Consider the following 111334-nt stretch of genomic DNA (forward strand, 5'->3'; position numbering starts at 1 on the left):
GCGAGACGATGACGCGCTCGGTGCCGTTGATGATGAAGGTGCCGGTGTCGGTCATGAGCGGAATCTCGCCCATGTAGACCTCCTGCTCCTTCACGTACTTGACCGCCTTGCGCGAGGCCGGGCTGTCCTTGTCGTAGATGACCAGGCGCACGGTGACGCGCAGCGGCGCACCGTAGCTCATGCCGCGGCTGCGGCACTCACGCTCGTCGAACGCAGGTTCGCCCAGACGGTAGTCGACGTACTCAAGTGCGGCGTTGCCCGAATAGCTGGAAATCGGGAACACCGACTTCAGCGCGGCGTGCAGACCCTTCTCGGCACGCTGCTTGGGCGTGACATGTTCTTGCAGGAACTCCCGGTAGGAGTCGGTCTGGATCGTCAGCAGGTTCGGCACGCCCAGTACGGGTGGACGCTTGCCGAAATCCTTGCGGATACGCTTCTTCTCGGTAAACGAGTAGGTCATGGTGGGTACCGCCTCGGTTCGCAGTGACGCCGGTGGTGCACGCACCGGCTAAATTGGGAAATCGGGAATCGAGAATGGGGAATCGGTCAGGCCGGCAACGGCGTACTGGACGACGATTCCCTATTCTCCATTCCCCATTCCTTCAAAAAACAGGCAAAGCCCGGGAGCTTACGCCCCCAGGCTTGCTTGACGCTGGATCAAACTGACAGCGCGCAAGGGCGCCGATTACTTCAGTTCGACCGTGGCGCCGGCAGCTTCCAGATCCTTCTTGAACTTCTCGGCATCTTCCTTGGAAGCCGCTTCCTTCACGACGCCGCCAGCTTCGGTCAGGTCCTTCGCTTCCTTCAGACCCAGGCCGGTGATGGCACGAACGGCCTTGATCACCTCGACCTTCTTGTCGCCGGGGCTCTTCAGGATCACGTCGAACTCGGTCTGCGCTTCGGCAGCCGGAGCAGCGGCGCCGGCGGCAGCCACGGCCACCGGGGCAGCAGCGGACACGCCGAACTTCTCTTCGATGGCCTTCACCAGCTCCATCACTTCCATGAGCGACTTGGCGGCGACGGCGTCAACGATCTCTTCGTTGGTCAGGGACATTTTGATTTACCTCTGGAAATGGATTCGGTTTTAAGTAATCGGCGAAATCAGGCAGGTTCGGCTTCAGCCGGCGCTTCGGCGGCAACTTCGCCACCACCCTGCTGATCGGCCACGGCCTTGACGGCACGGGCGAACATCGCGGCCGGTTCGGCCAGCACGCGGGCCAGCATGGCCAGCGCCTCGTCACGGGTCGGCAGCGAGGCCAGCACGTCAACGTGCGCGGCCGGCAGCAACTTGCCTTCCACCGAGACGACTTTCGCCTTCAGCTTGTCGTTGCCCTTGGCAAATTCCTTGATCAGACGCCCGGCAGCACCGGGTTCTTCCGTCGAGAATGCGTACAGCAGCGGACCGACCAGGGCGTCCTTGACGACCTCGAATTCGGTACCGGCCACGGCGCGCGACGCCAGCGTGTTCTTGACAACTTTCAGAAACACGCCGGACTCGCGGGCCTTCTTGCGCATCGCGGTCATCTGTTCGACCGTGGTGCCCGCATACTCGGCAGCGACCAGGGAGTGAGCCTTCGCGGCAACCTCTGCCAGCTCGGCGACTACTTCTTTCTTCTGTGACAGATTGAGAGCCATTGCACTCCTCCAAATGAACTCCGCTCACGGCTCCTGCCGCTTGCGGTCCTGGGCGACGCCATCCGTGACGTCGGGGACACTTGAGCATCCCGGGTGGTGGCCTTTCCAGAACAAAATCGAACACATTCCAGAAGGGACTGCACCATCTGCGCAGGTCGGCTCCCATGAGGAACCCGATTAAGCGACCTCGCTTGCCACGACGGCGATTCCCTGCCGTTTGCGAGCTCCCTGCCCGTCGTCGTGGCGCGCCTGTCGCGCCTGCGGTCTTTGACGGCGGCCGCGGCCGCATTGGCCGTGGCTACCCTCAAAAACTGCCTGCGCACCCGTCAAGGCACGCAGGACTTGGTTCTTGCCTTACTTCGCGGCAGCCGTGGACAGCGACGAGGTATCGACGGTCACGCCGACGCCCATCGTGCTGGACAGGGCAATCTTCTGCAGGTACTGGCCCTTGGCGGTAGACGGCTTGGCCTTCAGCAGGTCGGCGATCAGCGCGTTCAGGTTGTCCGCGAGCTGGGCCGCATCGAAGCTGGCCTTGCCGATGGTGGCGTGGATGATGCCCGCCTTGTCGTTGCGGAACTTCACCTGGCCGGCCTTGGCATTCTTGACCGCGGTGGCGACGTCGGCGGTGACCGAGCCGTCCTTCGGGTTCGGCATCAGGCCACGCGGGCCAAGCAGCTGACCCAGCTTGCCGACCACGCGCATCGCGTCCGGCGTGGCGATCACGCGACCGAAGTCGAGATCACCGCCCTGCATGCGCTCGGCCAGATCGTCCATGCCGACGGCATCGGCACCGGCGGCCTTGGCGGCCTCGGCCTTCTCGCCCGCCGGGCAGAACACCGCGACCTTGATGGTCTTGCCGGTACCGTGCGGCAGCAGCGAGGAGCCGCGCACACCCTGGTCCGACTTCTTCGCATCGATGCCCAGACGCACGGCCACGTCCACCGACTCGGCAAACTTCGCCTTGGCGTTGTCCTTGACGATCTTCAGGGCATCTTCCAGGGCGTAGAACTTGCCCGGCTGCACCGCGGCCTGGGCCGCCTTCAAACGCTTCGTGAGCTTTGCCATGTCTTAACCCTCCACCACAAGGCCCATGCTGCGGGCGCTACCGGCAATGGTGCGCACCGCGGCGTCCAGATCGGCAGCCGTCAAATCCGGCTCCTTCTGCTTGGCGATATCTTCAAGCTGCTTGCGGGTGATCTTGCCGACCTTGTCGGTGTTCGGCTTGGGCGAACCCTTGGCGACACCGGTGGCCTTCTTGATCAGGATCGTTGCAGGCGGGGTCTTGGTGATGAAGGTGAAGCTGCGATCGGAGTACGCCGTGATCACGGTAGGAATCGGCAGACCCGGCTCCAGCTTCTGCGTGGCGGCATTGAACGCCTTGCAGAATTCCATGATGTTCAGACCGCGCTGACCCAGGGCCGGGCCCACGGGCGGCGACGGGTTGGCCTGACCGGCCTTGACCTGCAGCTTGATGTAACCGACAACTTTCTTTGCCATTGGCTTTTTCCTCGCGAGTCCAGGCGCCTTGCGGCTCCTCGCGGCAACCATCCTTGCGTGGGAGGGAAACCCGCCATCCTGCGGATTTCTGAAACACGGACACGCCGGATCGAAAGATCCCGGCGTGAACCGCGCAGTTTAAAGAGTGACCAAGTTTTAAGCAAGCCCCGTGCCCGAAAGAGCAGGAGTAAGCGAAGAGGAGTGAGAAGTGAGAGAGAGCAGGCTTTCTCTCACTTCTCACTCCTCTCGACTATCTTCTCGCTCTTCAGGCCTTCTCGACTTGCCCGAACTCCAGTTCAACTGGAGTGGAGCGGCCGAAGATCAGCACCGCCACGCGCAGGCGGCTCTTCTCGTAGTTGACTTCCTCGACCACGCCATTGAAGTCGTTGAACGGGCCTTCGGTGACACGCACCATCTCGCCCGGCTCGAACAGCACCTTGGGCCTGGGCTTCTCGACGCCTTCGCGCACGCGGCTGAGAATGGTGTCAGCCTCGCTGTCGCGGATCGGCAACGGCTTGTCGGCGGTACCACCGATGAAGCCCATCACCTTCGGCGTCTCCTTGACCAGATGCCAGCACTCGTCATCGATGCGCGGCGCCTTGCCCTCGGTGTTGGTCTCGATCTGCACCAGCACGTAACCCGGGAAGAACTTGCGCTCGCTGCGACGCTTCTGGCCGCCACGCATTTCGATCACTTCCTCGGTCGGCACCAGCACTTCGCCGAACTTCTCTTCCATGCCGGCGCGCTTGATGCGCTCGTCCAGCGAACGCTTTACCTGGTTCTCGAAGCCCGAATAGGCATGGACCACATACCAACGCTTGCTCATGCCTTGTACCTCTGTCAGCCCAGTTTCAGCAGCCAGTCGAGAATGACCGACTTCAGGATCAGATCGATCAGCCCCAGCAGCAGCGACAACACGATCGTCACCGCGATGATGATGGCGGTGGTCTTGATGGTCTCTTCCCGCGTGGGCCAGACCACCTTGCGCATTTCGAACTGCGATTCGGCAATGTAGTTGCGCACACGCCGCCCCGGCCCGGTGAAGGCACCGATGGCCAGCGCCACGACCAGCCCGACGAGCAGGCCGATCAGTCGAACCGGCTGCGGGACGTTGCCGTTACCCAGCCACGTGTAGGCCACGATGGCAGCCACCAGGATCACGGCTGCCAGCGTCAGCTTGCCGATATCCCCGGCGCTCGCGCCCTTGGTCTGTTCCGCCTTGGTATTCATGCGCATCGTGCGGAGCCATTCGCCCGGACGACTCTTGGGCCGTCCCACCAATGTTCCGCCATCGTTCCTCGGAAGATGGCACGCCAGGAGGGACTCGAACCCCCAACCTGCGGTTTTGGAGACCGCTGCTCTGCCAATTGAGCTACTGGCGTACGTTGCTTGAGCTTTAAACACGACGGCGAGCGGCCTGAACCGCTCGCCCTCGCGACCTTCATTCCATCACGTTGCCGCGACGGCCAATGTTACTTGATGACCTTGGCAACCACGCCGGCGCCCACGGTGCGGCCGCCTTCGCGAATCGCGAAACGCAGGCCGTCGTCCATCGCGATCGGGTGGATCAGGCTCACTTCCATCTTCACGTTGTCGCCCGGCATCACCATTTCCACGCCTTCCGGCAGGGTCACGGCACCGGTCACGTCCGTCGTGCGGAAGTAGAACTGCGGACGATAGCCCTTGAAGAACGGGGTATGACGACCACCCTCTTCCTTCGACAGCACGTACACCTCAGCCTCGAAGTCCGTGTGCGGCGTGATCGTGCCCGGCTTCGCCAGCACCTGACCGCGCTCCACGTCGTCGCGCTTCAGACCGCGCAGCAGCAGACCCACGTTATCGCCCGCCTGGCCCTGGTCCAGCAGCTTGCGGAACATTTCCACGCCGGTCACGGTGGTCTTCTGGGTCGGGCGGATGCCCACGACCTCGATTTCCTCACCGACCTTGATGATGCCGCGCTCCACGCGACCGGTCACCACCGTGCCACGACCGGAGATCGAGAACACGTCTTCCACCGGCATCAGGAACGGACGATCCAGCGCACGCACCGGCTCCGGGATGTAGCTGTCCAGCGCGTCGACCAGCTTGATGATCGCCGGCACGCCGATCTCGCTCTGATCACCTTCCAGCGCCTTCAGCGCCGAACCGTGGATGATCGGCGTGTCGTCGCCCGGGAAGTCGTACTTCGACAGCAGCTCGCGCACTTCCATCTCGACCAGTTCGAGCAGCTCGGCGTCGTCCACCATGTCGGCCTTGTTCAGGAACACGACGATGTACGGCACGCCGACCTGGCGCGACAGCAGGATGTGCTCACGCGTCTGCGGCATCGGGCCGTCCGCGGCCGAGCACACCAGGATCGCGCCGTCCATCTGCGCCGCACCCGTGATCATGTTCTTCACGTAGTCGGCATGGCCCGGGCAATCGACGTGCGCGTAATGGCGGTTCGGCGATTCGTATTCCACGTGGGCGGTCGAGATCGTGATGCCGCGTGCCTTTTCTTCCGGCGCCGCGTCAATCGAGCCGTAATCCTTGAACTCGCCACCGAAGCGCTCGGCACCGACCTTCGTCAGTGCTGCCGTCAGCGTCGTCTTGCCGTGGTCCACGTGACCAATCGTGCCGACGTTGACGTGCGGCTTGGTGCGTTCGAATTTACCCTTTGCCATACGCGCTAAACCCCGATGGAGTGAATTGATGTGAAAGAAAAACCAATCCGATCGACACCGGATCGACACCCGCCGGTATCGTGCGAGTGGTGCTCATGACTGGAATCGAACCAGCGACCTCTTCCTTACCAAGGAAGTGCTCTACCGACTGAGCTACATGAGCAAAACTGTTGCCATCCTCCATGATGACGCAGACAAACCCGGCGTCCTGCCGGACTCTTCAAGAAAGCGTCGACTCATGCAGCAACGCATCAATCAACAGCACCCGACACTTGCAGTCGCAATGGAGCGGAAGACGGGAATCGAACCCGTGTAATCAGTTTGGAAAACTGATGTTCTACCATTGAACTACTCCCGCCAAGCGCGGAACTCATGCTGGTGGAGGGAGGTGGATTCGAACCACCGAAGGCGTAAGCCAGCAGATTTACAGTCTGCCCCCGTTGGCCGCTTGGGTATCCCTCCAACAAAGAACGCCTATTGTCGTGAGCACCCGGAAAACTGTCAATACTTGCAGCACGAAATCGAGGAAATTTCTTGCCGCGGATATCGATCTGACGCCACCCGGACCACCCGAAACAACACGCGCCTCCTGAACGAAGCCGCGCAGCATACCATGCATGCAACGATCCGCCCACGAACACCGAACCCCGGGCCGTCGTCACATGTCCGGCGCATCATGTCCGGACAACGCACATTTCGACCCGGATCATGGCGCCACGCTGGCAGAGCGCCACCTGCCAACCGGTCGTTACTGCACCAGCGGCGCCGAACGCAGCGCGGTTACCTGCTGCTCCATGGCCTTGGACAACTCCATCAACTGCTTCGCGTAGGCCTGCAGGCGCTGATCCTCCTCGTTGCGCGGCTCCCAGACCGGCACCTGGGTGGGATGGCCGTCCGGGCTGTCCAGTGCCACAAACACCATCACGCAACTGGTCGCCAGCCGCTGCTCGCCACTGCGCAGGGCACGTGCCAGCACGTCCACCGCCATATGCATGCTGGATCGCCCCGTATGGATCAGGCGCGCGCGCACCGTGACCAGATCACCGATCAGGATCGGCGCCACGAACTGGATGCCGCTGACCGAGACGGTGACGCAATACGCCCCGCTCCAGCCCACCGCGCAGGCATAGCCCGCCTGGTCGATCCACTTCATCGCCATGCCGCCATGCACCTTGCCACCGAAATTGACGTCGGTGGGCTGGGCGAGAAAGCGGAAAGTCACTTCGTTCTGCTGGCCTGGCATGTAGATTCCGTCGCGGGGTCAAGGACTGGGCCAACATTATGCCCGTCAGAACCCCGTCACCGTCGACGCATCAAGCAAAAGTTGCATGGGCGTGCTCAATACGCCATTCGGTGACAGGCGTTCCGGCCCGGTCGCGACAAACCCGAACCGCCGGTACACCGGCACCGCGCAACGGGAGGCGTTGAGTGTGAAACACCGTGTGCTCGCGCGCCGGACGGCGTCGCGCATGGTCCGCAGCCACAGGCGGCGAGCAATACCTCGCCCCTGGTAGCGGGTTCCGACGAAAAGCTGGATCAGGTGACTGTCGTCACGCATCGCAGCAACACCCACCAACGTGCCGCCCAGCCAAGCCAGATGGAAACGGCACCCCATGGCGATCCGCTCGCGAACTACCTTTGCACTCATCCGCTCAAGCATGGCGACCCCGGCATCGTGCGGCTGGTCAGGCAAAATCCAGCGACGCGCCACGCGGCGCACCAACACGCCGATGGCGCGAGCGTCGTCCGATTGACCCAGGCGCAGGGACAATTCAAGTGGCGGCACGCGCGACCTCGCTGGATTTGAGACGGCGCGATTGTGGCAGTCGTACCCGCACGAAAAAAGCCCCGCCTTGCCGGGCGGGGCTTTCTCATCCGGCAAGCCGAAGCTCAGACGTTGAACAGGAAGTGCAGCACGTCGCCATCCTTGACGATGTAGTCCTTGCCTTCCTTGCGCAGGCGCCCTGCCGCTGCCGCACCCGTTTCGCCCTTGTACTGGACGAAGTCGTCGTAGCCCACGGTCTCGGCGCGGATGAAGCCCTTTTCGAAGTCGGTGTGGATCACCCCGGCAGCCTGCGGCGCGGTGGAGCCACGCTTTACCGTCCAGGCACGCACTTCCTTCACGCCGGCGGTGAAATAGGTCTGCAGGTTGAGCAGCTTGTAGCCGGCGCGAATCACCCGATTCAGCCCCGGCTCGTCCAACCCCATGTCCTTCAGGAATTCGTCGCGATCAGCGTCATCCAGCTGCGCCATCTCTTCCTCGATGGCGGCACACACCGGCACCACTTCGGCACCTTCGACAAGCGCGCGGGCGCGCACGGCGTCCAGCAGCGGGTTGTTCTCGAAACCGTCGTCGGCAACGTTGGCGATGTACATCAGCGGCTTCAGGGTGAGCAGGAACAGGTCGCGCACCAGCGCACGCTCCTCCTCATCCAGGCCCAAGCTGCGCGCGGACTTGCCTTCGTTGAGGCCGGCCGACAGCTTCTGCAGCACCGGCTTCTTCGCCAACGCCTCCTTGTCGTTCGCCTTGGCCGCACGCTCGGCGCGATTCAAGGCCTTGTCCACCGACTCCAGGTCGGCCAGCGCCAGCTCGGTGTCGATCGTCTCGATGTCGGCGATCGGATCGACCTTGCCCGCGACATGGATCACGTCACCCTCGAAACAGCGCACCACGTGGGCGATCGCGTCGACCTCGCGGATGTGCGCCAGGAACTTGTTGCCCAGCCCTTCGCCCTTGGAGGCACCGGCCACCAGGCCGGCAATGTCGACGAACTCGACCGCGGTCGGGATGACTTTCTGCGGATTGACGATGGCCGCCAGCGCATTCAGCCGCAGGTCCGGCACCGGCACTACGCCAACGTTCGGCTCGATCGTGCAGAACGGGAAGTTGGCCGCGGCGATGCCCGCCTTGGTCAGCGCATTGAACAGGGTGGACTTGCCGACATTGGGCAGGCCAACGATGCCGCATTTGATGCCCATGGGAGCTCCGGAAATGAAAAATGAAAAATCGGGGTACGGAAAGTGCCAGCGCGGAACGCAACGCCCGGCTACCTGCTTCCGCCCTCGTTCGTATGCAACTGCTGCATCGCCTTGTCGAACTGCCCGTCCGTCGCCAGCGGCAGCACATCCAGTGCGCGGCCGATGCCGCCAAGGATCGCATCCTCATCCTGCGCAGATGGCCGCCCAAGCACCCAGCCCGTGACCTTGTCGCGGTGCCCGGGATGACCGATGCCGATGCGCAGGCGGTGGAACTTGCCGTGGCCGAGATGGGCGAAAGTGTCGCGCAGGCCATTCTGGCCACCGTGACCCCCATCGAACTTCAGCCGCACGGTGCCGGCAGGCAGGTCGAGATCGTCGTGTGCCACCAGGCACTGTTCCGGCTCGATCTTGTAATAGCGCAGCGCCGAGACGACGGCGATGCCGCTCTTGTTCATGAAAGTGGACGGCTTGAGCAGCCAGACCGGCTCGCCACCAAGCCGCACCCGAGAGGTTTCGCCGTGCAGCTTGCCGTCGAAACTCCAGCGCTCGCCCTGGCTCGCCGCAAGGGCGTCCACAAGCCAGAACCCGGCGTTGTGCCGGGTTCGGAGGTATTCGGCACCGGGATTGCCCAGCCCGACGATGAGTCGAAGTCCCGCCATGACGAAACCCGCAGGCGACCCGCGCCCGGCAGGGGCGCGGGTCGCCGCGGCTTACTTCTTCGGTTCCTCGGCGGCCGGCTTGGCCTCGCCCTCGGCCGCATCGGCAGCCGGAGCTTCCTCGACCTCGGCCTTCACCGTGTTGGCGGTGACCACGGCGGAGTCGTGGGAGGCGCCCAGGTGCAGCGCGGGGATCTCGACGCCGGCCGGCAGCTTGATCTGCGACATATGGATGATGTCGCCCGGCTTCAGGTCGGCCAGGTCGAGTTCGATGAACTCCGGCAGGTTCTTCGGCAGGCAGGAGATTTCCAGCTCGGTGAGGTTGTGCGAGATCACCACGCCGGAGGTCTTGCCGGCGGCCGACGCTTCCTGGTTCAGGAAGTGCAGCGGCACGCTCACGCGCAGCGCTTCCTTCTCGTTGATGCGCAGGAAGTCCATGTGCATCATCAGCTGCTTGAACGGATGCTTCTGCCAGTCGCGCACCAGCACCTTCTGCACCTTGCCGTCGACGTTCAGGTCGAGGATGGACGAGAAGAACCACTCGTGCTTGGCGGCAAGCAGGATGGTGTTGTGCTCGATCTGGATGTTCTGCGGCGCCTGCTCGGCACCGTAGACGACGGCCGGCACGAAGCCCGCATGACGCAGGCGGCGGCTCGCACCTTTCCCCTCGTCCTTGCGGCTCTGCGCCTTGATTTCATGTGTCTGGGACATTGCTTTACTACCTAGGTTGATGTTTGCCGCCTCGCGGCGACCATGTGACTTTCCCGCGACCAGGAAAGCCCGTTACTTCCACGCGACATCCATGCCGCGAAAAGCCAGGGATCAAAACCGCTCGTCCTGAGCGGACTTTCAAGCCATTTCCACGCGACATCCATGCCGCGAAAAGCCGAACATCAAGCACCGCTCATCCTGAGCGGACTTTCAAATTCTCAATCCACGTACAGCGAGCTGACCGACTCGCCAAAGGCGATGCGGCGAATGGTTTCGGCCAGCAGCTCGGCCACCGAAAGCTGACGGATCTTGGCGCACGACTGCGCCTCGGGCCGCAACGGCAGCGTGTTGGTCACCACCAGCTGGTCAAGCTGGGAGCCCTCGATGTTGCCGATCGCGGCACCGGACAGCACCGGATGCACGCAGTAGGCGATGACCTTGCGCGCACCGCGCTCCTTCAGTGCCGCCGCCGCCGCGCAAAGCGTGCCGGCGGTATCGACGATGTCGTCCACCATCACGCAGGTCTTGCCGTCCACATCGCCGATGATGTTCATCACCGTGGCCACGTTGGCGCGCGGACGGCGCTTGTCGATGATCGCCAGGTCCGCGTCGTCCAGCCGCTTGGCGATGGCGCGCGCGCGCACCACGCCGCCCACGTCCGGGCTCACCACGATCAGGTCGTCCAGCGAGTGGTGGCGCCAGATGTCCGCCAGCAATATCGGCGAAGCGTAGACGTTGTCCACCGGGATATCGAAGAACCCCTGGATCTGGTCGGCATGCAGGTCCACCGTCAGCACGCGATCGACGCCTGCGGCCCCAACCATCTTCGCCGCCAGCTTGGCGGTGATCGGCACGCGCGCGGAACGCGGGCGGCGATCCTGGCGGGCATAACCGAAATACGGCATGACCGCGGTGACGCTGGCCGCCGAGGCCCGCTTCAGGGCATCGACCAGGGCCAGCATCTCGAACATGTTTTCCGCGCTCGGCGCGCCGGTCGGCTGCAGCACGAACACTTCCTGGCGGCGGACGTTCTCCTCGATCTCGATCTGCACTTCGCCGTCGCTGAACTTGCCGACGAGCGCCTTGCCCAGCGGAATGCCCAGCCGATGAGCCACGTCCTCGGCCAGGGCGCGATGGGCGTTGCCGGTGAACAGCATCGGGGCTGGCGTATCCACTAGTGACTTCCTCTGAACTTTGGGGTTCTTGGCTTGGAATGGCTGGGGCGGCAGGATTCGAACCTGCGAATGCGGGGATCAAAACCCCGTGCCTTACCGCTTGGCGACGCCCCAGTATGACTCTTGTCCGCTTCCGACCCGTGCCGGCTCAAACCGCTTTGCGATGCCTTGCCAGTGCCTCGTGCAGGGGCGACAGCCCCACGCCCGCGGCCACCCAGACATCGAATTGCGCCGGGCATCGCCTGACCACCGCCTCCGCGCGTTCGCGCGAGACCATTTCCAGGAACACGCAACCGCCGCTGCCGGATAGCTGCGCACGCCCGAAAGCACCGAGCCAGTCGAGAGCGGCCGCCACACTGGGATGGCGAGCTCGCACGACGGGCTCGAAGGCGTTTTCTACCGTTTCGCCGGAAGCAAAGGACGAAATTGTCGCTGGCGGCGCATTTCGTGTCAATTCAGACGCTTGAAAAAGCGCCGCGGTGGGCACGTGCTCGCGGGGATTCAGCACCACATACCAGCGCCGCGGCAAGGTCATCGGCGTGAGCTGCTCGCCCACCCCCTCGGCCCAGGCCGAACGGCCACGCACGAAGACCGGCACATCGGCGCCCAGTTCGCGGCCCAGTGCGGCCAGCGCATCCTCGTCCAGCCCGGCGTCCCAGAGATGATTCAGCGCCACCAGCATCGTGGCGGCATCCGAACTGCCGCCACCCAGGCCGCCGCCCATCGGGATGCGCTTGGCCACCTCGATGTCGACCCCGGCTGCGACGCCTGAATGCCGCCGCAACAGACTGGCGGCGCGCACCAGCAAATCGTCCGCCTCGGCCACGCCGGGCACCTCGGTGCGGCGACGGATGACCCCGTCGGCACGCACGCGCAGGCGTACTTCGTCGCCCCGGTCGAGCAGGCGGAACACCGTCTGCAAGTCGTGGTACCCGTCCGCACGACGACCGGTGATGCGCAGGAACAGATTCAGCTTGGCCGGCGCCGGCCAGCGCGTCCAGCCTTCGGTCGACGGCCGCAGATAGCGGCGCATGTGCACCCGCAGGTGCATCGGAAAGCCGCGTTCGCGGTCATGTTCGCGGTGGGCCGCCTGGGCCGGGGTGTCGCGCGTCGGCTCGGTCACCTCGAAGCCGTGGCGCGCGTAGAACGGTGCATTCCAGGGCACGTCGGACAAGGTCCCCAGCACGATCGACGGATACCCTGCCTCGGCCGCCCAGGCACAGGCGTGCTCCAACAGTCGGGTACCGATGCCGCGCCGACCGTGGCTGGGCAGCACGTCCATCTCGGCGATGGTCGCCTCGCCGGCTTCGACGCCGACACCGACATAACCCACCGCATGACCGGCCTCGTCCAGCGCCACCCACACGCGACCGCGACCGATCGCGTCGGCCAGTGTCTCGGGATCGCTCGGGGTGCTGGCGGCATACGAACGCCACGCGGGGTGGCCGCGGAACAATTCCAGCGCCGCACACTCGATGTCACGCAGCGTATCGACCTGATCGAGGCGGGCGGGAACGATGGAACAGGCCATGGGCTGAAACTGCCGGCGTGCCGCGGAGCCTGCGGCAGGAGCGCGAAGTCTAGCAGCCAGTCGGAGCGCAGAAACCAGGCGCGGCGGGCGCAGCGAACCGGCCGCTACGCCAGCCACGCGTGCGCCCGCCCTATTCTTTCGCGCCGGGCGGCGTGAAGTCCCAGCTCTCCACCGACAACCGCACCTTGTACGGCGGCTTGGCGGCGAAAACGGTACTGGGCAAGGGCGGCTGGCGACTGGTGTCCCAGGCGCGGTAGTCGACCGCCCAGCCATCCTGCTGCAATAGCGACGGCAGCCTGTTCTCGCCGAAGCGCAACACGGCCGGACCGCTGTCGGCACGCAGGCCGAGTATCCAGGCGCGCAAATCGTGCAGCGGCACGTCCCAACCCAGCGCACGGCGCATCAACGCCTCCGCATCGGGACCGCGCAGCGGGCCGCCACGCAACCCGTCCAGCACCGCACCATCCGGACCACCACTGAGATGGAAGCTGACACCGCTGAGCGCCGGACCGCGCAACACGAAATCGTAGTGGTCGCCATCCTGGGTCCAGGTCAGGCTGCCACTGCCGCCATTGTGACCATCGGAGACGCCGAGCCGGCCCTCCAGGGTCCAGTGGTCGGCGTCCGCCAACTGCTTCTCGCGGGCCTGCTGCTGCCCGAGCAGGGCGGCATCGCCCTTGATCCGGACGGCCTGGCGCGGCGCACAGGCCACCAGCAACAGCGGCAGGCTCGCCGCCAGCAAACGGAAAGCGTTCTTCATGGGTGCAGCCGTTTCAGTGCGTTTTGCAGGGTGGCGTTGTGCGGATCCAGCTTGTGCGCCTCGGCGAACACCTGCTTCGCCTGCTGGCGATGTCCCTGCTTCCACAGCACTTCGCCCAGATGAGTGCCAATGTCGGCGTTGCGAGCCGCCTTCCATGCACCACGCAACACGGTGGCGGCCTGATCGAGGTGACCCAGCCGGTATTGCAGCCAGCCCCAGGAGTCGGCGATGGACGGATCATCCGGCTTGGCCGCGCGGGCCACGGCGATCAGTTTCTCGGCCTCGGGCAGGTCGCGGTTGGTATCGGCCAGGGTGAAGCCCAGCGCATTGCTGGCATCCACGTCGCCCGGCTTGATCTTCAGCAGATGACGCAGGTCGGCAATGGCCAGATCGGTCTTGCCGGCCTCGGCATAAGCCAGGCCCCGGCCATACAGCAGACCGGGGTCGTTCGGCACGACTTGCAAGGCATGGCTGAAGGCATCGATCGCCTCGGTATAGCGCTGCTCGCGCATGTACAGGTCGGCGTCCACCTCATAAGCCTGGCGAAGTTGCTTGGGTTGATCGAGGTAATCGGCCTGCATCTGGGCGAGCTGCTCGTGCGCCTGGGCCGACTTGCCCTGTTGCTGCAGCAGCACGGCGCTGCGCAGGTCGGCATCGAAGGCGTGCGGATCATCGTCGCTCACTTGGCTGTACCACTTCAGCGCATCGTCCGGATGCCCCAGCGTCTCGGCCAACTGGCCGAGCAGGTAGGCACCCTCGGTGCGCTGCTCGTCGGGAGACTGGCTGAGTTGCGCATAGATGCGCTTCAGTTGGGCCATATCCTTGGTCCGCGCCGCGAGGCCCGCGCGCATGGCGTAGGTGTCGGTATCCTGCGGGCCGTTTTCCAGTACGCGAGCGGCCTGGGCCGGGTCGCCGCTTTGATTCAGCAAGGTGGCGTAGGCCAGGCGCAGGTGGATGTCCTTCGGATCTTTCGCCTGCGCCTGGCGGAACAGCGCCATGGCGCCCTTGCGATCGCCGGCCTTGAACTTCAGCTGCGCCGCCCAGGCATAGGTTTCGGCGCTGTGGAAGCGCTGCATGGCGGCATCGGCGATGTTTTGCGCATAGGCGTGTCGACCGAGCTGTTCGCCCATCTCGCTCATCGCCAGCCACGCCTTCGGGTCGGCTGGCAGGCGCGCCGGCGTGGCCAGAGATTCCAGCAGGTGGCCCGCCGCGGCCGGATCGCGGCTGCCCAGCAGGACGCGGCCGAAATCGCGCCAGGCGTCCTTGTCACCACTACTGGTCAGCAATTCGAGCTGATGCCGGGCCTCGTCGGTGCGGCCCTCGTTCAACGCCAGTTGGGCGCGCATCTGGGCCAGCGGCGCGGGCTTGGCGCCCAGCGCCTGCCAGCGATCGAGCGCCCGCTCCGCGCCGGCGTTGTCATGCACGGCAATGGCCAGCGCGGCGGCCTGCCCGGCCACGCGAGGATCGTCGGACAGCGGCATGGCCTTGCCGTAGGCCGCGGCCGCTGCCTTGAGATCGGTATGCGCCAGCGCCATCTCACCGGTCAATAGTTGTGCCATCAGACTATGATCGGCATCGGGCGTGGCCACGGTCAGCCGCGCCAGAGGTTGTGGCGGTATCGGCGCCCGGGATGGCGACGTGGTCGGTACGGCGGCACAGCCGGCCAGCCCGACGAAAACCGCGCCACTGGCCGCAAAATGCCGCAGTTGCTTGAACTTGAAGACACCGCTCAGCACACTATTCACCCATCCATCCGTCGGTTTCGGCCCAGTCGGCCTCGTTGAAGTCTACGCTGCCGGATGCCCGTCGCCTTGAGTCGCCACGCACCATGCCGTTGATCGCCCTCGGGCTCAATCACCTTACCGCGCCGGTCAGCCTGCGCGAGCAAGTGGCGTTCGACACGGACGCCGCCGGCACGGCGCTGCGTGAACTGGCGCACGAACCGGGCGTGGACGAGGCGATGATCCTGTCCACCTGCAACCGCACCGAGTTGTACGTCAGCGTGGCGGCGGGGGCGGAACAGGTACCGGAGCACTGGCTCAATCGTCATCATCACTTGACCCCGGGCAAGCTGGACGAGTTCCTGTATCGCCACGACGAGGACGCCGCCGTGCGGCACATGTTCCGCGTCGCCACCGGATTGGACTCGATGGTGCTGGGCGAGCCGCAAATCCTCGGCCAGGTGAAGGATGCCTACCAGATCGCGCGCGACGCGCAGGCACTGAAGGCGCCGATGGACCGGCTGCTGCAGCACACCTTTGCCGTGGCCAAGCGCGTGCGCACCGATACCCGCATCGGCGCGCATACCGTGTCGGTGGCGTTCACCGCGGTGCGCCTGGCCGAACAGGTATTCACCGACCTTAAGCAGGCCTGCGTGCTGCTGCTGGGCGCGGGCGACACCATCGAACTGGCCGCGCGCCACCTGGTCGACAAGCAGGTGCGTCGACTGATCGTGGCCAACCGCACGCTGGAGAACGCCCAGGAATTGGCCGGCCACCACGGCGGCTATGCCATTTCGCTGGCCGACCTGCCGCAGCACCTGGCCGAGGCGGATATCGTGATCGCCTCCACCGCCTCGCGACAGCCCATCCTCACCAAGGCGATGGTCGAGCGGGCCATCGCCGCGCGCCGCCGTCGCCCGATGTTCCTGGTCGACATCGCCATGCCGCGCGACATCGAGCCGAGCGTGGGCGAACTGAGCGACGTGTTCCTCTACGGCATCGACGACCTGCGCCAGGTGATCGACGACAACCGTCGCTCGCGCGAGGCCGCCGCGCGCGAGGCCGATGCCATCATCGATCTGCAAGTAGAACGCTACATGGCGTGGCGCCGCGCGCTCACGCTGAAGAACCCGGCACTGGATCTGCGCCATCACGCCGAGCTGTACCGCGACGAGGTGCTGGCCAAGGCGCAATCGATGATTGCGCGCGGCAAACCGGCCGACGAGGCCCTGGCCTTCCTCGCCAACACCCTCACCAACAAGCTGTTGCACCACCCCAGCGCACGCCTGCGCGAAGCCACGATGAGCGGCGACCTGGACCTGCTGCACGCTGCCGAGCGGCTGTATGGGCTGGATCAGGAAACGAGTGGCGAGGAGTGAGATGAGAGAAAGCATCATCTCATCCTTTACTCTCTTCTCCCTCCTCTCCACTCACTCCTCGTTTCAATGACTCCTTCGATTCGCCGCAAACTGGAAGCGCTTGCCGAACGGCACGAGGAAATCGGCCTGCTGCTGGCGCAGCCCGACGTGCTCACCGACAACACGCGCTTTCGCCAACTGTCGCGCGAATACGCCCAGCTCGAACCGGTGGTCGGCGCCCTGCACGAGCACGAACAGGCCGGCCGTGAGCTGGTCGATGCGCGCGCGATGCTGGATGACCCCGAACTGCGCGAGATGGCGGCCGATGACGTCACCCGGCTGGAGCAGCGCCTGCTCGACCTGGACGACGAGCTGCAGATCCTGCTGTTGCCGACCGATCCGCGCGACGAGGCCAACCTGTTCCTGGAAGTGCGCGCCGGCACCGGCGGCGACGAGGCGGCGATCTTCGCCGGCGACCTGTTCCGCATGTACGCGCGCTATGCCGAACGCAAGCGCTGGCACGTGGAAATTCTCAGCGAGAATTCCGGCGAACACGGCGGCTACAAGGAAATCGTGGCACGCGTGGAAGGCAAGGGTGCGTTCTCGCGGTTGAAGTTCGAGTCGGGCACGCATCGCGTACAGCGCGTGCCGGAAACCGAATCGCAGGGTCGCATCCACACCTCCGCCGCCACCGTGGCGATCCTGCCCGAGATCGACGAGATCAACGACATCGAGATCAATCCCGCCGACCTGAAGGTCGACACCTTCCGCGCCTCCGGTGCCGGCGGCCAGCACGTCAACAAGACCGACTCGGCGATCCGCATCACCCACCTGCCCAGTGGCACCGTGGTGGAATGCCAGGACGAGCGCAGCCAGCACAAGAACCGCGCCCGCGCGATGAGCCTGCTGAAGGCGCGCCTGCTCGACGAGGCCCAGGGAAAACAGGCTGCAGCGCAAGCACAGGAGCGCCGCCTTCAGGTAGGCTCGGGCGACCGCAGCCAGCGCATCCGCACCTACAACTTTCCGCAGGGACGCATCACCGACCACCGCATCAACCTCACGCTGTACCGGCTTCCCGAGGTGATCGGCGGCGATCTCGACGAACTGGTCGACGCGCTGGTGCGCGAACACCAGGCCGACGAACTGAAATCGCTGGCCGGTACCTGATGCCAACGACTCCGACGAACGTTCCCGCATGAACATCGCCATTCCCGCCAACCTCCCGAACACCTTGCAGCAATTGACCGACCTGCTGCAGCGCGGCGAGGATGCCCAGGCGTTGGCGTTCGCCGCACGCGCACGGCGTGACTTCCCGGTGGCGCACGAACTGATCCGCCTGCATGCGATTGCGCTGCTTCGCTGCAACCGCCGCGATGACGCCCGCCTGGCGCTCAATCGTGCCGCCGAGCTGGCGCCACAGAGTGTCGAAATCCAATGCAACCTCGCCACGCTGGCGCTGGAAGACGGCCAGGTGGATGCCGCGATCGAGCGTTTGCGTGCCGCGTTGCGCCGCACGCCCGGCCACCCGGCGATCCTGCACGGGCTCGGCACTTCGCTGATGGCCGCCGCCCGCTTCGAGCAGGCCCGCGAAGCGTTCGCCATGGCCACCCATGGTGCACCCGAGCATCCCGGTCTGCGTCTCAACCTGGCGGCGGCGGAACTGGAGCTGGGCCATCCCGCCCAAGCCGAAACGCATGTGCGCGAAGCGCTGCAAATGGCGCCGGAGCTCGATGCCGCGCATGCCCTGCTCGGCTATACCCTGCGCGCGCAGAACCGCCCCGGCGAAGCAGCCGAAGCATGGCTGCACGCCGAGCGCGCCGCACCGCGCAACCCGGTCTATCCCTACGAGGCCGGCCTGATGCTGGACGAGATCGGTCGCCTTGGCGAAGCCGCCGCGGCGTGGAAGCGCGCGCTGCACATCGATCCCGAGATCACGCCGGCGCTGGGTCAATGGCTGTTCGCACAACGTCGCCGTTGCGACTGGCACGAGCTGGACGCGCTCGCCGAACGCGTGCGTAGCGCCGTCGCCGAGCGCCGCCCCGGCATCGGCCCGTTCGCCTTCCTTGCCGAGGATGCCGATGCCGCCGCACAACACCTGTGCGCCACCAGCTACGCGACACTGATCGCCCAGCGCACCGCGCCGATACGCCGCCAGCTCGACCTGAAACACACCCTGCCCGCACCCGGCGCACCGATTCGCCTCGGCCTGGTCGCCGACGGCTTCGGCGAACACGCCACCGGGCTGCTGCTGGTGGCGATGATCGAGGCACTGGCGGACAGCGGGCTGGATATCCACCTGTTCGCGACCACGCCCGACGACGATGGCGCGATCCGTCGCCGCCTCGCCACCGCCGCCACGCTGCACGACCTGTCGGGACTGAACGCGCCGCAATCCGCGCAGCGCATCCACGCGGCGGCCATCGAGGTGTTGTTCGACCTCAACGGCTACTGCGGCAAGGACAACGCCGAACTGATGTCGCTGCGCCCCGCACCGGTGCAGGTGAACTGGCTGGCCTACCCGGGGACATCGGGGGCGCCGTGGATGGATTACCTGCTGGCCGACGCCGTGGTGCTGCCCCCTGCCCTGCGCCCGCACGTCAGCGAGAAACTGCTGCGCCTGCCGCGTTGCTACCAGCCCAGCGACACGACCCGGGTCCCCGGCGAGCCACTGACCCGCGCCTACTGCGGACTGCCTGCCGAAGGCATGGTGTTCGCCTGCTTCAACAACAGTTACAAGATCAACCCCGCCGCGTTCGCGCGCTTCATGCTGATCCTGCAGCAGGTGCCGGACAGCGTGCTGTGGTTGCTCTCCGGGCCGGACGGGGCGAACGGTCGCCTGCGCGCCGCGGCCGCCGCGCTGGACGTGGCGCCGGAACGACTGGTGTTCCTGCCGCACTTGCCGCATGCCGAGTACCTGGCCTGCTACGCCCACGCCGACCTGTTCCTCGACACGCTGCCGTACAACGCCCACACCACCGCATCGGATGCGTTGTGGGCCGGCTGCCCCGTGCTCAGCTGGTGCGGCGACACCTTCGCCGGGCGCGTGGCCGCCAGTCTGTTGCAACACATCGGACTGCCCGAGCTGGTGGTGGACGACGAGGAAAACTTCATCGCCACCGCCGTGCAACTGGGCAACAATCGCCTGGCCCGCGTGGCATTGCGCCATTACCTGGCGCAGCAGCGCGACGGCAACCCGCTGTTCGACATGGCGGGCTTCGCTGCCGATTTCGAGCGTGCCGTGCAATGGATCAGCGCACGCCATCGCATCGGCCGGCCGCCGGCCGACCACGACCTGTAGCGTTCGCGCGCTGCGTCAGCTGATCAGGAAATCCGTGTGGCCCGGCGATTCCGCCGGTTCACGCGTCACCGACTCCACGGTGGCCGCGGCCGGGCCGTCCCACAGCCAGCGCTCGAGTGCGTCGAGCGCCGCCAGGTCGCCACAGGCCAGCACCTCGACCCGCCCATCGGGCAGGTTGCGGGCATGCCCGGCCAGGCCAAGCTCGTGCGCCTGTTCACGCGCGCTGGCGCGATAGAACACGCCCTGCACCCGGCCACTGACAAGGAAGCGCGCCGCGTGCATCACTTCCCCGCCGGGATCGCATGGCCGAGCACGCTGGCGTCGATCGGGCCGATGAAACGCTTGGCCACGGTACCGTCCGGCGCAATCAGGTAAGTCGTCGGCAGACCCTGCGGCTCGTCGAAATCCTTCGGCGACTTGTCCAGCGTCACCTGTGCCACCGGGTAGCTCACCGGGTGCTTTTTCAGGAAGGCACGGATATCCGCTGCCGGGCTGTCGTCATAGGCCAGTCCGATCGCGCGGACGTTCGCATGCTTGCTGACGAAGGCCGAGATGTCCGGCATTTCCTTGATGCACGGCACGCACCAGGTTGCCCAGAAATTCACGATCACCCAGTGCCCGCGCTGCGCGGACAGATTCCACGGCTGGCCATCCAGCGTGGTGACTTTCAGCGTCGGATGCGTGGGCATGCTGGCGAACGCAGGCGTCACCGCCAGCGCAAGCAACAGCGACGCCCAGGCCGGAGCCAGCCATTTGCGCGACTTCATGGAGCGGATTCCTCGACAGCGGGGGGTGGGGTCGAAGCAGGATAAGCCTGATCGAGGCGCGTTCCCAGCGTCGATGCCAGTGTCTGCGCCATCTCGTCAAGCAGGGCCAGCAATTCATCGGGAAGCTCGACATCCAACTCGGCGACATCCTTCATCGGCTCCAGCGGCAGGCGATAGCCGCTGTGGACATACACGCGCAACAAATCGGTACTGTCCAGGCTGCGCGCCAGCAGCCAGCCCCCGGCCTCGCTGCGCTGGATCAGGTCTGCGCGCTGCAGCGCATCGAAGCAAGCCGCGATGGCGGTGCTGTGCATGGCCGGTTCGGCCAGTTGCACCGAGGCCGGATCCACCGGTTTTCCCTCTCGCTGTCCCGTCACGAAGTGCCGCAGCACCACCAGCAGGCCGAGAAACTCGGCGTCCTTCGGCATCGCCTTCGCCGCGGGGCGATATTCGAATGACGAGATCGACGCGGCAATCGACGCGCCCAGGATCACGATGATCCACGACAGGTAGATCCACAGCAGGAAGATCGGGATCGCCGCCAGTGCCTTGCCGTAGATCTGCTGATAGGTGTGCGCGCCATGCACGAACAACCGGAAACCCCAACGCGCAATTTCGAACAGCACTGCGCCGAGCACGGCCCCCACCGCCGCATCGCGCCGCGACACGCGACAGTTCGGCACCATCGTGTAAAGCAGCCACAGCGTCACCAGCGTCACCACGAAGGGCAGCACGCGCAGCACCACCTCGCCCAGCCCGAACTGGTCTGCCGTTCCATGCAGCAGCGGCAACGCCGTGATGTAGGAACTGGCAGCGAGACCACCCACCACCAGGATCGGCCCCAGCGTCAACGCCGCCCAGTACAGCAGCAGGCGCGAACCCCAGCCACGCGGCTGATGCACGCGCCAGATGCGGTTGAGCCGATCCTCGATGCTCACCATCATCGAGATCGCGCTGAACAGCATCACCAGGATGCTGATGCCGGTGAGCTGGCTGGCGTTGCTGGAGAATTCCTGCAACGCATCCTGCACGTGATGGCCGGCCGCGGGCACGAAGTTGCGGAACACGAAATCCAGCAGCGTGTCGCGCGCACCGGCGAATACCGGAAATACCGAGAACATCGCCAGGCCGGCCACCATCAGCGGCACCAGCGACACCAGCGTGGTATAGGAAAGCGCGCCGGCGGTCTCGAAGCACTTGTCGTCGACAAAGCGCTGCCACAGGAAGCGACTGAAAGTGGCTGCGCGGTCGCGGTCGAAACGTTGGGTCATGGACGGCTCGGCAACATCGCGGAGATCGACCGGTACACTAACAGCCTGCCGGGCTTATGAGGAATCGGCTGCACATTCGCCCGTGAACGGCCTACCCACACGAACCGAGAACCGCCACGCATGTCCGATATCCTGGTGCTCTACTACAGCCGCTCGGGCCACACCGCACAGCTTGCGCGACTGATCGCCCGCGGCATCGAGGAAGTGCCCGGCATGCGCGCACGGTTGCGCCAGGTGCCGCCGGTGGCGCCGGTGACCGAAGTCGCCCAGCCACCCGAACCCGAAGACGGCGCGCCCTACGCAACCAAGCAGGACCTGCACGACTGCGTCGGCCTCGCCATGGGCAGCCCGACCCGTTTCGGCAACATGGCCGCTCCACTGAAATACTTCCTCGACAGCACCGGTGCCGAATGGGCCAGCGGCACGCTCAGCGGAAAACCGGCAGCGGTGTTCACCTCCACCAGCACCCAGCACGGTGGCCAGGAAAGCACCTTGCTGACGATGGCGTTGCCACTGCTTCATCACGGCATGCTGCTGCTCGGCATTCCGTTCACCGAAGCAGCGCTCACCGCCACCCGCAGCGGCGGCACGCCCTACGGCGCCAGCCATGTCGCCGGGTCGAATGGCGAACAAGCCATCAGCGAGCACGAACGCGAACTGGCCCGCGCGCTGGGACGCCGCCTTGCCGTGACCGCGCGCAAGCTGGCCGCCGACGCATGAACAGCAGCCCGGTCACCAACACCGATCGCATCGGCCTCGGCGCATGGGCTGCACTCGGGCTGTTGCAGATCGCCTGGCACGGCTGGCTGTTCCCGCCGCAAACGATGCCGATATGGCTGGCGCTGGCCATTACCGTGGTTCCGCTGCTGCTGCCGTTGTCCGCCCTGCGCAAGGTACGCCGTGCATTGCTGTGGACCGGCATCCTCAGCCTGTTCTATTTCTGCCATGGCGTGGCCGAAGCGTGGAGCGCACCCGGCGAGCGCGCCATCGCGTCACTGGAAATCGTGTTGACCCTGTTGCTGATCGGCACACTCGGCGCAGGCGTGCGCCGCCCACGCACCTGATCGATCCAGCGCCGCACCATGCCCGCACGGAAAGTCTTTCCCGCACCAGCCTGACCATCGCGCCACCCATTTCCATGTCGCCCCCGTTTGCGACATCGCGGATGTCGATCGCCAAATTTGCGAAAAACCCGGCATTCCGTTCGGCCGCGCCACTGTAATTTGGCCGTGCAGGGGAAGACATCAGGCACATGGAAGGAACAGCAAATGCCGAAACACACGGGTTGCAACGTGATGCTTGCGCGCGCGATACGCATGGCGCTCGCCGCCACCGCACTGGTGGCATGGTCGGTCCAGGCACGGCCACAGGACACGACGGAACATCCCCAAACCTCAGCGTCGACGCCGGCACAAACCAACGGCGGCAAGAACAAGACCCCCACCAACCTGCAGGAAGTCGTGGTCACCGGTACGCACCGCGCCGGCCTTTCACCGACCGAATCGGTGTCGCCCATCGACACCTTCAGCGGCAGCCAGATCGCGAACCAGCCCTCGGCGAACCTGACCGACTCGCTGACCAACATCGTGCCGTCGCTGACCACCCAGCGCTTTCCCATCGCCGACGGCACCGCCTTCGTGCGGCCGGTCTCGCTGCGCAACCTGTCGCCCGACCAGACCCTGGTCCTGGTGGACGGTGTGCGCTTCCACCGCTCGGCCCTGGTCAACCTGCAACTGGACCCGCTCGGCACCTTCAACCAGGGTGCGCAGGCGGTCGACTTCTCCGTATTTCCGTCCAACGCGATCAGCCGCGTGGAAGTGCTGCGTGATGGTGCGTCGGTGCTGTACGGATCGGACGCGATCGCCGGCGTGGTCAATGTCATCCTCAAGAAAGCCCGCGAAGGCGCCACGGTGAGCGCGCAATGGGGCCAATACAGCAAGGGCGACGGCGACATGCGCCGCTACGACGCCGACGCGGGTTTCCCGCTTGGCGCCAAGGGCTTTGTCCACGTGAGCCTGGAGCGTGAAACCACCGACCCCACCTCGCGCGGAGTCGCGCAGCACGACGCCGCCACCGTCGCCGCGGCGGTAGGCGTGAACCTGGTGCCCTACCACGGCCTGGGCCAGCGCTGGGGCGATCCGGACACCACGGCGAACAAGCTTTTCGTCAATGCCGGCCTGCCGCTGGAGGGCGACGTGGAGCTGTATGGCCATGCCAGCTACATGGACAAGAAAGTCCTGTCCAGTTTCTTCTATCGCAACCCGGTGCTGCCGCCGCAATACGGTGTCAGCGGCAGGTCGACGCTAGTCAGCTATGCCAACGGCAGCCTGGTGCCGGCCAACGCGCCGCAATCGCTGGTGAACAGCATCGTCGCCGGTGGCGGCAACCCCGCGAACTACCTGACCTCCAGCGCTTCCAGCCCGAGTGGCTGGACCTTGCTCAATCCGGTTTACAAGGCCTTCCCCGGCGGCTACAGCCCGCTCTTCGGCGCCGACATTGCCGATCACCAGATCGTCGGTGGCGTGCGTGGCGGCGCACAAAGCAACCTGCAGTGGGATGCGCATTACCGCACCGGCAGCAACGAGATCGACTACCGGCTCGAAGGCTCGATCAACCCCAGCCTGGGCAGCCTGTCGCCCACGAACTTCCATCCCGGCAAACTGACCCAGCGCGAACAGGGCGCCGGCGCGGACTTCGTCCGTTCGTTCGACGACTCACCGCTCACGCTGGCGTTCGGCGCGCAATGGCGGTCGGAAACCTACATCATCCATCCCGGCGATGCCGGCTCGATCGAGGTGGGACCGACGGCGTCGGTCTTCGGTGTCGGCTCGGATGCCTTCCAGGGCTTCCCGACCAGCGCGGCGGGCCGCTTCACCCAGGACAGCGACTCGGCCTACTTCGACGCCGAAACCAACCTGACCGACCAGTGGTCGGGGGCCGCGGCCGTTCGCTACGAGCACGCGAACAACTACGGTTCCAAGGTGCTGTACAAGCTGTCCAGCCGCTATGCGTTCAATGACAAGTTCGCCTTGCGCGGCACCTACAACACCGGCTTCCGCACGCCGACACCGGGCCAGGCGAATACGCTCAATGTCACCACCACGGCCAACGCACAAGGCCAGCTGATCCCCAGTGGCACCTATCCCGTGAACAACCCGGTGGCACGCACACTTGGCTCGACACCACTGAAGACGGAAACATCGAAAAGCCTGACCATCGGCGCGGTATGGACGCCCATCGACAGCGTGACCGCCACGCTCGACTACTACCGCATCCACATCCATGATCGCATCGGCCTAGTCAGCAAGACCGTCACCCAGGCCAACGTCGACCAGCTCGCCGCGGATGGTTATCCGAACGCGCAACTGCTGCTCGGCAGCGATGCCAGCTACTTCAGCAACGCGTTCGGCTCGGTCGTGCATGGCATCGACTTCGTAGTGGATACGCGGCACCGGCTGGGCAGCGGCACGCTGAACGTCGACCTGCGCTACAACCGCAACGTGCAGGACGTGGTCAGGGTCAAGCCCGACACGCTCAACCGCGACTTCGTCTACGACCTCGAACACCAGGTGCCCGGGAGCCGTTCGGTGCTCAGCTTCGATTACGGGCTGCACCGGTTCCACGCCGTCGCGCGCATCAACCATTACGACGGCTGGAGCACCACGGCCGGCGTGTTCGGCAGCAACAACCCGCCGGCCGATGTGGCGCATTACGGTGGCAAGACGCTGCTCGACCTGGAAGCGAGCTTCCGCTTCAACGACACCTTCACCATGGCGGTGGGCGGCAACAACGTCTTCAACACCTATCCGGACAAGGAGCAGAACGCGACCTTGCAGTTCCTCGGTGCGAAGTACGCCCTCACCTCGCCATTCGGCTTCAACGGCGCCTTCTGGTATGCACGACTGACCGCGCGGTTCTGAGCGGGCACAAGACGGGACGTCGCCCAGGTGGCGTCCCGTCTTGCCGGCACCTTGACCGACAGGCAACGCGATCCTTCCTATAATGGCTTTCCTTGCACGGGAGCCAGCCATGGGATTTCTGCAGACCGCCCCGCAACTGCCGCACCCCTGGCGCAGCGATCGCCTGCTGCACGCGCTGCTCGATCGCGCCCTGCCCGCCGAGCGCCGTGCCGCGCTGGATACCGACCTCGACGTTCTCGGCGATTACGCCGTGATGGCCTGGCAACGTGCCAGCATCAGCACGCGGCGCAAGCCGGTGCTGACGCAATGGGATGCGTGGGGACGCCGGGTCGACCGCATCGAGCTGACCACCGCATGGCAGGAAGGGCCGATCATCACCACCGGCCATGCCGTGCTCGCTGCCGGCCACGAAGACCACGAACACGCGCGGCTGGAAGAATTCGCGCGCGTCTACCTGTACCACGTGGCCAGCGAGTTCTACACCTGCCCGCTGGCGATGACCGATGGCGCGGCAACCGCGCTGAAAGCCTCCGGCAATCGCGAGCTGATCGAACGCGCGCTGCCGCATTTCCTCAGTCGCGACCCGGCCACGTTCTGGCTCAGCGGCCAGTGGATGACCGAGACCCACGGCGGCTCCGACGTGGGCAACACCGAGACCGTGGCGAAACAGGACGCGGACGGCCAATGGCGCCTGTACGGCCGCAAGTGGTTCAGTTCGGCCGTGGTCGGCGAAGCCGCGCTGGCGCTGGCGCGACCGGAAGGCGCGGGCAGCGGCACCGGTGCACTGGCACTGTTCTACGTGGAGACGATGGATGGCGCCGAGCGCAAGCCGGAGCTGATCATCGATCGCCTGAAGGACAAGCTGGGCACGCAGGAACTGCCCACCGCGGAAATCCACCTGGATGGCCTGCCCGCCTGGCCGCTGGGCGAATTGGCGCATGGCGTGCGCCAGGTGGCGCCGATGCTCAACGTCACCCGCACCTGGAACGCCATCGGCGCGGTGTCGCACATGTCGCGCGCGATCAGCCTGGCACGCGACTTCGCCACGCGGCGACAGGCGTTCGGCCGCCCGTTGATCGAACAACCGCTGCATGCACGGACGCTGGCCGACATGCAGGCCGAATTCGAGGGCGCATTCGCACTGGCTTTCGAAGTGGCGCATCTGCTCGGTCGCGTGGAACACGCTGCCACCGCTGCACACGAAGTCGCCCTGCTGCGCCTGCTCACGCCACTGGCCAAGTTGTGGACCGGCAAGCTGGCGGTACAGACCTGTTCCGAAGCGATCGAATGCTTCGGCGGTGCCGGTTACATCGAGGACACCGGCCTGCCGCAACTGCTGCGCGACGCGCAGGTGTACGCCATCTGGGAAGGCACCACCAACGTGCTCTCGCTGGACAACCTGCGTGCGCTGGCCAGTGACGGGTTCGACGCCTTGCGCACGGCCACGACGTGCTGGCTGGAAGGCAACGACGACATGCACGCCGCCAGCGCGATCCGGCAAACGCTGGACGCCGCGGCACGCTGGCTCGACCAGCACGCCGCCCAGCGCAACATGCTGGAAGCCGGCGCGCGTGGGCTCGCCTTCACATTGGCACGTTGCGCCGCGGCCGCCTTGCTGGCACGGCAGGCAACCTGGTCGACCAATCACGCCGACCGCCGCCCCGCCGCCGCACTGCAGCGCTTCATCGCACTGGGCCTCGACCGGCTGGTTACGCCCGATGCCGGCAATACCGCGCTGCTGCTGGGCTGACGACGTTGTTCAACGCGGCTACCAAGCCAACAAGTTTTGTAGGAGCCCGCTGGCGGGCGATGCTCTTGCTCTGACGCTCCCGTAAGCGGAAAACAAAAGCACCGCCCGCCAGCGGGCTTGTATGTTTGACCTCGGCAAGCGAGAAAGAGCCTGCCGGGGTGGAGGGACCAAGCTGGCATCTGGCCGAAGGCACAGACGGTAGGAGACTTCGTCCCGCCCCTCACCACCAGCGCCCATAAGGAATCTATCGGCTTAGAGACCGACGATTTGTGGCAAGCCAGCGCAGGTGAGTTCCCGGCAAGCACCCTGAAGCTACGCGGGAGAGTTCCTCATGGCAATGCACGTTGAACCATCGTTGATCGGTGTGGATGTGTCCAAGGCCGAGCTGGTGATTCGTCAATCCTGGTCATCGAACCTGGTCAAACTGGGTAATGAGCGCAAAGCGATCGACAGCTACCTCAAGGCGTTGACGGGCCCCGTGTGCCTGGCGGTCGAAGCGACCAACATCTTTCACGTCCTGCTGATCGAGCGGGCCCACGCGTTGGGGCATGCCGTCTATGTGATCGACGGCCTGCGCTTGAAGCGCTACCGCGAAAGCATTGGCGGACGGGCCAAGACGGATGCGTCGGACGCGGCGTTGCTGTTGCGTTACCTCACGCATGAAAAGAACGATCTACGGCCGTGGACCCCGCCGCCGGCCGGCTACGCCACCGTCCAGCGCTTGCTGCGACGTCGCTCAGTGCTGGTCCAGACGCAAACGACCCTGCGCCAAAGCCTGCAATGCCTGCCGGAGCTGAAGGCTTCCGTCCGAGCCATGCTGGCCCGGATGAAGCACATGCAACACCTCATCGACCAACGCCTGGCGCAAACCCTGAAGCGTCAGGGCTGGAAGGGCGATGTACGACGCTGCCAAGGCATCGAAGGCATCGGCCCGATCACTGCCGCAGCGCTCACCTTGATCTTTCACCGCGGCGCGTTCAAGAGCGCCGATGCCTACATCGCCTTCATCGGCCTGGATGTCCGCGTGCGCGAGTCCGGCACCTTCAGTGGGCGGCGCAAGCTGACCAAGAAGGGCGATCCGGAACTGCGCCGGTTGCTCTACATGGCCGCCATGACGGCCTGCCGATCCTCCACGTGGAAACCCTTCTACGAGCGGGCCCTGGCGCGCGGGTTGAGCTGCATCCAGGCACTGGTCGCACTCGGGCGCAAACTCGCACGCATCGCCTTCGCCCTGCTCAAAACTCAATCTGACTACGTACCAAAGGTCGTTCAGGTGGCTTGACCAGCCAACATAGAATCTCCTACGGCACCATGAACCGTTGCGCCCGTATCAAGTCCGCGCGACCCGCGGTCTCTGCCTACGGGCTAAAATAGCGCGTTCCCACCACCACGGCCCAACGACATGCAGCACCTGACCATCGTCACCACCGGCGGCACCATCGACAAGATCTATTTCGACGACAAGTCGGATTACAAGATCGGTGCGCCGCAGATCGGCGACATCCTCGGCCAGCTCGGCGTGGCGTTCCAGTTCGATGTGATCCCGATCCTGCGCAAGGACAGCCTGCATGTCACCGACGAGGACCGCGCGCTGATCCGCTCCACCATCGAGGCACAGCCGCACCGCCACGTGCTGGTGACACACGGCACCGACACCATGGTGGAAACCGCCAAGGTGCTGGCCAGCATTCCCGGCAAGGTGATCGTGCTGACCGGCGCATTGAACCCGGCGCGGTTCCAGGGCTCGGACGCGGTGTTCAACGTCGGTTGCGCCGTGGCCGCGGTGCAGACCCTGCCCGACGGTGTCTACATCACCATGAACGGCCGCGTGTGGGATCCGGCACATGTACGCAAGAACCGCGCTGCGAACCGCTTCGAAGAGGCCAACTGACCCGTCGCGAGGCACCCTGACGCTGCCATCACCGGCAAAAAGAACCCCGGCCGAAGCCGGGGTTTTCGTTGGCGCCGTGCGGAGCTGCACCGGTTACTCGGCACAGCTCCGGGCCGGCATCAGTTCAGCGTTTCGGTCAACGTCACGCCCGAGAACGTCTGGTACGCACGCACCTTGATGTAATAGGTGGTGCTTGCCGACGGCGTGAAAGTGCAGCTTTCGTTGCTGCCGGTCTTGTACGGACGGCAGCTGTAGGCGCTGGTGGTCGGTGCCGCGCCAGCCCGCACGTACAAATCCGCGTCACCGGTGCCGCCGGAAATCGCGAAGGTCACGGTGTGACCGGCCTGCACCGTCTCGGTGTAGGTCTGCGACCAGTTGCCCGAAGTCACTGTCGGCAGGCTCACGCTGTCGGTGGTGCCACCGCCACTGCCACCGCCGGTGCTGTAGCTGGCCTTTACCGTCACGCCGGAATACGACGAGTAGCCGTGCACCTTGATGTAGTACTTGCCGGCCGACGGCGACGGCACGCTGCAGCTTTCCGAGTTGCCGGTCTTCCATGGGCGGCAATCGTAACTACTGGTGGTGGGCGCACTGCCGAACTTGGTGTACAGGTCGGCGTCGCCGCTGCCGCCGGAGATCGACATCACCAGGTTGCTGGCACCGGCCGGCACGGTGATGAAGTAATCGTTGTCGGCACCCGAACCACCGGCCACGCCGGTTACGCCCACGTTGTTCTGCAGTTCCGTGGTGCCACCGTTGCCCGGATCACCGCCACTGCCCGGGCAGGTCACGCCGACGCCGTTGAACGCCGCGATCACCGCATTCTTGTCATAACCCAGGTCGGTCGCGGCCGACTCCACGCCACAGGCGCCGGAGTTGAAGGTCGAGTTGGCCGTCCAATACGCCTTGTTGGCCAGCGCGTAGACCTGGAAGGCCTTCTTCACGTTCCAGCCACTGGTCTTGGCCAGCAGGCAGAACGACTTGTTGTAGACGCCACTGGAATAGTGCACGTCCAGGCCGGAGTTGTAATCCGCGGCGTTGTCGATCGAGCCGCCATCCTGCGTCGGGTTGCACATGTAGCGCAGCGCCTGGCCGATACCCGCGCTGGCCTTGACGATGTCGGCGCCGACCAGGAAATCGGCCGAGCCGCGGTCGAAGTATTCGGCGGCTTCGCCGGCGATGTCCGAATAGGCTTCATTCATGCCGCCGGACTGACCGGTGTATTCCAGGCCGGAGTTCTGCTCGGTGTAACCGTGGCTGATTTCGTGGCTGGTCACGTCCAGCGAAACCAGCGGATAAAACGTGCTGGCACCGTCACCGAAGTACATCGCCGAACCGTCCCAGAATGCATTTTCGTAATTGGACTGGTAATGCACCTTCATCAGCAGCTGGATATTCAGCGGCGGCGCACCGGTGTAGGACTGGTACATGTCGTGCACCACGCCACCGAAATGATGGGCGTCGTTCACCGGCGAATAGGCACCGTTGATCGCGTCGGTATTGCTGGTCGGGCAGATGAAACTGACCACCGAGCCACCGCTGCTGCCATGGTTGAGGTTGTAGGTCTTCACGTTGGCGTTCTGCAGATAGCAGGTGCTGCCGGACTGCGTCACGTCCAGCGCCGCGTAGTCGGTGCCGTAATTGTATTTGCCGGTTTTCTGGTTGCCGCCCGGGCCATTGGCCGTCGCATCGGTCAGGCCATTCCAGCTCTTGACCACTTCGCCGGTATTGGCGTCGATGATGGCGGTGGGCCGGCTCGGGTTGGCACCGTTGACGAAATAGGAAACGCGATACACCAGGCGCGCCGGGCCATTCTCCTGCGGGTAGACGAACAGGTCGGTCTTCCGGTTTTCGATCGTCGCACCACCCGTCAGCATGGTGTGCGCATGCGCGCGCAATGCGGCCACGGCGCGATCCGCGCTCAACTTCGGCACCACCGACAGCAGCCCGGGCTGCGATTCCTGCATCAGCTCACCGGTGGCACGCAAGGCATTGCCCTGCGCATCCTGCAGCACCGCGATGCTGCGACCGTACACCGGCACGCCGCGATACATCTGCTGCTGACGCACCACGTGGCGCCCATTCGCCACTGCTACCGCACTTTGCGGCGCCAGCGACATCTGCGGACCAAGATTCAGCTGGGTTGCCAGCGAACTGGCCGGCACCGCACCCAGGTTCTGGGCGCGCAGGGTTTGTGTGGTGGCGGCCGTGGCGACCGTGCCGGTGGCCATGCCGATGGCGGCCACGAGTAGTTTCAAGCGGAGATGATTAACCATGTCAGTAAAACTCCTGGACAAAACGAAGGGACAAACGGGCCCGATGCAGCCGTACGGCCACATGCGAGAAATGTCGTGCAAGGCACGACGCGCTATTCGTCTGCTATCCGACGATCCCCAACTACGCCCATAAGCGGCTTCCTCCCCCCCGCTTTCCATGCAGGAACAGCACGCGGACGCGTAACTGCAAAACGGCGCTCACGCCGCCAAAGGATCATCCGCCAGCCTCCCAGATGGCGGATTAAAAAACGTTATTACTTGCGATCTCTTATGACAATTCGTTTTTTCCAACGCGTGATAGGCATCACGGATGCATCCATGTGTCACGAGGGAAATCCGGTACGGCTTCACAGATCGCAATGCAGAAATGCCGCTGTATTCAGCGGCATTTCGCAAGATGACCACGTGTTTGATGGGCCTGCGGGGCGATCGCGCCGCGGTGAGGGCGCGGCCCCAGAATTCGGGCCGACACGCAACAAATTACGCCATTCGAAGCCTGTTTCCTGTGCCCATGCGCCGCGCGTTCAAAGCATGCCGGTTTCGAGCTTGGCCGCGTCGGACATCATCGAATGGTTCCACGGCGGATCGAACACCAGGTCGATGTCCGCCTCGGAAATGGTGGGCACCATTTCGAGCTTGGTGCGCGCGTCATCCACCAGGATGTCGCCCATGCCGCAGCCGGGTGCGGTGAGCGTGAGTTTCACGTAGACCTTGCGCTGTCCATCGTCGAGATGGTCCAGGCTGACGTCGTAGACCAGCCCCAGCTCCACCACGTTGATCGGAATCTCCGGGTCGAACACGGTGCGCAACTGGTCCCACACCAGCTTTTCCACATCCGCATCGCTGGCATCGGCCGCCAGTTCCAGCGGCGGTGGCGGTTCCTTGCCCAGCGCGTCGGCATCATCGCCCGCCACACGGAACAGGTTGCCCTCCACGTACACCGTGAAGCTGCCGCCCAGGGCCTGGGTGATATAGCCGATCTGGCCTGCGGGAAGGGTCACGCTTTCGCCCTGCGGCACCATGATCACCGTGCAATCACGCGTGAGAGTGAAAGGTTCGCTGTTCAGACTGAAACCGCTCATGCCATCCTGCCGATCATTGGGGACAGGCCGCCATGAGGTGACGGCCCGATTGTCTATTATGCCGGTCGCACGCCCGGCCTGCCCTGTTCCAGATCAGGTCGGCGACGTTTTGTCTCAAGGGCCGGATCGACCAATCCGGTTAAAATGGCTGCTTTTCCAAGGGAATCCAGATGACCATCGCTCCGTTTTCCGCCGCGCGTCGGACATGAGATTGCGCTCGCTTGCCGGCACCATCTTTGCCTTGTTCTGCGCAGCCATGCTCGGTCTGGCGGCCGGTGCGGTGTGGATGCTGGCCGCGGTTTCCCTGGGCCAGGTGGCCGCCTGGCTGGCGTTGCCGGCCGGCTGGTTGCTGGCCACGGCGATGCGACACTGGGTCTATCCCGGCCATCGGCTCGGCGCCGCCACCCTGGCGGCCGCGGCCACCCTGCTCGCGGCGATTTACGTCAGCGTGCTGATCGCCGCCGCGCGGATCGCCGGCAGCATGGGCATCGGCCTGGTCGAGGCGCTGCGCACCGCCGGCGTGGGCATGCTGCTGGAACTGGCCCGGCTGGGGCTTTCCCGTGGGACGGCCCTCTGGTTTTTCGCCGGCATCGTGCTCGCAGCCATCCTTGGCGCACGGCCGACCCGACGCCCCGCGCAAGACTGAGCGCCGGTTCCAGAGCCTGTTCAAAATCTTGTCCGACCCTTGAAGAACGGCCTGTAGAGCCCGCTGGCGGGCGATGCCGTTGTTCTTGATCTGCACAGCATCAAAGCAAGAGCATCGCCCGCCAGCGGGCTCCTACAGGTCACTCCGGCTACCCATCCGTGTATTCACATGGAAAGGTTTTAAACAGGTTGTCAGCCGTCGACCGACTTCAACTGTGTCACCAGTTCGCCGGCGGCAGCCTGGCCGTCGCCGTACAGCATGCGGGTGTTGTCGGCATAGAACAGCGCGTTCTCGATACCGGCGAAGCCGGTGCCGCGGCCGCGCTTGATGACGATGACGTTCTTTGCCAGCGACACGTCGAGGATCGGCATGCCGTAGATCGGCGACGCCGGATCGGTCTTGGCCACCGGGTTGACCACGTCGTTGGCGCCGATCACCAGCGCCACGTCGGTGTTGGGGAATTCGGGATTGATGTCGTCCATGTCGGCGATCAGGTCATACGGCACGCCGGCCTCGGCCAGCAGCACGTTCATGTGCCCGGGCATGCGGCCGGCCACCGGATGGATGGCGAACTTCACCTTCACACCGCGCGAAATCAGCAACTTGGCGAATTCCCATACTTTGTGCTGCGCCTGCGCGACCGCCATGCCGTAGCCCGGCACGATCACCACGCGCTCGGCGTAGGCCATCATCACCGCCGCGTCGCTGGCCTCGATCGGCTTCTGCGCGCCCTCGATGGTTTGCGCGGCGCCACCGGCGACCGCGCCGAAGCTGCCGAACAGCACGTTGCCGATCGAACGGTTCATCGCCTTGGCCATCAGCTGGGTCAGCAACGTGCCGGCCGCGCCAACCACCATGCCGGCGATGATCATCGCCTCGTTGCCCAGCACGAAGCCCTCGAAGGCCACGGCCAGTCCGGTGAAGGCGTTGTACAGCGAGATCACCACCGGCATGTCGGCGCCGCCGATCGGCAAGGTCATCATCAGGCCGAACAGCAGGGCCAGCACGAAGAACGCGGCGATCAGCCAGGGCAGCAGCAAGTCGTTGCCGATCGCCACCAGGCAGGCCACCGCAAGCACCAGCACCGCCAAGTTGAGCAGCCGCTGGCCGGGAAACACGAAACGCTTGTCCATCCAGCCTTGCAGCTTGGCGAAAGCCACCATTGAACCGGAGAACGACACCGCGCCGATCAGCGCCCCCACCAGCGCCAGCCACAACGGCGCGGCGTCCGGCAGTTGCCGATAGCTGAAGGTGTCGCCGACGCTCACGCCGCCACCCACCTGCGCTGACATCGCGAAGGAAACATGGGCGGCGGCGGCAAAGCCCAGCAACTCCACCGCCCCGATTGCCGCCGCCGCGCCACCGCCCATGCCGTTGTACAGCGCCACCATCTGCGGCATCGCAGTCATCGCCACGCGTCGACCGGTCCACCAGGCGGCGCTCACGCCGATCACCACTGCGGCAAGAATCAGCCCGCGGTTATGCATGCCCGGCAGCGCAAAGGTGGCCAGCACCGCCAGCAGCATGCCCACGCCCGCCCACACGATGCCGCCACGCGCGGTGCGTGGCGAGCTCATGCGTTTCAGACCCAGGATGAACAGCAGGGCGGCGAGGAAATAGCACGCCTTGATCAGCGTCGGCAGCCAGCTCATGCTTTGTCTCCCGGCTTCTTGCTGGACTTGAACATCTCCAGCATGCGCTCGGTGACCACGTAGCCACCGGCCGCATTGCCGGCGCCCAGCAGCACGCCGAGGAAGCCGATGCCGATGCCCAGCGGCGTTTGCGCATGGCCCAGCGCTATCATCGCCCCAACCAGCACGATGCCATGCACGAAATTGGAACCGGACATGAGCGGGGTGTGCAAAATCACCGGCACCCGCGAGATGATCTCGTAGCCGGTAAATGCGGCCAGCATGAAAATGTACAGCGCCAGGAACCCGTCGAGCATGTGCTTCCCCTGCCATTTCGCCGTTGTCACCGCATCATACGGTACAAGCGATGGCCTGCTTAACGCCAAGGCATCACCTCGATATTCGAATTCGGGTGATCAGGGCCGGCGTGGTCGTGGTGGCCGCCAGGACACCCCGGGGTCAACCTGTACGAGCCTGCCGCGTTGAACGTGGAAACCGGACCGATGGACCCCGACCATGCGCCCCCGCCTGAAACGGAAGACAGCGCCGTGAACAGTCTTGCCCCCGCATTGGGCGAGGCGGAGCTGCTGGCGCGCGAGGAACAGGCCACGCCCGCCACGCTGGACGCCTTCCTGGCCCAGGTGGAGCGACGTGCCTTCCGCATGGCCGAGATGCATCTTGGCCATCGCGAGGACGCGATGGATGCCGTGCAGGACGCCATGTTGCGCTTGGTCAGGCATTACCGCGACAAGCCCGCCGCGGAATGGGCGCCACTGTTCTGGGGCATCCTGCGCCGGCGCGTGGTGGACCTGCAGCGTCGCCGCAAGGTGCGCTCGATCATGATCGGCTGGCTGGGCGGTGGTCGTGATGCCGAGGGCGACGAATTGCCTGCCTGGGAGCCGGCCGACACCGGCCCCGGGCCGCTGGACCGGTTGAATGACGCCCAATCCTGGGCCGACATGGCTGCTGCGGTGAAGCAATTGCCCCAGCGCCAACGCGAAGCTTTCATGCTGCGCGTGCTGGAAGGCCTGGACGTGGCGGAAACCGCCCAGGCCATGGGCTGCTCGGAAGGCAGCGTGAAAACCCATCTGTCGCGCGCGATGCACAGCTTGCGCGACCAACTGGAGGACTGGCGATGAACAACGCGTCCGACAAGGCATTCGAACAGCGCGCCCGCGCGCTTTATCACGAAGCCAGCCGGCAACTCGACCCCGCCACCGCGGGGCGCCTGCGCGCCGCGCGCCGCACCGCCCTGCAGGCGGCACAAGCTCCCGCGCACCATCGCTTGCGTACGCTGCTGCCGGTCGGCGCACTGGCCGCGGTGGCGCTGGCGGCACTGATGGTGTGGCAGCCGCTGCAGCGCGGCAACGTGTCGGCTCCGGCAGACGCCATGTCCGCCATCAGCTCGCCCGCCAGCAACGAATTGCCGCCGGACCTCGATGGCCACGACGACCCCAAGCTGTACCAGAATCTCGATTTCTACAGCTGGCTGGCGTCCACCAAGGCCCAGACGACGGATACGCACTGATCCATGAGCATGTTTCGCCTCGTCCTGCTCCTGTCACTGGCTCTGCTGTTCGGTCTGCCCGGCACGTTGCACGCGCAAACCGCGGCGTACCCGTGGCAAAGCCTGACGCCGGCGCAACAGGATCTGCTGTCGCCACTGCGCGACAAGTGGAACACCCTGCCGGCGCATCGGCAGGATCACCTATTGGAAAAGACCACGCAGTGGGTCACCCTGCCGCCCGCGAAACGCGAGGAGATCCGCGAGCGCATCGCCCGCTGGCAGAACATGACACCCGAGCAACGCGCCGAAACGCGCCAGGCCATGGCCCGGTTCCATCGACTTCCGCCGGCACGCCAGCAACAACTGCGCGCAGCCTTCGAACGGTTCCACCAATTGCCGCCCTCGCAACGCGAACAACTGCTGCAACAGTGGCAATCGAAGACGCCCGCCGAGCGCAAGCAGTGGGTTCACCACATGGGACCCGGCGGTGCCATTCCGCCGCCCAGCATGCGCGCGTTCGGAAGACGGGGGCATCCGTAAGCGCAGGCGCCGGAACCGATACCGGCACCTCGCGAATGGCGCACCGACCTCATCCGCCCGCCGGACACCGCAACCCGATGCGATATCCGGGTGACGCAAGCGTCAGCCCTGGAAAATCCGTTCGCCCGCGCGCACCAGGCAGCTTTTCGCGACCAGTTCGTCGTCGAAATCCGGCTGCAAGGCATCGTCGTGAACCAGCAGCTCGACGAAATGCTGCACGTTGCGCGCATACATTTCCGAGGCGTGCAATGGCGCACCCGCCGGCAGATTGAGCGGTCCCAGGATGGTCACGCCGCCATGCACCACGCGCTCGCCCGGACGGGTCAGCGCGCAGTTGCCACCGCTTTCGGCGGCCATGTCGACGATCAGCGCACCCGGCTTCATGCCTTCCACCATCACCTGGCTGAGAATCTTCGGCGCAGGACGGCCGGGAACCGCGGCGGTGGACACCACCACGTCGAATGACTTCAAGTGATCGGCCAGCGCCTGTTGCTGGGCGGCGCGCTCCTCGGCCGACAACTCGCGCGCATAACCACCGCTACCGGCGGCACTGACGCCGAGATCAAGGAATTTCGCACCCAGCGACTCCACCTGTTCGCGTGTCTCCGGGCGCACGTCATAACCCTCGATCTGCGCGCCCAGCCGGCGCGCCGTGGCGATGGCCTGCAGGCCCGCCACGCCCGCACCGATCACCAGCACTTTCGACGGGCGAATGGTGCCGGCCGCGGTGGTCAGCATCGGGAAGAATTTCGGGCAAGCCTCGGCGGCGATCAGCATCGCGCGGTAGCCCGAAACCGCCGCCTGCGAACTGAGCACATCCATCGCCTGCGCACGGGTGGTACGCGGCAGCAACTCCAGCGCGAAGGCGGTGAGCTTGCGTGCAGACAACGCGGCGAGGCGTGCGTCGGCGCCGTAAGGACGCAGTTGCCCGACCACCACGCTACCGTCGCGCAACCGCTCGAACACGGCGTCTTCCGGCGGCAACACGCAGGCCAACAGGTCGGCCTGGGCCAGCACCGCATCCGCCGTGGCGAATTCCACATCGACATAGCTGGCGTCAGGGAAACCGGCGGCCTCGCCCGCACCGTGCTCCAGCAATACGCGTACGCCCTTGCCGCGCCACTTCTTCGCTGCCTCGGGTGTAATCGCCACGCGCCGCTCGGCGGCGGCGGTTTCGCGCAATGCAGCCACGGTGATCGACATCGTGCATCCCCTGCGTAGGTGTCCATGCATCGTAGAAGTCCGCAGGCGAGAAACCAAGCGCATCGCTTATGACATCGACGCTGGCCGGATGCTTGCCCGTCAATATGGTGGCGGGAGTAGACTGGACCGCCGGTCGGTTTGCATGGCACGCGTCGGGGATGGACCGCCCCGACGACCCGGATGCCCATGAACGAAACTGCCGAAACCCTGCTGCACGAAGCCCGCCAGGCACGCGAACGCGCCTACGCTCCCTATTCGCATTTCCTGGTCGGCGCCGCCCTGCTCACTCGCGACGGGCGCCGTTTCGGCGGCTGCAACGTCGAGAATGCCGCCTATGGCCTGTGCAACTGCGCCGAACGCACCGCCCTGTTCAGCGCCATCGCCGCCGGCTGCAAACCGGGCGATTTCGCCGCCCTGGCGGTGACCGCCGACACCCCCGAACCGGTCTCGCCGTGCGGCGCCTGCCGCCAGGTGCTGGCCGAACTGTGCGATGCCGACATGCCGGTCTGGCTGGGCAATCTCGGCGGAAAGATGCAACAGACCACGGTGGCCGACCTGCTGCCCGGCGCGTTCCGGCTGGAGCCCCGGCAAGGCTGATGCCGATTTTCCCCGCGCGTTAACATGCACGTTCCCCCGCTGAGCCCGTTCCCCATGTCCGCTCCGCTCGACCTGCTGAACCAGCGTCACTCCGTGCCCTCGCGCCAACTCGGCGAACCGGCGCCGGACGACACCACCCTGCGCGCCCTGCTGCAGGCCGCCATCCGCGTGTCCGACCACGGCAAACTGGTGCCGTTCCGGCTGATCGAACTGCGTGGCGAAGCCAAGCTGCAATTCGGTGAACGACTGGCCGAACGCGCCATCGCACGCGATCCGGACCTGCCCGAATCCAAGCAGGAGAAGGAACGCCTGCGTTACACCTTCGCCCCGCTGGTGATCGTGGTGGTGGCCTGCCTGCACCCGGACAGCTCGGTGCCGGAAATCGAGCAGAAACTGTGCGCCGGCAACGTCGCCTGCAACCTGCTGCTCGGTGCCCACGCACTGGGTTATGGCGCGCAATGGCTGACCGGCTGGGCCGCCTACGACGACGAGGCCGCTCGCATCATCGGCCTGGGTGCGCACGAACACGTGATCGGCTTCGTGCATATCGGCACGCCGCGCATCGACGTGCCCGACCGCGACCGCCCCGCTCTGGGCGACCTGCTCAGCACGTGGGCGCCGTGAACGCGAACGTCACCGCGGGCATCCCGCGCCAGGCCGCCCACCTGGTCGACGGCAGCCTGTACGTGTTCCGCGCCTGGCACTCGATGCCGGACGAATTCCATGACCGCGACGGCCACCCGGTCAATGCCGTGCACGGCTTCACGCGTTTTCTCTGCGAGCTGCTGGAAAAGGCACGCCCCGAACATGTCGCAGTGGCTTTCGACGCCTCGCTGACCACCTCGTTCCGCAACGCGATCTACCCCGCCTACAAGGCCAACCGCGAATTGCCGCCGGCCGATCTCGAGCACCAGTTCGTGCTGTGCCGCGAAGTCACTGCCGCGCTCGGCATTCCGGTGCTGATCGACCACAGCTACGAGGCTGACGACCTGATCGGCAGCGCACTGTGGAGCCTGCGGGGTCACGGCCTCTCCAGCGTGATCGTGTCGGCCGACAAGGATTTCGGCCAGCTGCTGGGCGAGCACGACGAACAATGGGACTACGCGCGCAACCTGCGTTGGGGCCCGTCCGGCGTGCACGAAAAGCTGGGCGTGATGCCGCATCAGGTCGCCGACTACCTGGCGCTGTGCGGCGATGCGGTGGACAACATTCCCGGCGTACCCGGCGTCGGTGCCAAGACCGCGGCGGCCCTGCTTTCCCACTTCGGCACTCTCGACGACCTGCTCGACCGGGTGGATGAAGTCGCCTACCTGCGCCTGCGCGGCGCTGCCAGCTGCGCCGCCCGACTGCGCGAACACGGCGAAGCCGCCCGGCTCTACCGCCGGCTCACCCGCATTGCGCTGGATGCGCCCGTGCCTGCCGAAGCGGATGCACTGCGCCGCCAACGCGGTGATGCCGCAGCCCTTGAAGCCTTGTGCGAACGCCTGCGCTTCGGCCCACTCACGCGCAGCCGGCTGAGCGCACTGGCCGACAACTGATCAACCAACCTCGGCGAACGCCGGCTTGCCCGCCGGTTGTCGCCAGGCCGGGCCCGCGTCACCATGGTCGGCATCTTTCACGCTGACGGACCGCCATGGACTCCACCGACCACCGCATTCCCGCCGACGCCAACGCACCGGTGCAAACCCTCCACGCCGGCCGCTGGCTGAGCCTGCGCCAGCGCGGTCGCTGGGAATACGTGGAACGCAACAATCCCGGCGGCGCGGTGATCATCGTGGCGGTGACGCCCGAAGATCGCGTGCTGTTCGTCGAGCAATACCGCGTGCCGATCCGCCAGTTCACTATCGAGATGCCGGCCGGACTGGTCGGCGACGTCGCCGGGCAGGAGCAGGAAGGCGTCCTGCTTGCCGCGCAACGCGAGCTGGAAGAGGAAACCGGTTGGCGCTGTGGCCGTGTGACCTTCGTCCACGCCGGCCCGTCGTCATCAGGCATGAGCACCGAGAACATCGCCTTCGTGCGCGCCCTCGACCTGGTCAAGGTCGGCCCCGGTGGCGGCGACGAGACCGAAAACATCGTGGTGCACGAAGTGCCCCGCCACGAAGCCGGCGCATGGCTGTTCGCCCGCGCGGCCGAAGGCTACTCCATCGACCCGAAACTGTTCGCCGGGCTGTGGTTCCTGGAACACGGGCTTGGCGACCAAGCCGAGTAATTAACCCAGGCTGCGCGCCCGCAATCGCCAAACCGCCAGCAGGATGCCCAGCACGGTCAAGCCGAACCAGGCGATGGCGGTACCCATGTCATCGCCCAACCACAGCACGCCAGCCACGGCTCCGACCGCAACGGCACCGCTGGCTCCTGCCAGCACGGCCTCGATCCGCCTCGACTTGGCATACAACAGCACTCCGGCACCGAGCATGGCCAGCAACAGCGCCAGCACGCGCCGCGGCCACACGAATTCCGGCGGCACCGGCAAATCGGGATAGATCGCCAGCAGCGGACGGTCACCGATTTCCACGTCGAAGCCCTTGCCGTCCGCAGCACCAGCGGCCGGCACCAGGCGGTTGCCGTCGAGCCGGGCCACCACGGTCACCGTTCCCGTCGGCACCGCGCTCCAGCTCACCCGCAGGTCGCCCAGTTGCGGGCTGGTCGGGCGCGAACTGGTTACCAGCGCATCGTGATGAAAGCTGAAGCTGGCAGCAAGGTTGACCGGCAGGCGACGCATGTCCGGCACCACCGCCTGGCTGCCGGGCAGCGCACGCTGGATCGCCCGGGACAACACGAAGGCGCCGATATTGACTCGCCCGGCATCGAACTCTTGCGACTGCAGGGGAAAATGCGCGGGATTGCCGTGGCCGGGAGCGAAGTGGCTGGCGTCGACCGGATGATCTTCCCAGTCCTGCTCGTATATCGGCGGGCCGCCTGCGCGTATCTCATGCCACTGGAACATCTCCACGTGACGCATCAGCACCGGTGTTGACGCCTGCTGGTTGAACTGGACGTCCAGCGGCGCCTCGACCACGCGTATCGGCCCGCTCACCCGCACCATGTAGCCCTGGTCGGCGCCTTGGGGCTGGCCGTTGCTGCCAAGGTCGAGAATCTGCCCGCCATGCCGTTCGGCGGCGCTGCGAAAGCCGATGAGCCCCTGCTCGGTGAGCGCGACCAGTGCCACGCCTGCCAGCACCAGCAGGGCTCCGACCACCAGCAGGATCAGTTGCGGCTTGCGGGCCTGGGCTTGCTTGCGGCGATGGCTCATCGAATCTCCAGCTTCGGTGGTCAGCGGGCGTGCCACCCGCGCAGGTCACGCTGTTCGTCAACGGTGCCGTAGCGGCCGCGTTCATCGCGATGCACCCGGGCCAGCGCACATTCGTGGTCGTGCGTGAAAAACAGTTGCACGTCGCGTGCCAGCTTGTCGTCGAGGAACGCACGTTTCTCGTCGATCAGCTTCTCCGGGTAGCGGTCGTAGCCCATCGTGATCGGCAAATGCACCCAGAATCGGCCCGGGATCAGGTCGGCGCAGAACACCACGCCGCCGACTTCGGCCAGCATCAGGCCCGGCGTGTGGCCATCGGAAAAATGGAAGCGCACCGACTCGCCCAGGGTACGCGAGTGCGCGCCATCGACCCGCTCCAGCCGACCACTCTGTTCCAGCAGCGCCGGCAGTTCGGGAATGAACGAGGCGCGATCACGCGGGTGTGGCTTCAATGCGCGCTGCCAATGCTCGGCGCCCACCACGAAACGGGCCTTCGGGAACAGCAGGCGTGGCGCCTGCCCTTCCTCCCACGCGGCAAGCAAGCCACCGGCGTGGTCGAAGTGCAGGTGCGAGAGCACCACCACGTCGATGTCTTCGTGGCTCAGCCCCGCCTCGGCCAGCGAATCAAGCAGCACGTGATGCGACTCGACCACGCCATAACGTTCGCGCAACGACGGCTCGAAGAACGCGCCGATGCCGGTCTCGAACAGCACGTTGCGCCCGTCGAGATGCTTCACCAGCAGGCAGCGGCAGGCCAGCGGAATGCGGTTCTGCGCATCCGGCGCGATCCAGCGCGACCACAGCGCCTTCGGCGCATTGCCGAACATCGCACCGCCATCGAGCTGCTGCGAGTTACCCAGTAACGACCAGAATTCCATGCTGACTCCAACCCTGCCGCCCTTCATGCCGATGCAGGCCGGCATGACGAGAAAAAATTACTCCACCTTGCCCAGCCCGGACGGGCGACGCGGATCGCTGGCCGCGTCCAGCGTGTTGCTCTTGCGGTCCCAGGTCACCACGTTCATGAAGCCCCAGGATTCGCGCGGCTTGAGCGTGTAGCCCATTTTTTCCAGCGCGGCACTGGTCGCCGGATCGAAGGTGCCGTCCTCCACGTCCACCACATCGGGCAGGAACTGGTGGTGGAAACGCTTGTCCGCGACGATCTGCTGCGCGCTCTGGCCATCGACGAAATGCAGCACGGCTTCCATCACCTGGGTGATGATGGTGGAACCACCCGGCGAGCCGATCACTGCCGTGCGTGTCGGTCCGATCACGATGCTCGGCGACATCGACGACAGCATGCGCTTGCCGCCCGCCGGCGCATTCGCCTTGCTGCCGAGCAGTCCGTACACGTTGGGCTTGTTCGGCACCAGCGCGAAATCGTCCATCTCGTCGTTGAGCAGGATGCCGGTGCCCTTGGCGACGAAGGTCGAGCCGAGGATGTAGTTCACGGTGGACGTGATCGCCACCATGTTGCCGTCCTTGTCGATGATCGAGAAATGCGTGGTGTGCATGCCCGGATCGTGGGTCGGCCCATGCGGCAGCATCGACGACGGCGTGGCCTTGTCGGGCAGGATGCTCTGGCGCAGGCCATCGGCGTAATACGGCGACAGCAGCATCGCCAGCGGCATCTTCACGAAGTCCGGATCGCCGAGGTAATCGTTGTGGTCGCGGAACGCGCGACGCATCGCCTCGACGATGTAGTGCACGCGATGGGCCTTGTCCATCTTGCTCAGGTCGTAACCGGACAGGATATTGAAGATCTCCGCCATCGCCACGCCACCGGAAGACGGCGGCGGCGCGGTGATGATGTGATAGCCGCGATAGTCGATGGTGATCGGCGTGCGTTCCTTGGCGCGGTAGTTGGCCAGGTCGGCCAGCGTCCAGTTGCCGCCGGCCGCGCGCACCGCGTCCACCAGCTTTTGCGCCACTTCACCGTGGTAGAAGCCCGCGTCGCCGTGGGCGGCGATCAGCTCCAGCGTGTGTGCCTGGCCGGGATCACGCCAGATCGCGCCTTTCACCGGCGGCTTGCCGTTCGGCAGGTACTTGGCGGCCGAGGCCGGCCAGCGTTCGAGATTCTTCTGCTCGCCCGCGATCGATGACAGCAGGCGCGGATCGGGCTTGAAGCCGTCGCTGGCGATGCGGATCGCTGGCGCCAGCGAGGTCTTCAACGGCAGCTTGCCGTAATGCTTCGCCAACCAGACCAGCCCGGCCGGTTCGCCCGGAATGCCGGCGGACAGCGGCCCTTTCAGCGACGCATCGCGGTTGGGCGAACCGTCGGGGTTCACGTAGTCCTTCGGGTTCACCGCCGCGGGCGCCACTTCGCGCGCGTCCAGGAACACGTTGCGGTTGCTCTTGGCGATATGCAGCGTGGCCATGAAACCACCGCCGAGACCGGAGCTTTCCGGTTCCACCACCGACAGCGTGGAAGCCACCGCGATGGCTGCGTCAAAGGCATTGCCGCCCTTGGCCAGTACTTCGAAACCGGCATTGGTCGCCAGGAAATTGGCGCTGGCAATGGCTGCGTGACCGGGACGCAAGGCCAGCTGCGAGGCAGCGGCGGCATGGGCCTGCGCCGGTGCCTGATCGGCAGCGGCGAATGCCGGGGCAGCGACCAGGGCTGCGCCCAGCAGCACGATGCGCCAGCGCAACGCAACAGTCATGGCTTGTTCTCCATCAGATGGCGGTACTTGAGTTCGAGGTCGGCACGCGACTCGGGAAGATCGGTATCAACGAGGATGCATTCGACCGGGCACACCTCGACGCACTGGGGTTCGTCGTAATGACCGACGCACTCCGTGCACAGGGCCGGATCGATGACGTAGTACTCCTCACCCAGCGAAATCGCCTTGTTCGGGCAAACCGGTTCACAGACGTCGCAGTTGACGCAGGTATCGAGGATTTTCAGGGACATGACATCAAGGCAGGAGTGAGTGAAGAAGAGTGAGAAGTGAGAGAAAGCAAGAACTCGCCGCATACCCGGCTGTTTCTCTCACTCCTCACTTCTCACTGCTCACTCCTGGCGCTTACATCTGCACGAAGCGCACGGTAGCGCCAGTCGGATTGACGGCAGTCTCGACGCGCTGCTCATCGGCCTTGTCACCGATGAACAGCACGATCACGCCCTTGAACGAACCCGGCTTGGCGCCCTGGAAAGCCGCGACGATCAGGTCGGCGGTCTTGCTGGAATCGGGACCGGCGAAGGCCAGCAGGTTGCCCGGCAGCACGCCGCGGGCCACGGTGTCCTGCACATTTTCCAGCTGGCGCTGGTAACCGGCCTTGGAGGCATCGTCGTCACCGGCCGGCACCAGGTACGGGTACGGCTGGGCGGCGGTCATGCCCTGCAGGTTGCTGCGCACCAGTTGGGTCAGGTAAGCGCCCCAGGCCTTGGTGTCGTTCGGGTTGGTCGGCTTGGTCAGCTTCTGCACCTGCGCGGTGGCCTGCTGGTTGCTGTCCTGGTTGTTGCAGGCCGTCAGGGCCAGGCAACCGGTCAGCGCGAGGGCGGTGGCGAGATAGGCGAATTTACGCATGATGATCCCCTTCGGTTTCGGGTGACTTCTTGTGCCAGCGTTGGCGCATGGCTTGTTGTACCGCTGGATGCACGAAGCCGGAAATATCGCCGCCAAGGCGTCCGATCTCGCGCACCAGCGACGAGGAAATGAAACTGTATTGCTCCGCCGGCGTGAGAAACAGCGTCTCCGTCTGCGGAATCAGGTGGCGATTCATGCTCGCCAGCTGGAATTCGTATTCGAAATCCGACACGGCGCGCAGCCCCCGGATGATAACCCCGGCGCCGATCTGGGTGACGAAGCTGGCCAGCAGGCAATCGAACCCGCGGACTTCGACGTTCGGCAGGTCGGCCAGCGCCAGTCGCGCCAGCGCAATGCGTTCGCCGATGCTGAAACCCGGCCCCTTGCCCTTGTTCGGACTCTCGGCCACCGCCACCACGATGCGCTCGAACAGCGGTGCGGCACGGGCGACCAGGTCGGCATGCCCGTTGGTGATCGGATCGAACGTACCCGGATAGACGGCCAGGCGAGTGTTGACGGGTGGCTTGTTCACGGAACGGGGCAACACCTGTGGGGGAGACGCCTAGCTTAACGGAAGGTCACCAGCCCGGCGATACAGGGCAAAGCGCACGTCGCCAGCGGCCCCCTCGCGCCATGCCTGCCAGTTCGCGGGCAGCGCCGGCAGCGTGTTGCGCGGGGATTCCACGTAAATTTGCGCCGACGGCGTCAACCAGCCGCCCTGTTCCAGTTGCCGCGCCAGGGGCGCCCACAGCTCCAGCGCAAAGGGCGGGTCCATGAACACCAGCCCGAAGGTTCGCGGCGCGCCGTGCAGATAGCTGGCTGCATCAGTTGCCGCAACCGCCCCGCCCGGTGCTTTGAGCCGGGCCAGGTTCTCGCGCAATGCCCTCGCCGCCGCCGCGTCGCGCTCCACGAACTGCACGCCGGCCGCACCGCGCGACAACGCCTCGATGCCCAGTGCACCTGTCCCCGCGCACAGGTCCAGCGCCTGCACGCCGGCGATGGTCGGGGCAAGCCAGTTGAACAGGGTTTCGCGCACGCGCTCGGGCGTGGGCCGCAAGCCCGGCAGGTCGGGCACGTCCAGTCGGGAGTTGCGCAGGCTGCCGCCGATGATGCGGATGCGTCCGGCCCTGCCGTTCATGCCGCCCGGGCTTCTTGCCGCGGCTCAGCGGCCGGTATGGAAGGGAGTGTTAGCATGCCGCCCATTGTCTTTGAATCGCCGCCGCAATGCTCAAGTTCTGGAAGAAAAAACCCGCCGGCACGACGCCCGAGCAGCCTGCCGACGCGCCCGCCTCGCCATCCGTCGAGGACAACGAAAGCGTTGCCGAAACCCCTGCCGTCACGCCGATAACGGCGGTTGAGCCCGCGCCCGGGCCGGGCATGGACCCGGTTGCGAGCGAACCCGTTGTCGTCGAGCCGGTTCCCGAGGCCCCGGCGGCACCCGCCGAACCGACCCGGCGCGGCTGGCGTGACCGGCTGTCCGGCAGCGGCTTCGCGCGTGGATTGAGCTCGCTGTTCGTGCGCCACCCCAAGCTCGACGACGACCTGCTCGATGAGCTGGAAACCATCCTGATTACCGCCGATGTCGGCATCGAAACCAGCACCGAGCTGGTGGAAAACCTGCGCGCACGCATGCACAAGCGCGAGTTCGCCGACGCAGACGCCCTGCTGGCAGCGCTGCGCCAGGCCCTTCTGGTGCGACTGGCGCCCGTCGAAAAGCCGCTGGACATGGGCGATCGCCTGCCGTTCGTGATCCTCACCGTGGGCATCAATGGCGTCGGCAAGACCACCACCATCGGCAAGCTGGCGCGCCGCTATCGCGACGAAGGCCGCGAAGTGCTGCTGGCCGCCGGCGATACCTTCCGTGCCGCCGCCGTCGAACAGCTCAAGACCTGGGGTGCACGCAACAGCGTGCCGGTGATCTCGCAGGGCCAGGATGCCGATTCGGCCAGCGTGATCTTCGATGCCCTGCAGACTGCGCGTGCGCGCGGCACCAACGTGCTGATCGCCGACACCGCCGGCCGCCTGCACACCCAGGGCGGTCTGATGGACGAGCTGGGCAAAATCGCCCGCGTGCTGAAGAAGCTCGACCCCGAGGCGCCGCACGAGGTATTGATGGTGATCGACGGCACCACCGGCCAGAACGCGCTCAGCCAGTTGCGCCAGTTCCGCCAGATCGTCGGCGTCACCGGCCTGGTGGTGACCAAACTGGATGGCACCGCCAAGGGCGGCGTCGTATTCGCGCTGGCCCGCGAGTTCGGCCTGCCGATCCGCTATGTCGGCCTCGGCGAGGGTGCCACCGACCTGCGCACCTTCAATGCCGAGGCCTTCGTCGACGGCCTGCTGCCTCCGCGCCTCGGCCAGCCATGACCCTGTCGCGCCGGCTGCGCCTGACACTGATCGCCTGCGCCGGCGTGGTGTCGGTATTGGTGCTGGCCGTGCTGGTGACGCTGTATCTGTTACTGCAGCCGGATCGCTTCACCGCCATGCTGCAGTCGCAGGCGCACGGTGCTGGGCTGGAACTCAGCCTGGCCAGCCCTGCCCACCCGACCCTGCTCCCTTACCCTTCGCTCGAACTGGAAGGGCTGACGCTGACCGCGCAAGGCGCCAGCACGCCGATCCTGCTTGCCGCGCGCGGGCGCCTGGCACTGCCCTGGCGCACCATTTTCGGCGGTCCCACCGCCATTTCGCAGCTGGAAATCGACTCGCCTCGCGTGGACCTTGGCGCACTGCAGGACTGGCTCGGCGCGCTGCCGCCACGCCCGGCCAGCGCGCCGCTGCAAGTACCGCGCATCGACACCGGCGTACGCATCACCCAGGGCAGCGTGGTCAGCGGCGACCACCTGTTGTTGAACCAGGTCACCCTGAACGCCGGCAGCCTGATTCCAAACAAGCCGTTCCTGCTCGACGTCACCGCCCGCACCGCCGACGACACTCCGGTTCAATGGCATCTGTCCGCCACACCGCGCATGCAGGGCAACTCGCTGCAACTCGATGACATCGCCTTGCACATCGCGCACGGCAGCACGTTGTCGCTGCAACTGACCGGCACCGCACGCTGGCAGGGCGCGGCAAACGCCTCGCTGCAACTGCACGGCACGCTGGCCGACAAGGATCGCGGCGACTACAGCACGTCGCTCACGCTGACTCCGGCCGATCAGAACAGCCCGCTGCTATTGGCACTGAAGCTGGATGGCACGGACAACCACGTCGACCTGCGCCTGCCGCCACTGGCACTGGCGCACTGGTGGACCCAACTGGGCAGCACGACCTCCGCGCCGCAACTGACCGTGCCACCCGCCAACGGCAGCATCGACGTGGCCAGTCTTGACGTGGGCGGGATGCATATCGAAGGCCTCAGCGTGCGCGCAGGCGACGCCGTGCCTGCGGCCGCATCCAGCACCGCCACGCCAGCTCAACCGGCAAAGACAAAACACGCGCCGAAGCCGAAGAAAAAGTGAGCGACATCGCCGCTCCCCTGCTGGCCTGGTTCGACCACCACGGCCGCCACGACCTGCCCTGGCAACATGCCGGACCCGGCAATGCACGCGACGCCTACCGCGTGTGGCTGTCCGAAATCATGCTGCAACAGACCCAGGTCGCCACGGTCATTCCCTACTTCCAGCGCTTTGTGGAAACCCTGCCCACGCTGCGCGACCTGGCCGCGGCCGATGAAGACACGGTGCTCGCGCTGTGGTCCGGACTGGGCTACTACCGCCGCGCACGCTTCCTGCAACGCGCCGCGCAAGAATGCGTGGCTCGGCATGGCGGCGAATTGCCACGCGATTTCGACGCGCTCGTTGCGCTGCCGGGCATCGGTCGTTCCACCGCCGGGGCGATCCTCGCGCAGGCGTACGGGCTGCGCTTTCCCATCCTCGACGGCAACGTCAAACGCGTGTTGACCCGCTATCACGGCATCCATGGCCACCCTGGCCAGGGCGCCGTGGAGAAACAGCTCTGGCAGCATGCCGATGCCCACACGCCAAGCCAACGCGTAGCCGACTACACGCAGGCGATCATGGACCTGGGCGCCACTGTATGCGTGCGCTCGCGGCCGCAGTGCGACGCCTGTCCGCTCGCCACGGACTGCGTGGCCCGGCGCGATGGACTCACCGCGCAACTGCCCAGCCCCAAGCCGCGCAAGACCATTCCCGAACGCGACACCGTGATGCTGGTGCTGCGCGACGCACGCGGCAAGATATTGCTCGAACGCCGCGGCCCGCAAGGCGTCTGGTCGGGCCTGTGGAGCCTGCCCGAAGCCGGCGACAACGATGCCGCGTGGCGCATCGCCCAACAGCACGCCGTCATCGACGACGCGCAGGCGCTGACACCCTTCGTCCACGTCTTCAGTCACTATCGGCTGCGGATCGAGCCACTGTTGTTCGACGGCGCGACAGCACACCCCGCGATCGCCGATAATCCCCATCTGCGCTGGTGCGGCGCTGGTGAACTGGCCTCGCTCGGCCTGCCGGCCCCCGTCCGCAGCTTGCTGCAAAGTCTTTGAGGAACTGTTGTCCATGAGCCACACCGTCCATTGCGCGAAGCTCGGCATCGACGCCGAAGGCCTCGACTTCGCCCCCTGGCCCGGCCCGCTCGGCCAGCGCATCTACGCCGAGATCTCCAAGCCCGCCTGGCAGCAATGGCTGGCCCACCAGACCATGCTGATCAACGAAAACCGGCTCAATCCGCTCGATCCCGAGTCACGCAAATTCCTCGCCGGCGAAATGGAGAAATTCCTGTTCGGCGGAGAGCTTTCCCCGGTCCCGGGCTACGTCGCCCCCGACGCCAAGTCTTGACGCCCAACCGCACATCCGCTTTAATGCGCGGCTCCACGCAACACCGATGACCCGCGCGGTCGTCCACCCTTGGCCGGGTAGCTCAGTTGGTAGAGCAGGGGATTGAAAATCCCCGTGTCGGCGGTTCGATTCCGTCCCCGGCCACCATAGATTCTTGCAAAAAGCCTGTCCTCTCCGGATAGGCTTTTTCGTTATGCGCATGGTCACGGCCAGTTCCTGTCGACTGACACGCCACTTCGCGCGTGCTAGCGTGTGTTTCCCCATTCCAGAGGATTGCGCACATGAACAGGCGGTTTGCGGGATCGATGGCAACGGGTGCTTTGATGGCACTGCTTCTGGCGACGCCGGCACTGGCGGCGCTCAAACCGGGCGCCACGGCGCCGGACTTCACGGCCGAGGCCAGCCGGGCCGGCCATGACTTCACCTTTTCGCTCAAGGCAGCCCTGAAGAAGGGGCCGGTGGTGGTGTATTTCTACCCGTCGGCCTATACCGGCGGCTGCGACCTCGAGGCGCATACCTTCGCCACCGAGAAGGACAAATTCGATGCGGCGGGCGCCACCATCATCGGCGTGTCGGCGGACAGCATCCAGCGGCTGAACACGTTCTCGGCGGACCCGAAATACTGCGCCGGCAAATTCCCGGTGGCTTCCGACGCGCACGGCAAGATCGCCGCGTCCTACGACCTCAAGACAATGGCGTCGCAAGCCGGCATGAAGGACGTGCGTGGCGTGGCGATCGACCACGGCTTCATCCCGCGCACCACCTTCGTGATTGCCCGCGACGGCCACATCGTCGCTGCGCTTTCATCGGAAGCCGACCACCTGCGGCCGGACCAGCACGTGACGAAGTCGCTGGCCATCGTGCAGAAACTGCAGGCGGGCAAGGCGCCGTAATCGATGGCGCTGCGGAACAGGTTCACGCGAAGCTTCCCCACGGTTCTGGCCGCAAGCCTGCCGTTGCTGGCCATTTCGGCCTGCTCGCCGCGCTCGCACGACACCGCCACGACACCCGTGGCGGTGTCGGCATCCGCACAAGCCGGCCCATGCAGCGCAACGCAACTCGCACTCGGCCTCGATGGTGGTGACGGGCGGTTCAACGGCATGTCGCACTCCGGCACCATGCTGGTCCTGCGCAACCACGGCAAGGCGCCGTGCACGATGCCGGCACGCCCGCTGCCGCAATTCACCGACAGCGGCCGGCAGCCGCTGGACATCGTCATGCAAACCACGGTGGGGATGCATCCGGGACCGGTGCTGCTGCCCGTCGTGGTGCCGCCCGGGGCAACGGTGACCAGCGACATGCGCTGGGTTTCCGGCAACGTCTACGACCACGGTCACTGCGAATCGCCGGCATTCATCACGCTGATGATCGGCAAGGAAGCGGTGTCCTCCGCGTTTTCCGGCCACCTGTGCGGCGCCGGCGGCAAACCGTCCAGCTATTCGATGACGCCATTCCGGGCCGCAACGACGCATCCCTGAGGTGACTTCCGCGTCACGCGGCGACAGGCATGCTGCTGTCGATCGGATTTCGCAGGAGTTTCCCGCATGAAGCCACCACGCACCCTGTTGATCATCCCGGCCCTGCTGCTTGCCGGCTGCCAGACGCCCGCCCCTGGCGTGACGGCGAAGACATTCAGCTACCGCTGCGACGACGGTCGCAGCGTGCAGGCCAGTTACCCCGACGCGGATACCGCCGTGTTGACGCTCGCCGGGCATGCCCATCGCCTGCACATCGCCCGATCCGCCGATGGCGCGCGCTACGTTGGCGACACCTGGCAGTGGTGGACCAAGGGCATGCACGATGCCTCCCTCGCACCACTCAAGCCGGGGGAAACCTACGCATCGGCGCCGGGCGTGGCCTGCCACGCGCCCTGACGAAGCGGGCCGGTTCGCGCATCAGGCCCCTTGGTCAGACACTTGCCCCGTGCCTGCCATCGCGCCGTCCCGCCACGGCAACCGCTGCGTCATGCAGTGATCGCATCATGCCTCCCCACCCCACCCGGAGGATGCCGCCATGCTGACGCAATACGTGTTCCCCTCGAAGCTCGGGCTGTTCCGCATCGTGCAGCACGGCCGTCGCTGGCGCGCCCTGCACGACCGCATCGAATGCGGCAGGCACGACTCGGCGGAGATCGCACTGGCAACCTTGCGCAACACCTGGCCGCAGGCCCGGCTGCCGATATCGCTGGATGCGTGGCGCTGTCCGTCGAAGCCATCCTTCGCACGCGCCTCATGCACGCCCTTGCCGCGCTGGTGCACCGCTTATTGAACGGGCGCGCGGCGCCAGCGCGAGTCATTCCTTCGCGTTGATCACCGCCAGGAAATCGCGACCATAGCGCTTGAGCTTGGCTTCGCCGACGCCGCTGACCTCGGCCAGTTCGTCCTCGTTGGCCGGCATCGCGCGCAGCATGGCCAGCAACGTGGCATCGTGGAACACCACATACGGCGGCACGCCCTGCTGCTTCGCCAGTTGCGTGCGCAGGGCGCGCAAGGCGTCCCACAACGGCTGCTCGTACGCCTCGATGCCGATGCTGGCCCCGGTGACGAGCTGGCTGTCGCGGCGACGGCGCGTGGAGCGCACCGGCTTGGCATCCTCGCGCAGCAATACCCGTCGTCCATCGACCAGCACTTCGCGACTGGCCTTGGTCAGCCGCAGCGTGCCGTAGCCTTCCGCGTCGGTGGCCAGCAGGCCGGCGGCCAGCAACTGGCGGAACACCGAGCGCCAGCCCTTCTCGTCCATGTCGGCGCCGATGCCGAAGGTGCTGAGCTTGTCGTGACCGAGCTGGCCCACGCGCTCGCTGTCCACGCCACGCAGGATGTCGACGACATGGCCGGCGCCGAAACGCTGGCCGCTGCGATACACCGCCGACAACGCCTTCTGCGCGGGCACGGTGGCGTCCCAGGTTTTCGGTGGCTCGACGCAGTTGTCGCAATGGCCGCAGGGGCCATGGAATGCCTCGCCGAAGGCACCGAGCAGCAGCTCGCGCCGGCAACGCGTGGCTTCGGCATAGGCCAGCAGTGATTCCAGTTTCTGCCGTTCGACGCGCTTGCGCTCGTCGCCCGATTCGGACTGCGCAATCATCTGGCTCATCGTCACCACGTCGGACAGACCGTAGACCATCCACGCCTCGGCCGGCAGGCCATCGCGACCGGCGCGACCGGTTTCCTGGTAATAGCCTTCCATCGAACGCGGCAGGTCCAGGTGGGCCACGAAGCGCACGTCCGGCTTGTCGATACCCATGCCGAACGCCACCGTGGCCACCATCACCACGCCATCTTCGCGCAGGAAGCGTTGCTGGTGCCGCGCGCGCGTGGCCGCGTCGAGCCCGGCGTGGTACGGCAGCGCCTCGATCCCGGCCTCGGCCAGCCATGCGGCGGTGTCGTCCACCTTCTTGCGGCTCAAGCAATAGACGATGCCGGCCTCGCCACGATGCTCCTCGATGAAACGCATCAGCTGCGTCCGCGGGTTGTGCTTCAGCATCACCCGGTAGCCGATGTTCGGACGGTCGAAACTGGAGATGAACTGGCGCGCATCCTGCAATGCCAGCCGCTCGACGATCTCCTCGCGCGTGCGCGGGTCGGCGGTGGCAGTAAGCGCGATGCGCGGCACGTGCGGGAAGCGCTCGTGCAGCAGGGTCAGCTCACGGTATTCGGGGCGGAAATCGTGGCCCCATTGCGATACGCAGTGCGCTTCGTCGATGGCGAACAGCGCGGGTTCCATGCGTTCCAGCAACCCCAGGAAGCGCGACGTGAGCAGGCGCTCCGGCGCCACGTAGAGCAGGTTCAATTCGCCGGCCAGCAACTGCCGTTCCACCTCACGCTGGCTTTCGGCATCCAGGCTGGAGTTGAGGTAGGCCGCGGCCACGCCGGCGGCGCGCAAGGCATCCACCTGATCCTGCATCAACGCGATCAGCGGCGAGACCACGATGCCGGTGCCCTGCCGCAGCAGCGCGGGAATCTGGTAGCACAGCGACTTGCCGCCACCGGTGGGCATGAGCACCAGCGCATCGTGGCCTTCGGCCAGGTGTTCGACGATGGCCTGTTGCTCGCCGCGGAAACTGGAATAGCCGAAAACGCTTTCGAGGATGTCGAGGGGGGAGGACTGCATTGCGCACATGCTAGCAAACCGGACACGGGCGGCGACCGGTCCACGACGATGGCGCCTGTCGGGCCGACCCGCGTCAGGCGTCGGGCATGCCCCACAGGACGCGGTCAGTATCCGCATCCAGTCCGAACGCGCTCAGCGCGACCCGTCCGTTCTTCACCTCTACCCCTTCCGCGCGCAATCGCCGACATTGTTCACGGAAGCCACGACTGCCCGCAGGCAACGCGATATGGCCGCTGGAGCGCAATACGCGGAACCACGGCAGCTCCATCCCGTCAGGCACTTCGCCGAGCAATTTGCCCACCAATCGTGCACGCCCCGGCAAGCCGGCTCGCGCGGCGATGGCGCCATAGCTGGCGACGCGACCGGGCGGAATCGCGGCGATGGCGGCGTACACGCGCGCGTGGCTGTCCTGCATGGCAATCATTTGGGTGACGGAAGGCGCACAGGGTACCATCGGGATATCGCCGGCCAGGCAGTTCAACAAGGAAGCCGCACCATGCGTCACTTCGAAGCCGTGCGTTCGCATATCGGTAGCCAGTACACGCTACGCCAGAACGATCCCTACCTGATCAGCTTCGACCTGCGGCTGCCGCAAGGTCGCAACCAGGGCATTTACCTGGCCGAACTGGAGGACGAGGGCGGGCGACGCTACCTGCGCGTGTCCACGCCGATCGGGCCGCTGGCCGGCACCGACCCGCATCGCTGCCTGCGCTTCAACTGGGAACAGCGCTGCGGTTTCCTGGCCGTGACCGACCTGGACGGCTCGCCGTTCCTGCACCTGTGCGAGAACCGCCCTTACGAACTGCTGGACGAAGCCGAATTGCAACGCCTGATCGGCGAGATTGGCCTGCTCGGCGACCAGCTCGAACGCGCCATCGCCGACGACGGCGACGCGCTCTAGCACGACGCGCTCTAGCAAGCTGTCTGGCGCTGGTTGGCCGGCGTCACCGGCTCAGATGAGTCCTTGCGCCAGCCGCACGAAGCCGTAGGCGATCAGCGCCGTGATCGGCAAGGTCAGGATCCACGCCCACACCATGCGCTGCACCACGCTCCAGCGGATCGCGTTGGAACGCTTGGCCGTGCCCACGCCCATGATCGACGAAGACACCACGTGCGTGGTGGACACCGGCAGGCCGAACGCCGACGCGACGAGGATCACGATGGCCGAACTGCCCTCGGCGGCGAAACCGTTGATCGGGTGCAGCTTCACCATCTTGTGGCCCAGCGTCTTGATGATGCGCCAGCCACCGCCGGCCGTGCCGCCGGCCATGGTCAGCGCGCACACCACCGCCACCCATGCCGGCACCACGAAACCACCGGCAGCGGATTCGTTGATGCGCAGGAAGTGCAGCCAGTCCGGCAGATGATCGAACTGCCCCGCCGCGGTGGCACCGGCCAACGCCAGCGCGATGATGCCCATGCTCTTCTGCGCATCGTTCATGCCATGCGCCAGGCCCATGGCACTGGCCGAGGCAATCTGCGCCTTGCCGAAGAAGCTGTTGACGAACGGGGTGCGACCGAAGCGATGCAGGAAACCCTGCCGGCGCGAAAACCACGACAGCAGTGCATACAGCGCCCCCATCAGCACGAAACCGAGCAGGAAGCCCATGAACGGCGAAATCACCATCGGCACCACGACCTTGGGAATGACGCCATTACCCAGCCACCAATGGGCCCCGCCATGGGACCAGATGACCGCGTCGAAGCGGCCGCCGGAACCGGCAATCGCCGCGCCCACCAGCGCCCCCACCAGCGCGTGGCTGGAGCTGGACGGCAAGCCCAGCCACCAGGTGATCAGGTTCCACACGATCGCCGCCAGCAAGGCACAAACCAGCAACTGCGGGCCGGCCTCGATCACCCCGGTATTGACGATGCCCGCGGCGATGGTCGCCGCCACGGCGGTTCCCCACAGCGCGCCGATCATGTTGGTCACGGCCGCCAGCAGCACCGCCTGCCCCGGTGAAAGCACCTTGGTCGCCACCACGGTGGCGATGGAGTTGGCGGTGTCGTGGAATCCGTTGATGTAGGTGAAGACCAGTGCGATCAGCACCACCACGGCAACCAGTCCGATCGTCATGCACGATCTCCCCGGAGCATGCGCAATCCGCGATTCGACATCGGCATGTGCGGACCCTCAGGAATTCTTCAGCACAATCGAATAGACGATGTTGCCGACGTTGCGACACTTGTCGATGGCCTTCTCCAGCAACTCGAAGAGATCCTTCGCCAGCATCGCGCGCATCGCGTCATTGCCTTCCACGTAAAGCGTGCGGTACGGCGCCAGCAGCATGCGGTCGCCTTCCGATTCCAGCGTCTGCAGGCGATCCTGCAGCTTCTTCACCGGATCGATGCGCAGGCCGCGGCGCAACTCGCCGATCATCTCCACCACCACGGCACTGGAACGCTCCAGCACCATCGCGCGCTGGGCGAAATCCACCCCGGCCAGGCGCTGGGCCACGATCTCGTAGCGCTCGGCGAATTTTTCCACCGTCTTGGGAATCTTGTACAGCGCGGAATTCAGCGCCTCGATGTCCTCGCGGTCCAGCGCGGTGACGAAGGTATTCACCAGTTCCTCGCTGATCTGCGCCGCCAGCGCCTTCTCGCGCGCACGGGCGGCCGCGAATTCCGCCATCACCGGCGTGTGGTCGGCCTGGGTCACCAGCCCGTGCAGGGCCTTGGCGCTCTCGTGGGCCGCGGCGGCACTCTGTTCCAGCAAGTTGTAGAACTTGTCGCCTTTGCCGAAGATGGTCTGCAATGAAAACATGCGGGCTATGCCTGGATGGAATCGTGGTTACCGTGATGTTACAGGACAGGTCCCCCGCACCGCACCATTCGGGACGCCTCGATGCAGCGTGGAGAACCGTTTCGACGCCGGACAAGCCGGCATGATGGCGGCGCAAGCGCCCGCCCGGCGGGACGATTCCGGGCACGTGCCGGATTCACCGCCCGGCGAAAACCAGGCTGGCGGTTTTCCGGAAATGCCCTCTTGGCGTGAAGACCGGCGCGACAGGCCTTACACTCACCCCATGTCGCCCCCACCCTGCCTGCCGCGATGCTGACCGAAATCGCGCTCGTCTTCGTCCTGGCCCTGTGCAACGGTTTCTTCGCGTTGTCGGAAATGGCGTTGGTCGCCTCGCGCAAGAGCCGCCTGAAGCAAATGGCGCGCACCAGCCGCCGCGCCCGCGTCGCCCTGCGCCACGCCGAGGCGCCCGAGCGCTTCCTGTCCACCGTGCAAGTGGGTATCACCGTGGTGATGCTGATCACCGGTGCGGTGGCCGGCGATGTCCTCGGCAGCCACATCGCCGCCTTGCTGCACGGCCGTGGCCTGGCCTGGCTGGCGCCGTACGCCCGGATCGTCGGCATCGTGCTCGGCTTCGTGCTGATCTCCTTCATCCAGATCGTGATCGGCGAACTGGTACCCAAGCGCCTGGCGCTGGCGGCGCCGGAGCGCGTCTCCGGCATCGTGGCCATGCCGATGCTGGTGCTGTCGCGCGCCACCGCGCCCTTCGTGTGGTTGCTGAACACCTCCAGCGGCCTGCTGATGCGGCTGCTGCGGATCAGCGACAAGGGCCGCGACGCGGTCACCGAGGAAGAAATCCGCCTGCTGGTGGCCGAAAGCACCGAACAGGGCGTGCTCGACATCGACGAACAGGCCATGGTGAACCGGGTATTGCGCCTGGGCGACCGCACGGTCGACAGCGTGATGACGCCACGCATGCGCGTAGCGTGGCTGGACATCGCCGCACCGCGCAGCGAGAACGTCGAAGTGATGCGCGACACGCCCTACTCGCGCTATCCGGTCTACCGTGGCGACGAGAGCGACATCGTCGGCGTGGTCGAGGTGAAGAGCCTGCTCGGCGGCATCGTGCAAGGCACACCCGAGCTGTTCCGCACCCTGGCCAAGCCGCTGTTCGTGCCCGCCACCGCCCGCGCGCTGGACCTGCTGGAGGAATTCCGCGACGCCGAGACGCCGATGGCGCTGGTGGTGGACGAATACGGCGACATCGAAGGCCTGGTCACGCTCAACGACCTGCTCGCCGCCGTGGTCGGCGCCAGCCAGCTTGGCCATGGCAATGGCGAGGAAAGCGCGCCGATCGTGGTGCGCGCGGACGGCAGCTGGCTGGTCGACGGCAGCCTGCCCACCGACGACCTGCGCGAACTGCTGCGCGTGGACAGCCTGCCCGGCGAGGACGAGCACGATTTCCATACCGCCGCCGGCATGGTGATGACAGCGCTGGGGCATATCCCGCTGGCTGGCGAAATCTTCGAATGGCGCGGCATCCGCTTCGAAGTCGTCGACCTCGACGGCGCCCGCATCGACAAGCTGCTGGTCACACCGGCACCGACGAGCGAAGAAACCGGCGACGAGGAAACCGGCTAGGCGAGAAGTGAGTGGAGAGGAGTGAGGAGTGAGAGAAAGCCCGCGAGCTTGCAAGGTTTCCCGGCTTCCTCACGCCTCGTCTCTGCTTTGCGCTTCTGCTGAAAAGCCTCAACCAAGGAAGGTCCGATTTTACTCGTCATCCCAGCGAAAGCTCACTCGGCCGTTGTAGAGCCGCAGGAATGACGCGCAAAAACCGATCAATCAAACCGTCTCCAAGGATCCACGGGACGATGGAGAAAGGCGAGAGAGCCTACAGCTCTTCATCTCACTCCTCACTCCTCACTCCTCACTCCTCACTCCTCACTCCTCACTCCTCACTTCTCTCCACTCACTTCCCGCCCTTCCCCGCCAGCATCGCCATGCGCTGCGCATCGGCCAGGATGCCGTGCAGCACGCGCAATTCGCGCTCGTCCATCTGCGCACGCTGGAACAGCTTGCGCAGGCGCAACATGATCGTTTCGGCCGAACGCCCCTTGTGGAAATCGATGTCGTCCAGGGTCTGGCCGAGATGCTCGTAGAAGCGCTCCATCTGCGCCGCGTCGGCCAGCGGGCGGTCGTGTTCGGGGGGTGCTTCGGAAGGCGCATCGCCCAGCATGACCGTGCGCAATTCATAGGCCATCACCTGCACCGCCTGCGACAGGTTCAGCGAGCTGAAATCGTCCACGCTGGGGATGCGCACCATCGCGTGGCAACGCGCCAGCTCGTCGTTTTCCAGACCGGTGCGCTCGTTGCCGAACAGCAGCGCCACCTGCTCCCCCCGCGCAGCGGCGGCCAGCGCCTGCTCGGCACCTTCGCGGGGCGAAAGCTCGGGCAGGTTCACCCCGCGCCGGCGGGCCGAAAGCCCCAGCGCGAACGTGCTGCCGACCAAACCGTCGACCAGCTCCGCATGCACGCCGGCCGCTTCCAGCACGTCATCCGCGCCTGCCGCCAGGGCATGAGCCTCGGGATCAGGGAAACGGTGCGGCGCCACCAGTTCCATCCGGGTGAAACCCATGGTGCGGATGGCCCGCGCCGCACTGCCGATGTTGCCCGGATGCGAGGTGCGCACCAGCACGAAGCGGAACAAGGGGGCAAGGTCGACAGCGGTATTCATGGGCATGGCATGGGCGTGGAACAGCCGATGAGCATAGCCGATGCATCGCCCGGGTCGGGCATTCGACAAGCCTTCGGGCACGCGTGGCAAGCCGCCGCGCCCATGCTCTGCTAGAATCCCCCGCCGCAACCCGCTCTTTTGAAAGTCGAAGCCATGACCAGACCCGCCGTCACCATCGCGGTACGCGCCGCGCGCGCCGCAGGCAACGTGATCCTGCGCTACATGAACCGCATCGACGGCCTCCATGTCGTCGAGAAGCAGCGCATGGACTTCGCCTCCGAGGTCGACAAGCTGGCCGAGGCCGAAATCGTCAAGGAACTGCGCCGCGCCTATCCCGACCACGCCATCCTCGCCGAGGAAAGCGGTGCGATCGGCAAGAGCAGCACGCACACTTGGGTGATCGATCCGCTCGACGGCACCCACAACTACCTGCGCGGCATCCCGCATTTTTCCGTTTCCATCGCACTGGTGGAAAAGGGCGTGCCGGTATACGGCGTGGTATTCGACCCGCTGCGCGACGAGCTGTACACCGCCAGCAAGGGCGACGGTGCCTTCCTCAATGATCGCCGCATGCGCATCGGCAAGCGCGAAAACCTGGGCGGCGCGATGATCGCCACCGGCTTCCCCTACCGCCAGCGCACACACCTGGACGCCCAGTTGGCGATGACCCGCGCCCTGCTTGGCCAGGCCGAGGACATCCGCCGTTCCGGCTCCGCCGCGCTGGACCTGGCCTACACCGCCGCCGGCCGCTACGACGGCTACTTCGAGCTGGGCCTGAAGCCCTGGGACATGGCTGCCGGCGTGCTGCTGGTGCGCGAGGCCGGTGGCCGCTGTTGCGACTTCGCCGGCCGCGACGGCATCCCCGCCAGCGGCAACATCATCGCCGGCAACCTGCACGTGGCCAAGGCGATGGTCGACGCCATCGGCCAGCACGCGACGCCGGAACTGCTCAAGGCCTGAACCCAGCTGTCAGGTTGAACGCAACAAGGGCGCCGATGGGCGCCCTTGTCGTTTTTACTTGTCGTCTGCCGGCCATGGCTCGATACAGCCGGCTCAAACCGGTTCCTGACCCGCCTCGCGAAGAAAGCCGCGCAGGAACGGCACGGTAATCCGTCGCTGCGCGGCCAGCGAGGCCCGGTCCAATTGATCGAACAGGTCGAGCAGCGCACCGAGATCACGCGCATAGCGGGCGAACAGCCAGTCCAGCACGGTGTCGTCCAGCTCGATGCCACGCGTCGACGCCTGGCTTTTCAACACTTCGCGCCGCTCGCCGTCATCCAGCGGCTTGAGCGGGAACTGCGTGCAGGCACCCAGGCGCGAACGCAGGTCGGGCAGGCCCAGGCCGAGTTGCGTCGGCACCGCTTCGGCCGCGAACAGCAACGCCGCGCCTTCGGCTTTCGCCTGGTTGTACAGGTCGAACAAGGCGTGTTCCGCCTCGCGCTCGCCGGCAATGGCGCCCAGGTCGTCCAGCGCCAGCAGCGCACTGCCGGCCACGCCACGCAGCGCGGCAACCTTGTCGCCCAGCTTCGCCAGCGGCAGGTATTGCACCATGCGCCCGGCCTCGCTGGCCGCCTGGCAGGCGGCCATCAGCAGGTGGCTCTTGCCGCTACCGGCAGGGCCTTGCAGATACACCCACGGCGCACCAGGCCCATGCGCCAGCGCCTGCACGGCGGCCAAGGCGACTGCATTGGCGCCGGGGTGGAAATGTTCGAAACGCTGGCGACGGGGCCAGCGCAGGGCAAGCGGGAGTTGCGGAATCATGTCGGGGTGTCGGCGCCCTTGTCGTCGGGTCTGGCCATGACGGTTGTCGTCTCCACGCTGCCTTTGTCGGTGGTAACGGTGACGTCCACTTCGGTCAGCGCCGGGTCGTCCGGCCCGGACTCGGTATACAGCTCGCTCTGTCGGTAGCGCTCGCTGAGGTAACGCAGCACCACCAGGATCACCGAGGCCGCCGGCAGGGCCAGCAGGATGCCGAGGAAGCCGAACAGATAGCCGCCGGCCAGCACCGCAAAGATCACTGCCACTGGATGCAGGCCGATCTTCTCGCCCACCAGCCGCGGCACCAGCACGTAGCCTTCCAGCAACTGGCCGACCACGAACACGCCGACCACCATCAGCACATGGCTCCAGTCGCCGTGCTGCACCAGCGCGGCAATGATGGCGGCGACAAAGCCGGTGATGAAACCCAGGTACGGCACGAAACTGAGCAGGCCGGCGACCATGCCGATCAGTGGACCGACCGAGATCCCGACCAGGGTCAACGCCACGCCATAAAAGATGCCCAGCGCCAGCATCACCAGCAACTGGCCACGCACGAAGGCACCGAGCACGGCATCGGACTCGCGCGCCAGATGCGCGATGGTCGGCTCGACCGAGCGCGGCAGCATGCGATCGATCCACGCCACCAGTCGGTCCCAGTCGCGCAGCAGGTAGAACGCCACCACCGGGATCAGCACCAGGTTGGTGAGCCACATCACCGCACCCACGCCCGAGCGCGACAGCTTGCCAAGCACGCTGCCGATGGAGCCCAGGTGCTCCTTCAGCGCCGCCATCAGGCGGTCGCTGTCCAGCGCATGCGGATCCAGATGCAGCTTGTGCTGCAGCCACGGCAACGCGGTGTCGCGCGCCCATGCCAGGTAGTTCGGGAAGTTCTGCACCACGCTCTCGATCTGGCGCGCGATCAGCGGCACCAGCAACAGCAGTGCGCCGGCCGCCACCAGCACCAGCACGATGAACACGATGCTCACGGCCAGCGTGCGGCCCATGCCGTACTTTTCCAGTCGATCGGCCAGCGGATCGCCGAGATAGGCCAGCATCCCGGCGATCGCGAACGGCATGATCACCGGCGCCAGCAACCAGATCAGCCAGACGATCACGGCCGTGATCGCCAGCAACTGCCAGCGACGCGAAGCGTCTGGCGAAAGATCGTGGTTCATGGGCAAGCTCTCGGATGCGGTATCGAAGTGTCGCCGATGCGGCGGGTGCGTGTCAGCGTGCCGGACCGGACATGCGCCATGCACCGTCCGGCCGACTCGTGGCGTACCGTGTCGCCACCCGCTGCAGCCGCGACGCGGGCGGGAGTACTCCCGGCCACCGGCACATGAACAATCGACGATACGCCGCGGGCCTGGAGCAGCCAGCCGGGTTGCGCCCGGATCAGCCCGGTCAGCATCCGCCCGAACCGGCATTCAGTGCGTTCACCGCATCGCACCCGCAAACCGCAGCGAAGCGCCCCTCGGCAGTGGACGCCACGGCCAACACGATGCCGCGGACATCGTCCCGGCTCAGTGCAACCAGCGCAGGCTGACATCCGCGCCGTCGTGGACCGGCGCCTGCAACAGGCGACCGTTGGCCGTGAGATCGGCGGCCAGCGCCGACAACGGCAGGTTGATCTTCACGTCGAGCAGGGCGCCGTCATCCTGTGCGCCCAGCGTGGTGGCCTTGAGCACGGAGGGATCGGCGCGCAAGGTGGCCAGCATGTTGGCGTAATCCATTGCCGAGTTCAGCCCCGACACCCACAACTTGCCTTCGACCGTGCCGCCGCCGATCACGTTGAGCTGTCGACCGACACGGTCCGCCATCGCGTTGCCGGCATTGCCCAGCAGGATGTCGGTGCCGGGCGCCTGGTCCGTCCATTGCTGCGTCTTGCCGCCGCTGACCAGGGTCCAGTCGGCGCCACCCTGTTTCAACTGGCCCAACAGCACCAGGCCGGTGTGATACTGGCTGGTGACCACCGCCAGCGCCGCCGGATCGGCCGCCGCCAGCTTGGCCGGATCGGGCAGTGCCGCAGCGTTGGCATACACCACGCTGTAACCGCGCTGGCCGGCCGCCGAGGCCAGCGCCGCCAAGGCCCCCTGCCCCAGCAGCTTGCCGCCGGCATCGCGCACCACCAGCAGCACGGGTGGTTTCACGCCGGCACTGCTGGCACCCATCTGGGTGATCGCCCGACGCACCGCCCCGCTGTCGAAGGTCGCCTGCAGCAGCAAACCCGGCGGGGTGCCGGTGCCGCGCTGGTACTGGTATTGCTGCACCATGCCGGGCGCATGCTTCAAGGCATCGGCGTAACCGGGCTTGCTGCGCAGGTCCTGGCCACCGGAAACCCGTGCTAGCACCTGGGCCAACGCCGTGGCAAAGCCCTGGTCGCGTTGCGCCTCGCTGGTGTCGGAAACCGGCACCACGACGGTGTAGGGCGAGGTGGACTGGGCCAGCGCGCGCAGCGGCGACAGCGCGGCAAAGCCCAGCAGCAGGAAGGCGATCAGCGGACGCGACAGGCGCATGACGGGGTGGACCTTGGGGGAAACTCAGGGAAAGTCTGCCCAATCCGGCCCCCAACGTCTATCATTACGCGTTTTCCAAGGCCGGTTTCCGCCATGTCCGACGCCCTCACCTACCGCGCCGCTGGGGTCGATATCGACGCTGGCAATGCCCTCGTCGAACGCATCAAGCCGCTGGTCAAGCGCACCTTCCGCCCCGAGGTCATGGGCGGACTGGGTGGCTTCGGCGGCTTGTTCAACCTGGGCGGCAAATACAAGGAGCCGGTGCTGGTGTCCGGCACCGACGGCGTCGGCACCAAGCTGAAGCTGGCGCAGATGCTGAACCGCCACGACAGCATCGGCATCGATCTGGTCGGCATGTGCGTCAACGACGTGCTGGTGCAGGGCGCCGAGCCGCTGTTCTTCCTCGACTACTTCGCCACCGGCAAGCTGGACGTGGATACCGCCGCAGCCGTGGTTGGCGGCATTGCCAGGGGCTGCGAGCTGGCCGGTTGCGCGCTGATCGGCGGCGAAACCGCCGAAATGCCCGACATGTACCCGCCCGGCGAATACGACCTGGCCGGCTTCACCGTCGGCGTGGTGGAAAAGGACGCCATGCTCACCGGCGACGCCATCGCCGCCGGCGACGTGGTTCTGGGCGTGGCCTCCAGTGGCCCGCACTCGAATGGCTATTCGCTGGTGCGGCGCATCCTGGAACGTGCCGGCGCCACGCTAGACAACGGCGGCCTCGACCTGGACCTCGGCGGCGTCAAGCTGGTCGATGCGCTGATGGCGCCAACCACGATCTACGTCAAGCCGATGCTGGAACTGCTGGCCGGGCAGCGCTCGGCCGTCCACGGCATGGCCCACATCACCGGTGGTGGCCTCAAGGAAAACATCATCCGCGTGGTGCCCGACGGCCTGGGCCTCGCGCTCGACGCCGCCGCGATCAAGCTGCCGCCGGTGTTCGACTGGCTGATGCGCGAAGGCAACGTGGCGCGCGAGGAAATGTGGCGCACGTTCAACTGCGGCGTGGGCTTCACCGTGATCCTGCCGCGCGACGCGGTGGACGCCGCCTCGGCGTTGCTGGCGCGGCACGGCCTGGCCAGTGCGGTGATCGGTGAAGTGGTGACCGCACAGGGCGACGAGCGCGTGCGGATCGGGTGATGCCGGCCAGCTCAAATACGCCTGTTCGCTTGATTCACCGTCATTCCGGCGCAGGCCGGAATCCCGTGGCTTTAGGGCCTGGGCAAGCGTGGTCGCTGCTGGATTCCGGCCTGTGCCGGAATGACGAGCAAACGCATCGCGGCGGCATGCCCCGCGCATTGCTGCGGCTGTCACGGATCATTCCGGACAGCAGTGGGCTTTTGCCGGAATGACGCCCCCAACACCTTCCGGACCATGACCCTTCCCCTACGCATCGCCGTCCTCGCCTCCGGCCGCGGCAGCAACCTTGCCGCACTGATCGCCGCGCGCGACGCCGGCACCTTGCCGGTGGAGTTCACCCTGGTCGCCAGTGACAAGGCCAGTGCCGGCGCGCTGCGATTGGCCGAAGCCGCCGGCATTCCCACGCTGGCGCTGTCTCCACGCAGCTATCCGGACCGGCGCGCATTCGACCTCGACCTGTTCGCACGCATCGCCGACAGCGGCGCCGAGCTGCTGGTGCTGGCCGGTTTCATGCGCATCGTCGACGGCGCGGCCTTGGAGCCTTGGGCCGGGCGCATCGTCAATATCCACCCTTCGCTGCTGCCGAAATATCGTGGCCTGCATACGCACCGCCGCGCACTGGAAGCCGGCGATGCCGAACACGGCGCCAGCGTGCACTTCGTCACCGCCGAGCTGGATGGCGGGCCGGTGATTGCCCAGGCGCGCATCTCGATCGAGAGCGGCGATGACGAGGACACCCTCGCCGAACGTCTGTTGCCGCTGGAACATCGCCTGCTGCCGGCGGTGATCGCATTGATCGCCGCGCAACGGCTGGCATTGGGTCCGAACGGGATCACGCTCGACGGCTCGCCCCTGACCCGGCCGCTGAACCTGAGTGGCTTTCAACTGAGCCGTTGAACATGCGCCGGCATCGCCACGCCGCGTTCAGGCAATTTGCGTAGACTGGGTCGCATGTCCACTTTTTCCCCATCCCGCACATTCGTCGCTGGCCTCGTGCTGGCTCTCGCCACCAGTGCCGCGTTCGCCGCCACGCCGCCCCAGCCGTTCACCGCCACCTATCAAGTGCTGCGCGATGGCGAGGCAATCGGCCAGGCCACGATCCAGCTCAAGGCCGTCGGCGACGGGCAATACGAGTACAGCAACGACGTGAAGGGCACCTCCGGCCTGGCCGCGATGCTCGGCGCCAGCTCCAGCGAAACCACCCGCTTCCGCTGGACCGGCGGCGTACCGGAAACGCTGACCTACGACTACAAGATGGAGACGGCGATCAAGCAGAAGCAGCGCCATCTGCAAGCGGACTGGTCGACGCACCAGGTCGGCGTCACCGACAACGGCAAGCATTTCAGCTATGCCACCGCGCCCGGCATGGTCGATCGCAACACACTGCCGCTCGCGCTGGGCCTCGCGCTGCAGGACAACAAGCGCAGCGTGACCCTGCCGGTCGGCGTGAAGCAGCAGATCGAGAGCCAGCAATTCCAGGTGAAGGGCAAGGAGACGGTGAAGGTGCCCGCCGGCAGCTTCCAGGCCGAACGCGTCGAGCGCACCGATTCGGACAAGTCTTTCGATGCCTGGTACGCCCCGCGGAAATACCCGGTACCGGTGAAACTGGCGCAGAGCGACGGCGGCAACCTCACCCTGCAATTGATCGGCTATCGCCAGCCGTAGTCAGGACGTGGCGTAGCGATCCAGCTCGTGTGCGTGCTCGCGCAGCCAGCGGCGGGCCACGGGACGTGTCATCAGCGCATCGGCCACGAAACCGCTGCTGACCAGCGCCAGCAACCCCACCCAAAGTGCCTGTTCTGCCATCCCCAGCTCCAAGGCGAGGGTGGCGAACGTCATCGCGACGACAAAGCGCACCATCAGCAACGCCAACATGCGCGCTGGCCGAACGCCACGGCGCACTGCCTCGTTCCAAAGCGCATGCTGCCGACGCGGCGGCAAATCACACAGTTCGGGAACACTGAAGATTGGGCCGTACCACCAACGCTGCCAGTTCATGCAGCCTCCGCCGCAAATTTGGGCTTTTTCGGCCCCCTGCCACCAGTTCCAAGTCTGCGCTCGAACGAATGCAAGGTACAAGAGTCAACTCGATGCCCGGGAGTAGCCGTGACCGCCGCTTCAGGTCGGCAGGCGGCGAATCTTCGCGCCGAGCACACCCAGCTTTTCCTCGATGTTCTCGTAGCCGCGATCGATGTGGTACACGCGGTCGACGGTGGTGTCGCCCTGCGCCACCAGGCCAGCCAGCACCAGGCAGGCGCTGGCGCGCAGGTCGGTGGCCATGATCGGCGCGCCGCTCATCTGCTCCACGCCCTGGATGACGGCGGTGTTGCCTTCCAGGCGGATGTCCGCGCCCAGGCGCTGCAATTCGTGCGCGTGCATGAAGCGATTCTCGAACACCGTCTCGGTGATCACGCCCACGCCTTCGGCCACGCAGTTGAGCGCGGTGAACTGCGCCTGCATGTCGGTGGGGAATGCGGGATACGGCGCGGTAGTGATGTTGACCGCCTTCGGGCGCTTGCCGCGCATGTCCAGCTCGATCCAGTTGTCGCCGGTGGTGATGTGTCCACCCGCTTCTTCCAGTTTGCTCAGGACGGCATCCATGGTGTTGGCGCGCGCGCCGCGGGCACGCACCTTGCCACCGGTCATCGCGGCACCCACCAGGAAGGTACCGGTCTCGATGCGGTCGGGCAGTACTTCGTATTCGGCGCCATGCAGGCGTTCGACGCCCTGGATGGTCATGGTGGACGTGCCGGCGCCGTCGATCTGCGCGCCCATGGCCATCAGGCAATGCGCCAGGTCGACCACCTCGGGTTCCTGCGCGGCGTTCTCGATGATCGTGGTGCCCTGGGCCAGCACCGCGGCCATCAGGATGTTTTCGGTACCGGTGACGGTGACCATGTCCATGGCAATGCGCGCGCCCTTCAGCCGCTTCGCCTTGGCCTTGATGTAGCCGTTTTCCACCACGATGTCGGCGCCCAGCGCCTGCAAGCCACGGATGTGCTGGTCGACCGGGCGCGAACCGATCTGGCAGCCGCCGGGCAACGACACTTCGGCCTGGCCGAAACGCGCCACCAGCGGTCCCAGTACCAGGATCGAGGCGCGCATGGTCTTCACCAGCTCGTACGGGGCGAAGTAGCGGTCGGCGGGACGCGGGTCGACCTGGATCTTCATGCGGTCGTCCAGCACCAGCTGCACGCCCATCTGGCCGAGCAGTTCCATGGTGGTGGTGACGTCGTGCAGGTGTGGCACGTTGCTGATCGTCACCGGCTCGTCGGCGAGCAGACAGGACGCGAGAATCGGCAACACGGCATTCTTGGCACCGGAGATGCCGACTTCACCACGAAGCGGCTCGCCACCACTGATCAGAATCTTGGCCATCAAAAGTCCTTGGAAAACAGGTGGCCCGGGATAACCGCGGCAGCCGTCAACGGCGCGCGGCGGCTTCCTCGGGAGTCAGCGTCTTGAGCGCCAGTGCGTGGATCGCCCCGCCCATCAGGTCACCCAGCGTGGCATATACCAGCCGGTGGCGGGCCAGCGGCAATTTCCCGGCAAACTGCGCGGCCACCACTTCAGCCTCGAAATGTACGCCATCGTCGCCGCGCACGTTCGCGCGGGCGCCGGGCATGCCGTTTTCGATCATTGACTGAATGCTGGCTGCGTCCATGGGGTCGTCCACTGGAAGTGATCCTGAACGCCGGCTCCCGGGGCGGAAACCATTGGCGTCAGGCATCACGATAGAATGCGAATATGCCATGTTAATGGAAATCTGCTGTCGCAGAAACGACACACCGCCCGGTTTGGCTCCGACGCCCCCTCCCCGACACCCCACGAGGACGCATGAACGCACCCATCGCCACGACCCGATCCACCCCGATGGATGCCGACGTCATCGTGCGCAGCGCGCGTACGGTAATCGCCACCGAGGCGGCGGCAATCCGTGCGCTGGAACCGCGCATCGGGGCGGAATTCGTGGAGGCCTGCCGGCTGATCCTGGGCTGCCAGGGGCGGCTGGTGGTCACCGGCATGGGCAAATCCGGGCACATCGGGCGCAAGATCGCCGCCACCCTGGCCTCCACCGGCACGCCGTCGTTCTACGTGCATCCGGGCGAGGCCAGCCACGGCGACCTGGGCATGATCCTGCCGCAGGACGTGGTGCTGGCGCTGTCCAACTCGGGTGAAACCGACGAGGTGCTGTTCATCTTGCCAGTGATCAAGCGCCAGGGCATTCCGCTGATCGCGATCACCGGCAACCCGAAATCCTCGCTGGCCGGCCAGGCCGACGTGCACCTGGACGCAGGTATCTCGGCCGAAGCTTGCCCGCTGGGCCTGGCGCCCACCGCCAGCACCACTGCCGCGCTGGTGATGGGCGATGCGCTGGCGATCGCCCTGCTGGAAGCGCGCGGTTTCACCTCGGAAGACTTCGCGCGCTCGCACCCCGCCGGCAGCCTGGGGCGTCGTCTGCTGCTGCACATCGGCGACGTGATGCACACCGGCGATGGCATTCCCGCCGTCGGCCCTGATGCGAGCCTCACCGAGGCGCTGATGGAAATGACCCACAAACACCTGGGCATGACCGCGGTGGTCGATGCCGATCGGCGCCTGCTCGGCGTGTTCACCGATGGCGACCTGCGCCGCGCGCTGGACGACGACGGCGTGGACCTGCGCAACGCGAAGGTCGCCGACCTGATGACCCGCCATCCGAAATCGATCGGCGCCGACAAACTGGCGATCGAGGCAGCCCAATTGATGGAGAAACACCAGATCCACGCCCTGCTGGTGCTGGACGAATCCCAGTGCGTCGTCGGCGCGCTGAACATCCACGATCTGCTGCGCGCGCGGGTGGTCTGATTCGTCTCCGCCTGATTCGTCTCGACGAATCAGACACCCCGCTCTTGCTGTTGCTCTCACATCACCAAGCCGAAAACCCCGTGCCCTACCTCACCAACCTCCCACCCGACCTGCTCGCCCGCGCCGCCAAGATTCGGCTGGCCGCGTTCGACGTGGACGGCACCCTCACCGACGGCCACCTGCACTACAGCGAAGGCGGCCACGAGACCAAGGTGTTCCACGTGCACGACGGCCTCGGCCTGAAGCGGCTGCAGGCGAATGGCGTGCAGGTGGCTTTCATCACCGCACGGATCAGCCACCCGGTGGCCCTGCGCGCCGAGGAACTGGACATCGCCCACGTCTACCAGGGCCAGCGCGACAAGCGCAGCTGCCTGCTGCAATTGCTGGAAGCGCTGAACCTGAGCCCAGAGCAAGCTGCTTTCACCGGCGACGACCTGCCCGACCTGCCGCCGATGCACATCGCCGGGCTGGCCGTGGCGGTAGCCAACGCCCATCCCTGGGTGGCCGAAGCCGCGCACTGGCAGACCCGCCTGTCCGGCGGCATGGGTGCGGCGCGCGAAGTCGCCGACCTGATCCTGCATGCCCAGGGCAAGGCCGATGCGGAACGGGAGCGTTGGCGGTGAGCCCTCTTGCGCGCTTGCGCGAATACGTGCGCGACCGCAAGGTCGCCAGCGGCATCGTGCTGCTGGCGCTGGTCGTCGGCACCCTGCAGACCATCATGTGGTGGGTGGCGCCCACGCCGAAGACCAACGACTTCGTGGGCCCGCCGCGTTCGGGCTATACCCTGATCAACTTCCACATGTGGTCGTACGACCAGCTCGGCCATCCCAGCTTCAGCATGGTCTCGCCGCGGCTGGACCGTCGCGAGGGCGACGATTCGCTCTATATCATCACCCCGCAATTCACCCTGGCCGCGAAGAAACCCGGCGTGCCCGACTGGCATGGTCACTCCCTGTACGGCTGGGTCAACCACGCCGGCACCCTGCTCAAGCTGCAGGGCCCGGTGCAGATGCAGCGCCCCGCCTACGACAACGTCGCCGCCGCCACGCTGGATACCTCCGATGTCACCGCATGGCCGAAGGAAAACCGCATGGAAACCGCGGCACCGGCACAGATGACGCAGGGCGACAGTAGAATGAGCGGCGTCGGCATGCGCGCCGAACTTACCGATAACCATCTGGAGCTTCTCCATGACGTCCACGGCACCTTCGTTCCGCACCCGCGGCCTGCTGCGTCTCGGCGCACTGGCGCTGGGTCTGCTCGTTCTGCAGCCGGCACTCGCGCGGAAGGATGACCGCCAGAAGCCCATGAACGTCGAGAACGCGCAACGTTTCGACGGCAAGTACGCACCCAACAGCACGGCCACCTTCTACGGCAACGTGGTCATCACGCAGGGCACGATGAAGGTCACCGGCGACAAGGCGGTGGTGCACTTCGACGGCGACCAGAACGTCGATCACGTCCTGATCACCGGCGCACCCGCGCACATCCAGGAAATGGATGACAGCGGCAACCTGATGCTCGGTCACGCCAGCCAGCTGGACTACGACAACAACTCCGGCATAGCCGTCCTCACCGGCCACGCGTTCATCCAGCAGAAGGGCCGCGGCGAAGCGCACGGCGACAAGCTCACCTACAACACCCAGACCAGCGAGATGACGGGCGTCAGCGGCGATGATGGTCGCGTGCACATGACTTTCATACCCAAGCCCAAGCCTGCGGCCGCCAAGGGCTCGACTCAGCCAGCCAAGACATCGACCGCCGCGCCGACGTCAGCCAATCCACCTGCCGGCACGCCCGCCCACGCCGGCTCCGCCGCCACACCGCAAGGGCAGCACTGACCCATGCTCTCGGCCGAAGGTTTGCAGAAGCGTTTCAAGTCGCGCCAGGTGGTGCGTGATTTCGGGTTCTCGATCCGCCAGGGCGAAGTGGTGGGCCTGCTCGGCCCCAACGGCGCCGGCAAGACCACCTGCTTCTACATGGTGGTGGGCCTGATCGAGGCCGATGGCGGCACCATCAAGCTCGACAAGCAGGACATCACCGGCCTGCCGATGCACGCGCGCGCCAAGCTCGGCATCGGCTACCTGCCGCAGGAAGCGTCGGTGTTCCGCCGGCTCAGCGTGTCCGACAACATCCTCGCCGTGCTGGAACTGCGCGAAGGCCTGGACGCCCGCAAGCGCGCCGCCGAGCTGGAAAGCCTGCTCGACGAGCTGAAGATCGCGCACATCGCCGAGCAGAAAGGCGTCAGCCTGTCCGGCGGCGAGCGCCGTCGCGTGGAGATCGCCCGCGCGCTGGCCGCACAGCCGCGCTACATGCTGCTGGACGAGCCGTTCGCCGGCGTCGATCCGATCTCGGTGGGCGAGATCCAGCGCATCGTGCGCCACCTGAAGGAGCGCGGCATCGGCGTGCTGATCACCGACCACAACGTGCGCGAAACACTGGGCATCTGCGACCGTGCCTACATCCTCAACGACGGCGAAGTGCTGTCGCGCGGCACCCCGGCGCACATTCTCGCCGACGAGAAGGTGCGCGAGGTTTACCTGGGCCGCGAATTCCAGCTTTGAGGGCGGCCGTCGTCGCAGACTCGGCCGGGCCATGCCGCCACGCCGAGAGCCCGGTCACGTCCACGCCACCCGGGATGGCCATCGGCCAACCGAACTATGGTCGCTCCGCTGACGACGGGGTACGATGGCGCCGAGTTCATTTCCACGGGCAGGCATGAAAACCGGTCTGCAGTTTTGCCTCCATCAGCAACTTGCCCTGACGCCCCAGTTGCAGCAGGCCATCCGCCTGTTGCAGCTCTCGCAGCTGGAGCTGGAGGCCGAGTTGCGCCAGATTGCCGAGAGCAATCCCCTGCTCGAGTTCGCCGAGGATGCCGAACCCGATCCGGATGACGAAGGCGAATTCGCCGAAGCCAACTACACGGCCCCGACGGCTGCCGCCGAGCCGGCCGTCGACAGCGACCCGTCCGATGCCACCGAATGGTCCGACAGCGGCAGCAGCGAGCAGCCGATCGACTTCTCCTCCAGCGGCAGCAGTTCCAGCAGTTCAGGCAATTCCTCACGCGACGACGACGGCCTGGAGCCGCAGAATGCCGCCCCGGAGACGCTGCAGGAACACCTGATGTGGCAGCTCAACCTGAGCTCGTTCGATGCGCGCGAGAAGGCCATCGCCACCGTGCTCATCGATGCGCTCAACAGCGACGGCTACCTCACCGACAGCCTGGATGCCATGCTCGCCGCGCTGCCGCCGCGACTGGATGCCACGCTCGACGACGTCGACGCGGTACGCCGCCGGCTGCAAGGTTTCGATCCCACCGGCGTGGCCAGTCTGGACTTGCGCGACTGCCTGCGTGCCCAGCTGGAGCAGTTCGACCCGGCCACGCCGCAACGCGAGCTGGCCCTGAGCATCGTCAACGACGAGCTGGACCTGCTGGCCCGCAACGACATCGCCCGGCTGGCCCGCCGCCTGCGTGCCAGCGAGGACGAGACCGCCGCCGCCGCCCTGCTGATCCGCAGCCTCGACCCGCGTCCCGGCGCGGCGCTGGACACCACCCCGGTGGAGTACATCGCACCGGATGTCTACGCGCGCAAGCTCAATGGCTACTGGCAGGTCAGCCTGAATCCCGACAGCCAGCCGAAGCTGGGCCTCAACCAGCACTACTGCAGCCTGATCGCCCAGGCCCGCGGCAACGACGCCAGCTGGATGCGCGGCCAGCTGCAGGAGGCACGCTGGCTGCTGAAGAGCCTGGAATCGCGCGCCGAAACCCTGATCAAGGTGGCCGACGCCATCGTGCGCCGGCAGAGCGCCTTCCTCGACTACGGTCCCGAGGCGATGCACCCGCTGGTGCTGCGCGAAGTGGCCGAGGAAGTGGGCATGCACGAGTCCACCATCTCGCGCGTCACCACGCGCAAGTACATCCACACGCCACGCGGCACCTTCGAGCTGAAGCACTTCTTTTCCAGCGGCGTATCCACCGAGGATGGCGGCAGCGCCTCGGCCACCGCCATCCAGGCCATGCTGCGCAAGCTGGTCGACGCGGAAGACCCGCGCAAGCCGCTGTCCGACCAGTCGCTGGCCGAAGAGCTGAACGGCAAGGGCATCCAGGTGGCCCGCCGCACCGTCGCCAAATACAGGGAGGCACTGCGAATCCCCAGTTCCAACGAACGCCAGCGCGCCGGCTGACCCGCCGTCATGAACGAGCGGGAACTTGCCCTGCGTGCAGGCGTCCCAATATCTGAAAGTGTCGGTTTGAGGATGCATCGCCACCAGGCAATGCATCGACCCACGCCGCTACGGCGGCACACCAGAGGAGGCGCATCATGCAATTCCAACTCAGTGGCCAGCAGATCGAAGTCACCCCGGCCCTTCGCGACCATGTGGAAGCCAAGCTCGACCGGTTGACTCGCCTCGACGATCGCCTGCTCGGCCTCAATGTCGTGCTTTCGCTGGACAAGCTCCAGCAACGCGCCGACGGCACCCTGAAGACCAGCGGCGCCACCCTCCACGCCGAAGCCGCCGAAGCGGACATGTACGCCTCCATCGACACCCTGTTCGACAAACTGGTCAGCCAGCTGCGCCGCCATCGCGAGAAGATCAGCGACAAGCACCAGAAGGAAGTGCGCGAAGAGCGCCAGTACGGTTGATCGAGGATGCTCGCGGGCCCGCTTCGCCTTCGGGCGGGGCGGGCTCGTTTTGTCTTTGGGTGTCGCCCGATGCGTCGTCTGCGGCGGGCTTTCGCTCGTTCTGACGTGGTCGATGGGTGGCTCGCCTGCGGCGGGCTTTTGCTCGCGCTGGCGTGGTCGATGGGTGGCTCGCCTGCGGCGGGCTTTCGAGCGCCTGCCGGCGCCCGAGTTACCTCTCTTTGCTGGCCCAAAGAGACGTAACCCAGAGAAAGGGCCTATGGGACCCGCCGACCCTACAAGCCTTGGCGGTCGAGGTGTTTGGAACCTGCGTGACACTTCCTGTTACACGCACGGCCACGCCGCGCCGTCACCGAAAACCGAGGGTTAGGAAGAGCAGGCTCGCGTGATCGAACTCGACGCTGCGGTGTGCGGCTCTTCCAACCCTTCGAGAAGCGGCGCGCGGCGGAGGATCAGGCCCGCAGGGTGGCTGGCAGAGATGCCAGCCAGTTCGACGCCAGCACAGGATGTGCTGTCGGCGAACCCCCGCAGCCGTGCGCGGACCCGCCGGCTCGAAGAGCCGGTGGGCGCGAACGCAGGGTGCCCCTCTCTTGGGTTACTTTCTCTCGGGCAAGCGAGAGAAAGTGACCGGCCACCGGCAGGTGGTCGAAACCTCCGTCGCCAAAGGCGGCGGCACGCATGCGACCGCGCGCGCAACGCGCCATCACCACACTCCCTGAACACGCCCCTACCGTCAAACTGGCACAATGCCTGTCGCGATCGCCCGAACGGGCCTTCACGTCAAGGAATCCAGCTTGGACCGGCTTACTGCCCGACAACTCTACGATGGTGTCCACGAGCGCATGGCGCTGCGCTGGATCTCCGGCATGCGCGGCGAATCGCGTGCGCTCGATCCCGGCGCCACGCAGACCCGGCGACCATCGCTGATCGGTTACCTCAACGTCATCTATCCGAACAAGGTGCAGATCATCGGCAGCGAGGAGCTGAAATACCTCGATGCGCTGGATTCGCGCCAGCGCTGGAAAGCGATGCACAAGATCGCCGCCAGCGAACCGGTGGCACTGATCGTTACCCACGACCAGCCGGTGCCTTCCGATCTGCGCGATATCGCCGAGGAAACCGGCACGCCGTTGTGGAACAGCTCCAAGCGCGGCCACGAACTGCTGACCTGGTTGCAATACCACCTGGCGCGCATGCTGGCACCGCGCATCACGCTGCACGGCGTGTTCCTGGAAGTGTTTTCCATCGGCGTGCTGATCACCGGCGAAGCCGGTTCGGGCAAGAGCGAGCTGGCGCTGGAACTGATCAGCCGCGGCCATCGCCTGGTCGCCGACGACGCACCCGAGTTCACCCTGATCGCTCCCGACGTGATCGATGGCACCTGCCCGGAGCTGCTGCAGGATCTGCTGGAAGTACGCGGGCTGGGCGTGCTCAACGTGCTGGAGATGTTCGGCCACACTGCCGTCAAGCCATCCAAGTACCTGCGCCTGATCATCCACCTCAAGCCCTGGCGTGACGGCGAAGTGGAAGACGCGCTGACCCGTATCACCGGCGATACCGGCCATCGCGACATCTTCGAGGTACCGGTGCCGATGATCACCTTGCCAGTGGCACCGGGCCGCAATCTGTCCGTACTGGTGGAAGCCGCCGTACGCAGCCACATGCTCAAGAGCAAGGGCATCGACCCTGCCCAGACCTTCATCGACCGCCAGGCGCACCAGATGCGCCGCCTCCCCCCATGGTGACCGCATGAACGAACGTGACCCGTCCGAATCCCCCGTAGTGAACGACCCCGATGCCGTGCACCTGATCGTGCTCACCGGCATGTCCGGTGGCGGCAAGACGGTGGCTTTGCGCGCGCTGGAGGACCTGGAGTTCTACTGCGTCGACAACCTGCCCTCGACGCTGCTGCCGCAGCTGGTCGACGCCACCATGCGCAGCAGCATCAAGCGCCGGCGCATTGCCGTGGGCGTGGACGTGCGCAACCGCAGCGAGGATTTCCGGCACATGCCGCTGGTGCTGTCCGAACCGGCCGGCAAGGGGGTGCAGGTGCACCTCGTGTTCATCGACTGCAACGACGCGGTGCTGATCAAGCGCTATTCGGAAACCCGCCGCCGCCACCCGCTGGCGCAACGCGGCGTGTCGCTGGCCGACGCCATCGTCGAGGAGCGCCGGCTGCTGCGTCCGCTGATGGCGATCGCCGAAAAGGTGATCGATTCCAGCGACCTCAACGTGCACCAGTTGCGCCGATTGATCGCCACCGGCTACGCACAGACCACCGAAGGACTGACCCTGATGTTCCAGTCATTCGCCTTCAAGCGTGGCCTGCCGCTGGATTCCGACTTCGTCTTCGATGCCCGCTGCCTGCCCAACCCGCACTGGGATCCGAAGCTGCGTCCGCTGTCCGGCAAGGACGGTCCGATCCGCGATTTCCTTGGAACACGACCGGTGGTTGGCGAATACCTGGCCGACACGGCGCGCTGGCTGGATGCGTGGCTGCCCCGCTTCGAGCAGGACGACCGCAGTTACGTCACCATCTCGGTTGGCTGCACCGGCGGCCGTCACCGCTCGGTGTACCTGGTCGAACAACTCGCCGCGCATTTTCGCGCCAGCCGCGAAGGCGTGCTGACCTTCCACCGGGAACTCGAATGAACCTGCCGATCCATCGGAAAGCCACGCAACCATGAGCGTCGGCATCCTCCTGATGACGCACGAGGCGGTCGGCCAGGCGCTGATCTCCGCCGCCCGCCACGTGCTGCCGAAGCTGCCGTTGAAAGTGGCCGCGGTGGAAGTGCCGGCGCAGGCCGATCCTGACGTCATGCGCACGCTCACCGCGCACCACGCCCGCGAGCTGGACGAGGGCGGCGGCGTACTGGTATTGGCCGACCTGTACGGTGCCACACCATGCAATATCGGCCTGTCGCTCGGCTCGCTCGGCGTGCGGCTACGATGTGTCTCCGGACTCAACCTGCCCATGCTGCTGCGTGTACTCAACTATGCGGAAAAACCACTGGACGAACTGGCCGAGATCGCGGCCGCCGGTGGCCGCGGGGGAATTTTCATCGACCATGCCTGACGTCCATCATGCTTGAGAAAGAAATCGTGGTTTCCAACAAGCTCGGCCTGCATGCACGCGCATCGGCCAAGCTGGTGCAACTGGTACAGGGCTTCAAGTCCACCGTATGGCTGATCAGCAAGGGTCGCGAAGTGAATGCGCAAAGCATCATGGGCGTGATGATGCTGGCCGCCGGCCTCGGCACGCCACTGACGGTGCGCACCGAAGGGCCGGACGAAGACACCGCGCTGGACGCGGTCATCGCATTGTTCGAGCGCAAGTTCGACGAAGGAGCATGATTCGCGTGGGCATCGGACATCGGACAACGGGCAGCCACCCAGGCCTCGCGCGGCGACGCACGCCGAGCCGCGTTCGTTTGCCGCTGCCTCTTTCGCGGGCCCACGCCTCGCTTGCATGCCCTGCTGGGGCACCGCGATGAGACATATCCTTCCCGGCACCATCGCCGCCAGGGGCATGACATTGGGCCGCGCCCGACTGGTGCAGCCCAGCCGCTATGCGGTCGACACCCGCCCGCTGGCCGACGACGAGATCGAGAGCGAACTGACCCGCCTGCATCTGGCGCTGGATACCGCCCGGCAGGAACTGCGCGAACTGCGCGGCAAGCTGCACGGCGCGCTGGCGCGCGAGGTCAACGAATTCATCGACGCGCACAGCCTGCTGCTGGATGATCCCGAGCTGCTGCGCGGCCTGGACGACCTGGTGAAGGTTGGCCACTACCGGCCCGGTGCCGCCTTGAAGAAACAGCGCGACAAGCTCGCCGCGGTATTCGAGGCCATGGACGATCCCTACCTGCGCAGCCGCAAGGAAGACATCGACCAGGTCATCGCGCGGGTGATCTCCGCCCTGCAGCGCCAGACCAGCGTCGAGGAACGCAAGCTGGCCGCGCGCGTGGGCAAAATCCTGATCGCCGATACCATCGCCCCGGCCGACATGGCACACCTGGCCGGCAACGGCCTGCTCGGCGTGGTCGCCAGTTCCGGCAGTCCCTACTCGCACAGCGCCATCCTGGCGCGCAGCCTCGGCCTGCCGATGCTGGTGGGCACGCGCGACGCGCTGGCGAACATCCACGACGACGACCTGATCCTGCTCGACGCCGAGCGCGGCGACGCGATCGTGCATCCCACTGCGCAGGACCTGGCGCGCTATCGCGCCTGGCAGCGCGAATCAGCACTGGAAGGCCGTCGCCTGGCCACTCTCGCCAATGCCCCCACGCGTACCCGCGACGGCATCGACGTCCGCCTGCTGGGCAACGCCGAGTCGGTAGCCGACGTGGCGCTGGCCCGTTCGCGCGGCGCCGACGGCGTGGGCCTGTACCGCACCGAATTCCTGTTCCTGCGCCACAAGGGCCTGCCCTCCGAGGACGAGCAGTTCATCGCCTACCGCGACCTGGTGCTGGGCATGGGCGGTTTGCCGGTGACCATCCGCACGCTGGACCTGGGCGCCGACAAGGCCGATGCCGCGGGGCTGGCCCTGCGCGGCGAGGACAACCCCGCGCTCGGCGTGCGCGGCGTGCGGCTGTCGTTGCGCTATCCCGCGGTGTTCACCACGCAGATCCGCGCCATCCTGCGCGCTGCCTGCTATGGCCCGCTGCGCGTGCTGGTGCCGATGGTCACCCAGCCGGACGAGCTGATCGCGGTGCGCACGCTGTTCAAGCTGGCGCGCGCCGACTTGAAGCGCGAGAACGTTGACCTGCCGGAGAAGTTGCCGCTGGGCGCGATGATCGAAGTCCCCGCCGCTGCACTCAACGTGCGCGCACTGCTGGATCACGCCGACTTCCTCGCCATCGGCACCAACGACCTGGCCCAGTACGTGCTCGCCGCCGATCGCGGCAATGATGCGCTGGAAAACATCTACAACCCGCTGCAACCGGCCCTGCTGCGCCTTATCGCCTACGTGATCGCCAGCGGCCGGCGCGCTGGCAAGCCGGTCAGCCTGTGCGGCGAGATCGGCGGCGACACCCGTTTCACCGCCCTGCTCCTGGCGCTGGGCCTGGCCGAATTCAGCATGCATCCGGGGCAGTTGCTGCACGTGCGCGATCGGATTGCCGCGCTCGACCACGCCGCGCTGCGCCATCGCGCGCCCAGCCTGTTGCGCGCGCACACCCACGAGGACGTGGAAACCCTGCTGACGCACCTGGACCCGGGCTTCGCACCCAGCCGAGCCTGATCGCGCCCCGGCTCACCGAACCCCCACACTTCCCTGGAGCCCACCCTGTGGGCGATGCTTTTGCGTGCGCCACACGTCGAAGCGCGCCGCGCACAGGAGATGCACCCGTGATCTCCCGTGGATGGTGCGCGACGCAGTGCCGGTCATCGGGCAACTGTCCCGGTGATAACGCCGGGTACCCCGAGGTCGCGAATCTCAGGCGTCGGACGCGTCCAGGAACGCCTCCAGCACCGCCCCGCGGTATTTTTCCCGGTGCAGCAGCAACGAGAGCTTGCGCGTGAGGTCGAGGAAGGGCGTCTTCAGCGCCTTCAGGCGGCCGGTAGCCACTGCGTCGGCCACCGCCACTTCGGGCAGGCAGGAAATGCCCAACCCGGCGGCGACGGCCTGCTTGATCGCCTCGATCTGGTCCAGCTCCAGCACGGTTTCGCCCGCCGGCAATTGCGCCAGCACGCGTTCGCTGGTCGCCCGCGTGGCCGACCCGGGTTCGCGCAATACCCAGCGTGCGCCGGCAAAATCCGCCGGCTTGAGATGGCGCTTGCGCGCCAGCGGGTGGTCGGGCGGCGCGCAAACCACCAGCGAGTCGTCCCGCCATGGCCGCGACTCCAGCAACGGATGCGCCACCGGCCCCTCGACACAGCCCACGTCCAGGCTGTGATCGAGCATGGCCGCGGTGATCGCGTCGGTATTGGCCACGCGCAAGCGCACGGCCACCTGCGGGTGGCTACGCACGAACGTGCCCAGCAGCTCGCCCACGCGATAGTTGCCCACCGTATTGCTGGCGCCAATGCGCAATTCGCCCACCAGGGTCTGCGTGCCACCGGACCCCAAGCGGCCGAACTCGGCATAGCGCTCCAGCAGTTCCTGCGCCAGCGGCAGCAATTCACGGCCGCGAGCATTCAATCGCAGGCGGCCGCGTTCGCGTGCGAACACCGGCGCGTCGAGCTGCCGCTCCATCTCGGCCAGCGCCATGCTGGCGGCCGGCTGGGTGAGGTAAAGCTGCTCGGCGGCGGCACGCACGCTGCCGTGCAAGGCAATCTGCACGAACACTTCGAGTTGGCGCGGGCTGATGTTGATCATCAGCTTATTTTATACGCCGCATTAGATATTCCAAGTTTTCCTAATAACCGGCAGCGGGGACAATAACGCCACCCCACCACCACGTGCCGTCCCCATGAGCACCACCTCGATCGCCACCGCTACCCACCCCACCCTGCGCACCCGCGCACCCGGCCTGCTGCTGGCCATCGGCATTGCGCTGCTCGCCCTGTGGCTGGGTCGACTGGTGCCGGTGATCGGCGGTCCGGTGTTCGGCATCGTGTTGGGCATTGCCGTGCGCAACCTGCTTTCGCCCGGCGCGCAGTTCACGCCGGGCATCCAGTTCGGCGGCAAGCAGATCCTGCAATGGTCGATCATCGCGCTGGGCTTCGGCCTCAGCCTGACCCAGGTGGCGAAGACCGGTCTGGAGTCACTGTCGGTGACCCTGGTGACGATGACCGTCGCCTTCGTCAGCGCGCTGATGCTGGGACGCATGCTGAAGGTGCACGGCAAGCTGCAGATCCTGATCGGCGTGGGCACCGCAATCTGCGGCGGCTCGGCGATCGCCGCGGTGACGCCGATCATCCGCCCGGACGACCACGACACTGCTTTCGCCATTTCCACCATCTTCCTGTTCAACGTGGTGGCGGTGCTGCTGTTCCCGCTGCTTGGCCACCTGCTGCACCTGAGCGACCTGGGCTTCGGCCTGTGGGCCGGTACCGCGATCAACGACACCTCGTCGGTAGTGGCGGCCGGCTACAGCTACAGCCACGCGGCGGGCGACTACGCCACCATCGTCAAGCTGACCCGCGCCACGCTGATCATCCCGGTCTGCCTGATCCTGGCCTTCGCCGTGGCCTGGCGCGAAAAGCGCGCGTCGAAGCAGAACGGCGGCGCCACCCAGTTCAGCCTGCGCCGTATCTTTCCCTGGTTCATCCTGTGGTTCCTGGTGGCCTCGGCCGTGCGCACGGCCGGCTGGATCCCCGTCGCCATCCAGCCGACAATCCACTTCCTGGCGGAGTTCATGATCATCGTGGCGCTCACCGCCATCGGCCTGTCCGCCAACCTGCGCCGGATGATCGCCAGCGGCGCGAAGCCAATCCTGCTCGGCTTGGGCGTGTGGGCAGCGGTTTCGGTAAGCAGCCTGCTGGTGCAGTTGGTCATCGGGCAGCTCTGACGCATTCTCCCGAGGTCGCGACACGTGGCCCCGGCGAGCAGAGAGACACCCATTTCCGGGCTTGGCCAGCAGGTCGGGCCCGGAGATCCCGTTCAATGGACTTACGGCTGTGGCTTGCCCTGCTCCGCCAGCGTCAACGCCACCTTGTCGCGCAGATAGACCGGCAGCGCGTGCTGGGCATCCTGCGCACGACCAGCGCGGAATTCGCGCACGGCCAGCTCGGCGACATGGCGAGCTTGCGGATAACAACCACCTTCGGCTGAACGCAGCTCGCCGGTGAGGCAATCGCGCAAGCTATCGGCGTAGGTGGTCCAGCCGCTGCCCACGATGTGCCATGCCGAGGCAGCGGGCAGCACCAAGGCTTCGGCCGTGCACACCCGTTCTTCATCGAGAGGAACCAGACCCCCATTTTCGTCGCGCCGGTAGCTGGCCGCGTAAAGCTCGCCCATGCGCGCGTCGATCACCGCGAGAATCGCGGCATCATCGTCGGGCGCTTCCAGCGCCAGCGCCGCAAGCGAGGACACGGTGACCACCGGCAGATCCAGCGCCAGCGCCATGCCCTGCGCCAGCGACACCGCCAGCCGGACACCGGTGAACGCGCCGGGACCACGGCCCACGGCGATCCCGTCCAGCGCATGTCGGCCCAAACCGGCCTCGGCCAGCAGCTCGTCGGCCATCGGCAGCACCCGCTCGGCGTGCCTGCGCGGGGCAATCTCGCTGCGCTCGATCACCATGTCCCCATGCACCAAGGCAACGGAACAGGATTCGGTGGCGGTTTCGATGGCTAGCAGATTCATCCGGCTATTCTCGCACCAGTCGTTACGGGCATGACAGCACGGGCATCGGGCGACGCAAGGGCAATCAGGTGACTCGGCCGTGATTGTGCGTCTTCGGCGGCGCTCTCTGGCCGGGCGTTTCGACTCTGCCCACTGCGCGGACTACGCTCAACGTGAACGGGGACCGCCTTTGGCAGCCCCTGCCCCCGGCCCGTACAATGGCCGCTTTACCGTCCACACCAGCGCGCCTGCCCGGGCGTGCCATCGCGAGCCCCTGATGGAAAAGAGTTTCGAACCCGCCCAGATCGAATCCACCTGGTACGCACGCTGGGAAGCCAGCGGTGCGTTCAAGCCGTCGGGCCAGGGCGAGCCGTATTGCATCCTGCTGCCGCCGCCGAACGTCACCGGCACGCTGCACATGGGGCATGCGTTCCAGCAGACGGTGATGGACATGCTGGTGCGCTACCAGCGCATGCGCGGCATGAACACGCTGTGGCAGGTGGGCACCGACCACGCCGGCATCGCCACGCAGAAGATCGTGGAGAACCAGCTGGCGGTCGAGGAAAAGACCCGCCACGACCTGGGCCGTGATGCCTTCGTTGAACGGGTGTGGAAGTGGAAGGAGGAGTCCGGCTCCACCATCACCCACCAGATGCGCCGCATCGGCGCCGCCGCCGACTGGTCGCGCGAACGCTTCACCATGGATGAAGGCCTGTCCGCCGCGGTGCGCAAGGTGTTCATCGACTGGTATCGCGCAGGCCTGATCTATCGCGGCAACCGGCTGGTGAACTGGGACCCGGCGCTGGGCACGGCCGTGTCCGACCTCGAAGTGAACAACGTCGAGCGCGACGGCCACATGTGGTCGATCCGCTACCCGGTCAGCGGTAGCGACGAATCGCTGGTAGTAGCCACCACGCGCCCGGAAACCATGCTGGGCGATGTCGCGGTGGCCGTGCATCCGGAGGACGAGCGCTACGCCCACCTGGTCGGCAAGACGCTGAAGCTGCCGCTCTCGGATCGCGAGATCCCGGTGATCGCCGACGACTACGTCGACAAGGATTTCGGCACCGGCTGCGTGAAGATCACCCCGGCGCACGACTTCAACGATTACGCCATCGGCCAGCGTCACAAGTTGCCGCCGATCACCATTTTCACGCTGGACGCGAAGGTCAATGACAACGCGCCGGCGAAGTACCAAGGGCTCGATCGTTACGACGCGCGCAAGCAGGTACTGGCCGACCTCGAAGCGCTCGACCTGCTGGTCGAAACCAAACCGCACAAACTGCAGGTGCCGGTGAGCCAGCGTTCGGATGCGGTGATCGAGCCGATGCTGACCGATCAGTGGTTCGTCGACCTGACCTCGGACAAGGGCCGCAAGGAAATCACCGAGCCGGCGCTGGATGCGGTGCGTTCGGGCGAGATCAGGTTCGTGCCGGAAAACTGGGCCAACACGTACACGCAGTGGCTGGACAACATCCAGGACTGGTGCATCAGCCGCCAGCTGTGGTGGGGTCATCGGATTCCGGCGTGGTACGACGAGGCCGGCAACATCTTCGTGGGCGAGGACGAGGCCGATGCGCGCGCCAACGCCACCAGCGAGCCGGTCGGCGCGCTGCGCCAGGACGACGACGTGCTCGACACCTGGTTCTCCTCCGCGTTGTGGCCGTTCTCCACGCTGGGCTGGCCGCTTGATGGTCCGGTGAAGGATGCTCACGGCAACGTGGTTGCCGACTGGCAGCACGACAAGATCTTCCTGCCCAGCGCGGTGCTGGTCACCGGCTTCGACATCATCTTCTTCTGGGTCGCGCGGATGGTGATGGCGACCAAGTACTTCACCGGCCGGATCCCGTTCCGCGAGGTCTACATCAACGCCATCGTGCGTGATGCGGAAGGCCAGAAGATGTCCAAGTCCAAGGGCAACACGCTGGACCCGCTGGACCTGATCGACGGCATCGCGCTGGAACCGCTGGTAGCCAAATCCACCAGGTCGCTGCTGATTCCGCAGGTGCGTGCCAAGGTCGAAAAGCGCATCCGCAAGGACTACCCCGACGGCATCCCGGCGATTGGCACCGACGCGCTGCGCTTCACCTTCGCCGCACTGGCCAGCTACAGCCGCACGATCAATTTCGACATCAAGCGCGCCGAGGGCTACAAGGCGTTCTGCAACAAATTGTGGAATGCGGCGCGCTTCGTGCTGATGAATGTTTCATCCCCTCTCCCCACGGGAGAAGGGAGCAAGCCGGCGACCGAGGCCGAGCGGTGGATTCTAACGCGCTTGTCGCAGACACTGGCAGAGGTAGAGCAGCATTTCGTTTCGTACCGCTTCGACCATCTGGCACAGGCGCTGTACGAATTCGTCTGGAACGAGTACTGCGACTGGTTCCTCGAACTCGCCAAGCCGGCATTGAACGGCGATGACACCGAGGCCGCGGCATCCACGCGGCACACGCTACTGGTAGTGCTCGAAGCCGTGCTGCGCGCGCTGCACCCGGTGATTCCTTTCATCACCGAGGAGATCTACCAGGATGTGGCGCCGCGGCTCGGCCTGGTCGAAATCAACGTGTATGCGCGCCCCTACCCGCGCCCCGCGGATTTCGCGAGCGATGCCGCCGCCAGTGCCGAAATCGAGTGGTTCAAGGCGGTGTTGTCGGGCATTCGCAAGATTCGCTCGGAAATGAATATCGCACCAGGCAAGGTCATCCCCTTGCTGCTGGCCGACGGCGATGCCGCGGACCGCACCCGCGCCACCAAGTTCGCCGCGCAAATTGCCTTCCTGGCGCGCGTGGAAACACCCCGGTGGATCGAAACCGGCGCCGACGAACCGGCCACGGCCGCGGCGGTGGTCGGTTCGCTACGCGTGCTGATTCCGCTGGCCGGGCTGATCGACCTTGGCGCCGAGAAAGCACGGCTGGCCAAGGAAATCACCCGCATCGAAGTCGAGATCAAGAAGTGCGAAGGCAAGCTCGGCAACGCCAATTTCGTCGCCAACGCGCCCGCCGAGGTGGTGGCGCAGGAGCGCCAGCGCATCACCGACTGGAACACCCAGTTGGCCGCCTTGCGCGAGCAGGCAGGCAAGCTGTCGACGTAAGGATGGTCTGATTTTGCGCGTCATCCCCGTGGGGTCGCCCGGCATGGGCGCCCTACATCACCGGCAGCGGGCCCGGCCGGGTCAGCTCCATCGTCATCACGATCGCTTCTTCGCGGCCATCCTTCGCCGGGTAATAGCGCGGACGCCGACCGATCTCGCGAAATCCGAAAGACACGTACAACGCATGCGCCACCGGATTGGACGGGCGCACTTCCAGGAATATCTGGTGCGCACCGTTCCAGCGGGCAATGTCGAGCAGGCGCCGCAGCAGGTGGCGGCCCAACCCCTGGCCGCGCCAGTCCGGGCCGATGCAGATGTTCAGCACATGTGCCTCGTCGGCACCGATCGACAACACGCCATAGCCGGCAATCGCGCCATCCACGCACAGCACCCAGCACGGATGCCCCGCGCGCAGGCAATCGGCGAAGATGCCGGGGGTCCAGGGAAACTCGTAGGACGCCGCTTCCATGGCGTTGATGGTCGGCAGGTCTTCGCGACGCATCAGCCGCATTTCCGTCGCCGGGTGCGCCACCGCGGCCACGGGTCAGTTCTCCGGTGCCGCCAGCACGCGGCGCAGGTTGCGCAGGGCGCTCCACAAGCGGCGCTTGCCCGCACCGCCCGACAACACTTCCGCCGGCGTATCCGCCAGCACGATATGGGCCCGGTGCATCACGTCGGCGGGCAAGTCGCGGCCCAGCGCATGCGCCTGTGCTTCGCCGAGCACCAGGTAGGCCCGCGCATGGGGAATCCGTGTCGAATCGGCGCCGACCTCGATGCGCGCCGCCCGGGCCAGCCCCGGTCCGAAGGCGCAAAAGGCGCGACCAAGCAGATCCAGCTCGCGCGCAGTGCACCTGGCCGGCACCACGACCACGCAGTCAGTTGCCGTCGTGGATGATGTCGCCGCGACATCCGCCACGGAGACCTCCGGCACGGAGGCCGCCACGCCGCGAAGACGCCACGGCGTGATGCCCAGCGCATGCAGCACGCGCACCCGATGCGCCGGTGTGGTGGCGACCACGTTCACGCGGCGCCCCGATGATGCAGGCGCCGCCGCGCAGCCACACCCCACAGGGTCACCGCAGGGCCGGACAACAGATAGACGGAGAACACCGCCAGCAGCACGCGCGGCGGATCCAGGAACAGGAATACCAGCAACAGCACGGTCACCACGATCCACGCAAATGGCACATGACCGCCCACCGGCAGCGACTTGAAGCTGTAGTAACGAAACCGGCTGACCATCAACAAACCAACGATGGCCGCGAAGAACGGCATCACGAAGCACAGGTCGTCGCCGCTGATGCCCGATTTGTCCATGCTCCACACGAACGACATGCACACCGCTGCCGCCGCGGGGCTGGCCAATCCCTGGAAATAACGCTTGTCGATCACGCTTACCTGGGTGTTGAAGCGGGCCAGCCGCAGCGCGCCGCAGGCGGCGTAGATGAAGGCAGCCGCCCAACCCACCTTGCCCCACAGCGGGCCATATTCGCGCAGCCCGGCCAACGCCCAGTTGTACATCACCAGGGCCGGTGCCAGGCCGAAACTGACCAGGTCGGACAACGAGTCGTACTGCACGCCGAATTCGGTTTGCGTGCCGGTGAGCCGTGCCACGCGGCCATCCAGGCCATCCAGCAAGGCGGCCACGAACACCGCGATGGCGGCTTCGCTGAAACGACCGCCAATGCTGGCCACGATCGCGTAGAAACCGGCGAACATGGCCGCGGTGGTAAACAGGTTCGGCAGCAGATAGATGCCGCGGTGTCGCGGCCGCCGGACGGGCGTATCGTCGCTCATGAATCAATCCGTGACGGAATGCGCGCAGTGTAAACCATTCGCCGCTTGAGTCCGGAGCGGCCCGGTTGTTAACTAGACAGGGTCCGGGAACACCACGGGAGCCGCTCCGCGCAAGCAGGTGGGTGACCAGCCCCGCGACACCGTTTCGTGCCGTCGGAAGACCTTCCAGGCGCCAAGCGCCCGGAATGGACCGATTTGCCACTTTTGGAGAATGCCATGCGTCGCCTGTCCCTCGCTGTAGCCTTGCTGTTGATCGCGCCGCTGGCATGCGCCCAGGTCTTCAAGTGGACCGACGCCCACGGCACGGTGCATTACTCCCAGACGCCGCCGGCGACAGGGACCAAGTACAGCCGCGTCACGGTCAATGGCACGGTGGATCCGGTAACGCCGCCCAGCCACGAAGCCAACGCCGAAACGTCAGCGGACAACGCGCCTGCGGCCGCCCCGCAGCCGGTGGCCGATACGCCGGCCAACCGCAAGAAGCTTTGCGCATCGCTGCAAAGCAACTTGAATACGCTCAAGGGCAACCAACCGGTGGTCATGCAAGTCAACGGGCAGCAGAAAGTCATCGACGCGGCCCAGCGCAAGCAGCAGGTCAGCAACGCCCAGGCGCAATACCAGCGTTACTGCGCCAGCTGATCCGCCCCCGGGCTTTTTCGTTGCAAATACCTGCGCCATCGACGTAATTCGGTGGCGCCGAAAGCTATAATCGGCGCTTTAAAACGCCGGATTACAAGCTCATGCGCCTCAGCCAATTCCACCTGGCCACCGTCAAGGAAGTCCCCGCCGACGCCGAGATCGCCAGCCACCAGCTGATGCTGCGCACCGGCATGATCCGCAAGCTCGCCTCCGGCCTGTACACCTGGAGCCCGCTGGGCCTGCGCGTGCTGCGCAAGGTGGAAGCCATTGTGCGCGAGGAAATGAACCGTGCCGGCGCACTCGAAATGCTGATGCCCACGATCCAGCCGAAAGAGCTGTGGGAAGAAACCGGCCGCTGGCAGAAATTCGGCCCACAATTGCTGAAGATCAATGATCGCAAGGAGCAGGCATTCTGCTATGCGCCCACCGCCGAAGAAGTGATTACCGACTTCGCGCGCAACGAGCTCAACAGCTACAAGCAACTGCCGGTCAATTTCTACCAGATCCAGACCAAGTTCCGCGACGAGATCCGTCCCCGTTTCGGCGTCATGCGCGCCCGCGAATTCCTGATGAAGGACGCCTATTCCTTCCATCTCACCCAGGAGTCGCTGGCCGAGACCTACGAGGCGATGTATCAGGCTTATACGCGCATATTCACGCGCCTCGGATTGAAGTTCCGCGCCGTGCAGGCGGATACCGGCGCCATTGGCGGCAATGCCAGCCATGAATTCCAGGTTCTGGCCGACTCGGGCGAAGACGCCATCGTGTTTTCCGATGGCTCCGATTACGCGGCGAATATCGAGAAAGCCGAAGCCCTCGCACCGGCCATGGCGCGCCCGGCTCCGTCCGCCGAACTGAAGCGGGTCGACACGCCGCGCGTGCGCACCGTGGACGATGTCACCGCGCACTTCGGCACATCGCCCGATCGCGTGCTCAAGACCTTGCTGGTGAAGGGTCGCGACGGACTGGTTGCACTGTGCCTGCGCGGCGACCACGAGATCAACGAGGTGAAAGCCGCCAAGCTGGCCGAGCTGCCGGACGAATCCGTCCTGGCCACCGAAGAGGAAATCCTCGCCGCCACCGGCACGCGTCCCGGCTTCCTGGGCCCGGTCGGGCTGCCCGATTCGATCCCCGTGATCGTGGACCGCAGCGCTGCCGTACTGGCCGACTTCATCTGTGGCGGCAACGCCGACGACACCCACTACAGCGGCGCCAACTGGGCGCGCGACGCCCGCCTCACCCGGGTCGAGGACATTCGCCAGGTGGTGGCCGGCGACCCCTCGCCGGACGGCAACGGCACGCTGCAATTCGCCCGCGGCATCGAGGTGGGCCATGTGTTCCAGCTCGGCAGCAAATACGCACAGGCATTGGGTGCCACGGTGCTGGACGAACAGGGCAAGGCGCAGGTCATGCTGATGGGCTGCTACGGCGTCGGCGTCAGCCGCATCGTCGCCGCCGCCATCGAGCAACGCCATGACGAGGCTGGCATTGTCTGGCCGGAAGCGATGGCGCCGTGGCGCGTGGCCGTGTGCATCATCAATCCGAAGCGCAATCCGGACATCGCCGCCGCCGCCGAGTCGCTGTATCGGGAATTGTCCGAGCGCGGCATCGAAGCCGTACTGGATGATCGCGGCCTGCGCCCTGGCTCGATGTTTGCCGACATGGAATTGATCGGCATTCCGCATCGCGTGGTCGTCAGTGAGCGCGGACTCGCTGCCGGCACGCTGGAATACCGCGCACGCGATGCAGAAGAAAATCGCGCCATTACCCGCGACGAACTGTTCCAGTTGCTCGACTGATACTGACTCGTGCTCCATGAAAACGGCCGCTATCCGCGGCCGTTTTCGTTCGTACGGTGTGCCACGGTAATAACGCCGCACCCTGATCGATTATGTGGAATCTCATCACATAATCCTGACAAACTCTGCACCGGGATGACGCCGATCGTTAATTCCGCTTTGCAATTCGCCATTATTTGAGCAAGAATCGGCGCACCGATGGACCGGGCGTTTCCAACATTCCTCCATCCCACTGTCCACCATTAACGGGAGCCATTCATGGCCGTCGATCTCAAGAATCTCAATCACAATCAGCTCAACGACCTGATTGGCAAGGCGCAGCAGCGCCAGAACGAACTGCGCAAGGAAAAAGTCGTCAAGCTGCGCGAGAAGGTGCATGCCCTGATCAAGGCCGAGGGCTACAGCTTCGAGGACATTTTCGGCAGCACTCGCGGCAAGCGTCGCAGCACCGGCACGGTGGCTCCGAAGTACCGCAATCCGGCCGATCCGGAGCAGACCTGGTCCGGCCGCGGCAAGCGCCCGCGCTGGTTCAACGATGCACTGAAGGCTGGCAAGAAGGAAAAGGATCTGGCGATCTGATTCATCGTTGCCAACGAACATAAAAAACGCCGGCTTCAAGCCGGCGTTTTTTTATGAATGGCGGGAGAAAGAAAAGTTGCGCTGGATTGCCCCCTCACCCCAACACTCTCCTCGGTGAGGAAAGGGGCCGAATGGGCCAGGCGGGCTCGTTTTCCTGGCGGACACGAGGCTACCTGCAGGCTTGAAGGATCGCGACCGCCTTTGTTTCAGGAAGCCCCTATTTACAGGGATCGCCTGGGGGCCACCAGCAATTCGCCGAACATCAGGCCGGCGGCCAGTGCAATAAGCAAGGTAATCAGCAACAACCCGGTATCCATGCCCAGCTTCGTACTGCGCTCCAGCAAATAGGATACGCTGCGAAAACCCACGCTGCCCGGCACCAGCAGCAGAATGCCGGGTTCGCGAATGACGGCACCGGGCCGATGCGCAAAACGGGCATACAGGTTGGCCAAGGCACTCAATACCAGGCCACCGAGAAATACGCCGAAGGGCGCGGCGGGCAGGCGACCGGCAATTTCGCCGCCCCAGCGCGTGGTGAAGTACCCCACCACCACTGCGAAAATCACCACCGGCCAGTCGCGTCTGGCCGCGCGGAACAGGATCGCGAACGCGACTGCGGCTATCAGCAAGGCCGGATAATCCGTCCAGCTCGGCAAGGGCGGAAGCACGAAATCGCGCGCATGGATGCCCAGTGCGTTGCATACCTCGCTCGCCGCCAGCGTGCCGAAGCCGAGCTTGAGCAGAGTGGACATGGCGCCGCCCATGCGCGCCATGCCCGATACCAGGTGCTGGCTGGAGATTTCGCGCACCGCCGTGGTCAGCGACATGCCCGGAATCAGGATGATCAGACTGGACAGGATCACCGACTTGATCGCCAGCGGAACAATCCATGCACTCACCACGATGGTGATCATCGTCGCCACCAGGGCGCTGATGGCATCGCTGGCCACCGACAGGCGCGGCCGGGTCGACGCAAGGATGGTGATGCCGCCGATCAGCAGGCCGATCACCCCGGCCACCACCATGTCCACCCACGAACTGTGCAGGAACAGTGCGGCGATGCAGGCGGCGGACAGCCCGTAGCTGATGATCACATTGGCCTGGTCGCGCCGCGTATCCGGCAAGTCCAGCGCGCGCAACTGGTGAAAGCCCTCGCGCAGGTCGAGCTGGCCGTCGATGACCTGGTCGGCGATATCGTCCGCCCGGCACAAACGCTCCAGATTCACGTCGCCCGGCAGCAGCCGCACCACCTGGGTCACCTGGGCCAGGCCTTCCTCGCCCTGCCCCTGGTCGGCGAAGGAGATGATGATGGCGGTGGGGCTGGACCACACTTCCGCGATCAGGCCAAGCCGTTGCGCCACGCCCGAGATCGCCATCTCCAGGCGCGGTGCCGAGGTGCCGTACTTGTGCAGCCGACGCGCCAGCTCGACCAGGAACGCAATGCGGGTATTGAGCGCAGCGGAAGCCGGCGATATGACGTGGACCGGCTCGTTCATGGGCATGACGGCATGCTCCCCCGATCCGGCCCGAAGGCGGTGGGGACCATGCGTGGACGAGGGAGTGGGCGGAAAGGCATGCGACTAGTAAAACCGATTTGGACGTCCATGCCTATGCCCGTTGCCCTCGCGATTCACACTGCAGCGCGCACCAGCAAGGTGGTCCCGTCGACCGACAGCACTTCGACCGCGCTGCCGATCGGCAGATCCGGTCCGCTGACCAGCCATTGGCCGTCGCCCACTTGCGCCTTGCCGCGACCGTTGACGATCGCCTCCACCAGTACGTAGCGACGACCGATCATCTGTTCCGCACGCCGGTTCAAGCGTTCCGCACCAGGCTGGCTGCGTCGCAGCCGGGGCCGCAGCCAGAAGCCGTACACCGCGCAGGAAGCGAACGTCAGCAACGCGAATGCGATCGCCTGCGACAACAGCGACAGGTCAGGCATCGCCCACAACAAGGCGCCGGTGACAGCGGCGGCAATACCGATCCAGAGCATGAAGTAGCCGGGCACGGCCACCTCGATGGCGATCAGCACCAACGCCAGGATCCACCACAGGTAATGTCCGGTCATGATGAATATCCGTGGGTAAGCAATGGCCCCGCTTCCAGCATCGGAAGCGGGGCGCGAAGGTCAACCGATCGGGGGCGGAATGCGCGTTCCCGCCGGCTTCGCCGGAGGCGTTCCGCGCGATGGCTGCTGGCTCAGCGCGTCCTTGGCCAGCTCGGCGATACCGGCCAGCGAACCGAGCACGCCGGTGGCTTCCACCGGCAGCAGCAACAGCTTCTGGTTGGGCGACTGTGCCATCACCTTCAACGCTTCCACGTAATTGTTGGCCACGAAGTAGTTCAGTGCGTTGACATTGCCGCCGGCGATGGCGTCGGACACCATGGTGGTGGCCTTGGCTTCGGCCTCGGCCGAACGCTCGCGTGCTTCGGCAGCGCGGAAGGCGGCCTCTTTCTCGCCTTCGGCAGACAGGATCACCGACTGCTTTTCGCCCTCGGCCTTGAGGATGGCTGCCTGGCGGAAGCCCTCCGCATCCAGGATGTTCGCGCGCTTCTCGCGCTCGGCCTTCATCTGCCGCGCCATGGCATCGATCAGGTCGCGCGGCGGCGCAATGTCCTTGATCTCGATGCGGTTGACCTTGACGCCCCACGGATGCGTGGCCTCGTCGACCACGCGCAGCAACCGCGCGTTGATTTCGTCGCGCTTGCTCAGGCTCTCGTCCAGGTCCATCGAGCCGAGCACGGTGCGGATGTTGGTCATCACCAGCGCCAGCGAAGCCTGCTCGAGATTGGCCACCTCGTAGGCGGCCTTGGACGCGTCCAGCACCTGGTAGAACACCACGCCATCCACACGCACCACGGCGTTGTCCTTGGTGATCACGTCCTGCGAGGGCACGTCGAGCACCTGCTCCATCATGTTCATCTTGCGGCCCACGGCCTGATAGATCGGAATCAGGAAATGCAGCCCAGGCGAGAGCGTGCCCGTATAGCGACCGAACGTCTCCACCGTCCATTCGTAACCCTGCGGCACGATGCGCACCAGCTTCGCCAGCACGATCACCACCACCACGACCACCACCAGCGCAAACAAGCTTCCCATGACCCGCCCCCACATTCCGTTGAAAGCACGCAGTATAGGCGAGCTACGCGCCGGGGACGGTTACGTGATTACGTAACGCGCCCGGGAAAGCGCGCTATGGCGGCGCCAGCGGCAACAGCAGGCTTACCCGCAGGCCACCCTCGGCGCGGTTCGCCAAGGCGATGCGACCGCCATGGGCTTCGACGATCTCGCGCGCCAGCGCCAGGCCCAACCCGGTGCCGGAGCGTTTGGTGGAATAAAACGGCAACAGCGCCTGTGCCAGCACGTTCTGGCTCATGCCGGGGCCGCGGTCGGCCACCTCGATGCGCACGTCACGGCTGACCACACCGATCGTCAGCGTTACCTCATCGGCATCACCCTCGGCCTCGTGCGCGTTCTTCACCAGGTTGATCAATACCTGCTCGATCTGCGCCGGGTCAAACCAGCCCTGCTGCGTGGGCAGCTCGCCGACCAAGCGGAAGCGGCAATGCAGCGCCAGCCCGTCGAGAAAAGCCGGCCACGCCACCGGCACCACCTGTGGTGTCGGCAACTTGGCAAAGCGGGCATAGCCGTCGATGAAGCCATGCAGGTGCCGCGCACGCTCACCGATGGTGGCGAATACGCCAGGCAGGCGCTCCAGATTGCCTCGGCGCGCCAACTCGGCACCGGAATGGGCCATCGAGGAAATCGGCGCCAGCGAATTGTTGAGCTCGTGGCTGACCACGCGGATCACCCGCTTCCATGCCGCAACTTCCTGCCGCGACAGCTCGCGGGTCATGCGCCGGAACAACTGCAACCGATGCGGCCGTCCCTGCAGGCGGAAGGCGCGCTGCGACAGGTGGAAGGTTTCCTCGCTGCCGTCCATGTCCACCGTGAACAATGCATCCTCGTGGCCATCGACGGCGGTGCGCAATGCCTCGGGCGCGCCGGCCAGCAGATTGGCGAAGTCCAGCCCGTTGAGGCTGCGCCCCTCGTTGAACAGATGGCGCGCGGCGATATTGGCGTAGGCCACGCGGCCGATCGCATCGGTCAACACCAGGGCCACCGGCGTGTTCTGCACCACCGTGTCCAGCAGCAACTCGCGTTGCGCCAGATGCTGGCGTTGCTCGCGCAAGGTCTGGCCCAGCGCGTTGTGCATATGGATCAGGTCGCCCAGCTCGTCGCGCCGGCGCATCGCGATGGAAAAGCTGAAATCGCCATCGCGATAGCTGGCCACCGCACCCTCGAGTGCACGCAGCAATCGCTTCAGCGGCCCCATCACCCCGTGCGCCAGCCACCACGCCAGCGGCAACAGCAGGATCAGGCAAAGAAGCAGTGCGCCGTAAGTCCCCATCGCTGCGAGGCCGGGTATGTCCAGCTTCAGGTCATCGTGCGCCCACGCCAGCAATTGCGGCAACGGCCACTCGGTCAGCCCCGCGTAAAGCAGCGCCCCGCACAAGCCGGCCAGTGCCAGCAGACCGGTCAGGCGACCTTCCAGCGAATTCAGCCGGCGCATGCGCGACGCCTTGTGCGTGACACCGGCATCAGCAGCATTGCCGATCCACCGGGGTGCGCTGGCAACCCATCGGCGGGCGACCATTCGCATCCACCCTGCCGGCGCCCATCATCAGCCCGTGCGTTTGCATACGGGTATCTGACGCCGCGGTCTGCTCCAACGCATCGCCTATCTGCAAAAACAGGGGAAGAATGATCAACCGGCAATTTCGCATGACCTGCTCTCCTCGTGCCACGGCTCGTGATGTTCTACACCGGGACGGCCCTGGATGCCCACTGCCGAAAGGCGCGACTGGCAGCTTTGGTCAGCCCTGCCCACTCAGCCCGTAACGTTCCATGCGCCGATACAGCGCCTGCCGCGACAGACCAAGCGATTGCGCCGCCCGGCTGACCACGCCGCCGGCCTTGCCCAAGGCGACTTCCACGGCCTCGCGGCTGGGTTCGTCCAGGTTGCGCGTACCCACCGCGGTGTGCTGCGGCAAGTTGAGCAGCTCGGGAGTGATGGGACCGTCGCCGGCCAGCAATGCGGCGCGTTCGATCGCGTTCTTCAACTCGCGCACATTGCCCGGCCACGGATAGTTGAGCAGGGCTTCACGCGCCACATCACCGAGTTCGGCGCGGCCATCCAGGAAATGCTCGGCCAGCGGCAGGATGTCATCCGTACGCTCGGCCAGCGACGGCAAGTTCACCTCGATCACGTTGAGGCGGTAATACAGGTCTTCGCGAAAACTGCCAGCGCGGATCATCGCCTTGAGGTCGGCATTGGTGGCGCTGAGCACGCGTACCTTCGCCTGCCGCGTGCGGCCGGAGCCGAGCCGTTCGAACTGGCCGGTTTCCAGCACGCGCAGCAGCTTCATCTGGCCGGGCAGCGGCAGGTTACCGATCTCGTCGAGGAACAATGTGCCGCCATCGGCCAGCTCGAAACGCCCCTCACGTGCCTTGTTCGCGCCGGTGTAGGCACCGGCTTCGGCGCCGAACAATTCCGCCTCGATCAGTTCGCCCGGCAACGCGCCGCAATTCACCGCCACGAACGGACCCTTCTTCACCGCCGAGTTGGCATGCACGATCGCCGCAATGCGCTCCTTGCCCGCGCCATTGGGTCCGGTGATCAACACCGGTACGTCCGAGCGCGCCACCTGGCAAGCCAGTTCCAGCGTGCGCGCCATCGCGTCGGAGGCGAACACCAGGCTGTCCAGCTCGTACTTGCCCTCCAGTGCCTCGCGCCGGCGCCGACGCTCGCGCCGGGTCCGGCTCACCTCGCGGCTGGATTCGGACAGTTCCAGCAGGTTCTCCACCGTCGCCAGCAGCTTGCTGTCATCCCACGGCTTGGACAGGTAATCGGCGGCACCGGCCTTGACCAGTTCCACCGCGGTTTCCAGGTGCGTCCACGCGGTCAGCAGGATCACCGGCAGGTCGGAATACTGTCCACGGATGGCGCGGAACAGTTCCACGCCCTCCTCGCCCGAGGTGGTGTCCGCGGTGAAATTCATGTCCTGGATCACCACGTCCACCCGCTCGCGCGCCAGCATCGCCATGCCCTCATCGGGATTCAGCGCCACCAGCGGGCGGATGTCGTGCAGCGAAAGCAGCAGCGACAGCGCCTCGCCCACGCCCGGGTTGTCGTCAATGATGAGTACGCTTCTCATGATTTTCCTGCACATGCCGGGATGGATGCATCCCGGGCCCAAAAGGTTGCCATGACTACCAGCCTACGTATACGAAAATATCTGCGCATCACACACTCCGCGTCGCCACCACCGGGGGCACACGCGAAGCGCGCAGCGCCGGCGACAGTACAGCGAGCTGCCCCAGGGCCAGCATCAGTGCCGCACCAACCGGCAGCCAGATCCATGGCAATTGCGGCAGCTCGTAGTAATGCATCAGCAAGCGGTTGCCAAGGCTGGCCAGCAGCATGCCGAGCACGATGCCGGCGCCCACGATCAAGGCGTTCTCGGTGAGAAAATGCACGAGAATGTCGGCCCGCCGCGCGCCCAGCGCGCGGCGGATGCCGATCTGCCGCGTACGCTTCTGCACCCAGAAGCCGGTAAGGCCCATGATGCCTATCAGGGTCACCACCAACACCGTCGATGCCACGCCGAGGAACAACCACAGCGCGGCGCGTCGGCCGCTGAAAGCCTGACTGCTGCGCGTGTCGTAGAACGCGACTTTCGGCTGTGCACCCGTCTGCAACCGGGCACCAAACTGGTGCTGGATGGCTTTGCGCACGCCACGCAACGCCGCTTTGCGCATGGCAGGGTCGACCCGCACGGCATACAGCAGCACCGGCGTTTTCGCGATGCGTTCCGGCAACAGGATGGTGTCGTCGGCACGACCGCGCGTCGCCAACCCAAGCTGGTTGCGCAGCAGGTGACGCACGATGCCCACGACCAGGTACCCGGCACCAGTCGGGTTCTCGGGGTCGGCCACTCGTCGGCCCAGTGCCCGGGCCTTGTCGAACAGCTTGTGCGCCAACGCCTGCGTGATGATGATCGGCTCCGGCACTCCCTTGTAGTCGCCAGCGTTGCGGTATTCGTCCGGCAGAAAGTCACGGCCGGCGATCAGCCGAATACCCAGCGTATGCAGCAACCCGTTGCCCGTATACGCGTTGACGCCAACCTTGATTCCGCTGGGCCCCTGTGCGCCATAGGCGTAGATCATGCCGGAGGTCATCGGCAGGCTGTTGGCGGCACTGACCGCACGCACACCCGGAACCTCGCGCAAGGCCTCCGCTCCCGCGCGTACCTCGGCGGCCGTCCACTCGCCGGTGCCAGCATCCAGGTGATCGACGAAGATCAGGTTCGCGGTATCCATGCCGCTGGGCGCCAGCATGGGCTGGAGCTGCAGCCAGCCGAGGAACAGCACATTGCTCAGGATGGCGCAGGCCAATGCCACCTGCAGCAGCACCAGCAAGGGCATCAGGCTGTGCCGACGCAAGGTGGTCAGAAGAACGCGGATCGACATGGCAAACCTCCTTATTCGCTCTTGACCTGCAGGCCGGGCTCGACCCTCGACACCCGCCACGCCGGCACCAATCCCACCAGCACGCCCACCGCCAGCGTTAGCGCGAACAAGGCGCCGAACATCGTCGGATCGAGCCGCACCAGACCTGAAAACTCGTCGCCCTGCTGGCGCAATACCCACAGGCCCAACAGGGTCAGCGGGAGCGCCAGCACGCCACCGACCAGGCAAGCCAAGCCTGCCTCCAGCACATGGCGCAGGAAGATCGCACGCCTGGGCGCACCCAGTGCGCGGCGAATACCGACCTCGACGCTCTGCCGAAGGAAGCGCGCCGACAGCAGGCCCACCACATTGAACATGCACAACAGCAGGAACGACGCGGCCAACCATACGTTGAGGCGCGCGCTGTCGGGCACGGCATCGTTGCGCTTCAACCAGTCGGCCACGTCCGTGAGTGTCGATCGTGCCGGCTTGCCGAAACCGGCCAGCGCTTTCTGCTGTTCCACGTAGTTCTGCAGGAAACGGCGGTAATCCGTGACCTGATGTGGCGTATCGAGCTGCACCCAGACATTCAGCGAGGCGCAGTGCTTCGGATCGCCCGACATGCCATGGTGCGCATCCTGATACGCGGCATCGCATGCATCGGCGTCCGGCGGCATCAGCCCCGCGTCCAACGCCGCCGTATACGGCAGGTACAGACCCTCGCCGCCGTCGCTGCTGTAGGCACCGAAATTCAACCCGTAGAAGCGCGGCTGCGGCGCATACGGCACGATCACGCCAACCACGCGGAACACCGTGTGATTCAGGCGCACGCCGCGCCCCACCGCATCGGCCGTACCGAACAGCTCACGCGCCAGGTCGGTATCAATCACCGCCACGGGGGCATGCGCGGCATCTTCCGCAGCGGTCCAGTTGCGCCCGTAACGCAGGCTCACACCGAACATCGGGATGAAGTCCGCACTGGTGGCGAGTATCAACTGCTGGTTCTGCGCATGCTTGCCGTCTTCCGAGACGATGTCGGCAATCATGTCGGTCACGACCACCTGCCGCGGAGCACGGTGCGCCGCCAGCAACGCCTGTGCGTCGGCCAGTTTGATGCGCTCGTAGCCCTGGCTATAAGAAATGCCATCCAGGGCCATGTCCGTCGAGCCGTTGCCCTTTGGTTTGGCCAGCACCGTATCCACCCATGCCAGATAGAGATGCTGGCTGCGCCCCGGCAATGGATCGGCGCTGAGCACGTGCAGCAACGTCAGCGTGGTCATGCAAGCGGCCAGACCGAGCGCCACCGTGAGCACGACCAACAGCGTACTTCTGGGAAAACGGCGCAAACCGTGCAATGCCAGTTCGAGGTTGTAGGCAAACATCCATCGCTCCTTGAAACGCGAACTTCCCCACCCACTGACGGGAAAGGCCTCATGCCACTCCCATCTCCCGCAGGCGGAAGGTGGGAGCCAAACGATTACACGCTGCGCGTCGCCACCACCGGCGGCACCTTCGCCGCGCGCAAGGCAGGCGACAGCACGGCCAACTGCCCCAGCGCCAGCATCAGCACGGCGCCCAGCGGCAGGTACTGCCACGGCAGGCGCGTCAATTCGTAGTGCCGCATCAGCCACAGGTTGACCGCATACGCCAACACCATGCCCAGCAGGATGCCGGCGCTCATCACCATGAGGTTCTCCCACTGGATGTGATGCAGGATGTCGCTGTGTTTCGCGCCCAGCGCACGGCGAATGCCGATCTGCCGCGTGCGTTGTTGCACCCAGTAACTGGTCATGCCCATGATCCCGACCAGCGCCACCAGCAGCACGATCAGGCTGACACCGGACAGCAGCCACACGGCGGCCCTGGGCTGGGCCAGCATGCGTTGGCGCATGTCGCCATAGGTTTCGTAGGCCGGGTCGATGCCCTGGATCATGTTCGGACCCAGCTCGCGCTGGACCGTGGCCTTGACCGCCTTGAGCACGCCGGCCACCTCCGCCGCCGAGCGCACCCGCACGCCGAACATCGGTACCGGCCAGTTCGACGGGGTGCCGGGGAACAGCATGCTGTAGTCGATGTCCTCGCGGTTGTCCTGGCTGAACTTGTTGCGCATCAGGTGCGCCACCACGCCGACCACGGTGCGACGCCCGGCATCCGCCTGGTCGCCGATGCGGATGACCTTGCCCAGCGCATGGCCATCGGGAAACAGACGATTGGCCAGTGCCCGCGTGATGATCGTCGGCCCATCATCGTCAATGCCAATGTTTTTGTAGACCACGGCATCCTCGGTGGCGCTGAAATCGCGCCCGGCCACCAGCTTCAGGTCCAGCGTGCTGCGCAGATGGTCGCCGATATAGATCACCGCATCGGCTTTGCCATCCCTGCCATCCGCGAGGACGGTACCGGTCATTTGCGCCATGGTCTCCATCGGCCACGAACCGGCCAGGCTCACCACGGTCACGCCGGGAATGGCGCGCAGCTCCGCCGCCGTCTGGCGCAGCGTGCTCACCGGCCAAGGCTGGCCGCGCGGCGCAAGGTTCCAGGCCACCACCAGCTGCCGCGGTTGCCCCACGCCATCGGGCGTGAGGAGAGGCACCAGCTTCTGCTGCAACAGGAACAGCGCGTTGCACGCAATGGCGCAGGCCAGTGCCACCTGCAACACCACCAGCAGCGGCATCATGCGATGGCGGAGCAAGGGCTTGACGATGTGTCGCATGGATAGCTCCTTCAACCCAGCTTGATCTGCAAGGCCGGCGGCAGCCGGCACACGCGCCACGCCGGCAGGATGCCGACCAGCAGCCCCACGATCAGCGAAAGCGCGAACAGGACACCGAATACGCCGGGGCTGAACTTTGCCGCATCCGCATAACTCACCGGCTGCATGCGCACGATCCACAACCCCAGCCAGGTCAACGGCAATGCCAGCACGCCACCGATCAAGCCAAGCAGACCGGTCTCCACCAGATGCTGCACGAACACGGTTCGCCTGGATGCGCCCAGCGCACGGCGGATCGCCACGTCGCCCTGCCGGCGCAGAAAGCGCGCCGCCAGCAGTCCTGCCACGTTGACCAGGCACAACAGCAGGAAGCCGCCCGCCAACAGCAGGTTGAGGTGCACGTCGTCAGGCACCACGTGGTTCAGCGCCAGCCATGCCTGCGTGCCGACCAGTTTCGCCTGCGGCGGATAGACGAAGCGACCAGCGTCATGCTGCGTATTCGCATAGCCGGCCAGGAACCGGTCATAGGTTGCCACGGTGGCCGGCGTGTCCAGCCGCACCCAGGTTTCGATCCAGCGGCACTGCCCCACCGCGGCGGACTGGAAGCTGGCCACCGGCGCGCCCTTGCCGCATTCGCCCGCAAGCAAGGGTCCCACGCCCGCGTCCAGCGCCGCCTGCGCCGGCACCAGGAACATCTCCTTCTGGCCCATCACCGTGCCCTGGTTTTGCCGCACGTCGAACATCCGCACACGCGGATTCCATGGTGCACTCACGCCGATCACGCGAAAGTCGCGCCGCCCCAGCGTCACGCTGCGACCCACCGCGTTCTCCGTACCGAACAGTTTCTGCGCCACCTCGGTATCGATCACCACCACCGGCGCAGCGGATGCCTGCTCGGCCTCGGTCCACGATCGCCCATGGCGCAACGGCACACCGAGCACTTGCAGCACCGGGCCGTAAGCCATCAAGCCATACGCTTTCTCTGACCGCTTGCCGTCAGGCCGGGCGAACTGCGTCAGGCTCGCCGCCACCGCCACCTGCTGCATGGCATGGTGCGCATCCACCAGGGCCTTGGCATCGGAAAACTTCAGCAGGCTGTCCGGTTGCTTGTAGTCCGGATTGTCCTTGTCCACCGCTTCGCGCGCGTCCATCGTCGCCACGTACAGATGCGAACTGATGCCCGGCAACGGTTCGCCGGCGAGCGCACCAAAGATCGTCATCGCCGTCATCGTCGCGGCGATGCCGATGGCCATGGTCAGCACCAGCAATCCCACCATCGGCAGGTTCTGCCGGCAGCGTCGCAAGGCCAGTCGCAGGTAGTAGTCGAACATCCCGTCTTCCTTGTTTCGTTTCATCGTTGGCGCACACCACGTGCACGAACGTTTCCGACTTCGATCAAGCACACGAGCCATCGCGCACAGGGTGCGCTCCTACACCGAGCGCGTCGCCACCACCGGCGGCACTGCCGCTGCGCGCAGCGCGGGGCCGAGCACGGCGAGCTGGCCGAGCAGCCACAACACGATGGCGCCCGAGGTCAGCCAGGCCAACGGCATGTGCGCCAGTTCGTAGCGTTTCATCAGCCACAGGTTCAGCCCCACCGCGCCGAGCGAGCCGAGCACGATGCCCGCGCCGACAATCAGCAGGTTCTCGACCTGGAAATAACGGAGAATGTCGCGCCGCGTTGCTCCTATCGCACGGCGTATGCCGATCTGCCGAGTGCGCTGCTGCACCCAGAAGCTGGACAGGCCAACCACGCCTAGCGCGGTCAGCGCCAGCAGGCAGCCGGTGACCACCAGCAACACCCAGATCATGGCGCGGTCGCCGTGGTAGTAATCCGAGATCGTGTCGGCATAGATCTTCGCCTGCACCATGCGCATGGGGTCGATGCGGGTGAGCACGCCGGGAAGGTCGCGCACGACCGTACCGCGCATGTCCGGCCTCACGCGCAACACGTACGCCCCACCGACCACCTTGGTCGACGGCAGGATCATGTTGCGATCCGCGCCCTGATATTTGGTGATGCTCGGATTGAGTAGATGGTCGGTCACCCCCACCACCTGCACGGACTCCTTGCCGTCGCTGTCCAGCCAGAAGGTTTTACCCAGTGGGTTCTGACCGGGCCAAAGCGCTTCGGCCAGCGTGTGCGTGACGATGACGACCGTCGGTGGCAGTGCCTTGCTGTCCGGACCGCCGAAGAGGCCTGGCGTGTAGGGTACGTACTCCTGCGGCCGGAAATCGCGCCCCGCCGACAACTTGATGCCCAAGGTGTGCAGCATGCCGGGCGTCCCCACGTACTCGACCACGTTGTCGATTTCGTTTTTCTTGTCGCCGGGACGACGCCAAGCCCCCACGCTCATGTAGTTGCGACTCAACGGCAGCGAGTTGGCCATCGCCACCGACTCGACACCGGGCATGCCGCGCAGGGCTGCCAGATCGGCGTCGGTATCGGTACCCATCTTGGTGCCTTGCCCCAGATCGAGGCCGGTGGTGCGCGCCCATACCAGCTCGTTGTCGGCCACGCCGGTGGCCACACGCATGGCCGCCAGCCGGTCGCCGATCAGGAACAGCGCATTGGTGACGATGGCGCAGGTCAGCGCGATTTCCAGCGCCACCAGCACGACCGTGGTCTTGTGGTGCTTCAATGCGGAAATGATGGGATGCATGGGCGATGTCCTTATTGCGTCTTCAACAGGCGAGCGGGCACGAGGCGGCAGGCACGCCACGCCGGGAACAAGGCCGCCAGCAAGGTAGCGCACACGGCCAGCACGACGGTGGCACCGAGCATCGATCCGTCCATGTGCGCATACGCTGCATATTCCACCGGTTGCTGACGCACGACCCACAGGCCGAAGGCCGCCAGCAGCAGCCCCACGACACCACCGGCCAGTCCCACCAGTGCAGCCTCCACCAGCAACTGCGCAAACACCGAGCGCTTCGACGCGCCCATGGCACGCCGCACGGAGAGCTCGCCACCGCGACGCAGGAACTTCACCAGCAGCATCGCCACCGTGTTGACCAGACACACCAGCAGGAAGCCCAGCGCCAGCAGGGTCTGCAACTGCACGCTGCCCGGTACCACGTGGTTGTAGTCCAGCCATTGCATCACGTCGCGCAGCCGTACATTCGGCGGTCGTGCAAAGCGACCCAGCGCCTTTTGTTGCGCCGAGTAGTTGACGAGAAAGTCGCGATAGGAGGCAACTTGCACCGGCGTATCCAGTTGCACCCAGAACTGCACCCAGGCGCAGCCATTGGCCTTGGTCATGTTGCCATCCGCCGGAAAATCTCCCCAGCACATCATGCTGCCCCGAATGCCCTGCTTCAGCTCCATCGCCGTCTCGAACGGCAGGAACACCTGCTCGGGTTTGGCATAGCTGCCCATCGAGAGATCGTAGAAATGCGGCGCCGGGTTCCAGCGGTCGATCACGCCGATGACACGGAAATCGTACTTGCCCAGCCGCAGCGTCTGGCCCACCGCATGCGGCGTGCCGTAGAGCTTGTCGGCCAGCTCGCGGGCGATCACCGCCACGCGCGCATGCTTGTCGTCGTCGTCGGCCGTCCAGCCACTCCCATCAACGAATGGCACGCCGAACATCGGGAAAAAATCCGCCGTGGCATAACGGGTATCGGCCATGAAAGCATGCGTTGCCCCTTGTGGCGGCACCACGGTCACGCGCCCGCCCGACATCGCCGCCTGACGCACACCCTTGTGTGCGTGCAACAGATTCATCGCATCCATCCAGGTCATTTCGTCCGGCGGATCGCTGGTTTTGATGTAGCCATCCATGCCCTGCGGATCGAGCTGCGGGTAGAACAGCTTTCCGCTACGCCCCGGCATTGGATCGGCCGTCATCACGTGCAGCACCGTGATCATCGTCATGCTTGCGCCGATGCCCAGTGCAATGGCCAGCACCATCAGCGCGGTAAGCACCTTGTTGCGCTTCAGGCTGTGCCATGCCAGATCGAGGTAATAGTTGAACATTACGTCTCCTTGTCCTGTTCCCTTGGCGTAGGAGCCCGCTCGCGGGCGATGCCTTTGCCTGGATGCAGCAGAGCATGAGCATCGCCCACGAGCGAGCTCCTACCCGGGTTTCGTGGCCGCGGCCTTCTCACACGCTGCGTGTAGCCACCACCGGTGGCACGTTCGAGGCGCGCAGCGCCGGCGACAGCACCGCAAGCTGACCGAGCACCCACAGCGCCAGTGCCCCCACGGGCAAGTACCACAACGGCAGGCGCGGCAATTCGTAGTGGGTCATCAGCAGCAGGTTCAGGCCGATCGCCAGCAGTACGCCCAGCACCACGCCGGCGGTAACGATGAGGAAGTTCTCGGCCTGGAAGTAGTGCAGGATGTCGCTGCGTGTTGCTCCAATCGCGCGGCGGATGCCGATGCTGCGCGTGCGCTGTTGCACCCAGAAATTCGCCAACCCGGCGATGCCCAGCGCGGTGACGAACAGCAAACCCAGCGCCGAGGCGATCAACAGGCCGATCATGGTGGTATCGCGCTGGAAATATTCAGCGCGGATCTGGCTGTAGGTCTCCATTTGTTTCGGATCGATGATGCGGTTGGGGCTGGCCTTGAGCAGTGCGGCCTCGGCCGCCTTGAGCACGCGCTGGCGATCGCCGGGCGCGCTGCGCAACACATAAGTGGCGCTGGCATGATCGGGCAACTGCGGGAAGATCATGCTGTCGTCGGCGGTGCCCGGCTGGCGCGGGGCCGGCCGCAACAGGGTATCGACGATGCCGATCACGCGGATGAAGTTGTCTCCGTCATACATGTCCTTCCCCAGCGCCGCCTGCCCCGGATACATCTTCTGCGCCAGGGCCCGCGTGATGATCGCCACCGCGGGCTTGCCCTTGCTCACGTACTCCTCCGGCAGGAAATCGCGCCCCGCCACCAGATGCAGGCCCAGCGTGGCGACCAGGCCCGGCGTGCCGTCGTACCAGGCAGGCTGCACGCAGCCGCTGCCGTCGATCGAGTTGCGCTGCATGGCCCGGTCCAGCGCCTCCTTGCTGGGACAGATGCCGCTGGAGGATTCACTCTGGTCCAGCGGCAGCGCATAGCTGACCGCCGCCACGGATTGCACGCCGGGAATCGCGCGCAAGGCCGCCAGGTCGGCCGTATGGCGTGCCTGCGGGTTCTCGCCTTTTTCAATGCCGCGGCTGTGGATCGCCGACAGCTCGCTTTCAGCGATGCCGGTGGACACGCTGATGCGCTGCACGCGCTGCGCCACCATGAACACCACGTTGCAGACGATGGCGCAGGTGAAGGCCACCTGCAGGGTCAGCAAGGTGGCGGTGAGCTTGTGCTTGTGCAGCGTGGAAAGAATCGGTCGAATCGGCATGTCTCAGCCTCCCTTCAGTTGCGGTGCCGGCGGCACGCGACAGGCACGCCACGCCGGCAGCAGGCCGGCCAACACGCTGGCGAGAACGGCCAGCCCCAGCGTGCCCAGCAGCATCGACATATCCATCTGCGCCAGCTTGGCGTAGTCGTCCGGGCGCTGACGAATGCTCCACAGGCCGAGCTGGGCGATGGCCAGGCCCAGCACGCCACCGGCCACGCCGATCAGCGCGGACTCGATGCCCAGCTGCACGAAGATGTCGCGTCGCCGCGCACCCAGCGCCCGACGCACGCTGATCGCGCCGCTGCGGCGCAGGAATTTGGCCAACAACAACGCCACGATGTTCAGCAGGCACACGAACAGGAAACCCAGCGCCAGCCACAACTGCAGGTCCACGTCGCCTGGCACCAGGTTCTCGTGCGCCAGCCAACCCATCAGGTCGTACAGCTTGGCGTTGGTAGGCGGGCGTTGGAAACGGCCCAGCGCCTTCTGCTGCGCGGAGTAGTCGACCAGGTATTGCCGATACGCCGCCACCTGGGCCGGTGTGTCCAGTTGCACCCAGAACTGCAGCCAGCTCATGGTCGGGCTGGTCAACGAGAAATCGTGCTTGCCCCAGCTGGACTGGTTGCCGCTGACCTGCAACTTTTCGTCCACTGCCACCGACAGCGGCAGGAAGAACAGATCGGCATCGCTGTACTGGGTGCCAGTCTGATCGTCATAGAACACCGGTTTGGGCGCCCAATCGGCAGTGACGCCGATTACCCGAAAGTCGTGCTCACCCAGGCGCACGGTCTGGCCAACCGCCTTGCCCGTACCGAACAGCTTGCGTGCCAGTGTCTCGGACAGCACCACCACCTGTGCACCGGCCGCGTCATCCGCCGCGCTCCAGCCACTGCCCTGCTCGAACGGCACGCCGAACAGCGCGAAGAAATCCGTCGTGGCGTAGCGCCCGCTCACGTAGAACGGGCGCAGATCCGCGCGCGCCGGACGCAGCAGCAACGAGCCGCCCGAAATCGCCGCCTGCCGCACACCGCGATGCGCCTTGAGCAGCGCCATCGCATCGGGCCAGGTCATGTCGTCGGTGGGGTTCGGACTGCCGTCCCGCAGCTTGTAGTCCCGCGGCAAGGGATCCAGATGTGGCGTGTACAAGTGCGCACTGCGCCCCGGCATCGGGTCGTCAGTCATCACGTGCAACACCGTCAGCATCGTCATCGACGCACCGATGCCCAGGCCGATGGCCAGCACCATCAGGCCAGTGAGTACGGGCGTGCGCTTCAGGCTGCGCCACGCCAAGTCGAGGTAATAACCGAACATCATGAGCCTCCTGCCATCACGGGAATCACCGCGTTTCCGGTTGCCATCACACGCCCCTAGTCGCCACCACCGGCGGTACCGCCGCCGCACGCAGCGCTGGCCCCAATACCGCCAACTGCCCGAGCAGCCACAACGCCACGGCCCCCGCCAGCATGTAGTTCGCCGGCAGGTGTGCCAACTCGAAGCGATGCATAAGGAACAGATTCAACGCATAGGCGAACAGTGCGCCCAGCAGCACGCCGCCAGTGACGATGAGAAAGTTTTCGATCTGGAAGTAACGCAGGATGTCGCCGCGGGTGGCACCCAGCGCACGGCGCATGCCGATCTGCCGACGACGTTGCTGCACCCAGAAGCTGGCCAGTCCGCTCACGCCAAGCGCAGTGACTACCAGCAGGATCAGGATGATCGCGACCAGCATGCGGCCAGTAGCCAGGTCACTGCGAAAATACTTGGCGCGCAGCTCCGGCATGGTGACTACCTGGCTCTGCACGTGAGCAGGATTGATTTTTTGCAGGGCGGCGGCGGCGGCGCGCAACGCCCGCGGCAACTGCGTGGCATCGTGAGCGCGAATCAGGAAGCCGCCGCCCATGTCCTGCACCCCCACCCGGTACTCGATGATCACCGAATAGTCATCGGTCTCTCGCCCGGTGATCTCGCCACGCAGATGCTCAATCACTCCAGTCACGCGCATGGCCGTGTTGCCGTCATAGAACATCTGTCCAAGCGCATGACCCGTCGGAAAAAGCTTCTGCGCCAGTGCACGCGTAATCAGCACCGGGAGTTCCTTGATTTGCCCCCACTGACTGGCGTCGGGCAATTCCTCAAGCGTGAAATTCTTGCCGCTGACGATGCGGACACCCAGCGTGTCGCTGAGTCCCTGGCTGCCCAGAAACTCATAGGCGCTGGCTGCCGCATGCGAGCGGCCAGGGTCGAGGAACAGTGGCGAAGTGCTCGCATACCACAGTGGTGGTGCACCGTAAGCTGCATCATCCACACCGGGTGTGCCTTTCAGTGCTGCAAGATCAGCGGCAAGCGTGCCGGAGCTGTCCTCACCGATCACACCGATGCTCTGGATCAAACCGATCCGGCTTTCCGCCACGCCGGTCGGCGTATGCGAGCGCTGGAGTGTACCGTAGACGATGAACACCAGGTTGCCGAGAATCGCCATGGTCAGCGCGATCTCCAGCACCAGCAGGGTCACCGCGGTCTTGTGGCTGCGCAGTGCGGCCAGGATGGGATGGATCTGTCGGAAGGTTCTCATAGCGACTTCACCTGCAAGGCGGGCGCCACGCGTGAGACGCGCCACGCTGGCCAGATGCCCGCTCCCAGCGTGGCCAGCAGCGCCAGCAGAAGCGCGGCGCCCAGCATGGAGAGGTCAAGATGGGCCGAAGCGGCGAAGCTCACCGGCTGCTGACGCACCATCCACAATCCAAGCCAGGCCAGCGGCAAGCCAAGCAGGCCACCGGCCACTCCCACCACGCCCGCCTCGACCAGGCATTGCACGAACACCGCACGACCCGAGGCACCCAACGCACGACGCACGCCGATCTCGCCCGACTTGCGCAGGAACTTGGCCACCATCAAGCCCACGGTATTGATCATGCAGATCAGCAGCACGCCGAAGGCGATCCATGTCTGCATGCGCACCGTTTCCGGGATGACGTGCTTGTAGTCGAGCCAGTCCAGCAAGCCGCGCAAGCGCACGTTGGGCGCGCGCTGGAAGCGACCGAGCTGATGCTGTTGTTCGCTGTACTGCTTCAAGGCGGAGCGGTAGGTATCCACCTGTGCCGGCGAATCCAGCTCCACCCAGAATTGTGCCCAGGTACATTGCTGCGCCTTGGGGTTGTGCACGCCGGCACCAGGATCATTGCCCCAACAGCGCATCGGCCCGTAACCGTAATCCTGCGGCAGGTCCAGCCAGGTGAAGAACGGCAGGTACATCTGCTCGGCATCGGCGAAGGGGCCATCGTTGATATCGTAGAAGCGCGGCTGCGGGTTCCATGCGCCGATCACGCCGACCACGCGAAAGGTCTTGGTCGCAATCACCAGCGTCTTGCCCACGCTGTCGGCACCGCCAAAAAGCTTCTGGTTCAGCGCCTTCGACAACACCACGACTTGCGCATGGTTCGCGTCATCCTGTGCCGACCACGCCGAACCGTAGACGAACGGCACGTCGAACATGGCGAAGAAATCCGCCGTGGTCGCGCGGTCGGTACGCATCGCCAGCGGACTGTCCGGCGCATCGAGCCGCGTGGGTAGCCAGTTGGCGCTCATCACCGCGCGACGCGGCGCGATGCCGAGCTGATACAGATTCACCGCGTCGAGATATGTGAGGCCGTCCGGCGGCTCTTTGGAGGCACCAGGAAGATTCGCCGGTCGCGGATCCACCTGCGGATGGAACAGTACGCCACTGCGCTGCGGCAACGGATTGCCCGACAGATTGTGCAGCACCGTCAGCATGGTGATCGATGCACCAATGCCCAGCGCAATCGCCAGCATCATCAGCGCACTGAGCACCTTGTTGCGCCTGAGGCTGCGCAATGCGAGATCCAGGTAATAGCCGAACATCCGCTTACTCCTCACATTTGATTCAAAGCCCCTCTCCCGTCGGGAGAGGGGTTGGGGTGAGGGTTCGGCCAACGCGCAACGCCACGCTATACCCGTACCCTCATCCGCCTTTCAGGCACCTTCTCCCGGAGGGAGAAGGGAAAACATCACACGCTCCGCGTCGCCACCACCGGCGGTACCGCTGCGGCGCGCAACGCCGGCCCAAGTACCGCGAGTTGACCGATCAACCACAGTGCAACCGCACCGCCCGGCAGGTAGTACCAGGGCATGCGCGTCATCGCGTAGTGCTGCATCAGGTACAGGTTGATGCCGAAGGCCAGCAGCATGCCGACTACCACGCCGCCCGTGCTGAGCAGGAAATTTTCGGTCTGGAAGTAGTGAAGAATGTGGCCGCGCGTGGCGCCCACGGCGCGACGGATGCCAATCTGACGCCGACGCTGGCCCACCCAGAAGCTGGTGAGCCCGACGATGCCGAACACGGTCACCGCCAGCATCACCGCGCACACCAGCACCAGCATCCACACCATGGAGCTGGTGTTGGCGAAATAGTCGCTGCGCATCCGCGCATAGGTCTTGCCTTCCACCACCGCTCCCGGGTTCAGGGCGCTGATGGTTTGCACCGCTTCGC

112 protein-coding genes and 6 tRNA genes (2 of these 118 only partly in view) are annotated in these 111334 nt (G+C 65.7%); 49 read left to right on the forward strand and 69 right to left on the reverse strand.

Annotated elements, in window-relative coordinates:
• The 22 genes from rpoB to AB7849_RS01240 all read right to left on the reverse strand — a co-directional run.
• Positions 1-460, reverse strand: partial view of a DNA-directed RNA polymerase subunit beta gene (gene rpoB / locus AB7849_RS01135; RefSeq protein ID WP_369500486.1) — the start only. The gene continues 3701 nt to the left of window position 1, outside the view; the window shows 460 of its 4161 coding nt (coding positions 1-460); the start codon lies at positions 458-460; its stop codon lies off the left edge, out of view.
• A 225-nt stretch (positions 461-685) separates the two neighbouring features.
• The gene (gene rplL, locus AB7849_RS01140; protein WP_008212110.1) at positions 686-1054 is read right to left on the reverse strand and encodes a 50S ribosomal protein L7/L12; all 369 of its coding nucleotides are present in this window, start codon (positions 1052-1054) and stop codon (positions 686-688) included.
• A gap of 47 nt (positions 1055-1101) precedes the next feature.
• Positions 1102-1635: a 50S ribosomal protein L10 gene (gene rplJ / locus AB7849_RS01145; RefSeq protein WP_008212107.1), complete on the reverse strand. Its 534-nt coding sequence runs from the start codon at positions 1633-1635 to the stop codon at positions 1102-1104.
• Positions 1636-1989: 354 nt separating this feature from the next.
• On the reverse strand, positions 1990-2700 hold the full coding sequence (gene rplA, locus AB7849_RS01150) for a 50S ribosomal protein L1 (RefSeq protein WP_092704064.1): 711 nt from the start codon (positions 2698-2700) through the stop codon (positions 1990-1992).
• Between the two features lie 3 nt (positions 2701-2703).
• Positions 2704-3132: a 50S ribosomal protein L11 gene (rplK, locus tag AB7849_RS01155; RefSeq protein ID WP_008212104.1), complete on the reverse strand. Its 429-nt coding sequence runs from the start codon at positions 3130-3132 to the stop codon at positions 2704-2706.
• Between the two features lie 265 nt (positions 3133-3397).
• Entirely contained in the window at positions 3398-3958 is a 561-nt protein-coding gene (gene nusG, locus AB7849_RS01160) for a transcription termination/antitermination protein NusG (RefSeq protein WP_008212103.1), read from the reverse strand.
• Positions 3959-3972: 14 nt separating this feature from the next.
• Positions 3973-4362 carry a preprotein translocase subunit SecE gene (gene secE / locus AB7849_RS01165; protein ID WP_147627819.1) on the reverse strand — a complete coding sequence of 130 codons (390 nt, stop codon included), beginning with the start codon at positions 4360-4362 and terminating at the stop codon, positions 3973-3975.
• A gap of 76 nt (positions 4363-4438) precedes the next feature.
• Positions 4439-4514, reverse strand: a tRNA-Trp gene (locus tag AB7849_RS01170).
• A 90-nt stretch (positions 4515-4604) separates the two neighbouring features.
• The gene (tuf, locus tag AB7849_RS01175) at positions 4605-5795 is read right to left on the reverse strand and encodes an elongation factor Tu (RefSeq protein WP_008211601.1); all 1191 of its coding nucleotides are present in this window, start codon (positions 5793-5795) and stop codon (positions 4605-4607) included.
• 87 nt (positions 5796-5882) lie between these two features.
• Positions 5883-5958, reverse strand: a tRNA-Thr gene (locus tag AB7849_RS01180).
• 121 nt (positions 5959-6079) lie between these two features.
• Positions 6080-6153 (reverse strand) — tRNA-Gly (locus AB7849_RS01185).
• Positions 6154-6171: 18 nt separating this feature from the next.
• Positions 6172-6257: transfer RNA gene (locus AB7849_RS01190), tRNA-Tyr, on the reverse strand.
• A gap of 286 nt (positions 6258-6543) precedes the next feature.
• Positions 6544-7038: an acyl-CoA thioesterase gene (locus AB7849_RS01195; protein WP_008213197.1), complete on the reverse strand. Its 495-nt coding sequence runs from the start codon at positions 7036-7038 to the stop codon at positions 6544-6546.
• 45 nt (positions 7039-7083) lie between these two features.
• Positions 7084-7581 (reverse strand): GNAT family N-acetyltransferase, encoded by a 498-nt coding sequence (locus AB7849_RS01200; protein WP_037100660.1) that lies wholly within the window; start codon positions 7579-7581, stop codon positions 7084-7086.
• A 104-nt stretch (positions 7582-7685) separates the two neighbouring features.
• Entirely contained in the window at positions 7686-8774 is a 1089-nt protein-coding gene (ychF, locus tag AB7849_RS01205; protein ID WP_008213200.1) for a redox-regulated ATPase YchF, read from the reverse strand.
• Between the two features lie 68 nt (positions 8775-8842).
• A complete protein-coding gene (pth, locus tag AB7849_RS01210; protein ID WP_008213201.1) occupies positions 8843-9433 on the reverse strand; it encodes an aminoacyl-tRNA hydrolase in 591 nt (196 codons plus the stop codon).
• Positions 9434-9484: 51 nt separating this feature from the next.
• A complete protein-coding gene (locus AB7849_RS01215; protein WP_008213202.1) occupies positions 9485-10141 on the reverse strand; it encodes a 50S ribosomal protein L25/general stress protein Ctc in 657 nt (218 codons plus the stop codon).
• A gap of 218 nt (positions 10142-10359) precedes the next feature.
• Positions 10360-11298 (reverse strand): ribose-phosphate diphosphokinase, encoded by a 939-nt coding sequence (locus AB7849_RS01220; RefSeq protein ID WP_037100665.1) that lies wholly within the window; start codon positions 11296-11298, stop codon positions 10360-10362.
• A 57-nt stretch (positions 11299-11355) separates the two neighbouring features.
• Positions 11356-11430, reverse strand: a tRNA-Gln gene (locus AB7849_RS01225).
• A 34-nt stretch (positions 11431-11464) separates the two neighbouring features.
• Complete coding sequence (ispE, locus tag AB7849_RS01230; RefSeq protein ID WP_008213204.1) at positions 11465-12847, reverse strand: 4-(cytidine 5'-diphospho)-2-C-methyl-D-erythritol kinase; 1383 nt, start codon at positions 12845-12847, stop codon at positions 11465-11467.
• Between the two features lie 130 nt (positions 12848-12977).
• Positions 12978-13607, reverse strand: coding sequence for a lipoprotein insertase outer membrane protein LolB (gene lolB / locus AB7849_RS01235; protein ID WP_008213205.1), 630 nt, complete (start codon positions 13605-13607; stop codon positions 12978-12980).
• Positions 13604-15343 carry a tetratricopeptide repeat protein gene (locus AB7849_RS01240; protein WP_008213206.1) on the reverse strand — a complete coding sequence of 580 codons (1740 nt, stop codon included), beginning with the start codon at positions 15341-15343 and terminating at the stop codon, positions 13604-13606. Before AB7849_RS01240 ends, lolB begins: the two co-directional genes overlap by 4 nt.
• 92 nt (positions 15344-15435) lie before the next feature.
• On the opposite strand from AB7849_RS01240, the gene hemA reads away from it, so the two are divergent.
• The 3 genes from hemA (at position 15436) to AB7849_RS01255 (ending at position 19984) form a co-directional block, all read left to right on the forward strand.
• On the forward strand, positions 15436-16707 hold the full coding sequence (gene hemA, locus AB7849_RS01245; protein WP_008213207.1) for a glutamyl-tRNA reductase: 1272 nt from the start codon (positions 15436-15438) through the stop codon (positions 16705-16707).
• 66 nt (positions 16708-16773) lie between these two features.
• The gene (prfA, locus tag AB7849_RS01250; RefSeq protein ID WP_369500487.1) at positions 16774-17853 is read left to right on the forward strand and encodes a peptide chain release factor 1; all 1080 of its coding nucleotides are present in this window, start codon (positions 16774-16776) and stop codon (positions 17851-17853) included.
• Positions 17854-17881: 28 nt separating this feature from the next.
• A complete protein-coding gene (locus AB7849_RS01255) occupies positions 17882-19984 on the forward strand; it encodes an O-linked N-acetylglucosamine transferase, SPINDLY family protein (RefSeq protein WP_369500488.1) in 2103 nt (700 codons plus the stop codon).
• A 15-nt stretch (positions 19985-19999) separates the two neighbouring features.
• Here AB7849_RS01255 and AB7849_RS01260 read toward each other — a convergent pair whose 3' ends face one another.
• From AB7849_RS01260 to AB7849_RS01270, 3 genes are read right to left on the reverse strand one after another with little or no spacing between them, the layout of a single operon-like run.
• Positions 20000-20266: an acylphosphatase gene (locus AB7849_RS01260; protein WP_008207932.1), complete on the reverse strand. Its 267-nt coding sequence runs from the start codon at positions 20264-20266 to the stop codon at positions 20000-20002.
• The gene (locus tag AB7849_RS01265) at positions 20266-20751 is read right to left on the reverse strand and encodes a TlpA family protein disulfide reductase (RefSeq protein ID WP_008207933.1); all 486 of its coding nucleotides are present in this window, start codon (positions 20749-20751) and stop codon (positions 20266-20268) included. Before AB7849_RS01265 ends, AB7849_RS01260 begins: the two co-directional genes overlap by 1 nt.
• On the reverse strand, positions 20748-22022 hold the full coding sequence (locus tag AB7849_RS01270; RefSeq protein WP_008207934.1) for a YihY family inner membrane protein: 1275 nt from the start codon (positions 22020-22022) through the stop codon (positions 20748-20750). Before AB7849_RS01270 ends, AB7849_RS01265 begins: the two co-directional genes overlap by 4 nt.
• Before the next feature lie 120 nt (positions 22023-22142).
• Between AB7849_RS01270 and wrbA the strand changes: the two genes are divergently transcribed.
• From wrbA to AB7849_RS01300, 6 genes are all read left to right on the forward strand, one after another.
• Positions 22143-22742 carry an NAD(P)H:quinone oxidoreductase gene (wrbA, locus tag AB7849_RS01275; RefSeq protein ID WP_008207935.1) on the forward strand — a complete coding sequence of 200 codons (600 nt, stop codon included), beginning with the start codon at positions 22143-22145 and terminating at the stop codon, positions 22740-22742.
• Positions 22739-23086: a DUF2069 domain-containing protein gene (locus AB7849_RS01280; RefSeq protein ID WP_008207936.1), complete on the forward strand. Its 348-nt coding sequence runs from the start codon at positions 22739-22741 to the stop codon at positions 23084-23086. The genes wrbA and AB7849_RS01280 overlap by 4 nt, the downstream gene beginning before the upstream one ends.
• Positions 23087-23290: 204 nt before the next feature.
• Positions 23291-25942, forward strand: coding sequence for a TonB-dependent receptor plug domain-containing protein (locus AB7849_RS01285; RefSeq protein ID WP_008207937.1), 2652 nt, complete (start codon positions 23291-23293; stop codon positions 25940-25942).
• A gap of 109 nt (positions 25943-26051) precedes the next feature.
• Positions 26052-27692 carry an acyl-CoA dehydrogenase family protein gene (locus AB7849_RS01290; RefSeq protein ID WP_008207938.1) on the forward strand — a complete coding sequence of 547 codons (1641 nt, stop codon included), beginning with the start codon at positions 26052-26054 and terminating at the stop codon, positions 27690-27692.
• 331 nt (positions 27693-28023) lie between these two features.
• Positions 28024-28974 (forward strand): IS110 family transposase, encoded by a 951-nt coding sequence (locus AB7849_RS01295; RefSeq protein WP_008207939.1) that lies wholly within the window; start codon positions 28024-28026, stop codon positions 28972-28974.
• 120 nt (positions 28975-29094) lie between these two features.
• Positions 29095-29583, forward strand: coding sequence for an asparaginase domain-containing protein (locus tag AB7849_RS01300; RefSeq protein ID WP_008207941.1), 489 nt, complete (start codon positions 29095-29097; stop codon positions 29581-29583).
• Between the two features lie 119 nt (positions 29584-29702).
• On the opposite strand, the gene AB7849_RS01305 is transcribed toward AB7849_RS01300, so the two are convergent.
• Together AB7849_RS01305 and sufT are read right to left on the reverse strand one after the other, a co-directional pair.
• Positions 29703-31859 (reverse strand): M4 family metallopeptidase, encoded by a 2157-nt coding sequence (locus tag AB7849_RS01305; protein ID WP_037098052.1) that lies wholly within the window; start codon positions 31857-31859, stop codon positions 29703-29705.
• Positions 31860-32383: 524 nt separating this feature from the next.
• On the reverse strand, positions 32384-32941 hold the full coding sequence (sufT, locus tag AB7849_RS01310) for a putative Fe-S cluster assembly protein SufT (protein ID WP_008207945.1): 558 nt from the start codon (positions 32939-32941) through the stop codon (positions 32384-32386).
• A 205-nt stretch (positions 32942-33146) separates the two neighbouring features.
• Here sufT and AB7849_RS01315 point away from each other — a divergent pair, with 205 nt between their 5' ends.
• Positions 33147-33587, forward strand: coding sequence for a hypothetical protein (locus AB7849_RS01315; protein ID WP_037098055.1), 441 nt, complete (start codon positions 33147-33149; stop codon positions 33585-33587).
• A 191-nt stretch (positions 33588-33778) separates the two neighbouring features.
• Here AB7849_RS01315 and AB7849_RS01320 read toward each other — a convergent pair whose 3' ends face one another.
• The gene (locus AB7849_RS01320; protein ID WP_008207949.1) at positions 33779-35239 is read right to left on the reverse strand and encodes an NAD(P)(+) transhydrogenase (Re/Si-specific) subunit beta; all 1461 of its coding nucleotides are present in this window, start codon (positions 35237-35239) and stop codon (positions 33779-33781) included.
• Entirely contained in the window at positions 35236-35535 is a 300-nt protein-coding gene (locus AB7849_RS01325; protein ID WP_008207953.1) for an NAD(P) transhydrogenase subunit alpha, read from the reverse strand. Before AB7849_RS01325 ends, AB7849_RS01320 begins: the two co-directional genes overlap by 4 nt.
• A 186-nt stretch (positions 35536-35721) precedes the next feature.
• On the opposite strand from AB7849_RS01325, the gene AB7849_RS01330 reads away from it, so the two are divergent.
• The 3 genes from AB7849_RS01330 to AB7849_RS01340 are packed head-to-tail and all read left to right on the forward strand — an operon-like array spanning position 35722 to position 37265.
• Positions 35722-36357: an RNA polymerase sigma factor gene (locus AB7849_RS01330; RefSeq protein ID WP_008207955.1), complete on the forward strand. Its 636-nt coding sequence runs from the start codon at positions 35722-35724 to the stop codon at positions 36355-36357.
• Positions 36354-36746, forward strand: a complete 393-nt coding sequence (locus AB7849_RS01335; RefSeq protein ID WP_147627834.1) for a hypothetical protein — start codon at positions 36354-36356, stop codon at positions 36744-36746. Before AB7849_RS01330 ends, AB7849_RS01335 begins: the two co-directional genes overlap by 4 nt.
• 3 nt (positions 36747-36749) lie before the next feature.
• Positions 36750-37265: a DUF3106 domain-containing protein gene (locus AB7849_RS01340; protein WP_008213596.1), complete on the forward strand. Its 516-nt coding sequence runs from the start codon at positions 36750-36752 to the stop codon at positions 37263-37265.
• A gap of 102 nt (positions 37266-37367) precedes the next feature.
• On the opposite strand, the gene AB7849_RS01345 is transcribed toward AB7849_RS01340, so the two are convergent.
• Entirely contained in the window at positions 37368-38468 is a 1101-nt protein-coding gene (locus AB7849_RS01345; RefSeq protein ID WP_008213597.1) for an NAD(P) transhydrogenase subunit alpha, read from the reverse strand.
• Between the two features lie 186 nt (positions 38469-38654).
• Here AB7849_RS01345 and cdd point away from each other — a divergent pair, with 186 nt between their 5' ends.
• From cdd to AB7849_RS01365, 4 genes are all read left to right on the forward strand, one after another.
• Positions 38655-39065 (forward strand): cytidine deaminase, encoded by a 411-nt coding sequence (cdd, locus tag AB7849_RS01350; RefSeq protein WP_008213598.1) that lies wholly within the window; start codon positions 38655-38657, stop codon positions 39063-39065.
• Positions 39066-39119: 54 nt separating this feature from the next.
• The gene (locus AB7849_RS01355; RefSeq protein ID WP_008213599.1) at positions 39120-39689 is read left to right on the forward strand and encodes a nitroreductase family protein; all 570 of its coding nucleotides are present in this window, start codon (positions 39120-39122) and stop codon (positions 39687-39689) included.
• Positions 39677-40603, forward strand: a complete 927-nt coding sequence (locus AB7849_RS01360) for a 5'-3' exonuclease (protein ID WP_008213601.1) — start codon at positions 39677-39679, stop codon at positions 40601-40603. The genes AB7849_RS01355 and AB7849_RS01360 overlap by 13 nt, the downstream gene beginning before the upstream one ends.
• Positions 40604-40698: 95 nt before the next feature.
• A complete protein-coding gene (locus AB7849_RS01365; RefSeq protein ID WP_008213603.1) occupies positions 40699-41274 on the forward strand; it encodes an NUDIX hydrolase in 576 nt (191 codons plus the stop codon).
• On the opposite strand, the gene AB7849_RS01370 is transcribed toward AB7849_RS01365, so the two are convergent.
• The 7 genes from AB7849_RS01370 to rsmD all read right to left on the reverse strand — a co-directional run bounded on the left by AB7849_RS01370 (position 41275) and on the right by rsmD (position 46983).
• Positions 41275-42318, reverse strand: a complete 1044-nt coding sequence (locus AB7849_RS01370) for a TMEM43 family protein (protein WP_008213604.1) — start codon at positions 42316-42318, stop codon at positions 41275-41277.
• A gap of 20 nt (positions 42319-42338) precedes the next feature.
• Positions 42339-43193: an MBL fold metallo-hydrolase gene (locus tag AB7849_RS01375; protein WP_008213605.1), complete on the reverse strand. Its 855-nt coding sequence runs from the start codon at positions 43191-43193 to the stop codon at positions 42339-42341.
• Positions 43194-43250: 57 nt separating this feature from the next.
• Complete coding sequence (ggt, locus tag AB7849_RS01380; RefSeq protein ID WP_008213606.1) at positions 43251-44978, reverse strand: gamma-glutamyltransferase; 1728 nt, start codon at positions 44976-44978, stop codon at positions 43251-43253.
• Complete coding sequence (locus tag AB7849_RS01385; RefSeq protein ID WP_008213607.1) at positions 44975-45229, reverse strand: YfhL family 4Fe-4S dicluster ferredoxin; 255 nt, start codon at positions 45227-45229, stop codon at positions 44975-44977. Before AB7849_RS01385 ends, ggt begins: the two co-directional genes overlap by 4 nt.
• Positions 45230-45341: 112 nt before the next feature.
• The gene (locus AB7849_RS01390; protein WP_008213608.1) at positions 45342-45845 is read right to left on the reverse strand and encodes a hypothetical protein; all 504 of its coding nucleotides are present in this window, start codon (positions 45843-45845) and stop codon (positions 45342-45344) included.
• Entirely contained in the window at positions 45838-46377 is a 540-nt protein-coding gene (gene coaD / locus AB7849_RS01395) for a pantetheine-phosphate adenylyltransferase (protein WP_037100952.1), read from the reverse strand. The genes AB7849_RS01390 and coaD overlap by 8 nt, the downstream gene beginning before the upstream one ends.
• Positions 46378-46407: 30 nt before the next feature.
• Positions 46408-46983, reverse strand: coding sequence for a 16S rRNA (guanine(966)-N(2))-methyltransferase RsmD (gene rsmD / locus AB7849_RS01400; protein ID WP_008213610.1), 576 nt, complete (start codon positions 46981-46983; stop codon positions 46408-46410).
• Positions 46984-47069: 86 nt separating this feature from the next.
• On the opposite strand from rsmD, the gene ftsY reads away from it, so the two are divergent.
• The 9 genes from ftsY (at position 47070) to AB7849_RS01445 (ending at position 52906) form a co-directional block, all read left to right on the forward strand.
• On the forward strand, positions 47070-48212 hold the full coding sequence (gene ftsY / locus AB7849_RS01405; protein WP_008213611.1) for a signal recognition particle-docking protein FtsY: 1143 nt from the start codon (positions 47070-47072) through the stop codon (positions 48210-48212).
• Positions 48209-49303 carry an AsmA family protein gene (locus tag AB7849_RS01410; RefSeq protein ID WP_008213612.1) on the forward strand — a complete coding sequence of 365 codons (1095 nt, stop codon included), beginning with the start codon at positions 48209-48211 and terminating at the stop codon, positions 49301-49303. The genes ftsY and AB7849_RS01410 overlap by 4 nt, the downstream gene beginning before the upstream one ends.
• Positions 49300-50346 (forward strand): A/G-specific adenine glycosylase, encoded by a 1047-nt coding sequence (gene mutY, locus AB7849_RS01415; protein WP_008213613.1) that lies wholly within the window; start codon positions 49300-49302, stop codon positions 50344-50346. Before AB7849_RS01410 ends, mutY begins: the two co-directional genes overlap by 4 nt.
• 13 nt (positions 50347-50359) lie before the next feature.
• Positions 50360-50638 (forward strand): oxidative damage protection protein, encoded by a 279-nt coding sequence (locus AB7849_RS01420; RefSeq protein ID WP_008213614.1) that lies wholly within the window; start codon positions 50360-50362, stop codon positions 50636-50638.
• A 71-nt stretch (positions 50639-50709) separates the two neighbouring features.
• Positions 50710-50785: transfer RNA gene (locus tag AB7849_RS01425), tRNA-Phe, on the forward strand.
• A 176-nt stretch (positions 50786-50961) separates the two neighbouring features.
• Positions 50962-51531 carry a peroxiredoxin gene (locus tag AB7849_RS01430; protein WP_008213616.1) on the forward strand — a complete coding sequence of 190 codons (570 nt, stop codon included), beginning with the start codon at positions 50962-50964 and terminating at the stop codon, positions 51529-51531.
• A 3-nt stretch (positions 51532-51534) separates the two neighbouring features.
• On the forward strand, positions 51535-52116 hold the full coding sequence (locus AB7849_RS01435; RefSeq protein ID WP_008213617.1) for a DUF4232 domain-containing protein: 582 nt from the start codon (positions 51535-51537) through the stop codon (positions 52114-52116).
• Between the two features lie 66 nt (positions 52117-52182).
• A complete protein-coding gene (locus tag AB7849_RS01440; RefSeq protein WP_008213618.1) occupies positions 52183-52512 on the forward strand; it encodes an MliC family protein in 330 nt (109 codons plus the stop codon).
• Positions 52513-52651: 139 nt separating this feature from the next.
• Positions 52652-52906: a hypothetical protein gene (locus AB7849_RS01445; protein WP_008213619.1), complete on the forward strand. Its 255-nt coding sequence runs from the start codon at positions 52652-52654 to the stop codon at positions 52904-52906.
• A gap of 24 nt (positions 52907-52930) precedes the next feature.
• Here AB7849_RS01445 and recQ read toward each other — a convergent pair whose 3' ends face one another.
• Both recQ and AB7849_RS01455 read right to left on the reverse strand, forming a co-directional pair.
• Positions 52931-54745: a DNA helicase RecQ gene (gene recQ / locus AB7849_RS01450; RefSeq protein WP_008213620.1), complete on the reverse strand. Its 1815-nt coding sequence runs from the start codon at positions 54743-54745 to the stop codon at positions 52931-52933.
• A 73-nt stretch (positions 54746-54818) separates the two neighbouring features.
• Complete coding sequence (locus AB7849_RS01455) at positions 54819-55160, reverse strand: MGMT family protein (RefSeq protein ID WP_092705127.1); 342 nt, start codon at positions 55158-55160, stop codon at positions 54819-54821.
• 81 nt (positions 55161-55241) lie between these two features.
• Here AB7849_RS01455 and AB7849_RS01460 point away from each other — a divergent pair, with 81 nt between their 5' ends.
• Complete coding sequence (locus tag AB7849_RS01460) at positions 55242-55646, forward strand: hypothetical protein (RefSeq protein WP_008213622.1); 405 nt, start codon at positions 55242-55244, stop codon at positions 55644-55646.
• A 51-nt stretch (positions 55647-55697) separates the two neighbouring features.
• On the opposite strand, the gene AB7849_RS01465 is transcribed toward AB7849_RS01460, so the two are convergent.
• Together AB7849_RS01465 and AB7849_RS01470 are read right to left on the reverse strand one after the other, a co-directional pair.
• Positions 55698-56822, reverse strand: coding sequence for an inorganic phosphate transporter (locus AB7849_RS01465; RefSeq protein ID WP_008213623.1), 1125 nt, complete (start codon positions 56820-56822; stop codon positions 55698-55700).
• Between the two features lie 57 nt (positions 56823-56879).
• Positions 56880-57509, reverse strand: a complete 630-nt coding sequence (locus AB7849_RS01470; protein ID WP_369500489.1) for a DUF47 domain-containing protein — start codon at positions 57507-57509, stop codon at positions 56880-56882.
• A 288-nt stretch (positions 57510-57797) separates the two neighbouring features.
• Here AB7849_RS01470 and AB7849_RS01475 point away from each other — a divergent pair, with 288 nt between their 5' ends.
• A complete protein-coding gene (locus tag AB7849_RS01475) occupies positions 57798-59126 on the forward strand; it encodes a hemolysin family protein (RefSeq protein WP_008213626.1) in 1329 nt (442 codons plus the stop codon).
• A 328-nt stretch (positions 59127-59454) separates the two neighbouring features.
• On the opposite strand, the gene AB7849_RS01480 is transcribed toward AB7849_RS01475, so the two are convergent.
• The gene (locus AB7849_RS01480; protein ID WP_369500490.1) at positions 59455-60219 is read right to left on the reverse strand and encodes an RNA methyltransferase; all 765 of its coding nucleotides are present in this window, start codon (positions 60217-60219) and stop codon (positions 59455-59457) included.
• A gap of 153 nt (positions 60220-60372) precedes the next feature.
• On the opposite strand from AB7849_RS01480, the gene AB7849_RS01485 reads away from it, so the two are divergent.
• Positions 60373-61179, forward strand: a complete 807-nt coding sequence (locus AB7849_RS01485; protein ID WP_008213630.1) for an inositol monophosphatase family protein — start codon at positions 60373-60375, stop codon at positions 61177-61179.
• Positions 61180-61272: 93 nt separating this feature from the next.
• Here AB7849_RS01485 and hda read toward each other — a convergent pair whose 3' ends face one another.
• The 3 genes from hda to AB7849_RS01500 form a co-directional block, all read right to left on the reverse strand.
• Positions 61273-61980: a DnaA regulatory inactivator Hda gene (gene hda, locus AB7849_RS01490; protein WP_037100958.1), complete on the reverse strand. Its 708-nt coding sequence runs from the start codon at positions 61978-61980 to the stop codon at positions 61273-61275.
• On the reverse strand, positions 61977-63155 hold the full coding sequence (locus AB7849_RS01495; protein ID WP_369500491.1) for an AI-2E family transporter: 1179 nt from the start codon (positions 63153-63155) through the stop codon (positions 61977-61979). The genes hda and AB7849_RS01495 overlap by 4 nt, the downstream gene beginning before the upstream one ends.
• A 348-nt stretch (positions 63156-63503) precedes the next feature.
• Positions 63504-64496, reverse strand: a complete 993-nt coding sequence (locus AB7849_RS01500) for a DUF2066 domain-containing protein (RefSeq protein ID WP_369500492.1) — start codon at positions 64494-64496, stop codon at positions 63504-63506.
• Between the two features lie 93 nt (positions 64497-64589).
• Here AB7849_RS01500 and purM point away from each other — a divergent pair, with 93 nt between their 5' ends.
• The 3 genes from purM to AB7849_RS01515 all read left to right on the forward strand — a co-directional run bounded on the left by purM (position 64590) and on the right by AB7849_RS01515 (position 67304).
• Positions 64590-65639: a phosphoribosylformylglycinamidine cyclo-ligase gene (gene purM, locus AB7849_RS01505; RefSeq protein WP_008208017.1), complete on the forward strand. Its 1050-nt coding sequence runs from the start codon at positions 64590-64592 to the stop codon at positions 65637-65639.
• Between the two features lie 234 nt (positions 65640-65873).
• On the forward strand, positions 65874-66536 hold the full coding sequence (gene purN / locus AB7849_RS01510) for a phosphoribosylglycinamide formyltransferase (protein WP_008208015.1): 663 nt from the start codon (positions 65874-65876) through the stop codon (positions 66534-66536).
• Positions 66537-66590: 54 nt separating this feature from the next.
• Entirely contained in the window at positions 66591-67304 is a 714-nt protein-coding gene (locus AB7849_RS01515) for a DUF3108 domain-containing protein (protein WP_037098096.1), read from the forward strand.
• Here AB7849_RS01515 and AB7849_RS01520 read toward each other — a convergent pair whose 3' ends face one another.
• The 3 genes from AB7849_RS01520 to AB7849_RS01530 all read right to left on the reverse strand — a co-directional run bounded on the left by AB7849_RS01520 (position 67305) and on the right by AB7849_RS01530 (position 69303).
• On the reverse strand, positions 67305-67637 hold the full coding sequence (locus tag AB7849_RS01520; RefSeq protein ID WP_008208010.1) for a hypothetical protein: 333 nt from the start codon (positions 67635-67637) through the stop codon (positions 67305-67307).
• Between the two features lie 120 nt (positions 67638-67757).
• Complete coding sequence (gene murA / locus AB7849_RS01525; RefSeq protein ID WP_008208009.1) at positions 67758-69017, reverse strand: UDP-N-acetylglucosamine 1-carboxyvinyltransferase; 1260 nt, start codon at positions 69015-69017, stop codon at positions 67758-67760.
• Positions 69018-69063: 46 nt separating this feature from the next.
• Positions 69064-69303: a BolA family protein gene (locus AB7849_RS01530; protein ID WP_008208007.1), complete on the reverse strand. Its 240-nt coding sequence runs from the start codon at positions 69301-69303 to the stop codon at positions 69064-69066.
• A 173-nt stretch (positions 69304-69476) separates the two neighbouring features.
• On the opposite strand from AB7849_RS01530, the gene AB7849_RS01535 reads away from it, so the two are divergent.
• The 12 genes from AB7849_RS01535 to ptsP all read left to right on the forward strand — a co-directional run bounded on the left by AB7849_RS01535 (position 69477) and on the right by ptsP (position 80372).
• Positions 69477-70487 carry a KpsF/GutQ family sugar-phosphate isomerase gene (locus tag AB7849_RS01535; protein WP_037098090.1) on the forward strand — a complete coding sequence of 337 codons (1011 nt, stop codon included), beginning with the start codon at positions 69477-69479 and terminating at the stop codon, positions 70485-70487.
• 80 nt (positions 70488-70567) lie between these two features.
• Positions 70568-71110 carry a KdsC family phosphatase gene (locus AB7849_RS01540; RefSeq protein ID WP_037098102.1) on the forward strand — a complete coding sequence of 181 codons (543 nt, stop codon included), beginning with the start codon at positions 70568-70570 and terminating at the stop codon, positions 71108-71110.
• Entirely contained in the window at positions 71107-71781 is a 675-nt protein-coding gene (gene lptC / locus AB7849_RS01545; RefSeq protein ID WP_237711745.1) for an LPS export ABC transporter periplasmic protein LptC, read from the forward strand. The genes AB7849_RS01540 and lptC overlap by 4 nt, the downstream gene beginning before the upstream one ends.
• 13 nt (positions 71782-71794) lie before the next feature.
• A complete protein-coding gene (lptA, locus tag AB7849_RS01550; protein ID WP_008207999.1) occupies positions 71795-72328 on the forward strand; it encodes a lipopolysaccharide transport periplasmic protein LptA in 534 nt (177 codons plus the stop codon).
• Between the two features lie 3 nt (positions 72329-72331).
• Positions 72332-73051 (forward strand): LPS export ABC transporter ATP-binding protein, encoded by a 720-nt coding sequence (lptB, locus tag AB7849_RS01555; protein ID WP_092705084.1) that lies wholly within the window; start codon positions 72332-72334, stop codon positions 73049-73051.
• Positions 73052-73205: 154 nt separating this feature from the next.
• Positions 73206-74672 carry an RNA polymerase factor sigma-54 gene (locus tag AB7849_RS01560; protein WP_369500493.1) on the forward strand — a complete coding sequence of 489 codons (1467 nt, stop codon included), beginning with the start codon at positions 73206-73208 and terminating at the stop codon, positions 74670-74672.
• 137 nt (positions 74673-74809) lie between these two features.
• Complete coding sequence (gene hpf / locus AB7849_RS01565; RefSeq protein ID WP_008213693.1) at positions 74810-75133, forward strand: ribosome hibernation-promoting factor, HPF/YfiA family; 324 nt, start codon at positions 74810-74812, stop codon at positions 75131-75133.
• Between the two features lie 743 nt (positions 75134-75876).
• Positions 75877-76875 (forward strand): HPr(Ser) kinase/phosphatase, encoded by a 999-nt coding sequence (gene hprK, locus AB7849_RS01570; protein WP_237711929.1) that lies wholly within the window; start codon positions 75877-75879, stop codon positions 76873-76875.
• Between the two features lie 4 nt (positions 76876-76879).
• Entirely contained in the window at positions 76880-77782 is a 903-nt protein-coding gene (rapZ, locus tag AB7849_RS01575) for an RNase adapter RapZ (protein ID WP_369500494.1), read from the forward strand.
• Between the two features lie 31 nt (positions 77783-77813).
• Positions 77814-78206, forward strand: coding sequence for a PTS sugar transporter subunit IIA (locus AB7849_RS01580; protein ID WP_008215975.1), 393 nt, complete (start codon positions 77814-77816; stop codon positions 78204-78206).
• Between the two features lie 8 nt (positions 78207-78214).
• Positions 78215-78484 (forward strand): HPr family phosphocarrier protein, encoded by a 270-nt coding sequence (locus tag AB7849_RS01585; protein ID WP_008215978.1) that lies wholly within the window; start codon positions 78215-78217, stop codon positions 78482-78484.
• Between the two features lie 136 nt (positions 78485-78620).
• Entirely contained in the window at positions 78621-80372 is a 1752-nt protein-coding gene (gene ptsP / locus AB7849_RS01590; RefSeq protein WP_008215980.1) for a phosphoenolpyruvate--protein phosphotransferase, read from the forward strand.
• A 195-nt stretch (positions 80373-80567) separates the two neighbouring features.
• On the opposite strand, the gene AB7849_RS01595 is transcribed toward ptsP, so the two are convergent.
• Positions 80568-81449, reverse strand: coding sequence for a LysR substrate-binding domain-containing protein (locus AB7849_RS01595; RefSeq protein WP_008215983.1), 882 nt, complete (start codon positions 81447-81449; stop codon positions 80568-80570).
• A 94-nt stretch (positions 81450-81543) separates the two neighbouring features.
• On the opposite strand from AB7849_RS01595, the gene AB7849_RS01600 reads away from it, so the two are divergent.
• Positions 81544-82584, forward strand: a complete 1041-nt coding sequence (locus AB7849_RS01600; RefSeq protein ID WP_008215984.1) for a YeiH family protein — start codon at positions 81544-81546, stop codon at positions 82582-82584.
• 101 nt (positions 82585-82685) lie between these two features.
• On the opposite strand, the gene tsaB is transcribed toward AB7849_RS01600, so the two are convergent.
• Positions 82686-83381 carry a tRNA (adenosine(37)-N6)-threonylcarbamoyltransferase complex dimerization subunit type 1 TsaB gene (tsaB, locus tag AB7849_RS01605; protein WP_008215987.1) on the reverse strand — a complete coding sequence of 232 codons (696 nt, stop codon included), beginning with the start codon at positions 83379-83381 and terminating at the stop codon, positions 82686-82688.
• 256 nt (positions 83382-83637) lie between these two features.
• On the opposite strand from tsaB, the gene AB7849_RS01610 reads away from it, so the two are divergent.
• Complete coding sequence (locus AB7849_RS01610) at positions 83638-86448, forward strand: valine--tRNA ligase (protein WP_008215989.1); 2811 nt, start codon at positions 83638-83640, stop codon at positions 86446-86448.
• A gap of 52 nt (positions 86449-86500) precedes the next feature.
• On the opposite strand, the gene rimI is transcribed toward AB7849_RS01610, so the two are convergent.
• The 3 genes from rimI to pssA are packed head-to-tail and all read right to left on the reverse strand — an operon-like array spanning position 86501 to position 88245.
• Entirely contained in the window at positions 86501-86959 is a 459-nt protein-coding gene (gene rimI, locus AB7849_RS01615; RefSeq protein ID WP_439822695.1) for a ribosomal protein S18-alanine N-acetyltransferase, read from the reverse strand.
• A 33-nt stretch (positions 86960-86992) separates the two neighbouring features.
• Entirely contained in the window at positions 86993-87472 is a 480-nt protein-coding gene (locus tag AB7849_RS01620; protein WP_008215993.1) for a hypothetical protein, read from the reverse strand.
• Positions 87469-88245: a CDP-diacylglycerol--serine O-phosphatidyltransferase gene (pssA, locus tag AB7849_RS01625; RefSeq protein ID WP_008215995.1), complete on the reverse strand. Its 777-nt coding sequence runs from the start codon at positions 88243-88245 to the stop codon at positions 87469-87471. The genes AB7849_RS01620 and pssA overlap by 4 nt, the downstream gene beginning before the upstream one ends.
• Positions 88246-88461: 216 nt before the next feature.
• Between pssA and AB7849_RS01630 the strand changes: the two genes are divergently transcribed.
• From AB7849_RS01630 to AB7849_RS01640, 3 genes are all read left to right on the forward strand, one after another.
• Positions 88462-88884, forward strand: coding sequence for a DUF4124 domain-containing protein (locus tag AB7849_RS01630; protein ID WP_008215997.1), 423 nt, complete (start codon positions 88462-88464; stop codon positions 88882-88884).
• Positions 88885-88985: 101 nt separating this feature from the next.
• Positions 88986-90683 carry a proline--tRNA ligase gene (locus AB7849_RS01635; protein WP_008215999.1) on the forward strand — a complete coding sequence of 566 codons (1698 nt, stop codon included), beginning with the start codon at positions 88986-88988 and terminating at the stop codon, positions 90681-90683.
• Positions 90684-90941: 258 nt separating this feature from the next.
• Positions 90942-91262, forward strand: coding sequence for an H-NS histone family protein (locus tag AB7849_RS01640; RefSeq protein ID WP_008216001.1), 321 nt, complete (start codon positions 90942-90944; stop codon positions 91260-91262).
• Between the two features lie 221 nt (positions 91263-91483).
• Here the strand turns inward: AB7849_RS01640 and AB7849_RS01645 are convergent, their stop codons facing one another.
• The 16 genes from AB7849_RS01645 to AB7849_RS01720 all read right to left on the reverse strand — a co-directional run.
• On the reverse strand, positions 91484-92764 hold the full coding sequence (locus AB7849_RS01645; RefSeq protein ID WP_008216003.1) for a threonine/serine ThrE exporter family protein: 1281 nt from the start codon (positions 92762-92764) through the stop codon (positions 91484-91486).
• Positions 92765-92892: 128 nt separating this feature from the next.
• Positions 92893-93330, reverse strand: a complete 438-nt coding sequence (locus AB7849_RS01650; RefSeq protein ID WP_008216004.1) for an NfeD family protein — start codon at positions 93328-93330, stop codon at positions 92893-92895.
• A gap of 60 nt (positions 93331-93390) precedes the next feature.
• Positions 93391-94362, reverse strand: coding sequence for an SPFH domain-containing protein (locus tag AB7849_RS01655; RefSeq protein WP_008216005.1), 972 nt, complete (start codon positions 94360-94362; stop codon positions 93391-93393).
• 94 nt (positions 94363-94456) lie between these two features.
• A complete protein-coding gene (locus AB7849_RS01660) occupies positions 94457-95836 on the reverse strand; it encodes a sensor histidine kinase (protein ID WP_037102175.1) in 1380 nt (459 codons plus the stop codon).
• A gap of 304 nt (positions 95837-96140) precedes the next feature.
• Complete coding sequence (locus tag AB7849_RS01665) at positions 96141-97481, reverse strand: sigma-54-dependent transcriptional regulator (RefSeq protein ID WP_008216010.1); 1341 nt, start codon at positions 97479-97481, stop codon at positions 96141-96143.
• 88 nt (positions 97482-97569) lie between these two features.
• Positions 97570-98796, reverse strand: coding sequence for an ABC transporter permease (locus AB7849_RS01670; protein ID WP_008216013.1), 1227 nt, complete (start codon positions 98794-98796; stop codon positions 97570-97572).
• 11 nt (positions 98797-98807) lie between these two features.
• A complete protein-coding gene (locus AB7849_RS01675; RefSeq protein WP_008216015.1) occupies positions 98808-100157 on the reverse strand; it encodes an ABC transporter permease in 1350 nt (449 codons plus the stop codon).
• A 95-nt stretch (positions 100158-100252) separates the two neighbouring features.
• Positions 100253-101488: an ABC transporter permease gene (locus tag AB7849_RS01680; RefSeq protein WP_008216017.1), complete on the reverse strand. Its 1236-nt coding sequence runs from the start codon at positions 101486-101488 to the stop codon at positions 100253-100255.
• Between the two features lie 11 nt (positions 101489-101499).
• Positions 101500-102843, reverse strand: coding sequence for an ABC transporter permease (locus tag AB7849_RS01685; RefSeq protein ID WP_237711930.1), 1344 nt, complete (start codon positions 102841-102843; stop codon positions 101500-101502).
• A 75-nt stretch (positions 102844-102918) separates the two neighbouring features.
• Positions 102919-104151: an ABC transporter permease gene (locus AB7849_RS01690; RefSeq protein WP_008216020.1), complete on the reverse strand. Its 1233-nt coding sequence runs from the start codon at positions 104149-104151 to the stop codon at positions 102919-102921.
• Positions 104152-104162: 11 nt separating this feature from the next.
• Positions 104163-105467 (reverse strand): ABC transporter permease, encoded by a 1305-nt coding sequence (locus AB7849_RS01695; RefSeq protein WP_008216022.1) that lies wholly within the window; start codon positions 105465-105467, stop codon positions 104163-104165.
• 127 nt (positions 105468-105594) lie between these two features.
• On the reverse strand, positions 105595-106827 hold the full coding sequence (locus tag AB7849_RS01700) for an ABC transporter permease (protein WP_008216025.1): 1233 nt from the start codon (positions 106825-106827) through the stop codon (positions 105595-105597).
• A gap of 3 nt (positions 106828-106830) precedes the next feature.
• Positions 106831-108138 carry an ABC transporter permease gene (locus AB7849_RS01705; protein WP_369500495.1) on the reverse strand — a complete coding sequence of 436 codons (1308 nt, stop codon included), beginning with the start codon at positions 108136-108138 and terminating at the stop codon, positions 106831-106833.
• Between the two features lie 46 nt (positions 108139-108184).
• Entirely contained in the window at positions 108185-109399 is a 1215-nt protein-coding gene (locus AB7849_RS01710) for an ABC transporter permease (RefSeq protein ID WP_008216029.1), read from the reverse strand.
• A complete protein-coding gene (locus AB7849_RS01715) occupies positions 109396-110706 on the reverse strand; it encodes an ABC transporter permease (protein ID WP_008216031.1) in 1311 nt (436 codons plus the stop codon). The genes AB7849_RS01710 and AB7849_RS01715 overlap by 4 nt, the downstream gene beginning before the upstream one ends.
• Positions 110707-110852: 146 nt before the next feature.
• Positions 110853-111334, reverse strand: partial view of an ABC transporter permease gene (locus AB7849_RS01720; protein WP_008216033.1) — the 3' end only. The gene runs 724 nt beyond the window's last position; only the last 482 of its 1206 coding nucleotides appear in the window; its start codon lies off the right edge, out of view; it ends in the stop codon at positions 110853-110855.

This window comes from Rhodanobacter sp. FW021-MT20 (assembly GCF_041107475.1).
Classification (GTDB): domain Bacteria; phylum Pseudomonadota; class Gammaproteobacteria; order Xanthomonadales; family Rhodanobacteraceae; genus Rhodanobacter_A; species Rhodanobacter_A glycinis.

What these genes read in the sequence shown, in the direction of transcription:
- rplL (WP_008212110.1), bottom strand. Translation starts at nt 1,054, where the DNA reads ATGTCCCTGACCAACGAAGAGATCGTTGACGCCGTCGCCGCCAAGTCG.
- rplJ (WP_008212107.1), bottom strand. Translation starts at nt 1,635, where the DNA reads ATGGCTCTCAATCTGTCACAGAAGAAAGAAGTAGTCGCCGAGCTGGCA.
- rplA (WP_092704064.1), bottom strand. Translation starts at nt 2,700, where the DNA reads ATGGCAAAGCTCACGAAGCGTTTGAAGGCGGCCCAGGCCGCGGTGCAG.
- rplK (WP_008212104.1), bottom strand. Translation starts at nt 3,132, where the DNA reads ATGGCAAAGAAAGTTGTCGGTTACATCAAGCTGCAGGTCAAGGCCGGT.
- nusG (WP_008212103.1), bottom strand. Translation starts at nt 3,958, where the DNA reads ATGAGCAAGCGTTGGTATGTGGTCCATGCCTATTCGGGCTTCGAGAAC.
- secE (WP_147627819.1), bottom strand. Translation starts at nt 4,362, where the DNA reads ATGAATACCAAGGCGGAACAGACCAAGGGCGCGAGCGCCGGGGATATC.
- tuf (WP_008211601.1), bottom strand. Translation starts at nt 5,795, where the DNA reads ATGGCAAAGGGTAAATTCGAACGCACCAAGCCGCACGTCAACGTCGGC.
- AB7849_RS01195 (WP_008213197.1), bottom strand. Translation starts at nt 7,038, where the DNA reads ATGCCAGGCCAGCAGAACGAAGTGACTTTCCGCTTTCTCGCCCAGCCC.
- ychF (WP_008213200.1), bottom strand. Translation starts at nt 8,774, where the DNA reads ATGGGCATCAAATGCGGCATCGTTGGCCTGCCCAATGTCGGCAAGTCC.
- pth (WP_008213201.1), bottom strand. Translation starts at nt 9,433, where the DNA reads ATGGCGGGACTTCGACTCATCGTCGGGCTGGGCAATCCCGGTGCCGAA.
- AB7849_RS01215 (WP_008213202.1), bottom strand. Translation starts at nt 10,141, where the DNA reads ATGTCCCAGACACATGAAATCAAGGCGCAGAGCCGCAAGGACGAGGGG.
- AB7849_RS01220 (WP_037100665.1), bottom strand. Translation starts at nt 11,298, where the DNA reads ATGCTGTTCACCGGCAACGCCCATCGCGCCCTGGCCGAGGACGTGGCT.
- ispE (WP_008213204.1), bottom strand. Translation starts at nt 12,847, where the DNA reads ATGGCCTGTTCCATCGTTCCCGCCCGCCTCGATCAGGTCGATACGCTG.
- lolB (WP_008213205.1), bottom strand. Translation starts at nt 13,607, where the DNA reads ATGAAGAACGCTTTCCGTTTGCTGGCGGCGAGCCTGCCGCTGTTGCTG.
- hemA (WP_008213207.1), top strand. Translation starts at nt 15,436, where the DNA reads ATGCCGTTGATCGCCCTCGGGCTCAATCACCTTACCGCGCCGGTCAGC.
- prfA (WP_369500487.1), top strand. Translation starts at nt 16,774, where the DNA reads ATGACTCCTTCGATTCGCCGCAAACTGGAAGCGCTTGCCGAACGGCAC.
- AB7849_RS01255 (WP_369500488.1), top strand. Translation starts at nt 17,882, where the DNA reads ATGAACATCGCCATTCCCGCCAACCTCCCGAACACCTTGCAGCAATTG.
- AB7849_RS01260 (WP_008207932.1), bottom strand. Translation starts at nt 20,266, where the DNA reads ATGCACGCGGCGCGCTTCCTTGTCAGTGGCCGGGTGCAGGGCGTGTTC.
- AB7849_RS01265 (WP_008207933.1), bottom strand. Translation starts at nt 20,751, where the DNA reads ATGAAGTCGCGCAAATGGCTGGCTCCGGCCTGGGCGTCGCTGTTGCTT.
- AB7849_RS01270 (WP_008207934.1), bottom strand. Translation starts at nt 22,022, where the DNA reads ATGACCCAACGTTTCGACCGCGACCGCGCAGCCACTTTCAGTCGCTTC.
- wrbA (WP_008207935.1), top strand. Translation starts at nt 22,143, where the DNA reads ATGTCCGATATCCTGGTGCTCTACTACAGCCGCTCGGGCCACACCGCA.
- AB7849_RS01280 (WP_008207936.1), top strand. Translation starts at nt 22,739, where the DNA reads ATGAACAGCAGCCCGGTCACCAACACCGATCGCATCGGCCTCGGCGCA.
- AB7849_RS01285 (WP_008207937.1), top strand. Translation starts at nt 23,291, where the DNA reads ATGCCGAAACACACGGGTTGCAACGTGATGCTTGCGCGCGCGATACGC.
- AB7849_RS01290 (WP_008207938.1), top strand. Translation starts at nt 26,052, where the DNA reads ATGGGATTTCTGCAGACCGCCCCGCAACTGCCGCACCCCTGGCGCAGC.
- AB7849_RS01295 (WP_008207939.1), top strand. Translation starts at nt 28,024, where the DNA reads ATGGCAATGCACGTTGAACCATCGTTGATCGGTGTGGATGTGTCCAAG.
- AB7849_RS01300 (WP_008207941.1), top strand. Translation starts at nt 29,095, where the DNA reads ATGCAGCACCTGACCATCGTCACCACCGGCGGCACCATCGACAAGATC.
- AB7849_RS01305 (WP_037098052.1), bottom strand. Translation starts at nt 31,859, where the DNA reads ATGGTTAATCATCTCCGCTTGAAACTACTCGTGGCCGCCATCGGCATG.
- sufT (WP_008207945.1), bottom strand. Translation starts at nt 32,941, where the DNA reads ATGAGCGGTTTCAGTCTGAACAGCGAACCTTTCACTCTCACGCGTGAT.
- AB7849_RS01315 (WP_037098055.1), top strand. Translation starts at nt 33,147, where the DNA reads ATGAGATTGCGCTCGCTTGCCGGCACCATCTTTGCCTTGTTCTGCGCA.
- AB7849_RS01320 (WP_008207949.1), bottom strand. Translation starts at nt 35,239, where the DNA reads ATGAGCTGGCTGCCGACGCTGATCAAGGCGTGCTATTTCCTCGCCGCC.
- AB7849_RS01325 (WP_008207953.1), bottom strand. Translation starts at nt 35,535, where the DNA reads ATGCTCGACGGGTTCCTGGCGCTGTACATTTTCATGCTGGCCGCATTT.
- AB7849_RS01330 (WP_008207955.1), top strand. Translation starts at nt 35,722, where the DNA reads ATGGACCCCGACCATGCGCCCCCGCCTGAAACGGAAGACAGCGCCGTG.
- AB7849_RS01335 (WP_147627834.1), top strand. Translation starts at nt 36,354, where the DNA reads ATGAACAACGCGTCCGACAAGGCATTCGAACAGCGCGCCCGCGCGCTT.
- AB7849_RS01340 (WP_008213596.1), top strand. Translation starts at nt 36,750, where the DNA reads ATGAGCATGTTTCGCCTCGTCCTGCTCCTGTCACTGGCTCTGCTGTTC.
- AB7849_RS01345 (WP_008213597.1), bottom strand. Translation starts at nt 38,468, where the DNA reads ATGTCGATCACCGTGGCTGCATTGCGCGAAACCGCCGCCGCCGAGCGG.
- cdd (WP_008213598.1), top strand. Translation starts at nt 38,655, where the DNA reads ATGAACGAAACTGCCGAAACCCTGCTGCACGAAGCCCGCCAGGCACGC.
- AB7849_RS01355 (WP_008213599.1), top strand. Translation starts at nt 39,120, where the DNA reads ATGTCCGCTCCGCTCGACCTGCTGAACCAGCGTCACTCCGTGCCCTCG.
- AB7849_RS01365 (WP_008213603.1), top strand. Translation starts at nt 40,699, where the DNA reads ATGGACTCCACCGACCACCGCATTCCCGCCGACGCCAACGCACCGGTG.
- AB7849_RS01370 (WP_008213604.1), bottom strand. Translation starts at nt 42,318, where the DNA reads ATGAGCCATCGCCGCAAGCAAGCCCAGGCCCGCAAGCCGCAACTGATC.
- AB7849_RS01375 (WP_008213605.1), bottom strand. Translation starts at nt 43,193, where the DNA reads ATGGAATTCTGGTCGTTACTGGGTAACTCGCAGCAGCTCGATGGCGGT.
- ggt (WP_008213606.1), bottom strand. Translation starts at nt 44,978, where the DNA reads ATGACTGTTGCGTTGCGCTGGCGCATCGTGCTGCTGGGCGCAGCCCTG.
- AB7849_RS01385 (WP_008213607.1), bottom strand. Translation starts at nt 45,229, where the DNA reads ATGTCCCTGAAAATCCTCGATACCTGCGTCAACTGCGACGTCTGTGAA.
- AB7849_RS01390 (WP_008213608.1), bottom strand. Translation starts at nt 45,845, where the DNA reads ATGCGTAAATTCGCCTATCTCGCCACCGCCCTCGCGCTGACCGGTTGC.
- rsmD (WP_008213610.1), bottom strand. Translation starts at nt 46,983, where the DNA reads ATGAACGGCAGGGCCGGACGCATCCGCATCATCGGCGGCAGCCTGCGC.
- ftsY (WP_008213611.1), top strand. Translation starts at nt 47,070, where the DNA reads ATGCTCAAGTTCTGGAAGAAAAAACCCGCCGGCACGACGCCCGAGCAG.
- AB7849_RS01410 (WP_008213612.1), top strand. Translation starts at nt 48,209, where the DNA reads ATGACCCTGTCGCGCCGGCTGCGCCTGACACTGATCGCCTGCGCCGGC.
- AB7849_RS01420 (WP_008213614.1), top strand. Translation starts at nt 50,360, where the DNA reads ATGAGCCACACCGTCCATTGCGCGAAGCTCGGCATCGACGCCGAAGGC.
- AB7849_RS01430 (WP_008213616.1), top strand. Translation starts at nt 50,962, where the DNA reads ATGGCACTGCTTCTGGCGACGCCGGCACTGGCGGCGCTCAAACCGGGC.
- AB7849_RS01435 (WP_008213617.1), top strand. Translation starts at nt 51,535, where the DNA reads ATGGCGCTGCGGAACAGGTTCACGCGAAGCTTCCCCACGGTTCTGGCC.
- AB7849_RS01440 (WP_008213618.1), top strand. Translation starts at nt 52,183, where the DNA reads ATGAAGCCACCACGCACCCTGTTGATCATCCCGGCCCTGCTGCTTGCC.
- AB7849_RS01445 (WP_008213619.1), top strand. Translation starts at nt 52,652, where the DNA reads ATGCTGACGCAATACGTGTTCCCCTCGAAGCTCGGGCTGTTCCGCATC.
- recQ (WP_008213620.1), bottom strand. Translation starts at nt 54,745, where the DNA reads ATGCAGTCCTCCCCCCTCGACATCCTCGAAAGCGTTTTCGGCTATTCC.
- AB7849_RS01455 (WP_092705127.1), bottom strand. Translation starts at nt 55,160, where the DNA reads ATGCAGGACAGCCACGCGCGCGTGTACGCCGCCATCGCCGCGATTCCG.
- AB7849_RS01460 (WP_008213622.1), top strand. Translation starts at nt 55,242, where the DNA reads ATGCGTCACTTCGAAGCCGTGCGTTCGCATATCGGTAGCCAGTACACG.
- AB7849_RS01465 (WP_008213623.1), bottom strand. Translation starts at nt 56,822, where the DNA reads ATGACGATCGGACTGGTTGCCGTGGTGGTGCTGATCGCACTGGTCTTC.
- AB7849_RS01470 (WP_369500489.1), bottom strand. Translation starts at nt 57,509, where the DNA reads ATGTTTTCATTGCAGACCATCTTCGGCAAAGGCGACAAGTTCTACAAC.
- AB7849_RS01475 (WP_008213626.1), top strand. Translation starts at nt 57,798, where the DNA reads ATGCTGACCGAAATCGCGCTCGTCTTCGTCCTGGCCCTGTGCAACGGT.
- AB7849_RS01480 (WP_369500490.1), bottom strand. Translation starts at nt 60,219, where the DNA reads ATGAATACCGCTGTCGACCTTGCCCCCTTGTTCCGCTTCGTGCTGGTG.
- AB7849_RS01485 (WP_008213630.1), top strand. Translation starts at nt 60,373, where the DNA reads ATGACCAGACCCGCCGTCACCATCGCGGTACGCGCCGCGCGCGCCGCA.
- hda (WP_037100958.1), bottom strand. Translation starts at nt 61,980, where the DNA reads ATGATTCCGCAACTCCCGCTTGCCCTGCGCTGGCCCCGTCGCCAGCGT.
- AB7849_RS01495 (WP_369500491.1), bottom strand. Translation starts at nt 63,155, where the DNA reads ATGAACCACGATCTTTCGCCAGACGCTTCGCGTCGCTGGCAGTTGCTG.
- AB7849_RS01500 (WP_369500492.1), bottom strand. Translation starts at nt 64,496, where the DNA reads ATGCGCCTGTCGCGTCCGCTGATCGCCTTCCTGCTGCTGGGCTTTGCC.
- purM (WP_008208017.1), top strand. Translation starts at nt 64,590, where the DNA reads ATGTCCGACGCCCTCACCTACCGCGCCGCTGGGGTCGATATCGACGCT.
- purN (WP_008208015.1), top strand. Translation starts at nt 65,874, where the DNA reads ATGACCCTTCCCCTACGCATCGCCGTCCTCGCCTCCGGCCGCGGCAGC.
- AB7849_RS01515 (WP_037098096.1), top strand. Translation starts at nt 66,591, where the DNA reads ATGTCCACTTTTTCCCCATCCCGCACATTCGTCGCTGGCCTCGTGCTG.
- AB7849_RS01520 (WP_008208010.1), bottom strand. Translation starts at nt 67,637, where the DNA reads ATGAACTGGCAGCGTTGGTGGTACGGCCCAATCTTCAGTGTTCCCGAA.
- murA (WP_008208009.1), bottom strand. Translation starts at nt 69,017, where the DNA reads ATGGCCAAGATTCTGATCAGTGGTGGCGAGCCGCTTCGTGGTGAAGTC.
- AB7849_RS01530 (WP_008208007.1), bottom strand. Translation starts at nt 69,303, where the DNA reads ATGGACGCAGCCAGCATTCAGTCAATGATCGAAAACGGCATGCCCGGC.
- AB7849_RS01535 (WP_037098090.1), top strand. Translation starts at nt 69,477, where the DNA reads ATGAACGCACCCATCGCCACGACCCGATCCACCCCGATGGATGCCGAC.
- lptA (WP_008207999.1), top strand. Translation starts at nt 71,795, where the DNA reads ATGAACGTCGAGAACGCGCAACGTTTCGACGGCAAGTACGCACCCAAC.
- lptB (WP_092705084.1), top strand. Translation starts at nt 72,332, where the DNA reads ATGCTCTCGGCCGAAGGTTTGCAGAAGCGTTTCAAGTCGCGCCAGGTG.
- AB7849_RS01560 (WP_369500493.1), top strand. Translation starts at nt 73,206, where the DNA reads ATGAAAACCGGTCTGCAGTTTTGCCTCCATCAGCAACTTGCCCTGACG.
- hpf (WP_008213693.1), top strand. Translation starts at nt 74,810, where the DNA reads ATGCAATTCCAACTCAGTGGCCAGCAGATCGAAGTCACCCCGGCCCTT.
- hprK (WP_237711929.1), top strand. Translation starts at nt 75,877, where the DNA reads ATGCCTGTCGCGATCGCCCGAACGGGCCTTCACGTCAAGGAATCCAGC.
- rapZ (WP_369500494.1), top strand. Translation starts at nt 76,880, where the DNA reads ATGAACGAACGTGACCCGTCCGAATCCCCCGTAGTGAACGACCCCGAT.
- AB7849_RS01580 (WP_008215975.1), top strand. Translation starts at nt 77,814, where the DNA reads ATGAGCGTCGGCATCCTCCTGATGACGCACGAGGCGGTCGGCCAGGCG.
- AB7849_RS01585 (WP_008215978.1), top strand. Translation starts at nt 78,215, where the DNA reads ATGCTTGAGAAAGAAATCGTGGTTTCCAACAAGCTCGGCCTGCATGCA.
- ptsP (WP_008215980.1), top strand. Translation starts at nt 78,621, where the DNA reads ATGAGACATATCCTTCCCGGCACCATCGCCGCCAGGGGCATGACATTG.
- AB7849_RS01595 (WP_008215983.1), bottom strand. Translation starts at nt 81,449, where the DNA reads ATGATCAACATCAGCCCGCGCCAACTCGAAGTGTTCGTGCAGATTGCC.
- AB7849_RS01600 (WP_008215984.1), top strand. Translation starts at nt 81,544, where the DNA reads ATGAGCACCACCTCGATCGCCACCGCTACCCACCCCACCCTGCGCACC.
- tsaB (WP_008215987.1), bottom strand. Translation starts at nt 83,381, where the DNA reads ATGAATCTGCTAGCCATCGAAACCGCCACCGAATCCTGTTCCGTTGCC.
- AB7849_RS01610 (WP_008215989.1), top strand. Translation starts at nt 83,638, where the DNA reads ATGGAAAAGAGTTTCGAACCCGCCCAGATCGAATCCACCTGGTACGCA.
- rimI (WP_439822695.1), bottom strand. Translation starts at nt 86,959, where the DNA reads ATGCGGCTGATGCGTCGCGAAGACCTGCCGACCATCAACGCCATGGAA.
- pssA (WP_008215995.1), bottom strand. Translation starts at nt 88,245, where the DNA reads ATGAGCGACGATACGCCCGTCCGGCGGCCGCGACACCGCGGCATCTAT.
- AB7849_RS01630 (WP_008215997.1), top strand. Translation starts at nt 88,462, where the DNA reads ATGCGTCGCCTGTCCCTCGCTGTAGCCTTGCTGTTGATCGCGCCGCTG.
- AB7849_RS01635 (WP_008215999.1), top strand. Translation starts at nt 88,986, where the DNA reads ATGCGCCTCAGCCAATTCCACCTGGCCACCGTCAAGGAAGTCCCCGCC.
- AB7849_RS01640 (WP_008216001.1), top strand. Translation starts at nt 90,942, where the DNA reads ATGGCCGTCGATCTCAAGAATCTCAATCACAATCAGCTCAACGACCTG.
- AB7849_RS01645 (WP_008216003.1), bottom strand. Translation starts at nt 92,764, where the DNA reads ATGCCCATGAACGAGCCGGTCCACGTCATATCGCCGGCTTCCGCTGCG.
- AB7849_RS01650 (WP_008216004.1), bottom strand. Translation starts at nt 93,330, where the DNA reads ATGACCGGACATTACCTGTGGTGGATCCTGGCGTTGGTGCTGATCGCC.
- AB7849_RS01655 (WP_008216005.1), bottom strand. Translation starts at nt 94,362, where the DNA reads ATGGGAAGCTTGTTTGCGCTGGTGGTGGTCGTGGTGGTGGTGATCGTG.
- AB7849_RS01660 (WP_037102175.1), bottom strand. Translation starts at nt 95,836, where the DNA reads ATGCGCCGGCTGAATTCGCTGGAAGGTCGCCTGACCGGTCTGCTGGCA.
- AB7849_RS01665 (WP_008216010.1), bottom strand. Translation starts at nt 97,481, where the DNA reads ATGAGAAGCGTACTCATCATTGACGACAACCCGGGCGTGGGCGAGGCG.
- AB7849_RS01670 (WP_008216013.1), bottom strand. Translation starts at nt 98,796, where the DNA reads ATGTCGATCCGCGTTCTTCTGACCACCTTGCGTCGGCACAGCCTGATG.
- AB7849_RS01675 (WP_008216015.1), bottom strand. Translation starts at nt 100,157, where the DNA reads ATGTTTGCCTACAACCTCGAACTGGCATTGCACGGTTTGCGCCGTTTT.
- AB7849_RS01680 (WP_008216017.1), bottom strand. Translation starts at nt 101,488, where the DNA reads ATGCGACACATCGTCAAGCCCTTGCTCCGCCATCGCATGATGCCGCTG.
- AB7849_RS01685 (WP_237711930.1), bottom strand. Translation starts at nt 102,843, where the DNA reads ATGAAACGAAACAAGGAAGACGGGATGTTCGACTACTACCTGCGACTG.
- AB7849_RS01690 (WP_008216020.1), bottom strand. Translation starts at nt 104,151, where the DNA reads ATGCATCCCATCATTTCCGCATTGAAGCACCACAAGACCACGGTCGTG.
- AB7849_RS01695 (WP_008216022.1), bottom strand. Translation starts at nt 105,467, where the DNA reads ATGTTCAACTATTACCTCGATCTGGCATGGCACAGCCTGAAGCGCAAC.
- AB7849_RS01700 (WP_008216025.1), bottom strand. Translation starts at nt 106,827, where the DNA reads ATGCCGATTCGACCGATTCTTTCCACGCTGCACAAGCACAAGCTCACC.
- AB7849_RS01705 (WP_369500495.1), bottom strand. Translation starts at nt 108,138, where the DNA reads ATGTTCGGTTATTACCTCGACTTGGCGTGGCGCAGCCTGAAGCGCACG.
- AB7849_RS01710 (WP_008216029.1), bottom strand. Translation starts at nt 109,399, where the DNA reads ATGAGAACCTTCCGACAGATCCATCCCATCCTGGCCGCACTGCGCAGC.
- AB7849_RS01715 (WP_008216031.1), bottom strand. Translation starts at nt 110,706, where the DNA reads ATGTTCGGCTATTACCTGGATCTCGCATTGCGCAGCCTCAGGCGCAAC.